General features: G+C 37.8%; 97 protein-coding genes and 2 tRNA genes (1 of these 99 running past the window's edge). 37 read left to right on the top strand and 62 right to left on the bottom strand.

What is annotated here, in order from left to right; translation table 11 throughout:
• Positions 1-45: 45 nt before the first annotated feature.
• The 5 genes from B3209_RS06930 to B3209_RS06950 form a co-directional block, all read right to left on the bottom strand.
• A complete protein-coding gene (locus B3209_RS06930) occupies positions 46-1155 on the bottom strand; it encodes an IS110 family transposase (RefSeq protein WP_296690279.1) in 1110 nt (369 codons plus the stop codon).
• Between the two features lie 272 nt (positions 1156-1427).
• Entirely contained in the window at positions 1428-2750 is a 1323-nt protein-coding gene (locus B3209_RS06935) for an MATE family Na+-driven efflux transporter (RefSeq protein ID WP_296690281.1), read from the bottom strand.
• Positions 2751-2868: 118 nt separating this feature from the next.
• On the bottom strand, positions 2869-3087 hold the full coding sequence (locus B3209_RS06940; protein WP_296690283.1) for a hypothetical protein: 219 nt from the start codon (positions 3085-3087) through the stop codon (positions 2869-2871).
• A gap of 79 nt (positions 3088-3166) precedes the next feature.
• Entirely contained in the window at positions 3167-4603 is a 1437-nt protein-coding gene (locus tag B3209_RS06945) for an AAA family ATPase (protein ID WP_296690284.1), read from the bottom strand.
• 172 nt (positions 4604-4775) lie between these two features.
• Positions 4776-4955 carry a hypothetical protein gene (locus tag B3209_RS06950; RefSeq protein ID WP_296690286.1) on the bottom strand — a complete coding sequence of 60 codons (180 nt, stop codon included), beginning with the start codon at positions 4953-4955 and terminating at the stop codon, positions 4776-4778.
• A gap of 134 nt (positions 4956-5089) precedes the next feature.
• Here B3209_RS06950 and B3209_RS06955 point away from each other — a divergent pair, with 134 nt between their 5' ends.
• The gene (locus B3209_RS06955) at positions 5090-5407 is read left to right on the top strand and encodes a helix-turn-helix domain-containing protein (RefSeq protein ID WP_296690288.1); all 318 of its coding nucleotides are present in this window, start codon (positions 5090-5092) and stop codon (positions 5405-5407) included.
• A 19-nt stretch (positions 5408-5426) separates the two neighbouring features.
• Here the strand turns inward: B3209_RS06955 and B3209_RS06960 are convergent, their stop codons facing one another.
• Positions 5427-6089 (bottom strand): outer membrane beta-barrel protein, encoded by a 663-nt coding sequence (locus B3209_RS06960; RefSeq protein ID WP_296690290.1) that lies wholly within the window; start codon positions 6087-6089, stop codon positions 5427-5429.
• Positions 6090-6276: 187 nt separating this feature from the next.
• On the opposite strand from B3209_RS06960, the gene B3209_RS06965 reads away from it, so the two are divergent.
• Entirely contained in the window at positions 6277-8661 is a 2385-nt protein-coding gene (locus tag B3209_RS06965) for a glycoside hydrolase family 2 protein (RefSeq protein WP_296690292.1), read from the top strand.
• An 83-nt stretch (positions 8662-8744) separates the two neighbouring features.
• On the opposite strand, the gene add is transcribed toward B3209_RS06965, so the two are convergent.
• Positions 8745-9791 (bottom strand): adenosine deaminase, encoded by a 1047-nt coding sequence (gene add / locus B3209_RS06970; RefSeq protein WP_296690294.1) that lies wholly within the window; start codon positions 9789-9791, stop codon positions 8745-8747.
• Positions 9792-9936: 145 nt separating this feature from the next.
• Here add and B3209_RS06975 point away from each other — a divergent pair, with 145 nt between their 5' ends.
• Entirely contained in the window at positions 9937-10269 is a 333-nt protein-coding gene (locus tag B3209_RS06975) for an RNA recognition motif domain-containing protein (RefSeq protein ID WP_295796797.1), read from the top strand.
• A gap of 6 nt (positions 10270-10275) precedes the next feature.
• Entirely contained in the window at positions 10276-11172 is an 897-nt protein-coding gene (locus B3209_RS06980; RefSeq protein WP_295796798.1) for a M28 family peptidase, read from the top strand.
• Here B3209_RS06980 and B3209_RS06985 read toward each other — a convergent pair.
• A complete protein-coding gene (locus B3209_RS06985) occupies positions 11169-12068 on the bottom strand; it encodes a DMT family transporter (RefSeq protein WP_296665213.1) in 900 nt (299 codons plus the stop codon). The two genes, B3209_RS06980 and B3209_RS06985, sit on opposite strands and share 4 nt — an antisense overlap.
• Before the next feature lie 90 nt (positions 12069-12158).
• Here B3209_RS06985 and B3209_RS06990 point away from each other — a divergent pair, with 90 nt between their 5' ends.
• Positions 12159-13082 carry an RluA family pseudouridine synthase gene (locus B3209_RS06990; protein WP_296090621.1) on the top strand — a complete coding sequence of 308 codons (924 nt, stop codon included), beginning with the start codon at positions 12159-12161 and terminating at the stop codon, positions 13080-13082.
• Positions 13083-13086: 4 nt separating this feature from the next.
• Here the strand turns inward: B3209_RS06990 and rsgA are convergent, their stop codons facing one another.
• Positions 13087-14043, bottom strand: coding sequence for a ribosome small subunit-dependent GTPase A (rsgA, locus tag B3209_RS06995; protein ID WP_295796804.1), 957 nt, complete (start codon positions 14041-14043; stop codon positions 13087-13089).
• A 140-nt stretch (positions 14044-14183) separates the two neighbouring features.
• Between rsgA and B3209_RS07000 the strand changes: the two genes are divergently transcribed.
• Positions 14184-14256 (top strand) — tRNA-Lys (locus B3209_RS07000).
• Between the two features lie 99 nt (positions 14257-14355).
• Here the strand turns inward: B3209_RS07000 and B3209_RS07005 are convergent.
• Together B3209_RS07005 and fusA are read right to left on the bottom strand one after the other, a co-directional pair.
• Complete coding sequence (locus tag B3209_RS07005) at positions 14356-16005, bottom strand: B12-binding domain-containing radical SAM protein (RefSeq protein WP_296665211.1); 1650 nt, start codon at positions 16003-16005, stop codon at positions 14356-14358.
• A 15-nt stretch (positions 16006-16020) separates the two neighbouring features.
• Complete coding sequence (gene fusA, locus B3209_RS07010) at positions 16021-18054, bottom strand: elongation factor G (protein WP_296665209.1); 2034 nt, start codon at positions 18052-18054, stop codon at positions 16021-16023.
• A 186-nt stretch (positions 18055-18240) separates the two neighbouring features.
• Between fusA and B3209_RS07015 the strand changes: the two genes are divergently transcribed.
• From B3209_RS07015 to rlmJ, 3 genes are read left to right on the top strand one after another with little or no spacing between them, the layout of a single operon-like run.
• Complete coding sequence (locus B3209_RS07015; RefSeq protein WP_295796811.1) at positions 18241-19266, top strand: response regulator; 1026 nt, start codon at positions 18241-18243, stop codon at positions 19264-19266.
• Positions 19267-19306: 40 nt separating this feature from the next.
• Positions 19307-21295, top strand: a complete 1989-nt coding sequence (locus tag B3209_RS07020) for an NAD(+) synthase (protein WP_296665206.1) — start codon at positions 19307-19309, stop codon at positions 21293-21295.
• A complete protein-coding gene (rlmJ, locus tag B3209_RS07025; protein WP_296665205.1) occupies positions 21289-22131 on the top strand; it encodes a 23S rRNA (adenine(2030)-N(6))-methyltransferase RlmJ in 843 nt (280 codons plus the stop codon). Before B3209_RS07020 ends, rlmJ begins: the two co-directional genes overlap by 7 nt.
• A gap of 3 nt (positions 22132-22134) precedes the next feature.
• Here rlmJ and B3209_RS07030 read toward each other — a convergent pair whose 3' ends face one another.
• The 10 genes from B3209_RS07030 to B3209_RS07075 form a co-directional block, all read right to left on the bottom strand.
• Entirely contained in the window at positions 22135-22956 is an 822-nt protein-coding gene (locus tag B3209_RS07030; protein WP_296665203.1) for a hypothetical protein, read from the bottom strand.
• On the bottom strand, positions 22949-23623 hold the full coding sequence (locus tag B3209_RS07035; RefSeq protein WP_296665201.1) for a tetratricopeptide repeat protein: 675 nt from the start codon (positions 23621-23623) through the stop codon (positions 22949-22951). Before B3209_RS07035 ends, B3209_RS07030 begins: the two co-directional genes overlap by 8 nt.
• A gap of 62 nt (positions 23624-23685) precedes the next feature.
• Complete coding sequence (locus B3209_RS07040) at positions 23686-25233, bottom strand: sigma-54-dependent Fis family transcriptional regulator (protein WP_296665199.1); 1548 nt, start codon at positions 25231-25233, stop codon at positions 23686-23688.
• Between the two features lie 11 nt (positions 25234-25244).
• Positions 25245-27590 carry a 30S ribosomal protein S1 gene (rpsA, locus tag B3209_RS07045; RefSeq protein WP_296665197.1) on the bottom strand — a complete coding sequence of 782 codons (2346 nt, stop codon included), beginning with the start codon at positions 27588-27590 and terminating at the stop codon, positions 25245-25247.
• Between the two features lie 12 nt (positions 27591-27602).
• Entirely contained in the window at positions 27603-28325 is a 723-nt protein-coding gene (locus B3209_RS07050; protein ID WP_296665217.1) for a pseudouridine synthase, read from the bottom strand.
• 28 nt (positions 28326-28353) lie between these two features.
• Positions 28354-29013: an SMC-Scp complex subunit ScpB gene (gene scpB, locus B3209_RS07055; protein ID WP_295800965.1), complete on the bottom strand. Its 660-nt coding sequence runs from the start codon at positions 29011-29013 to the stop codon at positions 28354-28356.
• The gene (locus tag B3209_RS07060; RefSeq protein WP_013701981.1) at positions 28989-29744 is read right to left on the bottom strand and encodes a segregation and condensation protein A; all 756 of its coding nucleotides are present in this window, start codon (positions 29742-29744) and stop codon (positions 28989-28991) included. The genes scpB and B3209_RS07060 overlap by 25 nt, the downstream gene beginning before the upstream one ends.
• A gap of 22 nt (positions 29745-29766) precedes the next feature.
• A complete protein-coding gene (gene folK, locus B3209_RS07065) occupies positions 29767-30273 on the bottom strand; it encodes a 2-amino-4-hydroxy-6-hydroxymethyldihydropteridine diphosphokinase (RefSeq protein WP_296665194.1) in 507 nt (168 codons plus the stop codon).
• 5 nt (positions 30274-30278) lie between these two features.
• Positions 30279-31556 (bottom strand): recombinase RecA, encoded by a 1278-nt coding sequence (gene recA, locus B3209_RS07070; RefSeq protein ID WP_296665192.1) that lies wholly within the window; start codon positions 31554-31556, stop codon positions 30279-30281.
• Between the two features lie 341 nt (positions 31557-31897).
• Complete coding sequence (locus B3209_RS07075) at positions 31898-32827, bottom strand: formylglycine-generating enzyme family protein (protein WP_296690296.1); 930 nt, start codon at positions 32825-32827, stop codon at positions 31898-31900.
• Between the two features lie 196 nt (positions 32828-33023).
• On the opposite strand from B3209_RS07075, the gene B3209_RS07080 reads away from it, so the two are divergent.
• From B3209_RS07080 to B3209_RS07095, 4 genes are all read left to right on the top strand, one after another.
• Positions 33024-33194 carry a DUF362 domain-containing protein gene (locus B3209_RS07080; protein WP_295800523.1) on the top strand — a complete coding sequence of 57 codons (171 nt, stop codon included), beginning with the start codon at positions 33024-33026 and terminating at the stop codon, positions 33192-33194.
• A gap of 63 nt (positions 33195-33257) precedes the next feature.
• On the top strand, positions 33258-34145 hold the full coding sequence (locus B3209_RS07085; protein ID WP_296664796.1) for a LysM peptidoglycan-binding domain-containing M23 family metallopeptidase: 888 nt from the start codon (positions 33258-33260) through the stop codon (positions 34143-34145).
• A gap of 47 nt (positions 34146-34192) precedes the next feature.
• Entirely contained in the window at positions 34193-35197 is a 1005-nt protein-coding gene (locus tag B3209_RS07090; protein ID WP_296690298.1) for a hypothetical protein, read from the top strand.
• Positions 35198-35619: 422 nt separating this feature from the next.
• Positions 35620-35922, top strand: a complete 303-nt coding sequence (locus tag B3209_RS07095) for a Trp family transcriptional regulator (RefSeq protein ID WP_296662944.1) — start codon at positions 35620-35622, stop codon at positions 35920-35922.
• Positions 35923-36059: 137 nt separating this feature from the next.
• On the opposite strand, the gene B3209_RS07100 is transcribed toward B3209_RS07095, so the two are convergent.
• Complete coding sequence (locus B3209_RS07100) at positions 36060-36773, bottom strand: IMP cyclohydrolase (protein WP_296690299.1); 714 nt, start codon at positions 36771-36773, stop codon at positions 36060-36062.
• A gap of 152 nt (positions 36774-36925) precedes the next feature.
• Here B3209_RS07100 and B3209_RS07105 point away from each other — a divergent pair, with 152 nt between their 5' ends.
• Complete coding sequence (locus B3209_RS07105) at positions 36926-38443, top strand: peptidylprolyl isomerase (protein WP_296690301.1); 1518 nt, start codon at positions 36926-36928, stop codon at positions 38441-38443.
• A gap of 1 nt (position 38444) precedes the next feature.
• Positions 38445-40073, top strand: coding sequence for a 6-hydroxymethylpterin diphosphokinase MptE-like protein (locus tag B3209_RS07110; RefSeq protein ID WP_296690303.1), 1629 nt, complete (start codon positions 38445-38447; stop codon positions 40071-40073).
• A 3-nt stretch (positions 40074-40076) separates the two neighbouring features.
• Here B3209_RS07110 and lepA read toward each other — a convergent pair whose 3' ends face one another.
• The 8 genes from lepA to ispE form a co-directional block, all read right to left on the bottom strand.
• Entirely contained in the window at positions 40077-41882 is a 1806-nt protein-coding gene (gene lepA / locus B3209_RS07115) for a translation elongation factor 4 (RefSeq protein WP_296690304.1), read from the bottom strand.
• Between the two features lie 33 nt (positions 41883-41915).
• Positions 41916-43580 carry a S1C family serine protease gene (locus B3209_RS07120; RefSeq protein WP_296690306.1) on the bottom strand — a complete coding sequence of 555 codons (1665 nt, stop codon included), beginning with the start codon at positions 43578-43580 and terminating at the stop codon, positions 41916-41918.
• On the bottom strand, positions 43564-45681 hold the full coding sequence (locus B3209_RS07125) for a hypothetical protein (protein ID WP_296690308.1): 2118 nt from the start codon (positions 45679-45681) through the stop codon (positions 43564-43566). The genes B3209_RS07120 and B3209_RS07125 overlap by 17 nt, the downstream gene beginning before the upstream one ends.
• Positions 45678-47042 carry a tRNA lysidine(34) synthetase TilS gene (tilS, locus tag B3209_RS07130; RefSeq protein ID WP_296662927.1) on the bottom strand — a complete coding sequence of 455 codons (1365 nt, stop codon included), beginning with the start codon at positions 47040-47042 and terminating at the stop codon, positions 45678-45680. Before tilS ends, B3209_RS07125 begins: the two co-directional genes overlap by 4 nt.
• A gap of 121 nt (positions 47043-47163) precedes the next feature.
• Positions 47164-47718: a 50S ribosomal protein L25 gene (locus B3209_RS07135; protein ID WP_296662924.1), complete on the bottom strand. Its 555-nt coding sequence runs from the start codon at positions 47716-47718 to the stop codon at positions 47164-47166.
• A gap of 38 nt (positions 47719-47756) precedes the next feature.
• Positions 47757-47829 (bottom strand) — tRNA-Gln (locus tag B3209_RS07140).
• Positions 47830-47850: 21 nt separating this feature from the next.
• Positions 47851-48129: a septation regulator SpoVG gene (gene spoVG / locus B3209_RS07145; protein WP_013701997.1), complete on the bottom strand. Its 279-nt coding sequence runs from the start codon at positions 48127-48129 to the stop codon at positions 47851-47853.
• Positions 48130-48225: 96 nt separating this feature from the next.
• On the bottom strand, positions 48226-49113 hold the full coding sequence (ispE, locus tag B3209_RS07150) for a 4-(cytidine 5'-diphospho)-2-C-methyl-D-erythritol kinase (protein WP_296662920.1): 888 nt from the start codon (positions 49111-49113) through the stop codon (positions 48226-48228).
• Between the two features lie 167 nt (positions 49114-49280).
• On the opposite strand from ispE, the gene B3209_RS07155 reads away from it, so the two are divergent.
• A complete protein-coding gene (locus tag B3209_RS07155) occupies positions 49281-49574 on the top strand; it encodes a hypothetical protein (protein ID WP_296662919.1) in 294 nt (97 codons plus the stop codon).
• Positions 49575-49659: 85 nt separating this feature from the next.
• Here the strand turns inward: B3209_RS07155 and B3209_RS07160 are convergent, their stop codons facing one another.
• The 11 genes from B3209_RS07160 to B3209_RS07210 form a co-directional block, all read right to left on the bottom strand.
• Positions 49660-50877 carry an HD domain-containing protein gene (locus tag B3209_RS07160; RefSeq protein ID WP_296662916.1) on the bottom strand — a complete coding sequence of 406 codons (1218 nt, stop codon included), beginning with the start codon at positions 50875-50877 and terminating at the stop codon, positions 49660-49662.
• Complete coding sequence (locus tag B3209_RS07165; RefSeq protein WP_295796130.1) at positions 50877-51677, bottom strand: hypothetical protein; 801 nt, start codon at positions 51675-51677, stop codon at positions 50877-50879. The genes B3209_RS07160 and B3209_RS07165 overlap by 1 nt, the downstream gene beginning before the upstream one ends.
• Positions 51677-53374 carry a DNA repair protein RecN gene (recN, locus tag B3209_RS07170; protein WP_296662912.1) on the bottom strand — a complete coding sequence of 566 codons (1698 nt, stop codon included), beginning with the start codon at positions 53372-53374 and terminating at the stop codon, positions 51677-51679. Before recN ends, B3209_RS07165 begins: the two co-directional genes overlap by 1 nt.
• Complete coding sequence (locus B3209_RS07175; RefSeq protein WP_295796124.1) at positions 53367-54221, bottom strand: NAD(+)/NADH kinase; 855 nt, start codon at positions 54219-54221, stop codon at positions 53367-53369. The genes recN and B3209_RS07175 overlap by 8 nt, the downstream gene beginning before the upstream one ends.
• A complete protein-coding gene (locus B3209_RS07180; protein ID WP_296662908.1) occupies positions 54218-55294 on the bottom strand; it encodes a DegT/DnrJ/EryC1/StrS family aminotransferase in 1077 nt (358 codons plus the stop codon). The genes B3209_RS07175 and B3209_RS07180 overlap by 4 nt, the downstream gene beginning before the upstream one ends.
• A 112-nt stretch (positions 55295-55406) precedes the next feature.
• Positions 55407-55898, bottom strand: a complete 492-nt coding sequence (locus B3209_RS07185) for a chemotaxis protein CheW (RefSeq protein WP_288506683.1) — start codon at positions 55896-55898, stop codon at positions 55407-55409.
• Between the two features lie 69 nt (positions 55899-55967).
• The gene (locus B3209_RS07190; protein WP_296662905.1) at positions 55968-56729 is read right to left on the bottom strand and encodes a ComF family protein; all 762 of its coding nucleotides are present in this window, start codon (positions 56727-56729) and stop codon (positions 55968-55970) included.
• 50 nt (positions 56730-56779) lie between these two features.
• Complete coding sequence (gene mutS / locus B3209_RS07195; RefSeq protein WP_296662902.1) at positions 56780-59371, bottom strand: DNA mismatch repair protein MutS; 2592 nt, start codon at positions 59369-59371, stop codon at positions 56780-56782.
• Between the two features lie 67 nt (positions 59372-59438).
• Entirely contained in the window at positions 59439-59972 is a 534-nt protein-coding gene (locus B3209_RS07200) for an OmpH family outer membrane protein (RefSeq protein WP_295796113.1), read from the bottom strand.
• A gap of 37 nt (positions 59973-60009) precedes the next feature.
• The gene (gene bamA / locus B3209_RS07205; protein WP_296662900.1) at positions 60010-62487 is read right to left on the bottom strand and encodes an outer membrane protein assembly factor BamA; all 2478 of its coding nucleotides are present in this window, start codon (positions 62485-62487) and stop codon (positions 60010-60012) included.
• 21 nt (positions 62488-62508) lie between these two features.
• On the bottom strand, positions 62509-66912 hold the full coding sequence (locus tag B3209_RS07210) for a translocation/assembly module TamB domain-containing protein (protein ID WP_296662897.1): 4404 nt from the start codon (positions 66910-66912) through the stop codon (positions 62509-62511).
• 76 nt (positions 66913-66988) lie between these two features.
• Here B3209_RS07210 and tmk point away from each other — a divergent pair, with 76 nt between their 5' ends.
• The 6 genes from tmk to B3209_RS07240 are packed head-to-tail and all read left to right on the top strand — an operon-like array spanning position 66989 to position 74214.
• A complete protein-coding gene (gene tmk / locus B3209_RS07215) occupies positions 66989-67633 on the top strand; it encodes a dTMP kinase (RefSeq protein WP_296662895.1) in 645 nt (214 codons plus the stop codon).
• A 32-nt stretch (positions 67634-67665) separates the two neighbouring features.
• Positions 67666-68295, top strand: coding sequence for a hypothetical protein (locus B3209_RS07220; RefSeq protein ID WP_374041745.1), 630 nt, complete (start codon positions 67666-67668; stop codon positions 68293-68295).
• 52 nt (positions 68296-68347) lie between these two features.
• Complete coding sequence (locus B3209_RS07225) at positions 68348-69796, top strand: NFACT family protein (protein WP_296662893.1); 1449 nt, start codon at positions 68348-68350, stop codon at positions 69794-69796.
• A 21-nt stretch (positions 69797-69817) separates the two neighbouring features.
• Positions 69818-70690 (top strand): methylenetetrahydrofolate reductase [NAD(P)H], encoded by an 873-nt coding sequence (gene metF, locus B3209_RS07230; protein WP_296662890.1) that lies wholly within the window; start codon positions 69818-69820, stop codon positions 70688-70690.
• A 15-nt stretch (positions 70691-70705) separates the two neighbouring features.
• Positions 70706-73279 carry a homocysteine S-methyltransferase family protein gene (locus B3209_RS07235; protein ID WP_296662886.1) on the top strand — a complete coding sequence of 858 codons (2574 nt, stop codon included), beginning with the start codon at positions 70706-70708 and terminating at the stop codon, positions 73277-73279.
• Entirely contained in the window at positions 73276-74214 is a 939-nt protein-coding gene (locus B3209_RS07240; RefSeq protein ID WP_296662883.1) for a hypothetical protein, read from the top strand. Before B3209_RS07235 ends, B3209_RS07240 begins: the two co-directional genes overlap by 4 nt.
• A 24-nt stretch (positions 74215-74238) precedes the next feature.
• On the opposite strand, the gene B3209_RS07245 is transcribed toward B3209_RS07240, so the two are convergent.
• The 4 genes from B3209_RS07245 to B3209_RS07260 all read right to left on the bottom strand — a co-directional run bounded on the left by B3209_RS07245 (position 74239) and on the right by B3209_RS07260 (position 77381).
• Complete coding sequence (locus B3209_RS07245) at positions 74239-75030, bottom strand: type I phosphomannose isomerase catalytic subunit (protein WP_296662881.1); 792 nt, start codon at positions 75028-75030, stop codon at positions 74239-74241.
• Positions 75031-75939, bottom strand: a complete 909-nt coding sequence (locus B3209_RS07250) for a hypothetical protein (protein ID WP_296662877.1) — start codon at positions 75937-75939, stop codon at positions 75031-75033.
• A gap of 137 nt (positions 75940-76076) precedes the next feature.
• Complete coding sequence (gene deoD / locus B3209_RS07255) at positions 76077-76778, bottom strand: purine-nucleoside phosphorylase (RefSeq protein ID WP_295798683.1); 702 nt, start codon at positions 76776-76778, stop codon at positions 76077-76079.
• Between the two features lie 66 nt (positions 76779-76844).
• Positions 76845-77381: an adenine phosphoribosyltransferase gene (locus B3209_RS07260; protein WP_295798680.1), complete on the bottom strand. Its 537-nt coding sequence runs from the start codon at positions 77379-77381 to the stop codon at positions 76845-76847.
• A gap of 287 nt (positions 77382-77668) precedes the next feature.
• On the opposite strand from B3209_RS07260, the gene B3209_RS07265 reads away from it, so the two are divergent.
• From B3209_RS07265 to B3209_RS07275, 3 genes are read left to right on the top strand one after another with little or no spacing between them, the layout of a single operon-like run.
• Positions 77669-78145, top strand: a complete 477-nt coding sequence (locus tag B3209_RS07265; RefSeq protein WP_296662874.1) for an SH3 domain-containing protein — start codon at positions 77669-77671, stop codon at positions 78143-78145.
• A complete protein-coding gene (locus tag B3209_RS07270) occupies positions 78145-79092 on the top strand; it encodes a M48 family metalloprotease (RefSeq protein WP_296662871.1) in 948 nt (315 codons plus the stop codon). The genes B3209_RS07265 and B3209_RS07270 overlap by 1 nt, the downstream gene beginning before the upstream one ends.
• Positions 79089-81230 (top strand): CHASE2 domain-containing protein, encoded by a 2142-nt coding sequence (locus B3209_RS07275; protein ID WP_296662867.1) that lies wholly within the window; start codon positions 79089-79091, stop codon positions 81228-81230. Before B3209_RS07270 ends, B3209_RS07275 begins: the two co-directional genes overlap by 4 nt.
• A 27-nt stretch (positions 81231-81257) precedes the next feature.
• On the opposite strand, the gene B3209_RS07280 is transcribed toward B3209_RS07275, so the two are convergent.
• The 7 genes from B3209_RS07280 to B3209_RS07310 form a co-directional block, all read right to left on the bottom strand.
• Complete coding sequence (locus tag B3209_RS07280; protein WP_296662864.1) at positions 81258-82151, bottom strand: prephenate dehydrogenase; 894 nt, start codon at positions 82149-82151, stop codon at positions 81258-81260.
• A 66-nt stretch (positions 82152-82217) separates the two neighbouring features.
• Positions 82218-83252 carry a 3-deoxy-7-phosphoheptulonate synthase gene (gene aroF, locus B3209_RS07285; RefSeq protein WP_296662861.1) on the bottom strand — a complete coding sequence of 345 codons (1035 nt, stop codon included), beginning with the start codon at positions 83250-83252 and terminating at the stop codon, positions 82218-82220.
• 272 nt (positions 83253-83524) lie between these two features.
• On the bottom strand, positions 83525-83752 hold the full coding sequence (locus B3209_RS07290; RefSeq protein ID WP_296662858.1) for a tautomerase family protein: 228 nt from the start codon (positions 83750-83752) through the stop codon (positions 83525-83527).
• A 1-nt stretch (position 83753) separates the two neighbouring features.
• A complete protein-coding gene (locus B3209_RS07295; RefSeq protein ID WP_296662854.1) occupies positions 83754-85040 on the bottom strand; it encodes an O-acetylhomoserine aminocarboxypropyltransferase/cysteine synthase family protein in 1287 nt (428 codons plus the stop codon).
• A gap of 35 nt (positions 85041-85075) precedes the next feature.
• Positions 85076-87019: a ribonuclease catalytic domain-containing protein gene (locus B3209_RS07300; protein ID WP_296662853.1), complete on the bottom strand. Its 1944-nt coding sequence runs from the start codon at positions 87017-87019 to the stop codon at positions 85076-85078.
• A gap of 153 nt (positions 87020-87172) precedes the next feature.
• Positions 87173-88378 (bottom strand): ABC transporter ATP-binding protein, encoded by a 1206-nt coding sequence (locus tag B3209_RS07305; protein WP_288566939.1) that lies wholly within the window; start codon positions 88376-88378, stop codon positions 87173-87175.
• A 90-nt stretch (positions 88379-88468) separates the two neighbouring features.
• The gene (locus B3209_RS07310) at positions 88469-88999 is read right to left on the bottom strand and encodes a hypothetical protein (protein ID WP_295796916.1); all 531 of its coding nucleotides are present in this window, start codon (positions 88997-88999) and stop codon (positions 88469-88471) included.
• A 199-nt stretch (positions 89000-89198) separates the two neighbouring features.
• On the opposite strand from B3209_RS07310, the gene B3209_RS07315 reads away from it, so the two are divergent.
• The 5 genes from B3209_RS07315 to B3209_RS07335 all read left to right on the top strand — a co-directional run bounded on the left by B3209_RS07315 (position 89199) and on the right by B3209_RS07335 (position 95150).
• Positions 89199-91292, top strand: a complete 2094-nt coding sequence (locus tag B3209_RS07315) for a methyl-accepting chemotaxis protein (protein WP_296662849.1) — start codon at positions 89199-89201, stop codon at positions 91290-91292.
• 71 nt (positions 91293-91363) lie between these two features.
• A complete protein-coding gene (locus tag B3209_RS07320; protein WP_296662847.1) occupies positions 91364-92152 on the top strand; it encodes an META domain-containing protein in 789 nt (262 codons plus the stop codon).
• Between the two features lie 128 nt (positions 92153-92280).
• Positions 92281-93429, top strand: a complete 1149-nt coding sequence (locus B3209_RS07325; RefSeq protein ID WP_296662844.1) for a 3-dehydroquinate synthase — start codon at positions 92281-92283, stop codon at positions 93427-93429.
• The gene (locus tag B3209_RS07330) at positions 93426-94601 is read left to right on the top strand and encodes a cysteine desulfurase family protein (RefSeq protein ID WP_296690311.1); all 1176 of its coding nucleotides are present in this window, start codon (positions 93426-93428) and stop codon (positions 94599-94601) included. Before B3209_RS07325 ends, B3209_RS07330 begins: the two co-directional genes overlap by 4 nt.
• A 108-nt stretch (positions 94602-94709) precedes the next feature.
• Positions 94710-95150 (top strand): DUF3276 family protein, encoded by a 441-nt coding sequence (locus B3209_RS07335; protein WP_296662834.1) that lies wholly within the window; start codon positions 94710-94712, stop codon positions 95148-95150.
• On the opposite strand, the gene B3209_RS07340 is transcribed toward B3209_RS07335, so the two are convergent.
• The 7 genes from B3209_RS07340 to rpe all read right to left on the bottom strand — a co-directional run bounded on the left by B3209_RS07340 (position 95147) and on the right by rpe (position 102392).
• The gene (locus tag B3209_RS07340; RefSeq protein ID WP_295796905.1) at positions 95147-95746 is read right to left on the bottom strand and encodes a ribonuclease HII; all 600 of its coding nucleotides are present in this window, start codon (positions 95744-95746) and stop codon (positions 95147-95149) included. The two genes, B3209_RS07335 and B3209_RS07340, sit on opposite strands and share 4 nt — an antisense overlap.
• A gap of 5 nt (positions 95747-95751) precedes the next feature.
• Positions 95752-97827 (bottom strand): chitobiase/beta-hexosaminidase C-terminal domain-containing protein, encoded by a 2076-nt coding sequence (locus B3209_RS07345; RefSeq protein WP_296662831.1) that lies wholly within the window; start codon positions 97825-97827, stop codon positions 95752-95754.
• Between the two features lie 5 nt (positions 97828-97832).
• Positions 97833-98441, bottom strand: a complete 609-nt coding sequence (locus tag B3209_RS07350; RefSeq protein ID WP_295796901.1) for a phosphoribosyltransferase — start codon at positions 98439-98441, stop codon at positions 97833-97835.
• An 83-nt stretch (positions 98442-98524) separates the two neighbouring features.
• A complete protein-coding gene (locus tag B3209_RS07355; protein WP_295796899.1) occupies positions 98525-99649 on the bottom strand; it encodes a tetratricopeptide repeat protein in 1125 nt (374 codons plus the stop codon).
• On the bottom strand, positions 99650-100867 hold the full coding sequence (locus B3209_RS07360) for a hypothetical protein (RefSeq protein WP_296662827.1): 1218 nt from the start codon (positions 100865-100867) through the stop codon (positions 99650-99652).
• Positions 100867-101766: a tetratricopeptide repeat protein gene (locus B3209_RS07365; protein WP_296662824.1), complete on the bottom strand. Its 900-nt coding sequence runs from the start codon at positions 101764-101766 to the stop codon at positions 100867-100869. Before B3209_RS07365 ends, B3209_RS07360 begins: the two co-directional genes overlap by 1 nt.
• Positions 101757-102392 (bottom strand): ribulose-phosphate 3-epimerase, encoded by a 636-nt coding sequence (gene rpe / locus B3209_RS07370; protein WP_296662819.1) that lies wholly within the window; start codon positions 102390-102392, stop codon positions 101757-101759. Before rpe ends, B3209_RS07365 begins: the two co-directional genes overlap by 10 nt.
• A gap of 203 nt (positions 102393-102595) precedes the next feature.
• Between rpe and B3209_RS07375 the strand changes: the two genes are divergently transcribed.
• Genes B3209_RS07375 through deoC form a run of 4 tightly spaced genes read left to right on the top strand, consistent with a single transcriptional unit; the run spans position 102596 to position 107984 of the window.
• Complete coding sequence (locus B3209_RS07375) at positions 102596-103534, top strand: hypothetical protein (RefSeq protein ID WP_295796890.1); 939 nt, start codon at positions 102596-102598, stop codon at positions 103532-103534.
• 39 nt (positions 103535-103573) lie between these two features.
• On the top strand, positions 103574-106318 hold the full coding sequence (greA, locus tag B3209_RS07380; protein ID WP_296662815.1) for a transcription elongation factor GreA: 2745 nt from the start codon (positions 103574-103576) through the stop codon (positions 106316-106318).
• 23 nt (positions 106319-106341) lie between these two features.
• Positions 106342-107277 (top strand): MBL fold metallo-hydrolase, encoded by a 936-nt coding sequence (locus B3209_RS07385; RefSeq protein WP_296662812.1) that lies wholly within the window; start codon positions 106342-106344, stop codon positions 107275-107277.
• Entirely contained in the window at positions 107274-107984 is a 711-nt protein-coding gene (gene deoC, locus B3209_RS07390) for a deoxyribose-phosphate aldolase (protein ID WP_296662810.1), read from the top strand. Before B3209_RS07385 ends, deoC begins: the two co-directional genes overlap by 4 nt.
• 2 nt (positions 107985-107986) lie before the next feature.
• Here the strand turns inward: deoC and B3209_RS07395 are convergent, their stop codons facing one another.
• Positions 107987-108337, bottom strand: coding sequence for an ArsR/SmtB family transcription factor (locus B3209_RS07395; protein WP_296028272.1), 351 nt, complete (start codon positions 108335-108337; stop codon positions 107987-107989).
• A gap of 189 nt (positions 108338-108526) precedes the next feature.
• On the opposite strand from B3209_RS07395, the gene B3209_RS07400 reads away from it, so the two are divergent.
• Genes B3209_RS07400 through B3209_RS07410 form a run of 3 tightly spaced genes read left to right on the top strand, consistent with a single transcriptional unit; the run spans position 108527 to position 113780 of the window.
• On the top strand, positions 108527-111475 hold the full coding sequence (locus B3209_RS07400) for an efflux RND transporter permease subunit (protein ID WP_296662807.1): 2949 nt from the start codon (positions 108527-108529) through the stop codon (positions 111473-111475).
• A gap of 42 nt (positions 111476-111517) precedes the next feature.
• Entirely contained in the window at positions 111518-112297 is a 780-nt protein-coding gene (locus B3209_RS07405) for an outer membrane lipoprotein-sorting protein (RefSeq protein ID WP_296662803.1), read from the top strand.
• 25 nt (positions 112298-112322) lie between these two features.
• Positions 112323-113780 carry a hypothetical protein gene (locus tag B3209_RS07410; protein ID WP_296662800.1) on the top strand — a complete coding sequence of 486 codons (1458 nt, stop codon included), beginning with the start codon at positions 112323-112325 and terminating at the stop codon, positions 113778-113780.
• 46 nt (positions 113781-113826) lie between these two features.
• On the opposite strand, the gene mtaB is transcribed toward B3209_RS07410, so the two are convergent.
• Both mtaB and B3209_RS07420 read right to left on the bottom strand, forming a co-directional pair.
• Complete coding sequence (mtaB, locus tag B3209_RS07415; RefSeq protein ID WP_296662794.1) at positions 113827-115275, bottom strand: tRNA (N(6)-L-threonylcarbamoyladenosine(37)-C(2))-methylthiotransferase MtaB; 1449 nt, start codon at positions 115273-115275, stop codon at positions 113827-113829.
• Between the two features lie 10 nt (positions 115276-115285).
• A protein-coding gene (locus B3209_RS07420) for a tetratricopeptide repeat protein (protein ID WP_296662792.1) crosses the window boundary here: on the bottom strand, positions 115286-115343 show its end. Its footprint extends 572 nt past the window's final position; the window shows 58 of its 630 coding nt (coding positions 573-630); its start codon lies beyond the right edge, outside the window — the gene reads right to left on this strand; the stop codon is at positions 115286-115288.

The following is a 115343-nucleotide window of genomic DNA, read 5'->3' on the forward strand; positions in this document are numbered from 1 at the left end:
TCTCCCATAAAAAGTCAACGAACAAGTCGACTCTCTATAACTAAATTAATTCATGTCGGAAAGGACTTTGTCGGCAATAGTTATAGGTCTGTAAACGCCTTTCATCCTGTCTGAATCAAAGTCCTGTTTGTCGCTGAGCATTGCCCAAACAATTTCCGCCATCTTTCTGGCGGCAGCTACAATAGATTTGCCGCTGCCTTTATTCTTTTTCATGTATTCATATCGCTGCATCATTCTCCATTCAGAAGTGTCCTTGCAGCGACGAATTCCCATAACCAGCTGAACAAAACAGGTTCTCAATTCCTGAGGCCCCCGTTTCGTTATCTTTCCGTGATGAATGGTCTCATTCGAATCCTGAACCCAAGGTACAAGTCCACAGAAAGCCGCATACTTCTTTGCTGTCGCAAATCTTGATATGTCTTCTGTGTAAGCCCTGATTGTCCATGCTGTAATCTTTCCACAGCCTCGAATTGTCATAAGGCGGTTCACCATTCCATCGTCTTTTGTCAGTTCACTGATCTGTTTTTCAATTATCTTTACGCTTTCTTCAATACGCTCTATAATTTCAAACATCAGTTTTACTGATTGTGCCTCGAGCACGTAGTCGTCATTCGACTCAAGGGTGTCCAGAATTCTCTGGCGCCCTTTTTTACTTTGAAGGCTTCTGAGTTCATCAGAAAGTCCCAAACTCACCAATAACGCATGAATTTCGTTTTTCTGACCGACTGTTGAACGAACAAGTCGTTCTCTTGATTTTAATAAACGTCTGATATTCTCAGTTTCTTTTCCACACAAATAACTTTCAGGAAGCATGTCCTTTGAAAGAAATTCTGAAATTGTCGAAGCATCATGCTTGTCAGTTTTCTTGGTTGATTCGTTGATAACCTTGAATTTGAGTGTGTTAATTACAGTTACTTCTGCTCCAGCTTTCTCAACTTGATTTTTGAAGAATCTTGTATTTCCAGTAGATTCAACTCCGATTTTCACTGCAGCTCCTGTTGCCTTGTAGGTTTCAATTCTTGAAAGAAACTCAGCGTAGCCTGCTGTTGTTGTCGGATACTGTTTAATCTGATCCAAAGACTCAACTTTTTCTTCAGTACGCACATGAACAGTAAACTGTGTCTTGTGCAAATCAACGCCAATAAAAAATGTCATGATGACCTCCGTCTTGATTCTTTTGCGGAAAGTCTAATCGGTATAGTGTTCCAATCTCCCATTCAGTCTTAAATGACTATAGTATGATGCGGCAAAAGCTCTTCATTCTCCTTAACAAGGATCTATGTCCTTATGAAATATGACGAACTATCGCCTGGGTTCCGCTGAATCACTTCAGCGTATCACAATACCGCTTGTTCGTTTACTTTTTTATCATGCCTCCTTTTTTTTTCGAAGATGATACAGAAATGCTTAAGAAATTAAAGAATGAGTCATTCGACATCAAAAATATTTATGTTCTTCTTCTTAAGCAGAAAAGCAAATGCTCCTCCAGAAACAATGCTATCAAAGGCATTGCCGATTCCAAATAAAATTGCAATCCCAATTAATGTTGGAGTCCATGTTCCGCAAAGATATAAAATGAATGCTGTTCCATAATAAAGGGTGTTTGTTACAATTGATTCAAAAAGCATGTAATTTGTTTTTCCCAGACCGTAAAATTCGCAGTCAAACACATTTTGAAGTGCATATAGAACATAGAACCCCAGAAGCACTATAACCAGTTTAAATAATTTATCGACGTCAGAGAATTGAAGTACATTTATCATAAACCATTTCCATGTTGGAATTGTGATAATCCAAATTAAACATACAATTACTGTAACTACAATATAACCGAGCGTATTGTTTTTGACTGCATTTTCATCTGTTCCGACTTCCTGTTTGATAAGTTCACCGAGCTGATTTACCGGGAGCAAAAGCCCCCCCCAGATAAAACTGTTAGCAACCCAATAAGTTCCCTGCTCATTTACCATATTTATCATACGGCTAATCATCAACATATATGCGAGGTTTCGTACCAATGACTCCAGACCTGAAATACCACCAATTTTGAGAAAATCTTTAGCCCAGCCAAAGGATACTTTTTCATTATGGAAAATCAGATATCCTTCTTTTGAAAGAAGAATGACTGAAATAATAAAAAGAATTATATTTACGATTATGTTGCTGTAGCCGATCCCATTTACGCCCAGATTAGCAGAAATTTTCAAAGTTGAAACAAAAAAAGTATCAAACAATACGCTTAAGATTAGTTTTGCAGCAGTAAGAAGGTAAACATACTTTGATTTTCCAAGTGTGACCAAACATACCAAAAGGAAAGTAGAGAGTAAAGTAAAAATATTTGCAATGCTTTCAATTCTGATGTATACAGAAGATTCTTGAATTATATTTTTACTCGTAGCCATTACAGAGAGAAGCGGATTGGTAAAGGTGCAGATAAAAAGGGAGCAAACTGCATAAACACAAAACGAAATTATTAGACCAATTTTTATACGGTTTGTAAATTCTTTTTTATCGGAGGCCACTTTTCCCATGAAAAAATATAGCGGAAGAATGATGGCCTCGTTTAGGATTTCATATAAGAGGTTTACCCATGAAAGTTGTCCAGCAATAGAAAAGGCCCAGTCACCAGGTAGTTGTCCTAAGAAAAAGACACGAAGTGTAGTATAGATTGTTGGACATAGGCCCATCACCATAAGCGAGCAAAATAATTTCCAATTAAGCTTTTTCAATGATGTTGCGATTCTTGTCATTCTTTATAATCTCCTGATATGTTGAATTTGCTTTATAAGAGGTGCAAATTCTTTATAATAATAGAAGATTTTAATCTTTTTTAAGAGCCTGCTTTACAATAGGTCCAAAAGTTTTTTCCTATGTTTCTGCGAGTTTTTGATATAAATCTTCTATTGCTTTTACAATTTTTACATTTTCGATACCAATGGATAAAAGCTTATTATAATTGCATTCACCTATAATAGCTTTCCCGTGTTGGATTGCATCCAGGTATCTTGAAGCCTGTTCATATGTTTTTCGTTCTTGATTTTTAACTATGGTGGACCAAGTTTTGTGTAATTCTTCTAGATTAATCATATAAAACATCCTTTAAGAATATTAAATATTTCGGTAATAACTCTTATTTTTATACACTTATCGCCAAAGTATCGAGTAACTATTTTTCAAATAAATCATCCATCAAAATAACATTAGAGAATACACTACTATACTCATTTTTTTTTAACTCAAAGGTTGTTATTAATGTGCTGCGGATTACAACTTTTGGAGATACCATTTTTTGAAGAAGGGATTCTCTTGTGAGCAGAGTTTTATAATAAGGCTTGTCTACTTCATATTCTCCACTGTAAAACTTCAATTCACACATATTTGTTACATTATCATCTCGAATAATAAGCAAATCAATCTGAGTTCCTTCTTCGTCATCTGGTCTTTTAGACCATGCAGAAGTTTGTGTAACTACACCAGAAATGCCGAGAGCCTTTTTGCACTGTTCCACATGGTTGAAACATACGTTTTCAAAAGCAAAACCACGCCATGATGATAGGGATTGAGAAGTATTATTCTGCTGCCAGAATTTTTCATTTGTCGTTTTCAGGTTTTTCATAAAATGATGATAGAATATGCAAAATGGGTCTACTAGCTTGTAATGAACACTTCTTTTGCTTAAGCCAAATGGATAATATTTTACAATGAAATCACTTGCAAGAAGAGCTTTTAAGCTTTTGGTAAAGGTTTCTCCATCTGAAATATCTAATTTTTCTAAAATTTCAGCTCTTGTATAACCAGCATTCTTTGTTCCTAACAGGTTGACAATCGCTTTTATATAATCTGGATTTTCAAATGCAGATGCAAAAAGTCTGTCATATTCATCTCTTAACGGAGCATTCTTTGCAAAACAGATGTTATCAATATTCTGGGGAAGACTATATTCTCCGTTTACATATCCCAGATAAAAAGGGATACCGCCGAATACCATGTAACTTTGAACTATATCATATCTGGAGATTTTTACATTATTTGCCTTATAAAAATCTTCACATTCAGAAAGTGTAAATGGAGAGAGCTTCATTTCATGTGTTACCCTATTATAAAGCCCTCCATGGGCATTTATCAGTTTATCTAGTATCCATGAATTTGCACTACCACAGACAACCAGCATAAGATTCTTTCGATGACAGGCCCATGTATTCCAGAAGCCTTCAAATGCCTGAATGAAATTTGAACGAGGTGTATCAAGCCATGGTAATTCATCTATAAAGATTAGCTGTTTTGTCCCCGCATCAATTTTTTGCAGGAATTTTTCTAAAAGGAAAAATGCATCAAACCAATTCTTAGGTTTTTCACATTCTTCCATTCCATGAAGGAGAAGAGATTTATAGAAATGTTCCAATTGATTTTTTAGTTGACCTATATCATCCTTTTGATCTTCAGGTGCTAAACCTGCATGGCGAAATGTAATTCGTCCTGAGAAGGTTTCATCAACAAGATATGTTTTTCCAACACGACGACGTCCGTATATTGCAACAAATTCTGCACTGTTTTTATCATAGAGTTTATTTAGTTCAGTTGTTTCTTTTTTTCGTCCTATCATACAATCCACCCTAAATTAAAACCGAGGTGAAGTAATATTTTTACCAATTCACCTCGGTTTTAACTATATCATAGAGGGGTTATGGAGTCAATGACACGAATTCGTAATACTTACACCATGCTAAAAACTCTTAAAATTCCGTGCTTATAGTTCTGAATTAATAAAAGAAGTCTTATAATGCATCATTTTTTTCTTCTGATTCATCGGAAATTTCTACTGAAGTGTTCACAGAATCTATTTTATTTTCTATTTCTATGAATTCTTTATCATCTATTTTTTCCGAAGAGGTTTCTATAAATTCAAGTTCGTTCTCTTCAATCCAATCATGAAAATAAAATTCATCAGAATTCATAAATTTTCTCCTTGCGTTCTTGCCCTATTCAAGCAATCACGCCATTTTATTAGCTAATAGGCTATATTTTAGCACAGTTTCATTTAGCGTCAAGTGTATACAAAAAGAAAAAAGTAGCTTTTAGAATATAAATAATGGATTTACAAGACACATTTATTAGCAATCTGAAAAAATTCCGCAAAGAACAGAACATAACCCAGGAAAAACTTGCGGAGCTTTGCAAAACAGACACATCCTACATCGGGCAGATTGAAACAAAGAAACGTTTTCCTTCTCTTTCATTTGTTGAAAGAATCGCCTCTGCACTTAAAGTTGAGCCTTACAGACTTTATATGCCGCAAGACTCAAGCAATAATTCTGTTTCCACGGAAGAGCTAAAGCTGATTGAATCTGAAATCCTGCGCGCTTTAAAAACCGATATAAAAAAAATCGTAAAAAAACACGGTCTGTAAAGGCGCAGAATTTTCAATCCTAGAACTTCGCAGTTCCGCCGATTTTTATAAGTTGAGGATAGCCTACTTCAATATTCGCGCCGAATTTTTCAGTAAAGAAATATGAAGTTCCAAAATTTATTCCGGCATAGAAATTTGTCCCGTTTTTCTTGATTGATTCTTTTTCAGTTACATATTTATAGCTGGAAAGATAGCCATTATTATAAACTGGTTCGTAACTAGGATATTTGTAATCAACTTTCCAGTTCCAGAATTCAAGTCCAAGACGAAGCCCGGCATAAACATCAAGTTTTTCTACAGGAACTTGAATATGATAATTTGCAAGCGCACCCAAATTGATGTAATTCATTTCGCCTTTCCATTCAATATCCGGAGCATCAACCCAACCAGCAACTGAAGCGCTTTCTTTCATCTTGTCTTGAGAATATCCTATGAATCCGCCAAATCCAAGAGGAAGCCCGCCAAGTTTTTTTGTGTACTCAACAGACGCTTCAAGATACGGAACTTTCATAGAGCCGTCATAAGGCAAACTTTTCCAGTGCCTAGAAAATCCAATGTCGCCACGGACAATAAAATCTCCTTCCTCAATTCCCGCTCCATAGTTCTTCCAGTCAACATTCTGCGCCTGCATAAAGCACAAAGCTCCTAAAAGACAAAACCCAGCAACCAATAGCTTTTTCATAAAAGCCCTCCAATAAAAATGATATAACTTCATTCTGCCCCCCAACTTTTGTCAAGAGGTGGAAATCGATTTTTTACAAATTATAAGAACATTTATCTGCAAAAGGTCGCAAAACAAGCGACTTTTTTACAAATAAAGTAGCAGTTTCAACCTTGACGATAAAAATTCTTTTGAATAGACTGAAAGAATGAAAGATAGAATTTATTTTAACAACGGCTGGGAATTTTCTCCGTCATTCAATGAAAAGATGTTAGATTCAAAGTTCAGAGGAAAGTTCGAGCAAGTAAGAATTCCGCATTCAGTTTGCGAAACTCCTTTTAACGGCTTTGACGAAAGTTCATATCAAAAACTAAGCGTTTACAGAAAAACTTTTAAGACAGAAAAGGAATGGGCAGGGAAAAAAATTCTTCTTACAATAGAAGGCGCAGCTCATCAATGCGATGTTTTTCTAAACGGAAAATTTCTTGCAAGGCACAGCTGCGGATACACAGCGTTCACTGTTGACTTGACAGATTCACTTTTGCCGGCAGGAAGAAACAACTTGCTCGCCTTAAAACTTGACAGCCGCGAATCATTAAACATTCCGCCGTTTGGATTCGTAATTGACTACATGACTTACGGAGGAATCTACAGAGACGTTTATCTTGATATAAAAAATCCTATTTATATAGAAGATATTTTTATAAAAACCAAGGCGAGCCATTTTGAAACAGAAATAACTTTGAATTCTTCCGACACAGAAGGATATTCAATTATTCAGCGAGTCGAAAGCTCAAGTTCTGTAGTGGCGCAGATAAACACAGGAGTTCCGGGAAACAAAATTCTTACTGCGGCAGACGCACAGCCGGTTCATCCGTGGACTCTTGAGCAGCCAGTTCTTTACAATCTTGTTACGGAGCTTATAAATCCAAAGGGAAAAATTGCAGACAGAAAAACTGTAAGATTCGGATTCAGGGAAATAAGATTTGATGAAACTGGATTTTATCTTAACGGAAAAAAAATAAAACTTCGAGGACTAAACAGGCATCAGTCATACCCATATGTGGGATACGCAATGCCAAAGAATATTCAGAAAGAAGACGCCGACATTTTGAAATTTGAGCTTGGCGTAAACTATGTAAGAACCTCGCATTATCCGCAAAGCAAATATTTTATAGACAGATGTGATGAGCTTGGAATTCTTGTGTTCACGGAATTTCCAGGCTGGCAGCACATTGGAGACGATGCCTGGAAAGCGCAGGCACTAGAAAACGAAGATGAAATGATTTCGCAGTACAGAAATCATCCTTCAGTATTTATGTGGGGCGTAAGAATAAACGAAAGCAAAGATGATGATGAATTCTACAAGGCAACAAATTTCCTTGCGCACAAAATAGATTCAACTCGTCCAACTGGCGGCGTAAGATGCATTAAGAATAGCAACTTGCTGGAAGACGTATATACTTACAACGACTTTAGCCATTCAGGTAAAAACGCCGGAAGCCTTGATAAAATCAAAGTTACAAAAAGCCATGGCGGATATTTAGTAACAGAACATTCTGGCCACATGTTCCCAACAAAGTCATTCGACACAGAGCAAAGAAGAACCGAGCACGCAATAAGGCACGCCACTGTTCTTGACAGCGTTGCATTGCACGATGACTGCGCAGGCTCAAGCGGATGGTGCGCATTCGACTACAACACTCACAAGGAATTTGGCTCAGGGGACAGAATTTGCTATCACGGCGTAATGGATATGTTTAGAAATCCAAAGCTTGCGGCAGCAGTTTACAAAAGCCAGGAAGATTTCACAGGAGATTTTATTGAAGTAAATTCCAACATGAGCATAGGCGAATACAACGAAGGACTTTTAGGCGATCTTTGGATTTTTACAAACGCTGATTCAGTAAAGCTTTTTGTAAACAACACTTTTATAAAGGAATTCAAATCATCTGATTCACCGTTTAAAAATCTTGCGCACGGTCCGATTCTTGTTGACGACATAATTGGAAACAGACTCATTGATGAAGAAGGAATTTCTGCAAAGAACAGTGAAAAAATAAAAGAACTGATTTTTGCAATAAGAAAATTCGGGCAGAACAGTCTTCCTGCAAAATACAAACTGGAGGCCGCAAAATTTTTTGCAATGCGTATTGTTTCAAAAGAAAAACTAATCGCGCTCTTTGGAAAGTACATTGGCAACTGGGGCGGAGAATCTTCTTCATATAAATTTGAAGCGATTAAAAACGGAAAGACTGTAAAAACGCTCGTAAAGTCAATGTGCCAGAACGCAACTTTAAAAGCACAAGTCAATCGCACAATCTTAATAGAAGAAGAAACTTACGATGTTGCAGAAGTTCATTTGCGGGCAGAAGATGAAAACGGAAATCTTCAGCCTTTTATGCAGGAAGCTGTAATTGCAGAAGCAGAAGGCGCAATCGAAATAATAGGACCTAAGGCAGTTTCTCTTAAAGGCGGAATGTCAGGCATTTACGTAAAAACAACTGGCACTGCCGGAAAAGGAACTTTAAAGATAACTGACTGGCAAGGAAAAGAAACCAAGATTAGTTTTACAGTAAAAATTAAAAAATGACAAAAAAATTGCCGTGCATATCAGTCTTATGAAGTGCACGGCAACAATATTAAAATGCCACTAACAAAATTCAGATTATTCTATTAGTTTGCCCCCGGATGTTTTTTAAACCAATCGTCCCAGGCAGCATCAACATTTTTGCAATAATTGTCTTTTTCTTCTTGAGAAATAAAAGCAGCCTTGTAGGCATTTTTGATAATCTCTTTTATTTCGTCCAAGGAGAAATTTTGATCTTTGTAAATATTCCAATATTCATCAATAAGCGAAACTTTAAAGAACGTAGGGTCATCTGTATTCAGCGTAACAAAAACTCCCGCATCGTAAAGTTTTTTTACAGGATGATTTTTCATATCACCGTTGAACTCTTTTAAAATAAAAATGTTGCTCGTAGGACAAACTTCAAGCGGAATTTTATTTTCTGCAAGGTACTTCATAAAATCAGCATCCTGAGCAGCAGCAATTCCGTGTCCAAGACGTTCAGCCTTGCAAAGTTTCAAACTGTCTTTCATAGAAAAAACACCGCAGCTTTCTCCGGCATGAGTTACAACATGAAGTCCGTTTTCCTTTGCCTTTACAAAAACATCTTTGTATTCCGCAGCCGGACCTTTTTTTTCATCGCCACCAAGTCCGATTCCAACTATATAAGGATTTTTTTCAGCAAGCACAAGATCCAGATTTTTCATTGCATTTTCAACGCCAAACGAGCGGCTCACATCAACAATAAGTTTTACAGTACGCCCAGAATTTTTCTTTATGCGCTCAATGCTTTTTTGAACAATGCTAATCATGTCGTGAAAATTCCAGCCTTTCTTTAAATGCGAAGTCGGGCTGAAAAAAGTTTCGCAGTAAACAATATTGTTTTTGTTCAAGTAGTCTTCAAAATCCTTGAACATATATTCAAAGTCATTTATGTTTGTAAAATAAGACTGGATTTTTATAAAGGAAGAAAGAAAGCCCGTCAAATCATCATACTCAAAAAGAGAGTTGAATTCCTCATCTGACATATCCTGATTAAAATTACGCTTATAAACTTTCTTTACGGTTTCCCTGCTTAAAACAGCTTCCTCGTGAACATGAAGCTCGGCTTTTGGAATACTTTCCAGCAAATCATAAAATTCTTCTTTCTTCATATAGAAGATATTATAACACAGAATATTTAAAATCAACAGGCTAAATTTATCAAAGGCAATTTTACTTGACAGCGCATTTTTTCCATAGTATTTTAATATTGCACGATTCCTTGCCAAGGCTTTGTGAATCTGCAAGGAATTATTTATGTCAAAAAGACTTTACGTTGGAAACTTGAGCTATGCTACAACACAAGACACATTAAGCTCATTATTTTCTACTTATGGGAATGTTGTTTCTGCAACAATTATTATTGACCGCGACACAAACCAGTCAAAAGGTTTCGGCTTTGTTGAAATGGAAGATTCTGCGGAAACAGACAAGGCAATCGCTGAGCTTGCTGGCAAAGAAGTTGACGGACGCAAAATCCGCGTAAACTATGCAGAAGAAAAAAAGCCTCGTGAGCAGCGTTCAAGTTTTTCAAGGAACGGCGGAAGAAGATTTGGTTCAAATGACCGCCGCAGAAACGGAGACTACTAGAACATCATGGGATTCCTTCCGAATGAGTTTTCAGAATATCTAGCTCAAGACTGCAACCGAGCGGACTTTATACAGAAATGGCTTGAAAGCCGCGGTGTAACTTCCAACCGTGTTGTAATAGACGGAAAGAATCACATTTTAGTTCAGTTTGGCTCTTCAAGCTACAATTCTCAGTTTAAAATAAAAACTGTAATTGCCCACCATGACAGAGTTCCAGAAAGTCCTGGCGCAAACGACAACAGCGCGGCTGACTGGCAGCTTATGAACTGGGCAGTGTGGCTTAAAAATTATCCTTCATTCCATAATGTAAGAATTTTTTTTACAGACGGAGAAGAGCTCGGCTGGACTGTAACAAACCAAGGCGCATTTGGAATTGCAAAAACTTTTCAGCGTCTTGGAATTACAAACGATGATGTCTATGTTTTTGACGCTTGCGGACGCGGTGAAATTCCGATTCTTTCAAAAAGTGGTTTAAGTTCACTGGCTTCCGCAAAATTCAAATCTCAATTCAACGACCTTTACGCAAGAACACAAAATATTTTAAAGCGCGCCACAGACGGCAGATGGATGACACTTCCAGTTCCGTACAGCGACAACGCATCTTTTCTTGCCTGTGGAATTCCAGCAGTCGCAATTACACTTTTACCAGCAGAAGAAGCTTCACTTTATGCAAGAAAAATCAACAGCGACAAATCTCTTGAAGATGCGGTTATGAACAGGGAAACTTCAAAGCAAAAACGCATTGAAGAAAATATTCCGGACTTTTCATACAAAGAGCACCTGCCCTACACTTGGCGCCTTTTCCACACACAAAGCGACAACATAGACTCGCTGACTCCTGCAAGCTTTAAAGTAATGGAATCAATTTTAAAATCTCTTACGGAAAGCAAAACTCCATGCTAATTTTCAGCTTGCCTTTTAGCCGCAATTTTTGAATTGTAAATAAAAACAAAGACGGCAGTTCCAATTATAATAAAATATCCTGCAATGCTAAAAACGTCCGGAATCTGATCAAGAAAAACAAATCCAAGAATTCCTGCAAAAACAATATTTGAATAATCATAAATTGAAATTTTTGAAGCCGGAGCATTAAAGTAAGCATTTGTCATTCCGAACTGACCGCAAGCAGCTCCAAGTCCCGCGCAAAGCAAAATCAGAACTTGAAACAAAGTCATAGGCACGTGGCAAAAGAAAACAAACGGAATTGCAAGCAAACTTGAAAAAAGTGAAAAGAAAACAATTATAAAATCTCCGCAAACATTATACGAATGAAGTTTTCTTACAAAGCAAGACGCAAAGCCAGCTCCCATTCCGCCGACAAAAGCAAAAAGAGCCGGAAAAACTTTTACAAAATCAAATGTGGGCTTAATAACAAAAAGCGAGCCGGCAAAAACAACAATCAATGAAAATGCAGAAACAAAATTTGGCTTTTCACCAAGAATGAAAATGCTTGCAACCACAGCAAAAAATGGCGACATTTTATTCAGCATAGCGGCATCAGAAATATTCATAAAGCCCAAAGCATAAAAGTTTCCAAAAATTCCAAGAGAACCAACTGCCGATCTTAAAAGCAAAAATTTCCAAGCCTCACGAGGAATGTAAAGAACCGATTTGTCTTTTTTTGCCTTCATGCACAAAGTCGAAAAAGCAACAAAGAACGCAATGAGGTTTCTAAAAAGAGTTTTCTGAACAAAAGGAATGTTTCCTGCCAAACGGACGCAAAGTCCCATTACCGCAAATCCAAATGCAGAAAATAAAATCCAGCAAACTCCAAGCTTTAAGTTTTCTTGCTTTTCCATATTCACAAGATTATAAAACCTTGCATTTTTTTTGTAAATTAAAATTCAGCGGAAATTGAATTTATTCAAAATGAAGTTTATTATAAAGCGATGATTGAAAAAACTTGGACATCAAACGAAAAGAAAACTTTAAATGAATTTTTAAGGCAAAAAATTCCAGAGCTTCTTGAAGGCGAAATTTCCAACAGCAAAATCAGACGCTTAATTGTTTCCGGCGCAGTTTATGTAAATTCCAATCAATGCAGAATTCCTTCATTTAAAATAAATTCAGGAAGCACAGTTAAAGTTTTAATTGACAAGGAAAAATTCTTTTTTGAAAAACAGCCGGAAGATACAGATTTCGAACTTACAGAAAAAGATGTTCTTTTTGAAGATGAATATTTAATCGCAATAAACAAACCGCCTTTTCTTCCAACCGAACAGACAATTACAGGTCAAAGAAAAAACGCCCACGACTGCACAGTAAAATATTTGTGGCAAAAAAATCCTTCTCTTAGAAATCCGCCATACGTTGGAATAATGCACAGACTGGACAGAGAAACAAGCGGAATTCTTTTGTTCACAAAAAGCCGCAGTATAAACAAAGAAATTTCTGAAATGTTTAAAAACCGCGGAATAAAAAAAATCTACAGAGCAGTCTGCACTGGAAAACTTCCTGAAAAAAAAGAATTCACTGTTGAAAATTTTATTGCGCGGATTTCACCAAAAAGCTCAGCTTGCAAAATGGGAATTGTTCCAGAATCAAAGGGTGGACTTTTTGCAAAAACTGACTTTAAGATAATTTCAGAAAAAAGCAGCATTATCCAAATTGACTGCCAGCTGCACACGGGGCGGACACATCAAATAAGAGTTCAGCTTGCAAGTGTGAATCTTCCAATTGCAGGCGATGAGCTTTACGGCGGAATAAAATCAGACAGAATAAAACTTCATGCAAGAAAAATGGAATTTGTGCATCCAGTTTCAAAAGAAAAAATTACAATTGAATCAGAAATTCCAAAGGACTTTTTTAATTGAAAAACTAGTCGCCCCAAACGCCGGTTTTTAATTCCTCAAAAGTTTTTTTCCAGCTTTCGTAGCGCGCCTTTGAAATTTTTCCCTCTTCGACAGCTTTGCAAATTGCGCAGCCTTTTTCTTTTATATGTGAACAGCTCATTCCAAAACTGCATTTTCCAATAAACGGAAAAAATTCTTTGTAATAAAGCGCAAGATTTTCCGCGGAAATTCCGTGCAGCAAAAAAGTTTTTACGCCCGGAGTATCGATTATATTTGCAACCGCATCTTTTCTTCCGCCCATTAGAGCTTCGTTCAGCTGAAGATGAATCAGCGTGCCTTTTGTTGTTGTATGAGTTCCCTTGCCGTATTTTTTGGAAAGGCTGCCAGTTTTTAAAACAACATTGTTGTCAAGAACATTTATTATAGAACTTTTTCCAACGCCGCTTTTTCCAACAAAGGCGCAAGTTTTGTTTTCAATGAAATTCGCAAGCTCTTCAATTCCTTCGCCAGTCTTTGCGCTTGAACGGATTATTTTGTATCCAATTTCTTCCCAGTTCAAAAGCCGCTCTTTAAATTCATCCGACTGCGGAAGTTCATATTTATTGCAGACAATCACTGGAGTTATTTTCTGAAAATCCGCCTGAACAAGAGCACGGTCAATAAAGCGCGGTTTAAAAGGAGGCTCGTCTGGAGTTGTAACAATCAGAAGATAATCCAAATTTGAAGCAAGAACCTGAGGCTGTCTTTTTTTTACATTCCAACGCACAAATTCATTTTTGCGAGGAACAAGATTTTTTATAAGACCTTTTTCATCTTCAAGGGAATCATCATCCAAAATAACAATGTCGCCTGGCGCAAGCGGATTGTAATAGCCTTTTCCGTCTTTTAAAATTTTTCCTTTTAGAGAACATTCTCGGACATAGCCGTCATCGCATTCAACCTGAAAAACATTTTTACTTCCATCTAAAACAAGTCCATTCATATAACTAATAAAAGTAAAAAAGAAAACGCAAACTGTGTCAAGGGGAAAATTTTGTTCAAATTATTTTGCAAAAAACAATAAAATGCTCTTGACCAAATTTATTTTAGAGTATATGATACTAATCACGTTGAAAAACGGATGGGCTACTAGCTCAGTAGGTAGAGCAACGCCCTTTTAAGGCGTGGGTCTCGTGTTCGAATCACGAGTAGCTCAGTAAAAGGCACTTGATTTTCGAGTGTCTTTTTTATTTTTAAACAATTTTGAATTAATTAATTTGCAGCAAACATTGAAATATAAAAATCACCTTTCAAACTATTTTATAACTTTCCAGTCCGCACCATTTTTTCCGCCGAAAACTTTTGTTTTGTTTTTAAACTTCCCGCAATTTTCAGATAAAAACGCAACATCGTAGCCACTCATCAAATCGTCAGGATGATAATGAAGTTCAACACAAGACTCTTTTCCTTCCGCAGTAAAAAGGCTCAGCGCATTATTCAAAACGATTATATCAGAAGCAACTAGAATCATTTTTTCAAGATGCCGGTTTTTATATTGCGACAAAACAAATTCAAGCTGAAGTTTTTGAATTCCCAAAAATGAAAAATCCGCATTTTCTTTCAGCTCCAAAAAACGCGAAAAATTTTCAAGGAAAACAGAAGGCTTTACATGAAGCGGAAATAAAATCAAATTGAACCAAGGAACGGCTCTGCCTTTGTTGTAAAAAATATCGGCAGCAAAAGAAAATTTTCTTGCTCTTTCAATGTCTTGCTGTGAGAACATTTTTGTTTTTAAAACATTGTAAGGCGGTTCTTGCTGCCACACAAGACCAAGAGATGCAGCCTTGTCATGCAAATCTGTTCCCGGCAAAACACTAAGACAAAAAAGTTCAAGATTGTTCGGGTAAAGAGAAAGCGCAAAATCTACGCTCTGTTTGAATCCAGAAAAACTGTCGCCCGGAAGTCCAAAAATCAAATCAAAACCAAAGACAACTCCTTCCCTATTTAGAATGCCAATGTTCTTTACAAATAATTTTTTATCAAAGCTTCTGTTCACTAGCTTAAGAACTTCTTTGTGCATACTTTGAAGTCCAAACTGAAGGCTGCACGGAATAGAAGCAAAAGCATGGGCAAGTTCCCTGTCAATAAATTCCGCTCGGGCTTCAAAACTAAAAAATGTCGCAGGAGATTTTCTTTTTATAAGCTTAAGAATTTCCAGTGCGCGTTTTTTATTCGCATTGTAAGTCGGATCAAGAACAAAGACTTGCGGCACTTTTTTTTCAGCAAAAAATTCAAGTTCGCGTTCTATGCGCTCCATTGAAAAATACTGAACTTTTTTTTCGCCTTTGCTTTCATAGCAATACGAACATTTAAAAGGACAGCCACGTGCAAGTTCCCACAACGCGCCGCAATAATCAGAAGGATTCAAAGTTCCATCAAGCCATGGTGAAGACAAAGTTTGCAATGACGGAGGCAAACTTCGGCACAAGGAATTTTTATTTTCGTCTTTTTTATAGACTCCTTGAATATCAAAATTTTCATTTTTGTTTTTAGAGTTAAAAAGTTTATTCAAAAGCTGCGGAACAGACTCTTCGCCTTCACCGCAAATAGTCCAGTCAAAATTTTTAAATGAAAGAGGAGATGCTGTAACTTCAGGACCTCCAGCAATAAGAATTGCAGAAGGAATTTTTTCTTTTATCTTTTGCGCCAAAGTTTCAAGCTGCGTTCTGTTCCATACAAAAACACTAAAGCAAACCGCAAAAAGATTTTCTGCGCAAGAAAAAATTTCAGATTCAATCTTAGATGAATTTCCATTTTCAAGAGAAAAAGAAGACAAGTGAACTTCAAAAATATTTTTTGTAAGCGGACTATTTTTTACAGCAGAAGCAATGCAAGCGGCGCCAAGAGGAACAGCCTGAGGTGATGTTTCCGCCAAAGCAGTAACGCAGCAAACAATCTTGCTCAAGCGTCCTCCAAGAATTTACGCCTTTACCTGGAAGTGGCTGAACACCATTCCAAAACTTGCTCTTCCTTGTGTTACAGAGCGAAGGTTTGTCGAAAATCCGAACATTTTCGCCATTGGAGCTTTTGCGTGAATTACGTTTTCGCCTGATTTTTCATCCATGCTTACAATCATTCCGCCACGCTGTGTAATCTGGCTCATTGCATCTCCAACAAATTCAGAAGGACATTCAATATCAACTTCCATTACCGGCTCAAGCAGTTCTGGAGTTGCAGACTCACACGCCTTGTCAAATGCTTCGGCCGCGGCGGCTTCAAATGCAAAAGTAGAAGCTGTAAGCTCATCGTATTTTATGTCAGTTACAGAAACTGCAATGTCTGTACAAGGATAGCCCATTCGTATTCCAGAAGCAAAACAGCTTTGAATGCTCTGCTCAATCGCTTCATAAATTTCCTTTGGAATTGAGTTGTCATGCACTGCGCAAGTATAAGAGTTTCCGGCTCCAGTTTCTCTTGGTTCAATATGAATTGCAAGGCAAGCAGCATTTTCTTTTCCGGCAAGAACTTTGCTGAACTCTTCTTTATAATCAGCAGCAGTAGAAATTGACTCTCTGTAAGTAACCTGCGGAGAACCAACTCTGCATTGAACTTTAAAGTCGTCTCTGATTCGAGTAACAAGAACATCAAGGTGAAGCTCGCCCATTCCAGAAATAACAAGCTGCCCGGTTTCTTCGTCATCACGGAAAGTAAACGTAGGATCTTCGCGGCTAAGAATTTCAAGAGTTTCCTGAAGTTTTGCGCGATCCCCCATTGTTTCAGGCTCAATCGCAATCGAAATAACAGGCTCTGGGAATTTTACGCTTTCAAGAAGAACAGGCATTCCTTCGCTTCCCAAAGTATCTCCAGTCTGCGCAAATTTCAAGCCTACAAAAACGGCAATGTCTCCTGCACTTACGCTGTCCATTTGCTCCATTCTGTTTGCATTTACGCGAAGAATTCTATTTACACGCTCGCGCTTCTTTTTTCCAACATTGTAAACTTGAGTTCCGGTTGAAATTTTTCCAGAGTACATTCTAACAAAGCAAAGAATTCCTGCCTCGCGGTCATACTGAATTTTAAATACAAGACCTGCTGGAGTCTTTGAATCTGGATCACATTTTACAAGAATTTTTTCCTCTCCATTTTTCTTTACATGGATTCCTTCAGCTGGAGGAACTTCATCCGGAGAAGGAAGATAAGAAACAATCGCATCAATTAGAGGCTGAACTCCCTGATTGTGCCGGCTTGAACCGCAAAGAAACGGAACAAGAGTTCTATTAATTGTAGCCTTGCGCAATGCAGACATAAGCTGCTCAACAGAAATTTCCTTGCCTTCTATATAAAGATCTGTAAGCTCTTCATCGTTTGAAGCTACTGTATCAACAAGTTTTTCCCGCCATTCCTGTGCAAGTTCTTTGTATTCATCGCTGATTTCTGATTCTGTAAATTTTTCGCCTTCAGTTTCTGCGTCCCAGCGGATTTCTTTCATTTTTAGAAGATCTATAACACCTTCAAAGTCCTGCCCGCTTCCCATAGGAATTTCAAGAGCAACAGGCTCGCAGCCGAATTTTTTACGAACATCTTCAATTGCTCCAAAGAAGTCCGCTCCTACTCTGTCCATCTTGTTTACAAAGCAAATGCGCGGAACATGAAATTCATCTGCCTGCTTCCAGACAGTTTCAGTCTGCGGCTGAACCCATCCAACAGCGCAAATTACGGCAACAGCTCCGTCAAGAACACGCAAAGAACGTTCAACTTCCGCAGTAAAATCAACATGGCCTGGAGTGTCAATGATATTTATTTTGTAGCCTTTCCATTCGGTTGTTATTGCAGCTGAAGCGATTGTAATTCCACGCTCTTGTTCCTGCTTCATAAAATCCATTGTAGCCGCGCCATCATCAATTTCACCGATTTTATGAATTTTTCCAGAATAATAAAGAATTCTTTCTGTTGTAGTTGTTTTTCCAGCATCAATATGAGCCATGATGCCAATGTTTCTCATTTTTTCAAGCATATAGATTTCCAAAAATAAACGCGAAATTTTTTCAGTATTTTAAAAAAATACACACCAGATGTCAAGGCAAAGTATTTTTCCAAAAGTTTATTTCTTTACATTTCAAGATGATATGATATAATTATTTGATAACATTTAAAAATTCAGTTTCAGCGATTTTTTGATATTCAACAACTGGAGCAAGAGATGACAACGATTTTAATAGTTGATGATTCTGAAATTGACAGAGCGGTTTTAAAAAACATACTGGCAAGTTTCTACAATGTAATTGAAGCAGATTCAGGATATGCGGCGCTTGATATTCTAAACAATCCGGCTGTAAAAATAGACGGATTAATCATTGATATAAATATGCCCGGATTAAGCGGATTTGAAGTGCTCAGCCTGCTAGACAAGTCAAGACACTCAGGAATGGTGATTCTGCTTATTTCTTCAGAAGCCAAAAAAGACAACATTATAAGAGCCGCAAATTTTGGAGCGTCAGGATTTTTCAAGAAGCCTTATGACAGCGAGCAAATTCTTTCAAAGCTGAAGTCAATATTCGCAAAAAAAGTTCTTGCCGCTTCAATGCTAAAAGGAACAGTTTCAGACAAAGAGCTCAAGGCGACAATTCTTTATGCAGACAAGCTTCGCCGTGTTTATCTTACTTATCTCAAAGGTGAAAAAAAGAGCGACGACCTTTATATTCAAGTAAGTGAAATTGTGCACATCATGCTTGAAAATTATTTTGCAACAAAAGCTCCAAAAGATCTTACGCCGGAAGGAATTGAAATAATCAGCCGCGCAGCATATTTTTACGACATAGGCAGAATGATTGTAAGCCACGAAAAATTCAAGGTTTATTCCCAGTCAGAAATCGATGACATTCCAGAAACACACACAATAGCAGGAGCAGATTTTGTAGGCGTGAACAGCTCGCCAAGTGTCGCATATTTTGTAAAAGTCTGCTCTGACATCTGCATGCACCACCACGAACGCTACGACGGAAGAGGAATGCCTCACGGACTAAAAAGCAGCATCAACAATATCTACACCCAGATGTGCGCAATCGCAATAGAATTCTGCATAAACTTTTTTTCCGCGGAAGAAATAAGCGCAGCCGAATTCAACATGGCAATGAACACAATCTTAGAAGATAAAGACGCGTTCCGGCCAGATGTAATAGAGCTTCTAAAAAGCAGCCAGGACGACATCCTCGCCTGCTACACATAAAAAAATTGAATTTTCTGCTGATAATTCGTATAATCAATTTATGAACTACGGATTTTTCAGAGTTGCAAGCGTGTCCCCTTCACTTTCTGTGGCGGATTGCGACTTCAACTCTAAGCAGATAATTGAACTTGTAAAAAAAGCCCAAGACAAAAAAATAAAGCTTCTCGTTTTTCCAGAGCTTTCTATTTGCGCCTATACTTGCGCTGATTTATTCGCACAAAAAAAACTTCAGGAAGAATGTTATATTGCCCTAAAAAATATTTGCGCTGAAACAAAAAACTGCAATGTTCTTTTTTGCGTTGGACTTCCTGTTGAACTGGATTCAGAGCGGTTCAACTGCGCAGCTTTTATTTATAAAGGAAAAGTTCTTGCTTTTATTCCAAAGTCCTTTATTCCAAACTATTCTGAATTCTATGAAAGCCGCTGGTTTGCTTCATTTTCTGAAAACACAGTAAAACAAGTTTCAGTTTTCAAAGGCTTGGAAGACATTCCGTTTGGCACAAATATTTTTATTCAAGATGAAAATGATTCTTCCATAAAAATTTCCGCAGAACTTTGCGAAGATTTGTGGGTTCCGTTTTCACCTTCAACAAGACACGCCATAAACGGAGCTACAATAATTGCAAATTTAAGCGCAAGCAATGAAGTCGCAGGAAAAGCTGAATACAGAAGGATGCTTGTAGCAGGTCATTCCGCAAAAACAGTGGGCGCATACATTTACGCAAACGCAAGCCACGACGAAAGTTCAACCGACATGATTTTCAGCGGACACAGCATCATTGCAGCAAACGGAGCAATAAAAGCAGAATCCTCCCTTTTTGAAAACACACAGGACTTTCTTATAGCGGACATCGATTTAGAAAAGCTCACACAAGACAGAGTAAAATCCACAACTTTTTCAAGAAGCACAAGTTTTGCAAAGTCTGAATACAAGACAATTTTTGTAAGCGGACTTCAGCAGGAGTTTTTTGCCGACAACATAGACGAACATCTTTATGAGAAAATTGCTCTTCATCCATTTGTACCTTCTGATATTCAAAAAAGAAAAGAACGATGTTTTTCTATAATCGAAATGCAGTCGGAAGGACTTGCAAAACGGCTAAGGCATATTCATTCGCAGGGAGCAGTCATAGGACTTAGCGGCGGACTAGATTCAACTTTGGCACTTTTAGTATGCGCAAGAGCTTTTGACAAATGCAATATTTCAAGGCAAAAAATTTTTTCTATAACGATGCCTGCATTCGGAACAACAGACAGAACGTTCAACAATGCCTGCCTGCTCGCAAATGAAATGGGAACAACTTTAAAAGAAATAAATATCAAGGATGCCGTAATTCAACATTTTAAAGATATAGGACAAGACATAAACACGCACGATGTAACTTACGAAAATTGTCAGGCACGCGAGCGTACTCAAGTTCTTATGGATTTTGCAAACAAGTGCAATGGAATCGTAATCGGAACTGGAGATTTAAGCGAACTCGCGCTTGGATGGTGCACTTACAACGGCGATCAAATGAGCATGTACGGCGTAAATTCCAGCATTCCAAAAACTTTAGTCCGCCACCTTGTTTCTTGGTTTGCTGACGAAGCGCTTGAAAAGAAAAACAAAAGTCTTTCAGATGTTCTGAATGATATTCTTGCAACTCCTGTAAGCCCGGAACTTCTTCCTCCTTCAGAAGGAAAAATAAGTCAGAAAACAGAAGAAATTGTAGGTCCTTACGAGCTTCATGATTTTTTTCTTTACTATGTTTTGCGCTGGGGATTTTCTCCACGGAAAATTTATTTTCTTGCGCAAAAAGCATTTCTTGGAAAAGAAGATAAGGCGACAAAAACAATATACACAAAAGAAATCATCTTAAAATGGCTCAAGAATTTCTACAAAAGATTTTTTAGCCAGCAGTTCAAAAGAAGCTGTATGCCAGACGGAGCAAAAGTTGGAACAGTAAATCTTTCGCCAAGAGGAGACTGGAGAATGCCTAGCGATGCAAACGCGCAGCTTTGGATAAAGGAAATTGAAAAATGCTAAGCTATCAGCACGAGTATCACGCCGGAAACCTTGCAGACGTTTTAAAGCACACTAGCCTTTGCCTGATTTTGGATTCCCTTTGCAAAAAAGAAAAGCCTTTTACAATAATAGACAGCCATTCAGGAGCCGGAATATTCAATCTTGATGACGAGCGGAGCTTAAAAACAAACGAAGCAAAAGACGGAATAGAAAAAATATACAGATTCTACAAACGGACTTCGCAAGAATTTCCGCACGGCTTAAAGGAATACATCGAACGTGAATCTCCCTATCTTGAAGAAAAAAAATACGCAGGAAGCCCGGAACTTGAACACCTTTATTCAAGAGAAAAAGACAGCCTCCATTTTATAGAAAAGCATCCGCAAGCACTTGAATCCTTAAAAAACAACATGAAAAGCCGCAAAGCCGTAATTCACAATGAAGACAGCTACAAGGCTCTTTGCGCGCTCACACCGCCGCTAATAAAACGCGGACTTGTTCTGTGCGACCCAAGCTACGAAGACTCAGAGGATTACAAAAAAGTTTGCGACGCATTAAAAATTGTAAGAAGAAAATGGAACACGGCCATTATCGCGCTTTGGTATCCGCTTTTGCTCCGCCGAAAAAATGAAACTTCTCAGCTTCTAACAGAACTTGAAGACTTCTGCAAGTTAGGAACAACTCCTTGCGAAAGCTTTAAAATCGAGCTAATCACAAAAAATCCAGAGGAAACAAAAATAGAAACCGGCTCCCATCTTTACGGAAGCGGAATGTTTATAATGAATCCGCCATGGAAACTAAAGGAAGATTTGGAAAAAAACTGCGCATTTATAAATAAAATCCTTGAAATTTTATAAGAGTTAGTCGTTGTACCATTCTTCTTTTATTGAAATCGAGCCAAGGTGAAGCAATTTGCTGTAGGAAGGTGAATAACTTGAATCCCGCCCCACAGAAACCGCCCACATATCAACATACCAGACTCCGTCCTCAGAACTAGAACTTGACCAGTTTACATCTTCATCACTTGAAACAGGAAGCGGATTATCGTTGTCAGTTTTCTTAAAGTCAAATCCGTAGCCTGAGCCAGAACTAATATTGCGCAAAGGCTTTCCAATTAAAGTTACACCGCTTGAACCTAAAACATAACTTTCCATTGCAGAAGTTCCGTAGCAGACGGCAGCAGAGTATCCATCTTCTTCACCATAGCTATTCAAGCGGATATAAACATATCGGTCGTCATTATTTTCTGGAATCAAAGGGGTTTTATTATAGGAAGAAAACAAAAGCGTCTTGTAATTTCTTGAGTTTATAATATTTGTTGCCGCAGCTGAAACATCACTGCTTGAATTCAATGTGTCAATCGAACTTTGCGCGCTGACCATTGTAGAATAATTATTATAAATCTTGTAATAAACTTCAGTGCCAAGGAAAGAAAAATCAGACGAGCCGTAATCAGAATTATCGCCTTCTTCATTGGTTAAAAAAGAAAAATAAAGCTGAGCCCTATCATCGCTTGTGTATTTTGTTGTGTGCCCATCAGTCTTTGGCGGCTCAAGGTAATAAAAAGTGTCAAGTCCGCAACTGGCAAAAAGCACGGCAAATAAAAAAAAGGCGGTCTTTAATTTTTTTGCAAAACAAACACCGCCAATTTTTTCTTTATAAGAACACTGATTTTTAGTCAATTTTTCCTTTTGCCTTTAAATCAATAAGGCGGCTTTCAGAAAGATTTGCCCACTCGTATCCGCTATAAGAATCAACAGTTTTTTGATAAAGCTCCGCGGCATTAGAATAGTTTTCTGAAACTTCGCAAACTCTTGCAGCATTAAAAAGCGCATGAGAAGCAAGGTAAAAATCCTCAGTATCTGCAGCAACTTTATAATAAGCCACAGCATCGTCATTTTTAGAAAGTTCTTCTGCGCAAACACCGGCATTGTACATACATTCTGCATAAGTATAAGCTTTTTTAGAAGCATTAGCAGCTTTTAAGTAGCAGTCAAGTGCTTTTGTAAAATCCTTCTTTGCAAAGGCAATGTCAGCGTAAAGCATATTGGCGCGCACACCGGCAATATTTTTCTTTGAAAGATAAGGCGCAAGAGCTTCTTCTGCCTTTGCCTGACGAGAAGAAGCTTCATCTTCCTCTATTTCGCCAGATTTTGCAGCATAAGAATATTCAATTGAATCAATGGCAGCAAGATCTTTTTTCTTATTTGAATCAGAAATTGCAAATACAGTGCAAACAACTACAGCGGCAACAACTAAAACGGCTACTCCGCAAATAAATATTTTTCTATTTTTAATAATAAAATCTTCAATTTTTGCATTTGCAGTAGCTTTTTTTTCCTTAGACATTTTTTACTCCGAATATTTTTTTATTATATAGAATATCAGTCTTTTTGTCAAAACCTTGAAAGTCAAGTCCTGCGGATATTCAGTTCAGAAATAAGCTTTGAAACATAAGTGCGCTGAATATCAAGAATTTTTGCGGCGGCAGTCTGATTCCAGTTTGTTTCTCTTAGAATTCTTTCAACATACTGTCTTTTAAATTCCGAAAGCGCATTTTTTAAGCTGCGGTCTTTCATAAGCGAAAGTTCTTCTGCGCAGTTTTGAATTTCTTCTGTTTCTGGCAAATTTTCAGAATCCACGGGAAGCCGTAAATCATTTAGTTGAATAAAAGGCGGATTTCCGATTATGCAAGCCCTTTCAATTGTATTTTCAAGCTCGCGGATATTTCCAGGCCACATATAAGAATAAATTGCTTTTTTTGCAGCTTCTGAAAATCCAAGGAATTCTTTATGTATTTCAGCCTTGAATTTATTCAAAAAGAATTCGCACAAATCTTCAAGTTCATCCCTGCGCTCCCTCAAAGGCGGAACTGCAATCGGAAGAACATTCAGCCTAAAATACAAGTCGCTTCTAAAAGTTCCTTGTTTTATCATTGCTTCCAAGTCGCGGTTTGTTGCGGCAATAATTCTCACATCAACTGAAATTGTGTCGCAAGAACCAACTCGCTCAAACTTTTTTTCCTGAATCACACGCAAAAGCTTAGCCTGCAAATCAAAAGGCAACTCGCCAATCTCATCAAGAAAAATTGTTCCGCCGTCAGCCATTTCAAAGCGGCCTTTTCTTGAAGAAACAGCATCGGTAAAAGCGCCTTTTACGTGTCCAAAGAATTCAGATTCAAGAAGCGACGGACTTAAAGAAGCGCAGCTCACGCGGACAAAAGGCTTATTTTTTCTGTTGCTCAAAAGGTGAATCTGCTCTGCAAAAAGCTCTTTTCCAACTCCGCTTTCACCGGTAATCAAAACAGAAGAATTAATCGCAGAAGCACGCTTTATATTTTCAATTAACGAAAGAACAAGCGGATTCCGCGCAATAAAAGGATGATAGTCTTTGCCAGCGTCAACAACATATTGAAGAGCGTTAAGCTGAACTTTATTTTTTCTGTAGCGCAAGGCATTTTGGTATGCAACAGCCGCCTGCTCGCCCAAAAGCTCAAGAATTTCAAGGTCGTCGGCAGTAAAGTCGCCTTTATTTTCCTTATTAATCAACTCAATAACGCCAACACAATCACCTTTCACGCTCATAGGAAAAGCAATCATGTTTCTTGTAACATATTTTGTTGTGTTTTGAACTGTGGAATTAAAGCGAGGATCACTGTTTACATCGTTGATTATGACCGACTGACAATTTTCAGCAACCCAGCCAGCAATTGATTCTTTTTCAACAAGGATTTTCTTAACTTCGGAATTTTTAGGACCAAGACTGATATAAAATTCTAGTGAATTGATTTCTTTCCGCACAAGGAGGAGAGATGCGGCTTCACATTTAACCATAAGCATTGCTGATTCCAAAATTGAAACCAGCAATGTATCTGGATCCGCATAATTTAAATTTATGCGTGTATTAATTTCAATGAGTGACTTTAGCCTGTCTAAAGAAATTAAGCTGTTTCCACTCATTGATTTTGTTTTTACTCTGCGTGGCTCTTTACGCTGTCGCCAATTGTGTAAGCCCTGTCATCATTGCTAGAAGACATATACTGTGAAATTTCAGCGCGATCCTGAGCTCTCTTGTATTCTTTTACAGAGAAAGCAACACGCTCTTTGTCCACATCAATTGAAACAACATAAACATTAACTTTATCGCCAACATTGTATTTCTTTACAGCTTCTTCAAACGGAACATCACGGTCATCGCTAAGGTTTGCCTTGTTAACAAGACCTTCAATTCCATTAGGAGCTTTTACAAAAATTCCAAAGTCATTGATAGAAGTAACTTCGCCTTCAAGAGTTCCACCAACTCTATATTCCTCAGCAAAAGCCTTCCATGGATTGTCTGTAAGCTGCTTTACGCCAACGCGGATTCTGTGGTTTTCTGGATCGCAGTCCAAAACAACAACATCCAAAGGCTGGTCAACTTTGATTTCACTTCCAGGATGCTTGATTTTCTTTGTCCAAGAAAGATCCTCGCCAGCAAGGAAAGCGTCAATGCCTTCTTCAAGCTGAACAAATGCACCGCTGTTTGCAATCTTTACAACTTTTCCAGAAACTTTTGTTCCTACAGGATATTTGTCAGCAATTGAATCCCAAGGATTTTCTGTAACCTGCTTAAGACCAAGAGAAACACGTCCGCCCTGAATATCATAGCCAAGAATCATGCATTCAACTTCATCGCCTTCTTTTACCATGTCAGACGGCTTGTTGATTTTCTTTGTCCAGCTGAATTCAGAAATATGGGCTAGACCTTCAATTCCTTCTTCAAGCTCAATAAATGCGCCAAAGTCAGGAACTTTTGTAACTTTTCCCTTTACAATATCATTTACATGGTACTTTTCTTCAAAGTGAACCCACGGATCTTCTGTAAAATGCTTAAGAGAAAGGTTGATTCTCTTTCCCTCTGGATCAAGGCGGATAACTTTAAGCTCTATTTCCTGACCTTTTTTTACAAAATCCTTTGGACGAGTTACGTGTCCCCAGCTCATATCATTAATATGAAGAAGACCGTCAAATCCGCCAAGGTCAATAAATGCGCCGAAACTTGTGAATGACTTTACAACACCTTTTACAGTATCGCCAATCTTTACAGTTTCAAAGAATTTATCACGGTTTCCGTTAATCTGTTCTTCAAGATACTTGCGGCGGTTTACAACAACATTGCGCTTGCCGTTGCTATAAAGACGCTCAACATAGAACTTAGACTTTACGCCAATAAGCTTGTCTTCTTTTTCAACTTTCTGAGCATCTGCCTGGCTGATTGGAAGGAATGCAGAAATTCCACCGCCAAGATTAACCATATATCCGCCTTTTGTAACAGAAGAAATTACACCTTCTACAGGAGTTTTCTGTTCAGCAGCAACTTTGAGCTCTTCCCAAAGGCGTTTTTCATCGGCCTTCTGCTTTGAAACAATAGGACCGTTTTTTCCAAACTGGCTTACGAGATATACTGTAATTACATCTCCCTCTTTTGGAAGGTTTCCAGCAAATTCAGATACAGGAATTTTTCCTTCTGACTTGCAGTTTACGTCAACGAATACAATATCATCTGTAACTTGAACAACAGTAGCCTTTACATTAGCACCGTCTTCAACCGGCTCCATGTTATTAATAGATGCTTCTAATTGTGTGTAAATGTTGTCGGAGCCCTGGGCACCATTCTTTTCCACTTCCTTTTCCATAGCAAACCCTTTTGATTTTATTTTGCTTTCGATTATCGCACAAACATCATTTATGGTCAAGTCTGAAGTGTCGATATAGAATGCGTCTTTTGCTTTTTTTAGGGAGCCTTCCGCTTTATTTCTGTCCATTTCGTCGCGCTTGATTATGGCAGCCTTTATTTCTTCAAGTGAAAGTCCGCTCACGCCTTGATCAAAACGCCTCTTTGCCTGAACATCAATGCTAGCATCAAGATAAAACTTGAATTGCGCATCCGGGAACACAACAGTTGTCATGTCCCTTCCCTCGCAAATTATGCTAAGGCTTTTTACAATCTGTCTCATTCTTGAATTGACAAAATGCCGAAGTTCAACAAAAGAAGAAACTTTTGAAACGTTCGCGTCAACTTTGTCCTGATGAAGCAAATCGTCAACATCTTTTCCGTTTAAAATCAGCCTTGCATTCACATAGTCAAGCTTTTGCTTTTTTGCAAAGTCAACCACTGATTTTTCATCGTCAAGGTTTATTCCAGAATCAAGCAAAGCAAGCGTAAGCGCGCGGTAAAAGCTTCCGCTGTTCAAATATGTAAGGTTCAAGTCTTTTGCAACTTTTCCAGCAACCGTGCTTTTTCCTGTTCCTGCAGGACCGTCTATAGCAACAACCATAACAACCTCTTTTTAATTTTTGCAAAGCCTAAGGAGGGCTTTCACTTCATCCTGAGTCAAATCCCTGAACTGCCCAAACTGAAGCTCTCCAACTCCAACGCAGCCAATTCTTATGCGCATAAGGCTTTTTATTCCGACTTCATACTTTTCAAACACACGGCGGATTTCGCGGTTTTTACCTTCAACAAGAACAATTCTCATTCTATGCGAATTAAGCTCGCGGGCATCCTTGCAGCGGTAGAAAACTCCGTCGATTCTAATTCCGTCCATAAAGTCATCCGCAAGAAAACGCGGCATAGGAAGGCTTGTGTCTACAATGTACTCTTTTTCAAGTTCTGCGGAAGGATGTGAAAGTTTTGCAGCAAAGTCTCCATCATTTGTAAAAATAATAAGACCGCTTGAAAACATATCAAGCCTGCCAACATTGTAAAGACGCTCTGTATATGCTTCTTTAAGCAAGTCAGCCGCAACAGGACGGCCTTTCTCATCGCTTGCGGAACACACATACCCTGAAGGCTTATTTAAAAGGACATAACGTTTTTTTTCTTCAAGGTGGATTTCTTTTTCATCAACGCAAACTTTGTCTTGTGCGCTGACTTTAGTTCCAAGCTCTGTTACAACAGTTCCATTTACGCTAACACGTCCGGCGCAGATAATCGCTTCACTGGCACGGCGGCTTGCAACACCGCATTTAGCCATGTACTGTTGAAGACGCATAGCGTCTTCGAGGCGCATAGCGTCTTCTTTCTTCTCTTTTGAATTATTAACGGGCAAGTTCAAACCTCTCGCTTTCTTTTTCATCAAGCTGCGGCAAATCGGCAATGCTCTGCAAATGGAAGAATTCAAGGAATTCTTTTGTTGTGCCGTACATAACAGGTTTTCCGGGAATATCTTTTTTTCCGACTTCCTTTATAAATTTTCTGTCAAGCAAAACACGCATCATGTTGTCCACATTTACATGGCGGATGCTTTCGATTTCCGCACGCGTTATAGGCTGACTGTAAGCAATTATCGACAAAGTTTCAATAGCGGCGCGACTTAATCTGCCTTCATTCTTTTTTCCATACCGCTCTTTTACAAAGTCAAAGCATTCTCTTTTTGGCGTAAGAGTCCATCCGCCTATAATCATTGAAAGTTCAATTCCAGAATCAGCATTTGAATATTTTTCTTTTAAACGCTCAATGCATTCTTCAATTACATTAGGAGCCATTTTTGTTATCTTTGAAAGATTTTCAACAGTCTGAGGCTCGCTTTCCAAAAAAAGAACAGTTTCCAAAAGCGCAGTTTCTGTATCAAGATTTAAATCTGCCCGACGTTTTTCAAGGTCGTTTTCAGCTTCATCCAAAGTATCTTCTGAAGCCTCTATATTTTCATTTACTTCTTTTTTTTCCTCTGAAATCATGCCGCTTTCTGCTTCCTGCATATTTTTATATCTCCAAACATTTTATTTTGATATATTTCAACTAAATTCAATTTTACTGCTTCAAGAATCGCCATAAAAGCGCAAATCACGTCAAGCTCATTGCCTTTTCTGGTTATCAAGTCTGTAAACATACATTCGCTTTTCTTTTCCAGAAGCTCGTTTATCAAGGCGATTTTTTCATTCGGAGCAATATCCTCGCCCATGTTCAAAAGCCGCTCATCAGGATTTACATTTGTAAGATTCCTAAAAATCTTCTGCATATCCTGAAGCAAAGCCCAAGTGTCCATTTTCTTCCACTGAGAATCGTCTTCGTCAAACGGAAGCGTTCTTTCTATTTTCTTGCGCTCAAAGCTCCATTCGCTCTGCTCTTCCTGTTCTTCCATTAAAACAGAAAGTTTTTTAAAACGCTGATATTCAATAAGCTGCTCAACAAGCTCTTCGCGGGGATCTTCCATGCTTTCGTCATCGTCATAGCGCACTTCAACAGGCAAAAGGAGACGGCTCTTTATACACGCAAGTTTTGCAGCCCAAAGATAAAATTCGCTCAAATCCTGAAGGTCAAGTTCCACAGCATAATCAAGATAATCCTGAAACTGCTCTGTAATTTCCGCAATCGGAATATCGTAGATATTTATTTTATTTTCGCGTATAAGGCTCCATAAAAGATCAAGAGGTCCCTCAAAAGTTCCTGCCATAAATTTTCTATGACAAACTGTCCGTTCTTGTTCCATTTTGCGCTCCGAAGCAATATTTTTAAAACGGACAATATATTTCAACCCGCTGCTCTTTTAAAAGATCCAGTTTTTTTGCGTAGAATTCTATGTCCGCTTTATTAACATCGGCATTTTTTTTCAAAACTTCAAGAAAAGGAGCAAGAACAAATGCTCTTTCTAAAAGCCGCTCATGCGGAATCACAAGATTTTCTTTTTTTACAGTCTGATTTCCAAAAAGCTCTATGTCAATGTCCAAGGAACGCGGTCCGTTTCTAATTTCAAGGCTTCTGTCGCGTCCAAATTTCTGCTCAATTAAATGGATTTTTTCAAGAAGAGAATCAGGAGTTCCGCTGAAATTTCCAACGGCAACCATATTATAAAAATCATCTTGCTCGCAGACATACATGGCCGCAGTTCTATATATAGAAGAAACTTTTAGCTCATGTATAAAATCTGCAAGACAAGAGCAGGCACTTTTTAAAAGCTCCAAGGAAGAAAACGCCCCGAAACTTTTATTAGAGCCAAGTCCTAAAACAACACGTTCCATAAATCCTAGAAAAGCTCATCAGGAACAGGCTTATCTTCCGAAGCGGCTTTTGCAAGGCTCGCGGCCTTTGACTTTGCAGCTTTTGCAGGCTTTTCTTCTACGGCAGGAGCAACAGGAGCTTTTTCAGCTGGCTTTTCTTCCTTTGTAGGAGGTTCTGCAATAGAGCCAGTGCCAACACCTTTTGCCCTCATTTCCTTTTCATACTGAAGAATCTGCTCTTTTGTTACAACTTCGCCTTCTTTGGTGCGTAAAACTTGCCCGGGGAAAATCTTTTCACGCAGAGTATTTTCAAGTTCCATTTTAAATGCTGGATTGTTTTCTATATATGCAACCGCATTTTCCTTTCCCTGACCGACTTTTTCTTCTCCTCTTGTATACCAGGCGCCGCGCTTGTCTATAAGCCCATGCTTTACAGAAGAATCCAAAATGGATGCGGCAGAAGAAATTCCTTTTCCAAAGTAAATATCAAGTTCAACCTTGCGGAAAGGAGGCGCAACCTTGTTTTTTACAATTTTTACACGCACGCGGTTTCCTACGGCATCCTCTTCGCCCTTGCCGTCAATTGATTCAATTCTGCGGATTTCAAGACGGATAGATGAATAGAATTTCAGCGCATTTCCGCCAGTTGTAGTTTCAGGGTTTCCAAACATAACGCCGATTTTCATACGAATCTGGTTTATAAAGACCACAATGCACTTGCTTTTTCCAACAATTGCCGTGAGTTTTCTAAGCGCCTGGCTCATAAGACGAGCCTGAAGTCCCATAACGGAATCTCCCATCTCGCCTTCAATTTCTTTCTGAGGAGTAAGAGCTGCAACAGAGTCCACAACAATTATGTCAACAGCGCCGGAACGCACAAGGTTTTCACAAATTTCAAGAGCCTGTTCTCCTGTGTCTGGCTGGCTCACCCAAAGCTCATCAATGTTTACACCAAGATTTTTGGCATAAACAGGGTCTAAAGCGTGTTCCGCATCAATAAAAGCCGCAATTCCGCCAAGTTTTTGAGCTTCCGCAACAGCATGAAGCGCAAGAGTAGTTTTACCAGAGCTTTCAGGACCGTACATTTCTATTACACGTCCGCGTGGATAACCGCCAATTCCAAGAGCCTCGTCAAGCAAAATCGAGCCTGAAGGAACAACATCGATAGAAGCAGTGTCTGTTTTTGTTCCAAGCTTCATCAAAGAGCCTGTTCCAAACTGCTTTTCAATCTGAAGCCTTGCAGCTTCCAAGGCCTTTAGTTTTTCCGACATTTCAACCGGAAATTTTTCTTCTGTCTTAGCCATTTTTTTCTCCAATATAGCACTAGGAATAAAATCTTAAAAAGAAAGCAACTGAAACAAAAGCGCAAAAACTTCTTATTTAAGATTTTATAACTTTATATACATTTTTTTTAATTTTATGCACTGAATTTAAAAAAATCTTTAAAAAGATACCATAAATAAAAATAGTTTTAAAGTGGAAAAAGAAAGACAAAGGATTTTTGTCAGCACCCCTTGCAAAGAATTTTGGTCAGGGGGTCTTGCAAGTACACGTCAGGGGGTCTTGCAAGCATTTGTCAAGGGGCCTTGCAAGAATATGCCATCCTATATGACGTGCACACGTAAGAACATGATGTAGAATGTTGCTATTTTGCAGTGCGGACAACGCGGAAGCCATAGTCGTCGGAGCAGTTGTCTGGGTAGATGCCGACCCGAAAGGCAAGTTGCACGTAGGTGTCGAAGTATTGCCAAGCCCCACCGCGCTGAATGCGTTCAGAACCAGAAGCCGAACCTGAGTTTGGAGTGTCGCTTGATATGCTTCCGTCTCTTCTATCCCAGCACCATTCCCATACATTTCCGCTCATGTCGTAAAGTCCGTAGCCGTTTTTATTCTTGGTCTTTACATCTCTTGTTCCTTTTGTATTCCTTGCATACCATGCTACCTTGTCTGTATTGTCGCTTCCAGCATACTCGTAGCTTTCGCCGCCACGCGCAGCCCATTCCCATTCTGCCTCTGTAGGAAGACGGTAGCCGTCCGCTTCAAAGTCGCATGTCGCGGCATTCCATTTACTGTCACTTGAAGCCGGAACTGTTCCCCATTCGCTTGGGTCTGTTTTTCCGTCAATTGAATAGCAAGGGGTTAAGCTTTCTTTTATAGAAAGCGTATTGCAGTACACAAGCGCGTCATACCAGTTGATATTGTTCACAGGGTTGTTTTTTACATTGTCATCACCTGTAAGCTCATTTCCGTCCTTGTCATAAGCATCGGCTTCGCTTGGGTCGCTGCCCATGACAGTCTTGTATTCTGCCCTCGTTACCTCATGGTCGCTCATATAGAACGAGGCAACTTCAAGTTTACGTCCGCTTACGAATACTTTTGATTCTGGCGTCCAGTTTTCTGTTCCGTCAATCGAAGCGGCAGGAATTTTTACAAAGTTTTCAGAAACCTGCCCGCTGCTACTAGCGCCGCTTTCAGAACAATTATTTGAGTCATCATCATCACTGCTGCATCCTGCAAACGAAAATGCCAAAGCAAAAACCGCAAATATAGACAAAATCTTAGTAATCTTTTTCATAAACTTGCCCTTAAAAAGGAATTCTGCTAAAAAAATTCAGCAACGCTCATTTTACCCCCCCCTAAGTTTTGTCAAGTACTTTTGAAAATTTTTGAATAAAAAAACAAAACTTGCCTTTTTAGTAAATTTCAAGTATTATTTTTTAGAAGGCTTCTATTTTTTAGGAGTTTTCCACACACACAAACCGAGGTATTTTATGGCTTACAAAATTTCATCGGAATGCATCAACTGCGGAGCGTGCGAAGGCGAATGTCCTTCAGAAGCAATCAGCGAAGTAAACGACAAGCGTCAGATTAATGCTGACAATTGCGTAAGCTGCGGATCATGCGCTTCTGTATGTCCAGTTGGAGCAATTTCAGAAGAGTAACAGCCAAAAGCTGTTAAAACACAAGGCTGTTCAGGAACATTTTCTTGAGCAGCTCTTTTTTTTATGAAGAAAAAACTTTTTTTTATTCTAGGAACATTTTTTTCACTTTTTTACGTGCAGGCTCAAAGTTTTCCGCAAATTCCGTCCTTGGAATCGCGCGACTTTCTTTTTTCCCAGTATCAGCAGGAAGTCCAGCAGTGCCAGAAAGATTTTTTCAAGTCAAACACAAGTGTTCCAACTTTCTATTCATACAAAGCAAAAAAAGGCGACACAATTTTCACCGTGGCGGCAAGATGCAGCGTCTGGCAGGAAGCTTTGTCAACCGCAAATTCAATAGAAAACAGCGCAGAACTTCTTGAAGGCAAAACAATAGTTCTTCCTTCCGCAAACGGACTTTTTATCCCTGAATCCCCTGCCACTTCCATTGAATTTTTGCTTGCAAGCGAGCATAAAGAAAGAATCTTTCAAGAATCTTTTGCAAAATACAAAATAAACGGAAGATTTTTCTATTTTATTCCCGGCGAAAGATTCAGTCCGGCTGAACGTGCATATTTTTTAAATCCTGGAATGTCAATGCCGCTAGAAAAAAGCATTCTTACTTCCGGCTACGGAAAAAGACAAAGCCCCATAACCGGCAGATGGCAGTTTCACAAAGGAATTGACCTTGCAGCTCCGGAGGGAACAACTGTATTTGCCTGCAAGACTGGAACTGTAAAATCCGTGGAAAGAGGAAACAGAATCTACGGAAACCACATCATAATTTCCCACGCAGGCGGAATGGAAAGCACCTACGCACATCTTTCAGAAATCCTAGTTGAAGAAGGAGAGGCGGTTTCAACAGGGCAGAAAATCGGCAAAGTCGGAACAACAGGACTTTCAACAGGTCCGCACCTTCACTTTGAAATAAAGCAGAACGGCTCTTCATTAAATCCCGGAAAATACTTAAAATAAAAGAAATTACACTAGAAATATAGAAGATTTAAGATTATAATATCAACATGAAATCTTGCATTGGCAGGAAAAACAAAAAAGTTTTCTCTTTGATGCTTTTGGCTTTATGCGGAATTTTTATGTTAAAAGCCGAGCCTTTCCGTGTGCGCAAGACAAATTTAATAAGCATAGACTCACTGTTTGAAAAAAAATCAGTTGAAGCCGGTGTAAACGATGCAATTGTAATAAAGCTTCCAGAAGACAAAACTTTTATAGAAGGAATTGAAATTTCAATAAAAGTTCCAAAAATAGTCGCTGAATGGCGGGACTCCGTTGCCTGGTCGTTGTATTCAGGAATTTCACCAGTTCCAGATGCCAAGCTTATTGACTATAACGGAACAAGAGCGGAAGTCGGAACGTTCGGTGAAAGTCTAAGTTTTAATATAAAAGTTCCAACAAAGAAAAACCACTCAATAAAAAACGATGCATATTCGTACATGGCGCAGATGATTCCTGCAAATGCCGACGGATTTTTGTTTTTTAGGCTTCAGCTTGCAATGAAAGGTTCAAGCGATTCCATTTCAAAGTCAAAATTCAGCGTGTGCGCATATCCGATTCTTTCAAATGAAGGGAAAATTTCTCTTGCCATAAATTCAGCGGAAGACGAGGAAGCAAAGGAATTCACAGTTTTTGTTGACGGCAAGCAGTCGGAGCTTGGAAAAAAAGACATTCTTGTTCCAACAGGAAGCCACAACATAAACATTGTAAGCGACTCTTACCGCAATGAAGTGCGCACAGTAAGCGTTGAGCAGGCAAAAACTTCAAATATTGAAATTTCACTTAGGGAAATAAAGCCAATAATCAGGCTTATTGCTCCAGAAGGCACAAAGATAACATTCGACAATAACGAATACACAGCTCCAGTAGAACAGTTCTACACAACGAGCGGCGACCACACCGTAAAATTCATTGTGGGTGATTACGAAATAACAAAGGCAGTTTCCGCATTGGACGGCCGAAGCTACAACATTTCGCTAAACATTGACGCGATTATTGAAGAAACAGATGAATAAATCCTCTGACAATATTTTTAAATGCATAAAAACAAAAGGAATACTTCCTAAGAGGCTAAGTAAGTATCCATAAGAGCCTTAGGAAGTATCGCTCAGGGGCTTAGGAAGTATTCCTCAGGGGCTTAGAAAGTATCCCTCAGGGGCTTAGGAAGTATCCCTCAGGGTCTTAGGAAGTATCCCTCAGGGTCTTAGGAAGTATCCCTTCAGAAATTAGATTCAACAAATAATCAAACAGTAAAAAAACAATTCAAGAAAAATGGAATGCGCTCCGATATATAAATTACCAGGTGTTCAATTTATCCCCTCCCACCCATTGGAGCCTGGATGCCAAAAGGCATGGCCGGTGTAAAAGCCGGTCTTTTTATTTTAAAGACAGTTTGCTTTTTTAATGCAATTGGATTATCATTCTTTTAGAGGTAAAAATGCCAGAAACAAAAAACAGCCAGAGCGATCAGATTAAAGAAATATGCATGCTTCTTTCAAAAATTCAGGACGAAAATCTTATATTTGATTTTTTCGGCTGTCTTTTTACAAAGTCTGAATTAAAGGATTTTTCCAAGAGATGGAGTCTTGTAAAGGAACTTGACGAAGGAACAACCCAGCGCGAAATTGCAAAAAAATACAATTTGTCTTTATGCAATATAACAAGAGGTTCGAGGGAAATGAAAAAGGAAAATTCAGCGTTCCAAAAAGTTCTTGCCCTCTTGAAATCGCTGAATAGTTAATCGAATGCCGAATTTTTTATTTTACTGTCATTATCGGGCTTGACCCGATAATCTAAATTTTAGAACAGATTCCCGTGTCAAGCACGGGAATGACAGTTAAGAATCCGTTTTTATTAAAATGGCTTCTTAATTTTTCTCTAGTTTTTGTTTATAATTTTTGTCTGGACCTTTCCTGTTGCAATTTCAATAAAGCGCACAAAAAGTGAAACCTTGTTGTCTTCGTTCAAGTTTTCCCAGATTGAATTTGCCGTTTCTTCTATAGAAGTTCCGTCCAATTCCAAAATCTCAGGCTCGCCTTCAAAGCTAGGAAGCGGATTTCCGTTCTGCATATAGGTGTGAATGTAGCGGCCGATTCCTGCGCGCGGATTTTCAAAGTCAAAAGTGTATCTGTTTACAGAAGATTCGTTTCCGCAGTCGCTCTTTAAAATCGACATTGAAAAATTAAAGTTTCCGTTTTCAACTTCAAGCAAAGCTGAAATGCGCGGTGTAAAATTCGGAGAATCTGGCTCAAACCTTCTTGACTGCAAGGATTTTTCAAAGCTAAGTCCGTTTTTAAGCCCATCATAAACTGTGTCTGTCTGGTCGCCGTTTGTTACAATTGTCTTGGAGCCAAGAACTTTTACAGGCGCGTAGATTATAAGGCTTGGGTCTGTAAGTTTTGAAGGATCAAATGCCTGAGTGCGGATTCCGTCTCCGTCCTCCACAAAAATTCTATTGCGGCTGTTTTCGCTTCTTCCCATAATCCAGTAGGCAGAAACCGCGTATTTTCCGTCAGCAGATTTTCCTACAATAATTCCGCGTCCTGGATATTCATTTTTAGAAAGAGCTTCTTTCAATGTTTTTTGAATCATAATTCCTCCGAATAAAATAAGTATAGCATGAAAGTGAAAGTTTGTGTATTGAAAGGCAAAATGTGTAGAAAAGTTTCTACATTGACACTTGCATTTTACAATGATAAAATAGTTTTTACTTCTATTTATATATAAAAAGGATGAATCTTCTTATGGATCAAGAAAACAAAATCACTGAACAGAAAACAAAAAAAGACAGTTCAAAAATCGGAGCTGTAATCATACTTGTAATTTCGGCGCTGGTATTTCTTCCCTTTGGAGCGAGCGCAGTTTTTCAGTCAATCTTTAACAAGCAGAAGGCAAGCACTTTCGGTTCTTACAACGGAAAAAACATAACTTATGAGCCAGGCTCAAACTTCTATACTGCAGTTTCAAATCTTGCGCAGTCATATCAGGCTAGCGGCTACAAAGTTGACGAAAATTCTTATTACCGCATTATGAGCGAAGCCTTTTATCAGACTGTAATCAACATGGCGTTCACTGATTCAGTAAAAAAATCAGGCTACATAGTTCCAAAAGAAGCTGTAAACAGATTTGTAATTGAAAAATTCACAGATCCTTCAACAGGAAAATTCTCACAGAAAGCTTACAATCAGACAAGCGCAGTTGATCTTGAAAAACTAAGAAAAGACATTGAAAGCAAACTTGTTTACAAACGCTATTTCTATGATTTATTCGGGACTGGCAATGAAGTTTCTTTCAACGGAACTTCATTGTACGGACTTAAAAGAAGCGGCGCGGAAAAGAAATTTCTTGCTTCAATGGGAGCAGAAAAACATTCATTTGACGCAGTTGCATTCAGCACTTCAAATTTTCCAAAAGAAGAAGCTGTAAAATTCGGAAAAGAAAACGCTGAGAAATTCATTAAATACGACCTTTCTGTAATCACAGTTGACGATGAGCAGGAAGCAAAGGCGCTTTTAAAGCAGATAAATGGAAACGAAATTACATTTGCAGATGCCGCAAGTGAAAAATCCCAGAAATATTATTCTGACGCAGATGGAAAAAATGCAGGAGCTTACCGCTACCAGATTGAAAATATGCTTGACAACGTGGATTCGCTTGCAGAGCTTGAAAAACTTCAGAAAGATGAAATCAGCGCAGTTATAAAAACAAAACGCGGATATTCAATATTCAAATGTGATGGTTCTGTAGCGGCAGCGGACTTTGAAGACAGCGCAGTTCAGGATGCAGTTCTTGACTATATAAATTCAAATGAAAAAAGCTACATTGAAAATTATTTCCTTGAGATTGCGGAAAACTTTGTTTCAGAAGCCGCTATTTCAAATTTTGACAGCGCGTGCAAAAAGTTCAATGTGGAAAAATCAGAAGTTCAGCCTTTCCCTGTAAACTACGGAAGCTCAAGCATTTATTCTTCTGTTTCTGAAACTGGACCTCTTGCAAGAATCGCTTCAAATGAAGATGCATACAAGACAGCATTTTCTTTAAAGCAGGACGAAATCAGCTCGCCGTTTATTCTTGGCTCAAATGTCGTTGTTCTTAAGTGCACAGGAATTCAAACTGATGAAGTGGAAGATGCAAGCGAAACTGAAATCCGCAATGCAGATTTGAATACAGCAAATTCCGCTCTTTTTGCAAGTCCAAAAGTTGTAGACAATTTCTTTGCAACTTACATTACTCTTATGAGTGAAAACAAAAACAGGAAATAAATTGAACGAATCAGTTCAGGAGAAGCCCCGTCTGGTAAGTGCCGGCCAGGGCTTTTCTGTTTTAAAGACAGTAGAATACAAAGGCCGCTTTTTATATTCAAAGTACAATCCTGCAAAGGCAATTGAAACTTACATAGACAAAATACAGGTTTTGAGTGGAACTCTTGTAATACTTTGCTCTCCTCTTCTTTGGTACGGAATTGAAAAAATAAAATCACTGCTGCCAGAAAATTGTGAAATAATCGCGCTTGAAAATGATGAGAATCTTTTTGGGCTTGCAATGCAAAACAACAGCGCAGGCATTCCGTTGTTTAAGTTAAGCGAAGGCGAAAAAATAGATTCATTTGTAAGAAGTATTTGCAAAGGCGGAAGCATAAAGCGCGCATTGAAAATTGACTTTAGCGCAGGAGTAAATTTTTCAAAAGAAAAATTTGATTTTACCGTCAATGCAATAAGTGAAATAATCGCCACATTTTGGAAAAACAGAATCACACTTGTAAAATTCGGCAGGCTTTTTTCCAAAAACTTTTTAAGAAACATTGCGCGTCTTGAACATTCAAAAACGTTGGAAGATGAGGCAAATACAGTTTCAAAGCCGTTGCTTGTTTTAGGTGCAGGTGAAGGACTAGACAGTTTGCCGTATTCAACTTTCAGTCCAAATGATTTTTTTATAATTGCAGTTGATGCTGCTCTAGCTCCTCTAGTATCAAGAAACATAATGCCGGATGCAGTTGTTACAATGGAAAGCCAGATTGCAATTGAAAAAGCGTTTTTAGGTGCAAAAAATAAAAACATTCTTTTGTTCGCAGATCTTTGCGCAAGACCTGAAGCCACAAAAATTCTTAGCGGAAATATAATCTGGTTTGCAACAAAATATGCAGATGGAAATTTTTTTGATAATCTAAAGAATGAAAAAATCATCAAAAATTTTATTGAGCCAATGGGTTCTGTTGGACTTGCGGCAACATACATTGCGCTAAAACTTAGAAGAACTTCTTCTGTTCCAGTTTTTGTTGCAGGACTAGACTTTAGCTATAGTATAGGAATAACTCATGCAAAAGGCACTATGGCTTTAAAGCAGCGTTTTATAAATTCAGGCAGGCTTATGCCAATAGAAAACTACGATGCGGCTTTTTCAATGGCGGCGCAAACTGTCATTTCAAAAAGCGGGAAAAAGATATGCAGCACAAAAATCCTTTTGCAGTATGCCCAGCAGTTCTGCATGATGTTTAAAAATGAAAGAAATATTTTTGACTGCTCAAGCACAGGAATAAATCTTGGGATACCTCAAAGCAGCCTTTTTACAACAAAAGAAAATATGCAAAAAGAAAAATGCAAATCAAATAAAAATGTTTCTAACTTCTGTGAAGAGGAAAAGAAAAAACTTGAAGAGCTTAGAAGCCTGCTTTCAGATGGAGAAAAGTCGCCTTTTAGAAAAAATTTACATAAAGAAATTTCTCTTAGCGAGCAGATAAAAAAAATTGCGGAAGAACGGGAATACCTTTTTCTGCATTTTCCTGATGGATACGTATTCAAAATGGAGCAGTCGTTTTTAAAAAGAATCAGAGCGGAAACAGATTTTTTTATAAAGCAGCTTGAAATCGCCATAAGAGAAAACAAGCCGCTTTAGTTTTTAAGAATCTTCTTTTTCCTTTAAGACAGCAAGAAACGCGCTCTGCGGAAGTTCCACGTTTCCGGCCATAAGCATTCTCTTTTTTCCGGCTTTTTGCTTTTCAAGAAGCTTGCGTTTTCTTGTTACATCTCCTCCATAGCATTTTGCAAGAACGTCTTTTCTAACAGGATTCACAGTTTCTCTTGCAATTATCTGGCTTCCGATTGCACCTTGGATTGCAACTTTAAACTGCTGGCGGGAGATTTCTCCTTTTAGGCGTTCACAGACAACTTTTGCGCGCTCAACGGCACTCGGTCTGTAGCAAAGCTGAGCCAATGCGTCAACAGGCTTTGAATTTATAAGAATATCTATTTTTATTAAGTCAGTCGGTCGGTAATCAATAACCTCATAGTCAAAACTTGCATATCCGCGGCTGTAAGATTTCAGTTTGTCATAAAAATCAAAAAGAACTTCGGAAAGCGGCATTTCATAAGTAAGCTCAACACGCTTTTCGTCAAGGTACTGCATATTTTTTTGTGTTCCACGCTTTAGACGGCAAAGTTCCATGATTGAGCCAAGATATTCAGCAGGAGTTATTATTGAAGCTTTTATATACGGCTCTTGCGACGACTCGATTTTTCCTTCAGGATAGTCAGCAGGATTGTCTACAAAAATTTCTTCATGCCCGGGAATCTTTACCTTGTACTTTACACTTGGAGCTGTAAAAATTACAATCTGGTCAAAGTCCCGTTCAAGGCGCTCCTGAATTATTTCCAAGTGAAGCAATCCCAAAAATCCGCACCTAAAGCCGTTTCCAAGTGCAAGGGAATTGTCTTTTTCATAAATAAGAGAGGCATCGTTAAGTTTAAGTTTTTCCATTGCCTCTTTGAGTTCTTCATAGTCATTTGAATCAATCGGGTAAATTGAAGAGAAAACAACAGGCTTTACTTCTTTGAATCCTGGCAAAGGAGCTGCTGCTGGCTTTGAAGCAAGAGTTACAGTGTCTCCAACGCTTACATCGCTTACAGTTTTTATTCCGGCAATAATATAGCCAACGTCTCCAGCTTCAAGAACTCCAGTTTCTTCATATTTAATTTTAAAAACACCAACCTGCTCTACTTTATAGTCAGTGTTGTTGCTCATAAAGCGGATTATGTCGCCAGTTTTTACGCGGCCTTCCATTACTCTCAAATGAACGATAACACCGCGGTATTCATCATAATGGCAGTCAAAAATCAAAGCCTGAAGTGGCGCATTAACATCACCTTTTGGCGGCGGAAACTTTGTAACAATGGCCTCAAGCAAATCGTCAATTCCTTCTCCTGTTTTTGCGCTGACAAGCTGAGCTTCAGAAGATTCAAGTCCTAAATCATGGTCGATTTGTTTTTTTACAGATTCAACATCTGCGCTTGCAAGATCAATTTTATTTATGACAGGAACAATCGTCAGGTCATGTTCCATCGCCATATAAAGATTGCTCACTGTCTGGCTTTCAACGCCTTGAGTAGCATCAATAAGAAGCAACGCTCCTTCGCAAGAAGCAATCGCGCGGCTTACTTCATAGCTAAAGTCAACGTGTCCTGGAGTGTCAACAAAATTCAACTCGTAGTCATGCCCGTCTTTTGCCTTATACGGAATTGTAACGGCCTGGCTTTTTATTGTAATTCCACGCTCACGTTCAATATCCATGTTGTCGAGGATTTGATTTTTCATCTGGCGGTCGTCAACTATTTTTGCTTTTTGAATAAGCCTGTCCGCCAAAGTCGATTTTCCATGATCAATGTGAGCTGTAATACAAAAGTTGCGTTTATACTTTAATTCTGTCATCTTTATTCCTTATTTAATTTTTTCGGTTTAGTTTTAAAAATAATATGGGCTGTCCAACCCTGCTGAAAATCCGAGGCTCACATCAAGATAGCCATTCTTTCTTTTCTTTGCGTAAAGCTTTATGTATGCGGCTTCTTTTTCCGGACTGAAATCAATTCCAAGAAGTTCAATAGGATCATTTTCGCTGAATCCAGTTTCATCTGCAACAGAGCCTTTTATAATTTTTACTATAGAATACTTTTTTTTGTTTGAAGGCGAAACTCTTACCATCTTCATTCCAAACATTGGATAAAAAGAATTCTCAAGCGAATCACGTTTAAAAAATTCATAACCCGGAGATAACGGACGTTTTTCAAGGTAAACAATTTTCTCAGATTCAGTTCCATCCGAAGATAAAATTCCAAGCTTTGTTATGATTCCAGAAGGCTGCTTCATAAAAGCAATTTGCAAATCCGCAAGTGAATTGATTTTTTCACCGTTAACGGAAATCACAATGTCATCTTCTTTTATTCCCGCACGGTCTGCGCTTCCACCGGGTAAAACATAAAAAACAGTAACGCCTTCATTTTTTGCGCCTGAACCAGGAAGACGTTTCGTCTTTCCGTAAGAAGCAACCCACGGATGCTCGCGCTCGCCTCCATTAAACAAAAACGGAAGCTCATTTTTTAAATACTCAACTGGAATTGCAAAGTTAAGTCCCTGAAAATTCTGAACTCCGGCAAAAACAACAGCCTGAACTCTGCCTTTTTCATCAATTAAAGGCCCGCCGGAATTTCCGCTGTTAATAGCCGCATCAACTTGAAAAACTGTTCCAGCCGTAAAAAGCTGTCTGTCTGTTGAAGAAATTATTCCGCTTGTCAAAGTTTTTTCCAAACCCAACGGAGAGCCAATCGCATAAACTTTATCGCCTACAGAAAGGTCGCTGCTAGAGCCAAGAGCAAAAACATAAGGAGCTTCAATTTCAGTTTTTAAAAGCGCCAAATCCAAAGTCTTGTCATATCCAACAACTTTGGCAGGAACTCTTGTGTCCGGGTCTTCCGCAAGTTTTATATAAAGCCTGGCAAATCCTTCATATTTTTTGTCAACCATGTCAGCAATAACATGATGATTTGTTACAATGTATCCGTCTTTTGAAATAAAAAAACCGCTTCCCAAAACAGCATCAGCATAGCCTATTCCACGTTGAATTTTTATTCCCTTGTCAACAAAGACAGTTACAGTGCCTTTTATCATGTCGGAAACACTTGCATTTGAAACTGAAGGAACAGAACCGCCCGGAACATTTTTGTAAGCTAAATTTTCAAGCTCGTCTTTTGACTTTGGAATTGAATTAAGCTCAGAATATCCTACCGCTTGCAAAGACAAATAATATCCAAGCGCATCAAAATATTTTTCTTCATCTATAGAGCGAATGCAAGATTCCACGCAAATTTTAGTTGTCTGCTCAAAAATCTGCTTGCATTTTTCATTTGAAGAAATTTTATCATACAAAATTTTTGCGCGCCACAAAGACTTTATTTCATTTTCTTTTGATAGCTTTTCAATAAGTTCAATTTCAATGTCAACTGCGCGTTCTTCACTGTAATCAACAGGTACAAAAATTTCACTGCCGCCTTTTATTGTTCCACAGGAAAAAACAAACAGCGCACAACCAATAGCAAAAAATAAACTGAAAAGTTTTTTAATTTTTATTTTCATTTTCTATTAAAATTCCAAAGTCAAATTTTTCAATGCGGATACAAAGCACTGACTGAGTTTCGTTTTCAACAGTAATCATAGAAAAGCCTTGAACATTTTTTTTATCAAGCTCTGATTTTGCATTTTTTGCCAGCGCGGAATATTTTTCAGGACTGAAAGAATTATTTTTCACGAGCCAGTAAAAATTTGAATCAGCATCTTTGCAAACAAAAAATTCTTCTTTTCCATTCGTTACTTTTTGCGGAATATTATTTTCAAATCTTACAACAACAAGATTTTTTTCTGGAACCGTGTAGAACATTGACTCTTCATAAATTCCGTCTGGATAAACAATATGGCGGACGTTCCATTTTCCATCACCGTCTGTATCCCAAGAAGAAATTTTTCCGCTGTTTTCTAAATATTCTTCAGTAAAATCAGGAACTGTATCTTTGTCCCTGTCAATCTGAATCATCCTAAGATAAAATTCCGCATTTTCAGATGGAAGCCCAAAAAGATTTTTTACAACTTGCCGCTCATCTTCAAGCGAATGGAAATTCATTTTTTTATCTGAATCAACTGAATAAAATTCTGTGGCCTCAAAAATTCCGTCTTTATCAAAATCAACAGTTCTGAAAACCGGAATGTTATTTTCAAAATGCGCCTGAGCATAAAACGTTCCGTCAGATGAATAATACAACGCCTGCTGAATATTTCCATCTAAAAGAACAAACCGAATTTTTTCATTTGCAGAAGTTGTAATTTCAAAATCAGATGCGGAATCAAGAAGCTCTGCGACATTTAATTTTTGCCCATCATTTTTTACAGTTGGAATAAAAAAGTCAAAGGCAAACTTTTCTGAAATTTCAGAATCACGCTCAATCAAAACTGGAGACCAATTCAATGTATCTGGAACAAAATTAAATTTTTCAACTGGAATTTTTTCTTGCACAAACTCTGCATAATTTAAATACGGAAATTTTGCCCAAGAAAAATTCATTTTCATTTCTCTGCAATATCCCAAAACCGGCATTCCAAAGTCGCACTGAACAGTCCATTCAAGCTCGCCATTCTGATTTTCATCAAATGAAATTTCTTGAGGACGTCCGCGTGAAAATTTTACAATTAAATTTTCAATTCCATCATTGTCAGTGTCAAAAGAAAACGCACCAGAAAAAGCTTCAAGGCATTTTTTTATATTATCGCAAGAATCATTTTCAGAAAGCTGCAAAATAAAATTCTTAAAAATCTCATAGTTAATTTTTTCGTCTGCGAATTCAAAAATGTAATCAACGGCTTCTTGCTCGCTGATAAGATTTTCACTCAAAGCTTCCTGAGCATAAAGCGGATGTTTAAAACCTTTTGCACTGAAAGATTTTAAAATTCTATTTTTATTTTCGCCAGAAGAAAACAAAGCGGAAAAAATTTCAAGTTCTGAATTTTCAGGCTCAAGTTGCAAATAAAAATCCAGTTGGGAAACAAAAAATGAAGCAAGCCTTTTTACAGTTGAATCTGAATCGTTCGGATTTTCATTTTTAAAAAATACAAGCGGAAACCTTGTATCAGAAGGATAAATTCTTCTTGCGCCGTCAATTTTATTTCGAGCCTTAGAAACAGAAGAAGAATCTTTCAATCTGTAAAGGCATTTTATTCTAATCAATTCAGAATCAGAAGAATACAAAAACGGCTGACTGTCCAAAACTTTTAACGCATCGGACATTTTGCCAGTATCGCAAAGAATATCTGCGTACAAAAGACGCGCATTGTCGCGGTTGTAATTTGACCAGCTGTCATTTTTTATCGCTTTTTCAATCAAAGGAAGAACAGCTGCCTTTGTTTTTCCCAACGCATTTTCAGAGACAGCATACAAATACCACAAGTCCGAAATTGAATCATCGTATGCAATTCCAAAGCAAGCCTGGCTTTTTGCAGCTTCCCAGTTTTTTTCAAAGATATAATTTGAAGCAGTTTCCAGACAACGCAAAGCAGTCTTTTTATTCGCAAGCTTAGAATTTTCATTTTCAGCAAAAGATAAATCCAAAAAATTCAAAAAGACAAAAATAAATAAAATTCTTTTTAAAAGATGCAGCGATTTCAATTTTTTATCCTGTTGCATTTTCATTTTACAATCCAATCTTTAAAGCCAAAAAGACTTCCCCACACGCAGCAAATTTCCTGAGCGGAATTATTTTTTTCCGGACAGATATTCTGAATCAGCGGAATTGAATCTCTGAGATTTCCAGTTTTCCAGTCATCCAAAATTTTTGAAACCTGCCTAAAAGAACCGTCTGCATTTTTCACAAAGTCGTCCGGCTGCCTGCTTCTGAACACAAACGGAAACTTCAAATTTTTCAAGCAAATCTCAGACGAATCAGTTCTTAAAAAAATTCCATCATCATGCGAAAAAACTTCAAAAGAAATTTCTCCAGCCTGATAACTTCCTTTTTTTTCTATTATAACAAAAAAACCGCTTTCTGTCGCTACTTTTCGTTTCTTTTGAATTAAAAACCTTCCGTTGCAAAATGAAAATTCAAGTCCGCCGCATTCTGAACAGCCGGCATTTTCAAAACACCCAGAAGCCAAACTAGATGCAAACGAATAAGGAATTCTTTCGGAAGCCTTTACAAAATCGATTCCTTTAAAAATTATTCTGATTTTTATTGCAAGCGGAAGTGAAGAAAATTTTTCAGCATCAAATGAAACTTTCTCATTTTCAAATTTGCAGTTAATTTTCAAAAGTTCTTGTTCAGCAAAAAAAGAAAGAGCTTCGTTTTCCGCGCGGCTCTTTTCAGCCAAAGAAAAAACCGCATTCTGCCAGCCTGAAAATTCATTGTCCAAAAAAGGAACGAGCTTATTTCGAATTCTGTTTCTGAAAATTTGATTGTCAAAATTCGTGCGGTCAGTTCTAAAAGCTATTTTTTGCAACTGAAGGTATTTCTCAATTTCACTTCTGGAAATATTTAAAAGCGGACGAATAAACTTTTCTCGCGTCAAAGGAATTCCACAAAAATTAGCCGAACCTTGCAAAAATCGCATGGCAAGAGTTTCAATCTGATCGTTTTTATTGTGGGCAAGGCACAAAAAAGAAATTCCTTCATTTTCTATAAAATCTGAAAATTTTTCATACCGAATTTTTCTAGCGGCATCTTCAATTGAAGTTTTAAGTTTTTTTGCAAGAGAAAGAATTTCACCTGGAGCCACATCATAGCGAACACATTTCACATCAAGGGAACGGCATACGGACTCAACATAATCGGCGTCAGCAGAGCTTTCCTCGCTGGCTCTGATGTTGTGATTTACGGTAACAGCTTTAACTTGAATGTTTAGAATTTTTTTCAGAGCAACAAGAAGCGAAATCGAATCAGCGCCTCCAGAAACTGCAACTCCGCCACAATTGCAAGAATCAAGATTTATATTTAGCCTAGAAAGACATAAGTTTAAATTTTCCAAAACTCTAGCTTGAAAATCCAAAATAAATTCCATAATTCATCTGCCTTAAAAAAGTTCCATTTTGAAAAAGCACAATAAAAAAATCCCCCTGCAAAACACAGAGGGATTCCATTCAGCAACTAAAAAATCTCATAATATGATTTTTAAAAACTGATTATTTTTTTGGAGGTGCAATAGAAACAACGAGAGATGCAGGATCAGAAAGAACTTCGATTTTATCACCAAGATTAAAATCAGCAATTGTAAATTTCTGTCCAATTTCAAGCTTAGAAACATCAGCTGAAATAAATTCAGGCAAATCCTGTGGGAGAGCCTTTATCTTGATTTCAGGAACATGTTTAACCATGAATCCGCCTTTAAGAACTCCAGCTGCAGTTCCAGAATAACGAATCTTATAAACATAAGTAAATTTCTTCTGACCGCTTACAATATGGAAATCAGCATGAAGAGATTTATCTGTTTTAATATCATATTCTGTATCTTTTATAAACGCCTTGTTTTCAACACCGTCAATTTTTAAAACAACAAGTGTAGTCTTTGTAATTGATCTCCATGCTTTTGAAAATTCATTGGCATCAATTTCAAGCATAAAGGATTCACCTTTTTCATTGTATGCAACTGCTGGAATCTTTCCCTGTGCACGAAGTTTTTTTGCATATTTTTTTCCTGATTCCGTGCGTGTTGTTGCATTAATAACAAACTGTTCCATTTTTAGAACTCCTTACAAATTTTAAAATATGTATAAAACTGGGACGGCTGGACTCGAACCAGCGGAATGATGGCACCAAAAGCCATTGTCTTACCACTTGACAACGTCCCAAAATATATGTGGACTAAAAACTTATTCTTCAGAAGAACCAGTTTCTATATGTCCCGCATTATATTCTTCAAGAATTTTGGACTGAATCGCATTGCGAAAGTCCGGGCTGATTGGATGAGCAACATCCTTATACTCACCATTTGCAGTCTTACGGCTTGGCATTGCAATAAAAAGTCCAGAAGATCCTTCGATAATCTTTACATTATGAACAACAAAGCAGTCGTCAAATGTAACAGTAACATAAGCCTTTAGCTTTCCTTCGCCTTCAACTTTGCGGATCCGAACATCTGTAATCTGCATAACAATCTTCCCTCTTTATAATAAAAATCTATAAAATCCCAAGCAAAATGCCTTAGATTTTCCTTTATCAAGCCATGAAGCTTGCATTTTATTATATCAGTCGCCTAAACAAAGCGCAAGATTGAATTCTTTTTCAAGAAGAACTTTCGCCTTTAAAGCCGTTTCTTTTTTTTCAAAAATGCCGAACACAGTTGAACCTGAACCGCTCATGTCAGCAAAATCCGCGCCACAAGACTTGAGCCTATCCAAAGCTTCAGCAATTCCTGCATATTTTTTTAAAACAGGAACTGTAAAATCATTTTTAAAGTTCCAGTTTTTTACAGACAGATTGTAAATCTCTTCAAGTGAAATTTTACTCTGCTTGCATTCCAAAGAAAGAGTTTCATCTACAAGAGCATAAGCATCTTTTGTAGAAACACTGACATTTGGAAAAACCAAAAGCACAGAAAAATCACTTCTATGCTGTATCTGCCTGACTTTTTCTCCACGACCTTCAACTACAGCTGCAAAAGGTTCAAATTTGCCGAACCGTTTTCCACCCTGCGCAGAAAGTGCATAAGTAAAGAAAAAAACATCGCTTCCGACTTTTCCTGCAATTGCAGAAAGAGAATCAATGCCCAAACCAGCTTTAAATAGATTATTTACGGATTGAATAAAAGAAGAAGCATCACTTGAGCCGCCCCCCAATCCACCGCCGGCAGGAATCCTTTTCTTAATTGAAACATGAACCCCTGAATCTATGCCAGTCAGCACGCAGAAAGCTTTGTACGCCGCAGTTATTGTATTTTGCTTCGGAAGTTCCATTCCAAAAGACTCAACTATGCAAGTATTTTTTTTATCGATTTTAGAAACACAAATTTCATCAAACAAACCGACAGTTGTAAAAATACTATGCAACTCGTGATAACCGTCAGCACGCTTAGGAAAAATTTCAAGTCCAAGATTTATTTTCGCAGGTGCCAAAACAGTTATACTGTCAGACATACACGAATATTATAGTGTTTTATTTTATTTCTTGTCAATAAGAAGAATTGAATTATGCATGTTTCTTTGTAAAAAAATAAAATTCAATTGACAAAAACATAACAGTATTTTACTCTTTGTATGAGGCTTTGTCAGCGGCAAACTAAATTACAAAAAGGAATATAGCAATGCTCAATGACGACAATGTTGAATTTTCATCAATGACCGGATTTTCTTATGAAGACGATGATTTTTCAGAAGAAATGTCTGATGACAATTTTGACGACGATTTCGAAGATGATGAATACGAAGATGATTTTGAGGATGATTTTCTAGAAGAATCTGACAATTACGACGAGCCTTATGATGATCAAGAGCCGGAAGACGGATACGACAACAGAATCCACGGATTTGACGATGGATTTTACAATGATGAAGAAGAAATAGAAGAAGATTCAGATCCTGCTGACATGAAAGGTTAAATTTATAAAAGCATTGGTTGGATTTCAGTTGTCTTGCCAATGCTTTTTTTGTACAAACAGTTTTTTTTTAGCAATGAAATATTTTTCAGTCTATAAATTCTTGAAATAGCTTTTTTGCATCGATTCCATTAATAATTTTTCCGTCGTCATAAACTTTCAAAAGATTCGCCTTTCCATCTGTAAGCTGCTGGCTTGTTATTCCGTAGCGAATTGAAAGTCCAGCCTCAAGCAATGCAGAATAATGGTCAGCAACACGAACCAAGCGGCCGTCCACTGGATTATATTTGTCTTCATTGAATGCAGAATTCAATTCCTCAAAACTTACAGGAAGAACGCAACCATCAAAAACACACCTATTCATAAATTCATCGCTAGTAAAATAAAGTATTTCATCGCAATAAAATTTTTCCATAAGCGGAACAAGCTCTTTTGAAACAATTTTATCTTCAATATCTTTTACAATCGCAGGAAGTCCATCTGTCGCTCGTTTTACAGGTGAAATTATATCGCGCGTAACACTTTCAGGCAAATCATGAAAAAGCCCTGAAAAGAAATTATTGTAAAGCCGTTTTGGGCACATTTTTACACCAGAATCACGGCACAAAAGCAAAGTCAAAATCGCAACAAAAAAACAATGTCCCAGCACAGAAGTCCGCGGAACTCTCGGAGTTTGATTCCATCTTGTCTGAAAACGAAGCTGCTCAATCCGCATTAAAAATTCAAATGGCTTCTGCTTCGTAATCAAAAGCTGAAGTCCTCGCAAATCAAGATATTTTTGCAAGTCGGCATTAAGTTCTTTACGAATTGAATCAAGACGCTCAATTTCATTTACCGGTGAAATCATTTCAAGTTCACGCAAAGTTGAATATTTATGCGCTGCCCTGAAAATTTTCACAGTAAGAGGAAGCTCTTTTTTTTCAGCGGAAAAACTGCTCAAATCCTTCAAATAGAATTCAAACTTTTTTAAAAGCTTCTTATCATCGATTAAATCTTTGTAACGTTCCAAGACCCATTCGTTAAGCCGAGCATATTCTTCTGGATATTCATTTTTTATAAGAGTCTGAACCGGGCTTTTTATATCGCAAAGCTGAATTTTTCTGAGCAAATCAAAAAGGCTCGCATAAATCAGCCATTCCCAGTCAATTTTTGCGCCGAGATTTTCTTCATATTTTGCAATTATGTACGCAACGACAGTTTTTTCAGCGTGCTTGTCCATTTCGATTATCTCAAAAGGACGAACCAAATCGTTCCAGCGTTCAATGGAAAATGCTTCGAAAATTTTCAGCGTAAATTCTTTTTTCATTATTTTGAGCTTCCAGCCTTTACATCGGCTTCCATTTTTGTTTTCCAAACAAGAGCTTTTTTTCTTATATTTTCAGATTCTGTGTTATCGCCAAGAGCCATTGCAATTCTTCTGTTTGCAATAAGAAGGTTTATCGCCATCCGCATATCGTCAAGCCGCCGGGAAGCAAGTTCGTAACGGTCTCGGTATTCCATTGCGCATTTGTCCAAAAGGCTGCGCAAAAGCCTTACGTAAATCACAGTTGTTTCGTAAACTGGAGAATTGTGGTCAAAATAATCTTTGCAAGCCTGCTTCATGTCTATAAAATTTTTTGCAACAACAGCATGACGGCCACGCATTTCAACAAATGATTCTTTCCATTTTGAATTTTCACCGAAAGCTTCAACAAGAAGATCAATCGCAAGTCCAATTTTTTTTACAATGTCAAGTTTTCTTCCAACCGGAACAAAAGCAACAGATGCCAAATGAGTTTCCAAATCAGAAAACGGACAGTCAACAATATTTGTAACAAGTTCTTCAAGATAAATTATAGATTTATAAATTGATTTTCTGGCATCGTTAAGAGTGTCATTGTTTTTTGTTTCAAGCATTTCAAGAGATATGCTGTTTATGCTCATTTGCAAAGTCGCCGTATAAATCATTTCTTCGCAAAGAAAAATCTTCTTTTCTTCAATTCCATCTTTCGCGCTTCTAAGAGCAAATGACTCGTCCTTTTCTTTTTTTAGGCAATCGTTGATTTTTTCTTTTATAGGGCGGACTCTTTCATTAAATTCTTTTCGCAACTCATCTGATATAGCCATTACCTTCCTCCGAATTTTTGCAGCATGGCAGCTGCGTGTTCAAGCGACTGGGAAGAATCTGAATCTCCAGACAGCATTCTAGCAATTTCTTTTACGCGCTCTTCGCCGGAAACTTCAAAAATATTCGAGGCAGTTGTATTTCCTTCCACGCCTTTTTGAATCTTAATTTGATTATCGGCATAAACGGCAATGCTCGCAAGATGTGTTATGCAAAGAATTTGCTTTTTTTCTGCAAGAAGCTTCATGTGGCTTCCAACTGAAACCGCAACTTCTCCGCCAATTCCAGTATCAATTTCATCAAAAACAAGAGTTCCCGCCAAATCTCCGTCTGAAAGAATTGTCTTCAATGCAAGCATTACACGGCTAAGTTCTCCGCCAGATGCGATTTTTGCAAGCGGATTCAAAGGAGAACCAGGATTCGCGCTGATTAAGAATTCGATATTGTCCATTCCGTAAGGACCGCATTTTTGCTCAACCGCATTTCCTTCTTTTTCAGTAAGCCCAACGCAAAATTTTGTGTCTTTCATTCCAAGACTGCAAAGAATTTTTTCAACATCAAGCGACATTTTTTCCGCAGAAACTTTCCGCTTTTCACTAAGCGATTTTGCAAGAATATAAACTTTTTTTTCAAGTTCTGAAATTTCTTTTTCCAAAGCTGATTTATCCAAAGCTGAACCGCCAAGCTCTTCAAGCTGCCTAGAAGCATTTTCAGCATAAGAAAGAAGATCGGCGACAGATGAATTTCGGCCTGTGTATTTTTGTTTCAGTCTAAAAATAAGTTCAAGCCGCTCCTGAACTTGCTCAAGTCGCTCCGGGTCAAAAACAAGCGAACTTGAATATCTCCTAAACTCGCCTGCAATGTCGTCAATTTCGTAAAACGCAGACTGAAGCCTGTTTTCAAGAGGCTCAAGGGATTTATCAGAATCCAAGGCTTTTGATGCAGTTCCGCAAACTTTTTTGAGCAGGAAAACAATTCCGTTTTCACCTTTACCTTCAAAAGCGGAATTTATTTCTTCAATATCAGCGTAAAGTTTTTCAAATGATGACAATCTGTTTTCTTCCGCCTCAAGTTCTTCATCTTCTCCAGCTTTTAAATTTGCGTCGGAAATTTCAGAAACCGCAAAATTCAGCATATCGATTTTTGCATTTCGCTCAGATTCATTGCTGTTAAGGTTTTCAAGAATTTTTCTTTTTTCAACAAGCTGATTATAAATTGAAGTGAATGACGAAACTTCGCCGACAATTCCAGCGTAAATATCAAGATAACGGCGATGCTCGGCAACTTTCATAAGCGACTGTTGCTCATGCTGCCCGTGAATATCAACAAGAAATGCAGAAAACTCAGCAAGAATCGCTCTTGTTACAGGAGTTCCGTCAATCCAAGCTGAAGATTTTCCATTGTCGCGGATAACTCGCCGGATTATTATGCGGTTTTCTTCAGATTCAATTCCATGCTCTTCAAGCCAAAGAAAAGTCTCTTTGTTTTCAAGGAAAAATACACCGGAAACTTGAGCTTCATGGCAGCCAGTGCGAATTTGTTCTGAGCCAGATTTTCCACCGAGCAAAAAGGCAAGGCTCCCAATCAAAATTGATTTTCCAGCTCCAGTTTCACCGCTTAAAACAGTAAAGCCTTTTTCAAATTCGATGTGCGCGCTTTCAATAAGAGCGAAATTTTTTATATCGAGTTCTTCAAGCACGTGGACCTCCTGACCAGTTTAGTTTGCTCTGCAATGCAGAAAAAAATTTTTCCTGTGTAGAACAAATAAGCTTTGCCCGAAATTCTGGTATCTTTAAAATTAAAGCATCGCCTTCTTTCAATTCAAAATCAATCTGACCATCGCAAGTCAAAGAAGCATCTGAACGGCTGCTCATCAAAGTTATTACAATTTCGCCTTTTTCTCCAAAAACCAAAGGTCTCGCAGACAAACTGAAAGAACTTACCGGCGTCAAAACTAAAGCAGAAAGCTCCGGCTCCACAATCGGCCCGCCAGCAGCAGCAGAATAAGCAGTAGAGCCTGTCGGAGTTGAAACAATTATTCCGTTTGTTTTAAAAGGTCCTAAAAGAGCGTGATTGTAAGCCACATTTAAATTTACAAGATGAGAAGATGGACAACTTGAAATAACACAGTCATTCATTCCGCAGCACCTGAAAACAGTTTTTCCTTTTCTCAAAACTTCACACTGAACTAGAGAGCGGCTGCTTATGTAGCATTTTTTCTTTAAGAAAAGCTCCATTTCTTTTTTCCAATTGTCTTTTGGAACTGCCGCGATAAAACCAAATTCACCCAAGTTTATTGGAAAAACTGGAATTCCTAAAGGCGCGCATCCACGGCAGGCAAACAAAACAGTTCCGTCGCCTCCCAAAGTTACAACAAAATCATAGCCTGAAAAATCAATGTTAAGAATTTTTGAGCGGACCTCTTTTCCGTCATATAAAAAAAGTGAATTTTCAATATTTTCTTTTTTCAAAAACGCTGAAATTTCATTTCCCAAAAACTCGGCGTTTTCTTTAAAAGAATTAGCTATGATAAGACATTTTTTCATGGTAAAGAAGACAACACCTTTACAATCTGAGCCGCATCTTTTTGACCCAGCCGAGGATACAATGGGAATAATGCGCAGCGCAACAAAAGTGAATTCGCGCAAATACATTCAGAAGCCAGTTCTTCCTGCCTGAGAGCAATTACAGAATTTTCAAAAGCCTGGCGGATTTCAATGTTTTTTTTCTGCGCATAGGACTTTACATCTTTAAATCCTGAATTCAAAACCAAAGGAAATGAATAAATTGTAGAACCGTCTTCCGCCGCGCGCACAAAGGTTTTATGCCGGCCAGACATTACAGCTCTTGAAAACAAAGCAAACAACTCGCGCCTTGTTTTTTCATTCCGCGAAAATTCTTTTAACTCAACAAGTGCTAAAGCCGCATTCATGTCAGGCAAAATATCTGTAAAAGGAGCTTCGTCCGCAATATGCTTTAAAACTGTCCATTCTCGGCGATTTGGAGCTATAAGCAATGCGCCGCCGCCAGAAGTTATAATATCCTTGTCTTCCATTCCAAGAATAGCGTAAAGACCGTACATTCCGGCTTTTTTCTCTACAGCGGCTTTCTGCTCTTCTCCTTCTTTTTTTTCAGGCTGTTCTTCAGCAGGATAAGTTGCAAAAACCGATTGCGAAATATCTTCAACGATAGGAATTCCAAGCTCCAAAAATGATTTAATTTCAGGAAGGATTCCCATTGTTTCATTTAAAATCAAAAGACGTCCACCATTTTTTATACATTTTTCAACAGACTCAATTGTTACAAGCCCATTTCCTTCACAAACATCAGCAGCAAGAACTTTATATCCTAATTTTTCCGCAGTAAGCAACTGATAAGACGGAGCAAGCGCGCTTACAATAACACCGCTTTCTTTTGGCAGATTCAAGGCTTTAAAAATGTACTCCAATGCAATAGCTGGACTTCTCAAGGCAATTGCGCCATCAAATCCAATCAGTTCTTTTGCAGTCTGAACAAGCCTCGTGTTCATTTCACCAGGTCCGATTTTTTCATCAACCATGCAGGTAAGAACAGCTTCCATTTCTTTGCGGCGAATTGTAGAACTATAAGTATGAATCATTTTAAATTCCTAAAAACATAATATTCACAGAAACAATAATTCTATTTCCGCATAAAAACACATCAAACGGACAAAAGAGAAGATGTTCTGAGAAAACAAGCATGAAAAGAAATCAGACAGCTTCCGGCTCAAGAATTTTCTGAAGTTCCTTTGCGCTGAACAACCTGCGTGTATCAAGGATAATAAGATAATTATTTTCCTGACGAACTACGCCGTGAATATATTCAGTACCAATTCCGCTGAGCATCTGTGGCGGCGGTTTAATTTCATCACCTTGGACAGGAACGACACGCGCAATTCTATCTATAATAATTCCGATTTTATTTCCTTCAATATCAAGAATAATAAATCCGCCTTCATCTTCACCGATTTCATCATCTGAAGCCTTCGCCATTTTCTTGATATAAAATCTTTTATGCAGATTTATAATGGGAATGACTTCTCCGCGCAAATTTATAATACCTTCAACATAAAAAGGAGCATTCGGAATAGGACGCACATTCTGAATCTTAACGATTTCCTTGACATCCATAATGTCCACACCATAAAGCTCATCTCCAAGCTGAAAAGTTACAAGCTGCAACAATGTATCTTCATCTGCCATAGATTTCTCCCATGAATCCATAAAGATTTTTAAACTAACACTTCTATTATTTTAATTCATAAAACAATTCTAGTCTACTACAAATAAAGACAAAACGTCTACTTTTGAAATTCCGGCATTTTTCAAAATTTCACAGCAACTTTCAACAGTAACGCCAGTTGTTAAAACATCGTCGATTAAAAGAACTTGTTCCGGCAAAGAATTTTCAGAATAGAGGCGCTTTAAAAGCTTTGACTCTGTGTAAATTTTTCCTTTAGAAGACAAACGCTTTTTTCTGTCTAGTTTTTTCTGCTGAATTTTTTCTGTGCGCACCAAAAGCTTTAAAACTTTATATCCAAATTTTACTTTGAGAATTTCGGAAAGCTCTTCAATTTGATCCCAGCCTCTTGATTTTATTTTTCCAGGACGAGGCGGAACAGGAACAATAAAAACATCTTCTGAAATTCTTTTTTTAATTACTGAATTGCAAATTTCAGCAAAGAAAAGCGAAAGGCTTCTTTGGTTTTGCATTTTCCATTCGAATAAAAGAGTTTTTGCCCAAAGTCTGTATGGAAAAACAGGAACAACTTTATCTGAATTTTTCAGAATGCGCTCCTCACGGCAAGACATGCAGATTTCATCTTCGCTTATTAAAGATTTTCCGCAGATACGGCATTTTTCACAATGAGAATTTTCTGCTTCATTATAAAGTTTTTTTGAACACGAAAGACAGATTTTTCCATTGAAAGTGGAATTTCCGCAGACACAACATTTTCCGTTTCCGAACATGAAGTTCAAAGCAAGCATTGCAAAACGTTTAAAATCATAAATTGTAAATTTTCTAAAAGTCATCAATATATGATTACTCGGAAAATAAAAAAAATGCAGTTTTTGTAAAAAATTTATTTTTCAGCCAGACATTTTTTCCATCGCAAAATATTTTGCAATGCCGCCATAGGAGTCATGTTATCAATGTCGCAAGAAAGAATTTCGTCAAGCACAAGTTCTTCTTCAGAAAACAATGAACCTGAAAAAATTTCAACTTTTGTTTTTGAAATTTCTTCTGTTTCAGTTTCGGGAATTATAACGGACGCATCGCCTTGAATTTTCTCTAATATTTTCCCTGCGCGTTCAATGACGGACTCTGGAATTCCTGCAAGCCGGGCAACATGAATTCCGTAGCTGTTCTCACTTGAACCTTCAACAACTTTTCTAAGGAAAACAATATCATTGCCGTTTTCCGCAACAGCCATGCAAAGCCGTTTCAAAGACTTATGCTCAAGCCTTGTAAGCTCATGATAATGCGTCGCAAAAAAAGTCTTGCACTTCAACGTATTTAAAAGATACTCGCTTACAGCCCAGGCAATCGAAAGTCCATCCTCCGTGCTAGTTCCCCGACCGACTTCGTCCATTATAACAAGAGAATTTTGTGTTGCGGAACGAAGTATTCTTGCAGTTTCAGTCATTTCAACAAGAAAAGTAGATTCTCCACGCGCAAGATTATCGCTAGCTCCAACACGGCAAAAAATCCTGTCAACAATTCCAATTTTCGCTTCATCAGCCGGAACAAAACTTCCAGTCTGGGCAAGAAGCGCAATAAGAGCATTCTGACGCAAAAATGTACTTTTTCCAGCCATATTCGGACCTGTAATCAAAGCGAACGATGCGGAATTTTCAGGCTCAGAGCCGCAAAGAGAAACATCGTTCGGAACAAATTCGCCGGCAGGAAGATGACGCTCAACAACAGGATGCCTTCCGTTTTTTACAAAAAATTCCAAGCTGTTTGACAAGACGTGCGGTCGGTTCCAATTGTAAAGAATTGCTGATTCTGAAAAAGAACAGATTACATCAACGTAAGCAATTTTTTTTGCAGCCTGCTGAAGATACGGAATATATTTTTTCAGTTCATTTCTTACTTCAATAAAAAGATTGTGTTCTAGCTCAAGAATCTTTGCTCCGGATTCATTTAAAGAATTTTCAAGTTCCTGAAGTTTTTCAGTTGTATAACGCTCAGCATTTAAAAGTGTTCTACGCATAATAAAATGTGGCGGAATTTTGTCAAGCTTGCCTTTCGTAACTTCTATAAAATATCCAAGGTTGCCGGTACTTTTTATTTTTAAATTTTGAATTCCAGTTTTTTCTTTTTCTGATTCAATGTATTCCTCAAGAATTCCGTTAAAATCATTTCGCACTTTTTTCCAGTAATCAAGCTCTTCCGACCAGCCGTCTTTTATAATCCGACCTTCCGTAAAAACTGTAGCCGGATCTTCGGCGATTGAATTTTCTATAAGATCAATAATTTTTTGCGCGGAGTCTTTTTCAGGCATAGAAAAATCGTAGCGTTCCAAAATTGTCTGGGACTTAAGCCAAAATTTAAGGCTGACTTTTAATGCCTGCAAATCTTTTGCATGAGCTCTGTCCATCGCAATTCTTCCAGCCAGCCTTTCAACGTCAAGAATTCCATCAAGATTTTCACGCACGCAATGCAGCAAATTTCTGTCTTTTACAAAAAGTTCAACATGGTTCTGCCTTGAATTTATTTCATTTTCGTTTGTAAGCGGAAAAGAAAGCCAAGAGCGCAAAAGGCGGCTTCCCATTGCAGTTTTTGTATTGCTAACAGATTCAAGCAAAGTATAACTAGAAGTTCCGTCACGCAAATTAAAAGTAATTTCAAGATTCCTGCGCGAAGAATCATCAATTATTACAAACTGCGAATCCTGATAAACTGAAATTCCTGAAATATGTGAAACTGGAGCGTTTGTAGTTTTTTCTATATAATCAAGAAGAAATCCTGCTGGAGGAACTTCTGGGCTTTCTTTTGTAAGTGAAAATGAATTTAAATTCGCAACTTTAAATTGCTTTACAAGATGCTCATAATTTTTTTCAGCATTGAAGTGCCAGTCTGGATACCAGGAAACGGACGCAACAGAAATCGTTTCAAGGACAGTTTGAATTTCCTTGTTACTTTTTAAACTTTCAGGAAGAATTATTTCCTTTGGACTGCACCTTCCAAGTTCTTTTGAAACATTCTCCGCAAATTTAGACTCTGGAAATTTTGTAGCCCGAAACTCTCCTGTCGTTACGTCAATGTAAGCAAGTCCTGTAAATCCGCCAGAAATAAAAATGGAAGCAAGAAAATTATTTGAGCCGCCGTCAAGATACTCGCTTTCAACAGTAGTTCCAGGCGTTACAATTTCAACAACCTTGCGCTCGGTAAGTCCGCGCTTTGCAACTTCGCCAACCTGCTCTGCAACCGCAACCTTTTTTCCCATCCGAAGCAGCCGTGCAATATAGCCTTTTGCAGAATGATATGGAATGCCGCACATAGGATTGTCGCCCTTATGCGTCAATGTAAGATTTAAAAGCCGTGAAACCTCAACAGCGTCTTCATTGAACATTTCATAAAAATCCCCTAGCCTAAAAAACAAAACATCATTCGGATGCTGTTTTTTTATTCCAAGATACTGTGTAATAACCGGGGTTTCTTCTGCCATTTTTTGCTCCAAATTTCAGACCATTGCCTGAATGAAAATTCAAAGGCAGGTTTTTATTTTTATAAAATCACATAAGCCCAAGTTGCGAAATAACTTGATCTGTAATATCAACAGAAGAACTGTACCACAAAATTGAATTTGATTCCTGAAGATTCAAAATCATGCTGTAGCCGCCAGTTTCTGCAACACGCGCAAGTGTATCATAAAGTTTTTTATAAAAACTGTTGTTTTCCTGAAGCGATTTTTTTAAGGACTCAAGCTCAGTGTTTTTTGCATTTGTATATTCATTTATAAAATCTGATTTCTTTGTAATCTGCGCTTCAATTTTCATAGCTTCCGTGTCATTGCCTTTGCGCTCAAATTCTATTTTCTGATCATTCAAACGCTGAAGCTCTGCAACAAGGCGGTCAATTTCTCTTTTAAATTCTTCTTTTTTATTTTCATAATTTCTTACAGGAGCGGAATTTCTAAAATACGCCTGATAAACTTTTGAAGTATCAACAACAGCGAATTTTGTAATCTGCTGCGCAAACGAAAATGCCGCCGAAAAGATTCCGAGCAAAACAAAAACAGCAATTCTTTTTGTAAAAAAAACTTTCATAAAAACTCCAATTAATTTTAAATTTCCACCATAAATACTAGCGATTTGTCATGCTGAATGAAAGAACAAAATGCCAGTTCTTACTCCAGTTGTAATCTCCATCTGCGTCCTGGTCAGTAAACACAGGAGAACCGTCCTTGATTTTAAATGTGTTGGCAAACAGCAAGCGCAAAGGAAACTGCTGAATAGAAAATCTAAAACTCGGACCAAAACTAAAATACCAGTCTTCTTCTTTTAAATTAAAGAACTGATAAGGCTCGTCTGTAATTGCAACTGCATCACCCCAAAGGTCAAGAGAGAAAATTCCTGGAATTACAGGCATTCTAAGCTCAAGAGAGTTGCACCACAAAGCTTTTCCACGGCCCTTGTCTGAATTATAAATTGTCCAGCCGCGTCCATTGAACATTCCGTCTATATAAAGCTGGTTGTTCTTTTTTATTGTTGAATCCAAAGCCGAGAACTGGAACGAAAGTCCAGAATATCCCATAAGGACAAGCTTTAATGCCCAAGAATCTGTTATTGGTTTATTTACAAGAGTGAAATATTTTTCAGCCTTTGTGTCTGTGCGCAAATAGAATTCCGTTTCTCCCCAGTCAGGTGCAAAAGGCAAAAATCCTTCGTGCATAAGTCCATACCAAGAAAGACGCTGGCTTGCAAACCATCCGCTTGAAGGATCCCATGAAATATTTCTTCCGTCCATAGAAAATGAAGTCCAGATAGAATTACGCGGTTCCCAGTTATCAGAATACTGGCTTATTGAAGTATCATAAGGAATCCAAAGTGAATCATCGTAAAGATTATTAATAAGACTGCTCGTAACACCGCCAGAAAGTGTAAGAATCGCAAAGTTCGGAGTCCAACGGTGTCCTAAAGAAAGTCCAAGGCTAAACTGATTCTGCTCATACTGCATATAATAGTAATCATTGTCAATGTCGCCGCTTGGAAGCATCTTGTCTCTTAGCGCGTAATTATTTGAATGAGAATAACTAAGTGAAACGTTTGTGCTTATAGGTTTATTGAAAAGCCAGTTCTGACCGTAGCTTACAGAAACAGACTGTTCATTTGTAGAAAGCGTTGTTCCAACAGAAGCAAGTTTTCCTTCACCAAAAATATTAGAATCCTGAATTCTTGCAGTAAGCGCAATCGGAATTTCTCCAGGATCTGAAACTCCACTGAACGTAAATCCAAAGTCAAGTGAGGTTGTGCTCTGCTCTTCCACGGTGAAAACAATGTCAACAAGATTTTCTTCTGAGCCTTGAAGAACTTCCGGGGAAACAGCAGAAAAATATTGAAGGTTGTAAAGGTTTCGCATTCCGTTTGAAATTTTTGCATTTGAAAAAATATCGCCTTCTTCAATCGGAATTTCACGGCGGATAACAAAATCCTTTGTTTTTTCATTTCCTTTTATAAGAATATTTTCAATGTGGCTACGCGGATTTTCCTGAATTCTTATTGTATATGAAATAACTTTGGATTCCGCATCTTTGTTTATATCAGTTGCAAATCTGTTTGAAGTGTAGCCGTTTTCATAATACAAGTTCTGGATATTCATTCTTGTTTCTTGAAATTTTGTCTCGTTGTAAACCGCTCCGGTCTTCAGGGTAACGAGATTTTCAAGTTCTTCAGTTGTAAAAACATGGTTTCCGTCAAAAGTAATTCCGCCGAAGTTGTACTGAATTCCTTCCTGAATCTCAAAAGTTATTTCTATTTCCTCGCGGTTCTTTTTTTCATTGTACGAAGTTTTTTGATCAATATTTACAACCTTTGCATCTGCATATCCGCGGTTCTGATAATAAGCAACAATCGCCCTAGAATCCGCAGACAAAGATGATTCCTGAAATGAACCTTTCTTAAAAAGTCCGGCTTCTTTTAATGAAATCTTTCCTTTTAGAGTTTTTGAGGAAACAACTTGATTTCCTGCAAAGCCAATGCTTTTTACAACAGTCTGGCGGCCTTCTCTGATTTTAAAAGTAACATAAGCCCCGTCGTCGCGCATTTCAAAAGAAGATTCCACAGAAATTTTAGTATAGCCTTTTTCAATGTAATAATTTCTAATAGCCCTTTCATCTTCAAGAACTTTGCTTTCTACAAAAATGTCCTTTGCCTTTAAAGAAATTTTTGACTTTAAATCAGCATCATGAATATATCTGTTTCCATCAAAATTTAATTTTATAACGACAGGACGCTCAACAACACTCAATATAAGATTTACGGTTTTGCCGTTGTCGGTATTTTTTGCAGCTTTGATTTCAACATCGTCAAAATATTCAAGGGAAAAAACTCTGTCATAAAGCTCGCTGATTAAATCATCAGAAAACGGCTTGCTTATAAAACTGCTTGTAACGCCGTCCAAGTCGCTTTGCTTTACATTTTTTAAATTATCAAAAACTATATTTTTTATAGGCTTTCCGTAAAACCAATCTTCCGAATCTGTCTGAGAAAAAACAGGAGCAGCAGAAAAAATAGCCACAACACAAAAAACAGCAAACACAAAAAAAGTGTTCTTAACGCGCATAAAATAAAATCCTCTATATAGTTAGAATGATACACGCCATGACAGTGTAATAGAAGTTGCCTGTGTCCACGATTGCTGGAGTTCGCCCAAGTCAGGAGCAAAATTCCATCTTATGTTGGCAAAAGGCGCTTCAAATTCCAAACCGATTTCCGGCTGAAAAACAAGACCGCTGCCAGAAGTTCCGCCAGAATCAACTTTAGTCTTGTCATAAGTCCAATGCAGCAAAGCATCAGCATAAATGTCATCGCCGAAGTATTTACCAATATAAACAGTCGAATTGTCAAATAAGTTACCAATTATAGAATTATTATCTGAAGCTCTGTTCATATTAAGTCCCTGCATAATTGAATTCTGCAGGATAGTGGTTCTGACAGAAAATATATCAAAATTACTCAAATCACGCAATGCACTTTCAATTTTTCTAAGAAGCGTAACCTGAACTCCATAGTCGCCTGCTGCAACGAGAAAGTTTCCGACAGAAGACGCATCGCCTGAAGCAATCTGTCCCAAAATTTCCATAATTTCATTTTCAGATTTTGCAGGACTCGAAGAAAGAACCGCATTGAACCTTGAAATATTTTGCGAGACTGCGGAAAGTGTAATTGTAACAGGGTCGCCGTTTGTGTCGTGCTCACGAGTTTCCGCGCGCACAGTTATAACAGGATCAAATTTATTCTGAGTTTCATCCAAAATAAGCTGACCTTGCTTAAGATAAAAGTTTCGGCTTAAATATGAAACTTCCCCTCCGCGCAAAACAATATCACCCTTTATTCCCCAAAGTCCAGTCGCAGTATCGGCATTTACAGAAATCGGAGTTGATGGAGCAACAAGGCTTCTAACCAATGGATTTATCGCAATCTGAACTTTTTTTCCAATCATCAAATCCAAGTTTATTGAAAAGTCAATGTCATTTGACGCAGCGGGCTTTTTCTTTTGAGTAAAGTCAGAGGCATTCATGGAAACTGAGAGCTCAGCATTCCGCAAACCAACAGAACCATTCAAACTTACAGAGCGATCTTCCATAACAAGAGAAGCATCTACAGAAGTGTAGCCTTTTATTCTAAAGTATGAAACCTTTGAGTCAATCGGAATATCCTCGTCCTCCAAAGTTGCAAGATTCAACTCAAGAGTTCCAAGCGACCATCTGTCCAAGGAAACAACCGCATTTGTCGCAAGAATTCCGTCTTTGATTTTAAAGTTTGTTTCTGGAATTGAAATTTCTTCCTGCGAAAAATCCACATTCATTTCGTCAGTTGTAAAATGCTCTGGAACAAACTGAGGTAGATTAAAGTCAACATCTGAAACAACAAACCGTCCGTCCATATCAGGATCTGTTATGACACCAGACAAATTTAAATTTCCTTCAACAATTGCTGAATAAATAGAAAAAAGTTTCGTATTAAAAATGCGGGCGCATCTTGAAACGTCCCAAAATATATTTTCAAAGTCAAGATCAACAATTTGCTTTTTTACACTTCCATTCAAATCAAAATGAAAAGGCTTGTCTTTGCCAACAGAAAAATTGATTTTTCCATCATCAAGAATTTCTCCAAATGCACCGAGATTTTCATCAGTAACAACATCGAATCTTCCTGGAGAGCGGATTACAGAAAACTTAAATGGAACAAAATCTGTAATAAGCTCGCTTTCAACAGAAGCAAAAGTTGTTTCAACTGAATAGGCTTCCGGGAAAAAGCCTTCTGGATTTTCAGAAAGATTTGAAAGCGCAAGTTCTATTCCCGATTCAATTTTCTTTTCTCCAAGATGAGCTTTAGCTTTTAATGAAGCAGTTCCAGAAAAAGTTTCAAAGTCAACATTTGAAGAAACTGAATCTATCTGAAAATTCTTCCATGAAACATCCGCGCCTGAAATTGTAAAAATATTTTCTATTAAAGAAGCCTCTGCCGATACCGTTAAATTCGAACCGCCAAGCAGAACAGAAGAGTCTATTAATTTTGCAGACAAATAAGGATTTTCAAAAGTACCGCTTGCAGACAATTCCGCATTTAAAACATTGCTTTCGTTTTGCCTCAAAAGGAAACGGCTAAAAGGAAACGAATCAACTTTTGCACCTGCTGAAAAATAAAAGTCACGTTTTAAATTATCCATTGAAAAACTTTCTTTCATAGGATTTGTAAGCTCAGCCTGAAAAGAAATTTTTTCAGAACTTTTTGGATCCTTCAGGTGAACCGACAAAGTTGAGCTGTCAAAAGTTTTTTCATTTATATTCCAGAAAGCATATCCTTCGCCTTCCAACTGCGCAAAAGAATCTTTGTAAATAACGCTAGAAGCAAGGAAACTTTTTTCATTCACCTCGCCTTTTATAGCAATTTCTGGCTTCAAACGGAATCTTCCAGAAAGTTCAGAAGCAGAAAAATTTTCAATAAAAAAGTTCCAGTCATCTTTTGACAAAACAGAAAAATTTGAATCCAAAGAAAATGCAACTGTAAAATCATTTACAGAAACCGGCAAATCTTTAAAACGCAAAGAACCGTCTATAAAATTCTTAAAGTCAACAGCGACATCAAGTCCGTAGTCCCCAGAAATGTTCAGCCAGTCTCCAAAAACAAAAAGTCCGTTAAACGCATAAGGAATCGAATTAAAACTAAAATCTGAAGAAAATGTCATCTGATGCTTTGGAAACTCCACATCAAGTCCGCCAGATACGCTCAATGAATTTTTTCCATAAATCAAATCAGCTTTACTTACTTGAACAGAAGTTCCAGTTTTTCCGCCTGTTCCATCAACAGATAAAAGCAAAACTTCTTTGTCTTTTTTTGTGTTAGCAAAAATTGCAAGCGGTGAATTGTAATTGTAATCTTTAAAATCTGTTGCAAAATAAGCTTCAATATTTGAAATATACGGCTCGGAAATTTTAACAACGTTGTCTAAAACATTCTTTCCATTTTTTTCTGTAAAAAAAGCCCCAGTCTTAACACCTGTTTCAACAAAGAAATTTTTCAATTCAGCAGAAGCTTGCAAGTACATATTTTTTCCAAGCTGAAGACTTCCGCTCGCATTTATTCTGCCAGGCTCACCATACTCAAGATGAGAATAATCGCTAGCTTCAATTGCAAGCTCAATAGACATTCCAAGCGATGAATATCCTTGAAAAGCCGTGAAGCAGCTATAATCTCCAAAATACAATTGCGGAATAAAAAAATCAAAACCTTTATTTTTTCGCGGCTCAAAAAAAATCTCAGCAGAAATTTTATTCCCATTAAAAAATGCGTAATGCTCAAGATTTAAATATCCAGAAGGTTGGAGTTTTGGAATATAAAAAGAACCTTCAAATGTTCCTTGCACGATTCCGCCAGTTGCAGAAATTTTTTTTATGTTTATATCAGTATTGTTTCCTGAAGCTTCAACATTCAAAGTCTGCGTTCCTTTTGAAAAGCGTTTTGGCAAGGAAAAAAAAGTTTTTGACTTCCAATTATATTTTAAAGAATTTAAATCAAATAAAAATTCTGAATCGGTTGAAAAAATAGTTCCTTTAAAAAAATTTACAACGGAGTGAAGTTTATGAGTTCTAACAACTTTAAGCGGATCAAAAGAATTTGACTTCAGCTTTGCTAAGATTTTTTTTGAGCTAACATCAAAGGAAAACATTGCGGAAAAAGGAAAAACTTCGCGCACAGAAAATATTTCAATCTTAGGACTTTTATAAGCCGCAAGAAATTCAACTTTCCTAAGAGAAACTTCGGCCTTAGAATAATTGTCAAGTTTTACAGTGCAGGAACTTCCAGAAATAGAATTTAAAATTCTTCCGTTCAATCCAAAAGTCGCGCCAAAACTTTTTTCTCCAGAATAGAATAAAAAATTTCCTTCGGATTTTAACCAAGCATCAACAGCAGTTTCGTTCTTTCCAAAATAAAAATTCTTTACTGCCAGAGAAAAAATTTTATTTTCCGCAGTAAAACTTAATTTAAAATTTTTTACCTGAACATCAAAAGGAAGAACAAAAGCAATTTTTTTAACCAAGGATTCAATTTTCTCAAAAGAAATTTCATCTGAATTATTTTTCTCTTCAGAAACAATTTTTGCAGAAGATTTTTTGCTTTTAATATTAACAGAAGCGTCTTTTAGCAAAAGTTTTTCAAACGCATTTTCAAAATCACCTTTTAAAATTTTGGACAAGCTGAAATGAATATAAATTTTATTTACAAAAATAATTTGCTGTCCGCTTTTTGAATCCAAAACCTCTATACCTTTTATGCAGATTTTTGATAAAATGGACGGAGACAAAGATTTGTATGAAATTTTCATGCCAGTATTTTTTTCAAGTTCCAGCACAACTTTTTTCTCATAACTTCTGATTGCTCCGTCAACTTTGCTATAAACAGGTTTCATCGCAGCAACAAAAGACGCAGCTATCAAGAGAAAAATAAGAATGCCAATGCTTGTCTTTAACACTTTAGATTTCATAAAAAATCTCTTTTCTATTTTAACAGAAAAAATTATTTGAGGAAATGCCCGAATTTAGGCAACGGAGCTGTTTAATATGGTCTTAGAAAATTTTATTGTATTCGAGGGAATTGACGGAGCAGGAACAACTACTCAGCTTGAAATTTTAAAATCAAAATCTCCAGAATTTTTATTTACAGCAGAGCCAACATCATCAGAAACTGGAAAATTTCTTCGCAAAATGCTAAAAGGCGAAATTCAGGTTACAAACGAAACTGCCGCATATATTTTTGCAGCAGACAGAAACGAGCACATAAATGGAAACCTTATAATAGAAGAAAACAAACTAATCACAGGAATAAAATCAGCCTGTGAAAAAGGAAAAATCGTTGTGAGCGACCGTTATCTATTTTCAAGCCTTGCATATCAAAGTATAGATTGCTCTCCAAAAATTCCACGGACACTTAATAAATTTTTTCCATTGCCGCGGCTTCTATTCTTTTTTGACATCGAGCCTGAACTTTCACTAAAAAGAATTTCATCAAGAGGGCAAAAAGAAATTTATGAAAAAATAGATTTCTTAAAAAAGACAAAAGAAGAGTATGAAAAAGTTCTTGCGGAATACAACGGAACAAAAATCGGAAAAGGAATGAAAATAGTCCGCATAGACGCAACACTTGACAAGGAAAAAATCAGCCAGAAAATTGAAAAAGAAATAAATTCAATTTGCAAAATATTCTAAAAACAACAGGCATTTTTTCCGATATTCAAAAGGTGAAAAAGTCTTTTTTTAAAGCAACCAAGATTTTATTTTTGTTTCTCATCGCGCTTCTTTTTTCAGCAGAGAAAACCAGCGCTTATATGGTTAAATACAAAGAAGATTTTTACAAGCTTTACCACGTTCATTATCAGCAGCAACCAGATGACTGCATAGAAAATATTTACTGGCTAGAAAAAGCAGTTAAAGCAGATTTTTGTAATCCGCTTTATGCATACACAAAAATTGAAAATGAACTTCAATGGGAAAAATATCGTTATCTTTTTCAAATGCACTTAAATTTAAAATTAATAGAACAGCACTTGCGGCTTGGACGAATTTACGATAAAAACGTCGCATATTTTTACGATGCTCCTTGGAAAGATGAATATTTGCGCAATCTTGAAAAAGCAAAAACTTGCTATGAAACAGGATACATTTACTGGCAGGAAGCATCTCTTTGGGCTGAAAAAGCAAACGTTGGAAAATTCAAATTTTTATTCTTGACAGGATTGCAAAATTGGGAAGATGAAAGGGAACGAATAAATTCAGGATCTTTGGATTATAAAAAAACTTTGGATCGAGAGCTAAAAAGACTTAACAAAGTTATAGATAATTTAAAATCAATGGAAAAGAAAAGCTACTAGCTTTTTTAAATACCAATTCACTATCCATTTTAAATCTGATATACTCTTGCAAATGTCTTTAAACTGCAATGAAATAAATTTAATACTGAGTGAACTCAACATTGAAGGTTCTTTTATACAAGAAATAATCCAACCGGGATACGACACAGTTTCATTTAAAATTGTCGGAAAAACAGAGCCTTGCAATATTGTAATTTGCACATCGCCACAATCATGCAGAATAAACAAAACAAATTCAAAGCCTCCAAAAAATGAAAAGCCTTTAAGATTCAATGAGTTTTTAAAATCACGTGTTCAAGGAATGAGAGTCAATTCATGCAAACAGCTAGGACTTGACAGAATTGTAAAATTCGATGTTTCAACCTGGAAAGACAGGCTTTTTATTTATGCCAGGCTTTGGTCAAACGCGGCAAACATTATCGTAACAGATGAAAATGGAAAAATCCTTGACTGCTTGTACCGCCGACCAGCAAAAGGCGAAGTCACTGGCGGAGTTTTTGTTCCGCAAGAAAAAATTCCAACTGAAGAAGAAAAAGAACTTTCACTTCAAAAATTTTCTATAAGAACATTTAATGATAACGATTTTTTCAAAGGCAAAGAAAATCTTTCGTTCAATGAAAAAATCAATCTATATTACACAGAATGCGCTGGAAAACTTTCAAGAGAAAATCTCCTTATTCAAGCTGAAAAATGGTACAATGTAAAAAGAAGCAAAATGGAAAATGCGCTTCAGCATCTTATAGAAAAAAAAACAGAATTTGAAAATGCAGAAAAACTAAAACACATAGGAGACTTAATTCTTTCGTTCGCAAGTCAAATAAAAGGCTCTTACTTGGATTGCACGGACTACAACACAGGCGAACAAATTCACATCAGGCTGAACGAAAAACTAAGTCCACAGGAAAATGCCGCGTCTTACTATGAGCAATATAAAAAAGCCGTATCTGGAACAGAGTCTCTTGAGAATGACATTGAACTTTCAAAAAAAACAATTGCTTCGCTAGACGAAGAATACAACCGGATAATTTCAGAAAAAAACACTTTAAAAATCGAGCAGCTTCTTAGACATGACACAAAGCCAAAACAGCAGATTCAAAAAAAACATCCAGGACTTCACTATGAAATTGACGGTTGGACAATAATCGTTGGAAGAAATTCTTCTGAGAATGACGATCTTTTAAGACACACTGTAAAAGGCCAAGATATGTGGCTGCATACAAGAGATTATGCCGGCGGATATGTTTTTATAAAAGCACAGAAAAATAAAACCATTCCACTTGAAATTCTTCTTTACGCAGGAAACCTTGCAGTCTACCATTCAAAAGCAAGAAAAAACAAACAGGCAGACTTATACTATACCCAAGTAAAATTTTTACGTCGTGCAAAAAACGGGCAAAAAGGGCTTGTACTTCCAACTCAGGAAAAAAACTTGTTTATAAAAATCGATGATGAAAAATTAAAACGTCTTGATGAAATTGAAAAGGCAAGCGCAATTCTATAGAATAGAAAACCGAGGAAACAAATGACAATATCTAAAATTCTTGAACAAAAAAAGACGCTTCTATCATTTGAAGTTTTTCCACCAAAACAACAAGCTAATTTTGAAAACACAGTCAATGCGGCAAAAGAACTTTGCAACCTAAATCCTGATTTTATAAGCGTAACTTATGGAGCTGGAGGAACAACAAGAGAAAACACAGTTGAAATAGCCTCTAAGATTTTATCATTTGGAACACCAGTTCTTGCGCACCTTACTTGCGTTGGAAATACAATTGACGAAGCTAAAAACATAATTTCTCAAATGAAGAAAAACAAAATTGAAAATGTTCTTGCGTTGCGCGGAGATATTCCGCAAGGAATTTCAAATCCACTAAGCAAGGAACTTGAGCATGCAAATGTTCTTGCAAAGATTTTAAAGGACGAAGGCTTTTGTGTTGGAGGAGCCTGCTACCCAGAAGGACACCCAGAAAGCCATAACAGGCAAGAAGATATAGACAACTTAAAATACAAAATAGATGCTGGCGTTGACTTTCTTACAACACAAATGTTTTTTGACAACAATATGCTCTACAGCTATCTTTACCAAATCCAGTCAAAAGGAATTCATGTCCCGGTTTTTGCAGGAATTATGCCGATTACAAACAGCAATCAAGTTTCAAAAATGGTAAAACTTTCATCCGCATATATTCCAGCAAAACTCCTTTCAATTTGCGACCGCTTTTCTGAAAATCCAGAGGCAATGCGCCAGGCCGGAATTGCCTATGCAACAGACCAGATTATAGACCTTATTTCAAACGGAGTAAGGGGCATTCATATTTACACAATGAACAAGCCTTCTGTTGCTCAAGAAATTTACAAAAACGTTGATAAAATTATTTCCGCAACAAACAGCTAACAAAAGGAGTTTGTCTTGAGCGAATTTAAAAATTTCCTATTTAATAAAATGCAAAAACGTGAACCCATTTTCTTTGACGGCGGAATGGGAACAATGATTCAAAAAATTCCAGGTCTTTCCTACTCTATTCCGGAAGACTTGAATTTTTATAATCCAGAAGCAATAAAAGAAATTCACAAAAAATATATAATGGCCGGAAGCAACATTTGCACAACAAACACATTCGGAGCAAATCCTATCAAGCTTGAGAATGCATCTCATTCAGCACAAGAATTTATTGAAAAAGGAATTGCTCTCGTAAAAGAAGCAATCGCTGAATGCAAAAAGCAAAATGAAAACACAATCTGCTTTACCGCATGGGATTCAGGACAGATTGGAAAACTACTTGAGCCAAACGGACCTCTTACATTTGATGAAGCATACAATTCATATAAGGCTGCTGCAATTGCCGCAGAAAAATCAGGCGCAGACCTTGCAATAATCGAAACGATGAGCGACCTTTATGAAGTAAAAGCCGCAGTCCTTGCAATCAAAGAAAACACAAAGCTTCCAGTTATAACAACAATGACGTTCCAGTCTAACTTCAGAACCTTAACAGGAGCAGACGTTCTTACGTGCGTAACTTATCTTGAATCTTTGCACGTTGATGTTCTTGGTTTTAATTGCGGAGGAAGCCTTGAAGAAGACATTGAGATTGCAAATCAATTCTGCAAATATTCGCACATTCCAGTTCTTTCTCAGCCAAACGCAGGACTTCCAGAAGTCATAAATGGAAAAGATGTGTTCAAAGTAACTCCAGAAGAATTTTCAAACGCGCAAGAAAAAATTCTTGACTCTGGAGTTTCAATTTTTGGAGGCTGCTGCGGAACAACCCCAGACCATATAAAAACAATGGCAGAAAAACTTTCAGAAAAAAAACTGAAGGCAAGCAAAGAAAAATTCCAGTCATTTATCTGTTCTTACAACAAAACCGTTCAAGCTGGTGGAACAGTAGGTCCTGTAATTATCGGTGAGCGCATAAATCCAACTGGAAAAAAGAAATGCAAGGAAGCGCTTCAAAATAACGATATGCAGTTTATAATTGATGAAGCAGACAGCCAGATAAATTCAGGTGCGCACATTCTTGATGTAAACGTTGGACTTCCTGGCATAAACGAAAAAGAAATGATGCTTCAAGCTGTAAAGTCAGTTCAAAAAGTTTTCAATACGCCGCTGCAAATTGATTCAAGCGAAAGTGATGTTCTGGAATACGCATTGCGATATTACAACGGAAAAGCTCTTGTAAACAGCGTCAACGGCAAGCAAGAAGTCATGGACAAAGTTTTTCCTCTAATAAAACATTACGGCGGAGCTGTTGTCGCACTTTGCATAGACGAGGACGGAATTTCCCCGACTGCGGAAGGAAGAGTAAAAGTCGCTGAAAAAATAATTCATGAAGCCGCTAAATACGAAATCCCCATAAGAGATATTTTTATTGACACACTCACACTGACTGTAAGCTCAGAACAGAAGGCATCACTTGAAACTGTAAAAGCAATCAGAATCTTAAAAGCGAAATTCGGAAAAGAAGGAATCCAGTTTGTGCTTGGAGTTTCTAATATTTCATTTGGACTTCCAAGAAGAGATATTATTAATTCAAGATTTTTTATGCTTGCACTTGAAGCAGGACTTAGCGCAGCAATTATAAATCCTGCAAGCACTCCTATGATGGACACATATAGAGCTTACAGAGCACTTGGCTGCTTTGATGAAAACTGCCTTGACTACATTCAGACTTACACAGGAACTATTGATTCTACAACTGAAAAATTCCGGCAGAAAATTATCTTGGATGCAGTTAATGACGGAACAATTTCCATTCAGATAAACGGAACGCCAATCGCATCTCCCCAAAAAGAAGGAGAAAAAAAAAACACTTTAACTGAAACTAGCAATACAGAAAAAAACACGGAAGAAAAAGAGCTTATTCAGATAATTGAAAAAGGTTTCAAGGATAAGGCGGCAGATGCAACTGCAAGGCTTCTTGAAAAAAATGCCCCTGTAAAAATAATCGATAACTGCATAGTTCCAGCTCTTGACAACGTAGGAAAAGACTTTGAAATTGGAAAAAAATTTCTTCCGCAGCTTTTGCTTAGTGCAGAAACTGTGGGCAATTCATTTCTTAAAATAAAAGAAACGCTTGCAGCTTCAGGAAAAGAACAAGAAGAAAAAGGAACTATAGCAATTGCAACTGTCTTTGGAGATATTCATGATATTGGAAAAAACATTGTCAAGGCAATGCTTGAAAATTATGGATACAAAGTAATCGACCTAGGAAAAAATGTTCCGGCAGAAACAGTTGTAAAAACAGTTATAGAAAACAAAATCCGGCTTGTAGGTTTAAGTGCGCTAATGACTACAACGGTCGCTAATATGGAAGAAACAATAAACCAGCTTCATAAAGCGTTAAAAGAAAATAATTTGGAATGCAAAATTGTAGTAGGCGGCGCAGTTTTAACACCAGACTATGCAAAAAAAATCGGAGCTGACTTCTATGCAAAGGACGCAATGGAAACTGTATCAGCTGCAAAGGAAGTTTTTGGAAAATGAAAAAGAAAAATCTAAAATACAAATTCAAAATTAAAAACGCTAAAAAGCCAGAGCAAAAGAAAATCAAAAAGACACTAGGAAGAACTTTAAAAAGTTTTAACGTTCTGTATGCTTATGCGATGTTCACTTTTCACTGGACAGGTCTTAAGTATTTTGCAGTTTTTATTTTAAACGTAATACAAAAATTCTTTATAGTTCAGTATCTTGAAAAATTCCATATAATACACATTCCAGTAAAAAGAGTAGACCATAAACTGGATTCAAAAATTCCATTCAAACCAGAATTCGCACAATGCTACCTTGACTTTGTAAATTACTGGATTCGTCCTATGTGCATGACAATGAAACGCTACGGAAGTTTTGAAGGAATCAAGCTCAGCGCAGAATATGTCCAGTACATGATTATGATTTACAAGGAAGCGTATAAAATTTATTCACACTGCCTCACAACGACAGTGCGCCCAAAGCCAACAACAAAAGCATCCAAAGGCATTCAGTTTTGGGATCCGCATTATCTTTGCGTGCCAAGCCTGCATATTGCAATAGTCGTTCTTACAATCGGATTTTATAAAATGCTTTTTGAGCGTGAAGAATTTACAGAACCAGAAAAAGAACAGTGGAACAGTGAGCTTTACACTCACGGAATAGAAATTGCTGAATCAGTCTTATACATGAAGCAGCATAGCGTAAACTGTATTTCAGCAGCAATATATATGGTAACAAAAACTGCGCCAGAACTTTTAACAGAAGAAATGTCTATTGATTTTATTGATTCGATGTTCAAAAATTCTATTTATATTGAAAAATCCGATTCAAAAGAAATCACAAGTTACATAAAGGAAATGTACAAAAATTTAATAGAGAAAAGCCAGCATTCCAATGAATGGACAGTTCCGCTTAAAGAGTGGCTGAAAAATTATCAAAGTCAAACATAAAATCAAAATGTAAAAATTAATAAGCTACTTTGCAGAAATTTTCATAAGATTTAAATGACCTTTTATTTCAACGGATTCTCCAGGCTCAAATGCAAAAATATCTTCCGCATTTGCAGGAAGTCCGTTTACAGTTCCGCTTCCTTCAATTACAAAGCCAAGAACTATATCATGGGGATTTTTTTTGCCGCAAGCATTTTCTATTTTTGAAGAATAAAAATCTTCAACATTGATTTCTTCAAGAGAAAAATACGGACAAGAAAAGGAACCTGGAAAAGGCGCAATTTTTCTTACGCTGCTGTCTTTTATGCAGGCAATTCCTTTTTCTACATGACACTCTCTTCCGCGTCCCCAGTCGTACAATCGGTAAGTAATATCGCTTGACTGCTGAACTTCCAAAAGACGCAAACCACCGCAGATTGCATGGACAGTACCAGCCGGAATATAAATAAAATCTCCAGCCTTAACTTTTTCATAGCGCAGACAATCCTGCAAAGAATTCGCTTCAATAGCCTTTCTAAGCTCACTCGCGTTATAGACTCCATTCAGTCCGTAGACAAGTTCTGTATCTTCTTTTGCTGAAAGAACATACCAGCATTCAGTTTTTCCACGGCAATGTTCATAAAGAGCAGCTTTTTCATCATCAGGGTGAACCTGAACGCTCAAAGTCTTGTCGGCTTGAATAACTTTTACCAAAAGAGGATAATCGCCGCCGCACATTTCAAAGAAATCCTTTTGGAATCCATTTTTATGAGTAGAAGCAATCCAGTTTTCGTAGCCCCAAATTTTTTCAGACTTTATAGCGTTCAGTTTTTTCATTTAATTCTCCCAAAGTTTTGCAGGATAATATCCGTCTTTAATTTTCTTTGCAATTTCCTGCTTTACAATCTCACGGTCTTCTGGATAAGTCATTCCAAACCACTTTTCAGAGGAAGTAAAGAATTTTATACTGCCTTCACCGTTCTTTACGATGTCGCTAGCAGCAACAGGCAGTAAAGCTTCCGCCTTAAGCTCGTCAATTGAAGAAGCTTTAAAATCATCCCAATACTTATGGAACCGCTCAAACGCCTTTAAACTGAACCCAAAGAAATTCATGCTTACCCATTCTTTTCCTGTGAATGGAATTTCCTTGCCGTCAAGCTCACTTATAATTCCATCGCCTTTGTAGCTGATTTTCGTATTTTCAACAATTGACTCAAGATAGCCGTCCTTTACAGAACAAACTCCACGGCTAACAGAACCGCTTTTGCTCATAGTGTTTCCAAGAACATAGCCAACCATTGCGTGCTCAGGAGAATCAGGGCTTATACCCCCAAGATATTTTCCCAAAGTTGCAAACGCCTCTCTGCCATAATAATCATCGCTATTTATTACAGCAAACGGAGCATTTATTTTTTCTTCAGCGCAAAGAACAGCATGAATTGTTCCCCAAGGCTTTGTGCGCGCAGAAGATTTTTCCGCCTCGCCAGCAGTCAAAAGAGAATCATGTGTCTGAAAAACATACTCAGCATCAAAGTTGCGGGCAACTCTGTCAAAAAGACGTTCCCTAAAATCTTTTTCAATATCAGGACGGATTACAAATACAACTTTTCCAAAGCCGCTCTTTTTAGCGTCAAAAGTCGCAAAGTCCAAAAGACACTCGCCATGCTGACCTACAGAATCAATCTGCTTAACTCCACCGTAACGACTTCCCATTCCAGCTGCAAGAACCAACAATACAGGTTTCATTTCTCATTCTCCCGTTAAATTAATTTTTTAGTTTTTATATTTTTATGTCATTATCGGGCTTGACCCGATAATCTATTGAAATTTTATAACAAATTCCCATGTCTCAGCATGGGAATGACATTTTGTTTTATTTAAAACTATGCAGTAACAGTTTCAAGCGCAATCTTCATCATGTTTGTAAAAGTAACCTGACGTTCTTCTGCGGAAGTTTCTCCACCCAAAAGAATGTGGTCACTAACAGTAAGAACTGCCAAAGCTTTTCTCTTGAATTTTGCAGCAAGAGTATAAAGCTCCGCGGCTTCCATTTCTACGCCCATAACTCCATATTCTGCCCAAAGCTTCCAGTTTTCCTTTGGATCGTAAAACATATCGCTTGAAACGCAAAGCCCAACATTCGGTTTTATGCCGATTTTTTCAGCAGCAGAATAAGCCTTTGTAAGAAGCTCAAAGTCTGCAACAGGAGCAAAATGAAGCCCGTTGAATCGCATTGTATTCAGCCCGGAATCTGAACACGCGCCTTCCGCAAGAATAACATCTCTAAGCGCAATGTTCTTCTGCACAGCCCCGCAAGTTCCAACACGCACAGCTTTCTGCACATTATAAAACTGAAAAAGTTCATTCACATAAATAGAAAGCGAAGGCTGCCCCATTCCAGTTCCCTGAACAGAAACTCTTTTTCCATTATAAAGCCCTGTAAATCCATACATTCCGCGGACTTCATTATAGCACTTGGCATCCTGCAAGAAATTTTCAGCAATAAACTTAGCTCTAAGAGGGTCTCCAGGAAGCAAAACTGCCTCCGCGATGTCTCCTTCTTTTGCATTAATATGTGTACTCATGCTTAGAATTATAACATAAATTTTTATAAAACGATACAAAAATTATACAATCGGAAAAGCGAAATCTTATTCAGATTGATAATTTACAAGAGTTGTAACATTAAGGCCTTCAAGTTTTTTCTGATAATTCAAGAAAGGTAATCCTATAACACCAAAAACATCTGTCGCTTTAGCTCCGCCCTGCTCTATCAAATTTGCCGCCGCCTTTAAAGTTCCGCCAGTTGCAATAAGGTCATCAACCAAAAGAATATTCTGGCCTTTTGAAATATCGGCAGTATGTACTTCAATTTCAGCGGAACCATATTCAAGCTCATATTTGCAAGTATATGTTTTTCCGGGAAGTTTTCCTTTTTTGCGAATCAAAATAAGAGGAATCCCCATTGCCTGGGCAAAAGGTGCTGCAAACACAAATCCGCGCGACTCAATTCCAGCAACAGCATCTATTCTTTTACCTTCGTAGAGTTCTACCATACGTTCAATTGTATAGCGAAATGCTTCCGGATGGCGAAGAACTCCAGTTATATCGTAAAACAAAACGCCTTTTTTTGGAAAATCAGGCACACGACCAATTACTTTATCAAGAACATCAAAATCTTTATTCATCAAATTTACTCCAGAGTTTTCTATTATAAACTGAATATAGCCAAAATGCAAACATTGGTTTGCTTATAGATTCTATATGAATATCACATACAGACTATCTATGAATATACGTACTGACAGTCGATGAGTATGGGTACTGTAAATGTATGTTTTTTCTATATTATTAGAATTCTAAAATCCTTTAGTCAAAAGTTTCTGAAAAAACAGATTCCACAACAATATTGGAGTATATAGATTTTATCATTTTTACTATTTAACACAAACAGTTACAATGATATACTTTGGGCATGAGTAAAATCAAAATTATTCTTTTATCAGTTATGGCACTGAATTTTTGTTCAGCATTTGCCGCAGAGCCAAAGCCGCAGTATGTGCAGGTGGATTCAGCAATTGTCAGAGTCAAGGCATCCCAGTTTGCATCTAGCACAGGAACTTTAAAGCTTGGCGATAAAGTAAAAGTTACTTCAAAAGGAAAATCTTGGTCCTGTATTTCATCCGAAGATGGAAAAATTAAAGGCTGGCTTCCAAATTCATCTTTAACAACAAAAAAGCTGATTGTAAATGTCAGCGGAAAAACTTCCGCAAATGCAAAAGAACTTGGACTTGCAGGAAAAGGAATGGACAAAGCTTTTGAAAAAGTTTACAGCCAAGCAAATGAAATTTCCTATGCTCAAGTTGATAAAATTGAAACAAATGCATGTTCAGAAAAAGATGCCATTGCTTTTATAAAAGAAGGCCAGCTCAATGCCGGAGGTGAAGAATAATGAAAGAGCTAGCAAAAAAAATTATTTGCGCTTGTATATTTTCAGCAATTTCTTTAGCCGCATTTTCCGCTGATATTTTTGGCGCATTAAATAAAGTCAATTCCGCTGTTCAAAAAAGCCAAGATGTAAAAAAAACACTTGAGCAAGCCAGCAGTACAGTTGAGTCAATCGATAGAGCCGCAGAGCCTATTACAACGCAGGACTCATATTTTATCGGAAGAACTGTTGCGTCAAACGTCCTTACAGAATACAAGCTTTACACGGCATTTCCAAAGGCAACTGCCTATGTTAATAAAATTTGCAAAGCAATCACAATGAATTCTGACACACCAAAAATTTATAAGGATTATTGCGTTGCGATTCTTGATTCAGATGAAATCAATGCGTTGTCTACAAGCGGCGGACATATTTTTATTACAACAGGAATTTTAAAATGCTGCAATTCAGAAGACGAAGTCGCAGCAATCATTGCACATGAAATTGCACATATTCAGCTTAAGCATGCAACCACTGCAATCAAGACCGTAAGAACAACAGAAGCAATTTCAAATTCTGCAACAATGGCAAAAAACTACACAAAGCAGTTTTCAAATCTTAATCAAGAGGAAAAACAGTCCGCAGATTTTCTTACCAGTTCCAGCATTTCCATGATGAATGTCATTACAGAAACTGGATATACAAAAGGCCAAGAATTCAAAGCTGACGAAAAAGCAGTTTCGCTTATGGCAGATACAGGCTATGATCCAAATGCTTTGACTGATGTTCTTAAAATGCTCAAGTCCAAAAGCAGCGGAGAAGATTCAGGCTGGGGAAAAACCCATCCAAAGCCAGAGACCAGAATCAACAGCGTGCAAAAAGTTCTTAAAAATTTTACTTTTACAGGAATCGGAAGAGATGCCCGCCAGTCAAGATTTGAAAACGCTTTAGCAGGAATAAAACAACCATGAAACAAAAACATAAGCTTTGGACAAGAGCCATACTTATTGCTCTTTCAAGCATTCTGATAACTTTAATTTTTCACTTTTCAGGAGCATTCAACGCTTTTGAAAACAAATCTTACGATCTTCGCATGATAAATGCAGCAAAATACAAGCAGCCTTGCGAAGAGATTTGTTTAATTATTGTTGATCAGGAAAGCATTGACTGGGCAAAAGAAAAATACAACTGGTCATGGCCTTGGCCTAGAGAAGCTTATGGAAGAATGATTGATTTTATTTCAGCCGGAAATCCTAAGGCAATTGCATTTGATATTCTTTATACAGAGCCTTCTGTATATGGAGAAGAAGATGACATTGCCTTAGGCATGGCAGAAGCAAAAAGCAAAAAAGTTATCCAGACATTTTTTTATTCCGCAGATGACTACGGAAAAACTTTAATGCCTGTAAAGCCAATCAATGACAATGCTGCTCTTTTAGGAAACATTACAAGCACAAAAGACAGCGATGACATTATTCGCCGTACCCGCCTTTTTGACACATTTTATGAAACTGAATATCCTACGCTTGGACTTGCTCCGCTTTTTTTAACTGAAGAATCTCCTGACTTTTCTTCTATTCCTGTATTAGACAACAACACTGCCCTTTTACGATTTACAAAATCCATAGATGATTATTTTCCATACAGCGCAAAAAATATTCTTGAAAGCCATGAACTTTGGATGCAAGGAAAGGAAGGTATCTTGTCTCCAGACGATTTTAATGACCTTTATATTTTCTGTGCATACTACGCTCCAGGACTTTTTGACATTTGCTCAACACCGGTTTCACAAGTTTACCCTGGAGTTGGAATTCATATTACAGCTTTGGACAATTATCTTACAAACAGCTTTATAAAAAAAGTTCCATTTTGCATTTCTCTTTTGTGGCTGATTGCGCTTGCATTTTTTGCATCTTTGTTTGCTGTCATAAGTGAAAAAATTTCTCCGCGGTTCTCTGCTGCTTTTATTTCAGCAGGAATTCTTGCAGGAATTGCAGTTTCAATTTTTGTGCCTGTAATTTTGTTCAACAACGGAATCTGGCTTTTAATGATTGCGCCTTTGTTCGCCTTTCTTATTTCAGAAATGGCAAGTGTTGTTGTAAGCTTGTCTGTAGAAGGAAAGCAAAAACGCTTTATCCGTTCTGCGTTCAGCCAGTGCCTTTCAAAAGATGTTGTCAATCAAATTATAAATGACTCTTCTTCATTTACATTGGGAGGAAAAGAATTTGAAATGTCGGCGATTTTTACAGACATTCAAAAGTTTTCATCCTTTAGCGAGCTGCTTACAGCAAAAGAGCTTGGCTGTCTTCTAAACTTTTATCTTACAAAAATGTCTGACATCATAATTGATGAAAAAGGAACTGTTGATAAGTACGAGGGAGATGCGATTGTTGCTCTTGTCGGTGCGCCAGTTGCAATGCCAGACCATGCAGTTCACGCGTGTGCCGCCGCAATAAAAATGAAAAAAGCAGAACAAGTAATGAATCAAGATATTATCCGATATTCGCAAAATCCTAAGCCTTCATGGATGGAAGAAGCCTTGTATTCAGCGTTTAAAACACTTGTGGCAAACAACAAGTCAATTTTCACAAGAATCGGAATTAACTCCGGAGAAATGATTGCTGGCTACTTTGGCTCAGAAAAGAAAAAGAACTACACAATGATGGGCAACAATGTAAACCTTGCGTCCCGTCTTGAAGGTGTAAACAAGCAGTACCATACAAATGGGATTCTTATCAGCCAAAGCACAAAAGAATTGCTTGGAGACAGATTCGTTGTGCGCTCTCTTGATCGTGTTCGGGTTGTAAATATCAACACACCGATTGGACTTTATGAACTAATTGAAGAAAAATCGCTTGCATCTCCAGAGCTTCTTGACTATATGCAAAAGTGGGAAAATGCAATGGTTGAATTTAACAACAGAAATTACACAAAAGCAAAGGAACTATTTTCTTTGCTTGCGGAAAAAAACAGTGCTGACAACGTTGCAAAATATTACATTCATATGCTTGACGACTATTTTCTTAAAGGAACTTTTCCTAAAGAAAGTGACGATGAAGGAGTTGAATTTAATCCAGACGATGGAGTTTTCAAACTGCTTCAGAAGTAAATGAATTGCATCGGGCTTCTTTGAGCTTTACACTTTTAATTCTATGCGGCTCATGGAAATGCGTTTTTCACGTACATTTTCGAGATAAGATTTCAAGGAAGCAGCATCGCTTTTTTCTATAAAGCCTTTTAATTCATTCAAAGATTTTTCAAAGTTTTCAATGTGAAGCAGAAGTTCTTTTTTATTCGCAAGAAAAAGTTCCGTCCACAAAGGCGCGTTAATCATAGCGATTCTAGTTAAATCCTCAAAGCTTCCGCCGCCAAAAGCCGTTATTTTTGAATCTTCAGCACTATCAACAAGCGCGCTCGCAATTACATGGCAAAGTTGGGAAGTAAACGCAATTTTATGGTCGTGAACAAAAGCATCTGTTTCTACAATGCGAGTAAACCCCATAAGCGAAATAAGCTGCTTAAAAAGTTCCAGACTTTCAATCTTGTTCTGTTTGAGAGGCATTAAAATGTAATTATGGTTTTTAAAAATTGAACCGCAGGAGTTTGCATATCCTTCCTTTTCGCTACCCGCCATCGGGTGTCCCGGAATAAAGTCAAACTCGCCAGAAAGAATTTCATTCAACTGGGAAAATATTTCAGACTTGACTCCGCTTATGTCCGTTACAATTGAGCCGGGCTTAAAACTGTTTTTGTGCTGAATTAAAAATTCCAAAGTCGCATGAGGATAAAGGCACACAAAAACAAAGTCGCACTGGCAAAGCATAGAGTCAACTTTGCTGATAAGAAAAGTTTCATCCGCAATGTGCTGCTCCCTCGCCAAGGAAAGGGAGGATTCATTTATGTCCGCAGCAAGAATTTTTCCGCTGGCAGAAGAAACTGAAAGCACATTTTCCCTGATTGCCTTTCCAAGAGAGCCGCCCATAAGACCGAATCCAACAATTCCATAAGTCAAGTCTGATAAATTTTTCAATTTGAAATCCTTTTATTGCAAAAGTGCCGAAACTTCATTTTTTCTTATGAAACACCGGCATTTTTTTTACATAGATTTTCCTTCAACAGCTGCATATTTTCCAAGCTTAGCCATAAGCTCTTCAAACTGGCTAGGTGGAAGCTGCTGACTTGCATCGCTCCAGGCTTTTTCAGGGCAGCAGTGAACTTCAATTTCAAGTCCGTCAGCACCGGCGGCAACAGCAGACTGGGCAAGAGTTCCAACCATCCACCTGATTCCGCAGGCATGGCTTGGATCAATTACAACCGGCAAGTGGGAAACTTTATGAAGATAAGGAACTGAGCTCACGTCAAGGCAGTTGCGTGTGTAGCCATCATAAGTTCTGATTCCGCGTTCGCAAAGAATGACATTTTCGTTTCCGTTGGCCATTATATATTCCGCGCTCATCAAAAGCTCGTTGATTGTTCCAGAAAGACCGCGCTTGAGCAAAACAGGTTTGTTGAATTTTCCAAGTTCTTTCAAAAGATCAAAGTTCTGAAAGTTTCTTGCTCCAACTTGAATCAAGTCAACATTTTCAAAATTTTTTAGCTCGCTGATTGCCATAAGTTCTGTGCAGATTGGAAGTCCTGTTTCTTTCTTCGCTTTTTCAAGAAGCTTTATGCCCTCTTTTCCAAGTCCCTGAAAACTATAAGGTGAGGTTCTTGGCTTGTATGCTCCGCCACGTAAAATTCTCGCTCCAGCTTTTTTTACAGCAAACGCAGCATCCATAATCTGACCTTCTGTTTCTACAGCGCAAGGACCTGCAATTACAGGAACAGTTTTTCCATCTCCAATTTTGCATTCAATAACGCCGCTCTGTCTGGCTCCGATGCAGACAACTGTGTTTTCCGGATGAAACGAACGGCTTGCCATTTTATATGGTGCGCTGACACGCTCAGCAGTTTCAACTATATCATTTGCAAGAAAATCCTCTGGAACAAGCTTTGAAGTATCGCCCAAAAGACCAATAATTGTTTTGTCCACACCTGTTGAAATATGAACGCCAAGACCTTTCTGCTTAACTTCTTCAACAAATTCATTAATTGCCGGCTCTGTTGCGCCTTTCTTTAAAATCACTATCATACAAAAACCTCCAAAATTTAAACCATCAGGCAAAAAAAAGAGCCTTCCACTGCGGAAGGCTCCATTATTTTACCAGTTATACGGCAAACACAATGCTCGCTATTATTTAGCGAAACTTCCGCAAGGCACGAGAAAACCAATAAAAGCTAAAGTAAAGGTAAGCCAACGATGAGATATTGATGATTACTGCCCAACGGGTTATGTTTTTCATAGTAGAAAATATATCATGCAAAACTGATACTGTCAACAAAAACATTTTATTTTATATCCGGCTACATTGTATAGCCAGGCTTTACAAAAACTGTTTTATTGTCCGGGTCTACAATCTTGTCAAAAACACGGCTTTTCCATTCATCCTGCGGAATATCTTCTACAGAAACAGAAAAATGCTCGATTCCCCTGCCAAGTTCTTCGCTCGCAAGTTTTGCAAGTTTTTCTGCAAGATTTTTCTTGATTTCGTCGTTTCTTCCGGGAAACATTTGAACTGTAATATGCGGCATTTTAAACCTCCAGTGCCTGAGTTAAATCAGCAATTATATCATTTACATTTTCAACACCAACAGAAAGCCTTACCATATCTGGCAAAACTCCTGCAGCCTTTAGTTCCTCGTCTGACATCTGTCTGTGTGTTGAACTTGCAGGATGAAGAACACAAGTCCTGCTGTCCGCAACGTGTGTTGCAATCATTGCAAGCTTAAGATTCGACATGAATTTTTCAGCAGACTTTCTTCCGCCTTTTACTCCAAAAGAAACAACTCCGCAAGTTCCGTTCGGCATATACTTTTTTGCAAGTTCGTAATACTTGTTTCCTTTTAATCCAGGATAATTCACCCAGGAAACATTTTTATTTGACTGAAGGAATTCTGCAACTTTCAAGGCATTTTCGCAGTGACGGGCTACACGAAGCGGCAAAGATTCAAGTCCAAGATTCAAAAAGTACGCATTTATCGGGGACTGAACAGAGCCAAAGTCTCTCATAAGCTGAACGGTTGCCTTTGTAATAAATGCGCCTTCTTTTCCAAATTTTTTTGCATAAACCACGCCATGATAGCTTTCATCTGGAGTACAAAGCCCCGGAAACTTCTGAGCATTTGCAAGCCAGTCAAATTTTCCAGAATCAACAATTGCGCCGCCAATAGTCGCATCGTGTCCGTCCATATATTTTGTCGTGGAATGAGTTACAATGTCTGCGCCCCATTCAAACGGACGGCAATTCACTGGAGTTGCAAAAGTATTGTCTACAATAAGCGGAACTCCGTGGTTGTGCGCAGCTTTTGCAAAGCGCTCAATATCAAAAACAATCAAAGCAGGATTCGCAATCGTCTCGCCAAAAACTACTTTTGTGTTCGCTCTAAAAGCCGCATTAAGTTCCTCTTCTGAGCATTCAGGATCTACAAAAGTAAAATCAATTCCCATCTTGCGCATTGTAACATTGAACAAGTTGAAAGTTCCACCGTAAATCGTAGAAGAAACAACAACATGATCGCCTGCGCTTGCAATATTGAAAACCGCAAAAAAATTTGCAGCCTGTCCAGAAGAAGTAAGCATGGCAGCCGTTCCGCCTTCAAGAGCAGCAATCTTTGCAGCCACATAGTCATTTGTAGGATTTTGAAGCCTACTGTAAAAATAGCCGGAAGCCTCAAGGTCAAAAAGCCTTCCCATTGCCTCGCTTGTGTCATACTTAAAAGTTGTGCTTTGAACAATTGGAATCATTCTAGGCTCGCCATTTTTTGGCTCATATCCTGAATGGATGCATTTCGTTTCAATTCCGTTCTGAAAATTTTTCATTTAACATATACCTCAATATTTTTGTGCGTAAAAATTTAATTTATAATTTCAAATTCAACTTGCTGCTCTGTAAGATCAATTTTCTTTACCTTTATTTTCACTACATCATTAAGCTCTGTTTTTTCAGGGCACGGCATAAAGGTTTCAATTGCAAGAGAAGGAATTGAAAACAAAGGAAGCTTCATGCTCTTGTCAACGCATACAGCTTCTCCTGTCCATCCGGGATTCTGCAAAAGATAAACAAGAGTCCAGTGCATATTGCTTTTGCGTTCAGCTTTGTGCGCCGCCTGCGCTCCGGCATCACCTTCTGAAATGCGCATAAGCATAGTGTCTTTATCCAAAAGCTCCCTCTTATCCAAAAAAGCCCTCAATTGAATATGCGCAATCAAATCTCCGTAGCGGCGCAAAGGACTTGTAACTTGGCTGTACATATTAAGCCCTAAAGCGCAGTGCATTCCAGGAGTTACGCCGACAGATCTTTTTCTCATGCACCTTCTAAGTCTGAACTGACCTGCAAGACCTTCTGGAATATCATCTGGAATTACAGGAGCTTCCTGGCTTATAAACGGAAACGGAATTTGATTCTTAAATGCGAATTTTGCAGCTCCTTCTCCGGCCAAAAGCATCATTTCACGAATCATTTCTGAACTTTTGGGATGAACAAGAGGCTCTATTGAAACTTTTTTTGATTCAGGTTCAACTGAAATATGAACTTCCGGCATTGAAATCTGAACAGCTCCGGACTTTTTGCGGCGTTCTACATTTTTCCATGCTATAGAAAAAAGAGGTTTTAGCTCTTCACTTTCCATAAGTTCATCAGCCTGCTCATAAGAAAGCCGTTTTACTTTTATAAGTGTCTTAAAAACAGAACAATCTTCAATTGCACCATTTTCATCAAGAAGAATTCTAAAAGACAAGGCACGGCTTTTTTCCTTTAGTCCAAGCGCATAATCTTCAAGACAGCTTTCGCACAGCATTCTTGCAGCACCCTCTGGAATATAAAGAGTTGCCCCTCTTGCGCGTGCATTTTTATCAATTGGCGAATCTGGCTGAACTGTAGACGCCGGGTCTGCAATATGAATCCAAAGATATTGTCCATCAAAAGCAACAGCATCGTCAGGATCTGTTGACCAAGCATTGTCGATTGCATAAGAAACACTGTCAAGCTCAAGCCTCTCTTCTTCGGGCGGAGAATCAAGGGAATCTGATGCTGACTTTGTGGAAAGTCCCCAGCGCAAAGGATACGGATTGCGTGTAATGTCCCAAAGTCCAGTATCAAGCAAAAGTTTATGAGCTCGCTCCGGAGTTTCTTTTAAACCGGCATCGTGCATCGTGCGGCTTTTATCTGTTTTTCCAAGCGCAAGAGCTTCTACATCGCCCATAAAAACAGAATCTTCTGGCAAAAGCTTGCCAGTTTTTAATCGCTGAATAAATTCTGACCGCAGTTCGGCTTCTCTTTCTTTTTCACCGGCTTTTTTTACAAGGGAATCAATTTCTTTTTGAGGGCGGACAGCAAACGCAATTTTTCCGTCCAGCTGCTCCTTTAAAACCTGGCTAAAATAAACTGTATTCTTTAAAGCGCAGTAAAGCCCCCAAGCTTCATCAGCTTTTACTTCGCCTCTAAAAAGCGAAACCAGTTCATTGAAAGGGTAAATTTCCCCGGAAGATTCGCCTGCCAAAAGCTCATAGCAGTCTTTTATCTGAAGGAAAACTTCATTTGTCTGCTCAAGATTGTAAATATCAGAGGCTGAAGGACATTTTTCCGCAGTAAATTTCAATGCAGATTCAAGGGATGAAACAGGCCCCTCATTCAACAAAAGAATATCTTTTGTGCGGACATTCTGAGTGTCATAGACAGCAGGCTTTGTGGCAGTGGCAGGAACAGACTGGAATTTTATAGAAAACTTATTATTTTCAGCAGCAGAAAGAACAACAGCAGCAGTATTTTTATATATAACAAGTGAATTAGCTTTTATCATGCTGAAAGTTTACAATAAAAAAAAAGCAATTACAATAAATATTATACAGCCAAACACTTCAAATGATATAAAAAAAACACCGCCAGAATTGCTCTAGCGGTGTCCAAGGCTACAAATTTTCAAGCCTGCCTAAGCAAACTTGAAAAGCATAGATTATTTTCTGATTTCAGAACCAATTGCTACTTTATAGCCAACTTCGCCTGTAATAGCATTCTTGAGCCATGGAGCAGAAATTTTGTCTGCTTCACAGATGTTGATTTCCTTGCTCTGATCTTCTGGATTCTTAGCAAAGAACTTGCATCTTTCCATTGCTGGCTTAAAGTTTACAGTTTCACCAATTTTGAAGTCTCCCTTAGAAGAAGCCTGTACACGGGCAACAATGCTCTGTGTCTTTGTAGAAAGGAAGAGGTGTGTTTCTGCACCAAGAGGCTCCTTGTTAGAAACTTTCATCTGCATATTGTTTTCTGCAGCTGGAGCTTCTGAATAAACAAGGTCTTCTGGACGTACACCGAAGTAAACTTCTTTTCCTACATAGTCTTTAAGAGAAGCCTGCTGCTCTGCTGTCGGAACAACTGTGAATGTGCCTTCATCAGCAACAATCTTATCGCCTTCTTTCTTAATTGTAACAGAAAGGAAGTTCATTGGAGGAGTTCCAATAAATCCTGCAACGAATTTATTGATTGGGTGGTTATACAAATAAAGTGGTTCGCCAATCTGCTGTACGTGGCCATCTTTCATAACAACGATTTTTGTACCCATTGTCATAGCTTCAATCTGGTCGTGAGTAACATAAATCATTGTTGCATTAAGTCTCTGGTGCAAGCCTGCAATTTCTCCACGCATTGTAACACGGAGTTTTGCATCAAGGTTAGAAAGAGGCTCATCAAACAAGAATACTTTAGGGTTGCGAACAATTGCACGTCCTACAGCAACACGCTGTCTCTGTCCACCAGAAAGAGCCTTTGGCTTGCGGTCCAAGTACTGTGTAAGACCAAGAATATTAGCAGCTTCATCAACACGGCGTTTAATTTCACCTTTGTCCATTTTGCGGATCTTAAGTCCGAATGCCATGTTGTCATATACTGTCATGTGCGGATAAAGAGCATAGTTCTGGAAAACCATCGCAATGTTTCTATCTTTTGGCGGAACATCGTTCATAAGCTCGCCGTCAATAAGAAGCTCGCCTTCTGAAATTTCTTCCAAACCTGCAACCATGCGGAGAGTTGTTGACTTTCCACATCCAGATGGACCTACGAATACACAGAAGTCGCGGTCTTCAATAACAATGTTGGCATTTTCTACAGCCTGAACATTTCCGTCGTAAATCTTACCGATTCCTTTTAATTCTACCTTTGCCAATTTCGGCCTCCTAAGGGTTTATGTTATGCAACAATTATAAATTCAAAAACTACAGAAGTCAAACAAATTCTTTAAAGAAAATCAGTTTTTTCAGCCGACAGAGCCGTTTTTGTAAACTTTGGCTTCAATGAATTTTCCGTCCGCACCAATTTTCTTTCCGTCGATTTCAACAAATCCGTCTTTTGTATAAATTTTGAACGAAAAGAATTTATCCGGCTTAACATAGCAGTATTTTTCAGTAGGAGCTTCAAAACCTTCCGGCTCAAGAATTGTTCCAGGCTCAAACTGAGGCACAAAAAGCACTTCGCAAGTTTCCTGGTCCGTAACATTTGGATCAGACGCCGCAAGCAGCATTCCGTTGCTTCTAACTCCGCGGAAATTTGCAGGCTTCAAATTGTAAACAATAACGATTGTTTTTCCCAACAGTTCTTCCGGCTTATAAAAAGGCACAATTGAACTTACAATCTGTCTAGGCTCTTCATCCCCATCGTTCAATGTAAGTATATATAGAAGGCTTCCACCAGGATGCTGCTCAACTTTTTCTATGCGCGCTGCCTTTAAAATAACCCGGTTTCTAAACTGTTCCGCTTCTGAAAGCATTTTTTCTTCGTTTTCTTCCATAAATAGCACCTCGTTTTATGTTTTTATATACAAAATATAGAGCAAATTCAAAAGAATATCAAAGCCCCGGCAATGTAGAAACATACAGAATCGGCATTCAACATAAAAAGTTCATTTAGCAGAATTTTTGATAAAAAAATATTTTTAAGTTGAAATAAAAAAAATCTAATGTATAATTTATAATAAATTGGAGGCCGCCATGTCTTTAATGAAAAAAACTCTTCTGTTTTCGTCTGTATTTTTCCTTTTAATCTGTTTTATTTCACTTTTTACTTATGGCATTGCAAAGAACAAAATCGGGCGAAAGAATATTTCGCAGGGAATTCGAACGGAACTTAGCATTGACCAGCTCATGCTTGAGTCTTCGGTGAACAAGGACATCACCCTTGCCCTTCAAATGGCGCATTCGCCTGTAATTTCAAATTATTTTCGGAATGCGACCGACAAGAGCTTGCAAAAGCCTGCCTTTGACGAGATGTCAGCCTACGGAAAAGCTTTTTCTTCCGGCATAAATTTTTGGATAAACGACACCGATCATTTTTTCTACTTTGGAGACAAATATTCCTACACACTTGATCCCAAAAAGCCAGAAAGCTACTGGTACAACATGACTCTTTACGAGACCGAATCATATAACTTCAACATAAACTACAATCCGGACGTGGATGAGACTTGCCTCTGGGTGAACGCACCTGTTTTTTCTGCGGACAAAAAGCCGGTTGGTGTAGTCGGAACAGGAATTATTTTGGATTCGTTTCTTGAGTCTGTTTACAAGACTGTAAGCGGAGGCGGAAACGGACAGCTTTTCTTCTTCAACAGCCTTGGTGAAATTACTGGGGCAGAAGACAAGTCGCTTGTAAGCCAGAAGGCACTGGTAAAGAATCAGTTCGGCGGACTTTACGAAAAAATAGAAGGCTCACTTGAAAACTACAAAGACGGACAAGTTTATACGTTCAGTTTGGGCGATTCAGAGTATGGGCTTTGCTACGTAAAAGTTCTTGACTGGTATCTTGTTCGCCGCATAGACATTTCTTCCGGAATGGCAACCGAAAGCTCTCTTGTCGTGATGCTTGCTATGTTCATAACTGGAATGCTCGTTGTTTCATGCCTGTACACTCTCTTCATCTCGCTGATTTTAAAGCCTCTTTTAAAACTTAGGGAATCCATGAACAAAATTGCAGACGGAGACTTCACAGAGAAATTCAACTACAAGAAAAAAGATGAAATCGGAAGCCTTGCGGGAAGTCTCTCGCATATCACGGCGACTGTAAATTCTCTCATAAACGGAATTACGGAAAAAGCAGACTACGTTCACGATACAAACAATCTTCAGCAGAAAAATTTCGATTCAGGAAAGGAAAAGTCAGCGGCAATTGTTACTGAACTTGAGGAAGTAAAGAATTCAGTTTCGGAGCAGCAGGAAATGATTCGCACCGCATCCGACACAATCGAAAAGACCGCAGAAAGGCTCAAAGGATTCGGAAGCATAATCAGCACACAGATTTCGGACATCGAAGAGTCAGGCGAACAGGTCAAGCAGCTTCTGGATTCAGTTGAATCGGTTGACAAAATAAGAAAGTTCACGGTTGAAAATATGGGACTTCTTTCTTCCGCATCGGAAAAAGGAAACCTGCACATCAAGCAAGTTTCGGAAACGATTCAGCAGATTTCAAACGACACGGAAAAACTTCTTGAAACGAATAAGATTATTTCATCAATTTCAGACCAGACAAACCTTCTTGCCATGAATGCGGCGATTGAGGCGGCTCATGCCGGAAAGGCTGGCGACGGTTTTGCGGTTGTTGCGCAGGAAATCAGAAAACTTTCAGAAAAAACACACGCACAGTCGGAGAATGTTGCAAAAGTTATCAGCGGAATCATCGACTCAGTTCAGCATGTCGTGGAAGTTTCAGAAGTTACAAGCCAGATTTTCTCGGACATCGTGAAGCAGGTTTCCGCAGTTGACTCAGACTTTAAGGAAATGTCTGGCATAATTGAAAATGAGAATGCACTGAACATTTCAGTTGCGGAAAAACTTAAGGCTCTGTCGTCCGGTTCAGCTTCTGTTTCCAGCGGATTTTCGGACATGGAAAAGGACACTTTGAATATCGCTTCTGCAATGGAAAAAGTTACAACGCGGACAATGGAACTTGTAATGAGCGTAGATGCGATTTCTGAAAGCGCGCTTGCCATAAACACGCAGCTCAAGGAAGTTTCAAATCTTGCGAACAAATCCGTGGAGCAAATTCAAACCCTTGCAGACTCGCTTGAAATATATAAAATAGAAAAATAAGTATAAGATAAACTAGCTGAAATACTGTTATTTTTATCTACATTGACTTTTTTTTATGGAGCAAAATAAAAATGAAAAAAATCAAACTTTTTACGGCAGTTATGTCATTTACAGTGCTGGCTTTTTGGGGCTGTAAATCAAAGGACGCAAAGCAAATTGAAGGCGATTGGAATCTTGTTCAGTACAAAATTGGAGAAAAGCAAATAGACTTTTCATGCGCCACAATTTCTATTTCAAAAGATGAAAACTTGAACATCAAAGTATCTGGATTTTCCGGCGTAAATTCTTTCTCTGGCCTTTACAAAGCAAATGGGAAAAAGCTTCGTGCAGAGCCGGGATTTATTTCTACAAAAATGATGGGAAGCAAAGAGGACATGGAATTTGAAAGGCTCTTTTTAAATTCCGCAGTGGGGGCTGACAGTTGGAAAACAAAAACTCAAGACGGAAAAATTCTTTTGTGCATTTTTAATTCAACAGAAAATTCAGAGTTTGTTTTTGCAAAGGCTTCTATAAAAGACGCAAACTGGACATTAACTGCAATTCTAAAGAACAACGGAGTCCAAAGCATAGACGCAGACAAAACAGAACTTCCCACACTTACATTTAATGAAGAAAACAAAGCTTCTGGTTTTTCCGGCGTAAACTATTACTCAATGGACTACAATCTTGACGAGACTGAAAAAAAACTTTCGTTCACGCTCGGAGCCTCAACGTTGATGGCTTCCGGAAGCAAAGAAGCACAGGAACTTGAGCAGCAATTTTATATCAACCTAGATCAGACCGCATCTTATTCTCTCGTTGGAAACACACTTACGCTCCGTTCAAAAGACGGAAAAATTCTTTTGGAATTCGTAAAATAATTTTTAACTAGCCAATTATCATTCCTGTGAAATTCAACTGAATGTCGCGGGAATGACTTTCTGCAAAAATCATTTTCAAAGTTCCAATAGGGTTTGCTTCCATTTACAAAATGCAGTAAACTGTAGCAATGAATATTTCACCGATAGATAGTTTTGAACTTTTTTTTCCTGAAAATTCAGGCTTTGATAAAACTGACATTCTTTTTTACAGCGGAAAAAATGACCTATGCAGCCTTTATCTTTCTGCGGAAAACAAACGCAACAGGCTCTTCGTTACCGACACAAACATCGCTCCTTTATGCGCAGATTTTATTTCACATTTTACAAGTGAAAACACAGACAAAATAAAAGTTCCTTCTGTTTTCAAAAAAGGAAACGACACGCTTTGCATCCTTGGGGCAGGTGAAAAATACAAGACAATAGAAAATGTCCTCGAAATTGTAAGAGCAGCTTTAAGCTCAAACTTCAACAGGAACTGCCTTTTTGTTGCAATCGGAGGCGGAGTTTTAAGCGACATGACAGGGTTTGCGGCTTCGATGTTCAAGCGCGGAGTTGATGTTGAGTTTGTTCCAACAACTTTGCTTTCTGACGTTGACGCTTCGATCGGTGGAAAAACTGGATGCGACTTTAATAGCTACAAAAACATGATTGGAGCTTTTTATCCTGCAAAAAAAATTCATATATGGAGTTCATTTATACAAAGTCTTCCGCAGAATGAATTTATTTCAGGGCTTGGCGAAGTTGTAAAAACAGCTTTTCTTTTTTCTTCAGAATTAACAGAAATTTTAAAGACACAAAAAGAAAAAGTTATGAGTCGCAACGAAGAAGTTCTGCAAAAAATAATTGCAATTTGCGCAAAAGCAAAAGCAAAAACCGTGCATGAAGATTTTAAAGAAAAAGGAATCCGCGCATATTTAAATTACGGACATACTTTTGGGCACGCGCTTGAAACTGTAGCAGGACTTGGAAGAATAAGCCACGGAGAAGCTGTTGCCTGGGGAATTGGAAGAGCCTTGGATCTTGCTTTTAGCAAAAAACTTTGTACTGCTGAATTTACAAAAGAATGCAAGTCAATTCTTTTTGACTACGGATTCTGCACAGAGCACATTCCACAAATTATAAAAAACATTCCAGATGCAACACTTGCTTTAGTTTCTGCAATGCACAAAGACAAAAAAAATTCTGGAAGCTGCGTAAAAGTAATTCTTCAAAAAACTGAACAATCCACATTGGCAACAGAAGTTCAAGACGATGAAATTCTTGAGGTTTTAAAATGATTTCAGCAAACCACTATTTTGACTGGGCCGCAACAGCTCCAAATGATGAAGAAATTTTAACTAAGGCACTAAAATACTCTATGGAGCATTGGGGAAATCCTTCAAGCATTCACAAAGCTGGAACTGATGCAAAGTCCGCTTTGGAAAACGCAAGAAAAAGAGCAGCTCAAGCCTTAGGAGTAAATGCAGAAAATATTTTTTTCACTTCCGGCGGAACAGAAGGAGATCATCTTGCGCTTCTTTCTGTCTTAAGCCGACCTCAAAAAGGAAGCGTTGTATTAAGTTCTATTGAGCATCCGGCTTTACGGGAAATGGCAAAGCCAATGCAAAATTGCGGATGGAAAGTTATAAATGTAAATCCAGGTAAAAATGGGATTGTTTGCGCCCAAAGCATTTCAGATGCGCTTCAAGAAGACACTGCATTTGTTTCCGTAATGGCGGTAAATAACGAAACCGGCGCAATTCAGCCTATTTATGAAATCGCAAAAATTATTGAAGAAAAAACAAAAGGAAAACGAAAACCATTTTTTCATGTTGACTGCGTTCAGGCTGCAGGAAAAATTCCACTGAACTTAAAGGCAAGCGGAATTGATTCAGCTTCATTCAGCGCGCACAAAATTGGCGGACCAAGAGGAATCGGCATTCTTTATCTTGCAAAAGAATTGAATTCGTTTTTAAAAGGCGGCGGGCAGGAAAAAAATGTAAGAAGCGGAACTGAAAATCTTTTTGGCGCAGAAGCATTTTCACTTTGCCTTGAAAAATATTTTATTTCAGAAAGAAACGCTTCCGCAGAAAAAAGATTTGAACAGCAAAAAATTCTTACAAAAAATTTCATAAAGAAACTAAAAGAAATAAAAGGTTGCGTTATAATTCCGCACTGCCGTGAAGATGAAAAATTTGAGGAAAACTTTTCTCCTTGGGTTGTTCAAGCCGCATTTCCAGGAATTCCAGGACAAGTTATGGAGCGCGCATTAAGCGAAAATGGATTTTTCATTTCAACAGGAAGCGCGTGTTCATCTTCGCATAAAGGCCGTCCAGTTCTTGACACAATGCAGCTAAGCCCAAAAGAAAAAGAAAGCGCTGTTAGATTCAGTTTTGGATTTTCAACTGAAGAAGAAAGCATGAACGAGCTAATTGAAGAACTGAAAAATATTTGCAGCCAGTTTTTGTAATCGTTCCGCTTGCAATAAATTCTAAAATGATGTAAAGTTTGAAAAGTCATATCCTGCATCTTTTTTGATGCAAAAAAAAATCAAACTAAATTTTTAGGGAAGGACATTATGGGAATTCGTGGAGAACTTTTTACAAATCAGGTAAACCTGGACAAGCGTTCGTATTATTTCAACGTAAAAGAAAATCGCAATGGAGATGTTTTTCTTCAGATTGTTGAAAGCAAAATAAAGGACGGACAAGACGAAAGACGCGATATTGTTGTTTTTGCAGATGACATGAAAAGTTTTTTGGGCGGAATGGACGAATCTTTGAGAGCTGTTGAAAAAATCCAAAGAGAACGCGCAAAAATCCGTGCAGAAAAAAAAGCTGCGAAAGAAGCAAAATATGCAGCAGGCGGAATGCCAGAAGAAAAGCCAGCAAAAAAAGTCTACCGCAGAAAAGGAGAAAGCCGCTTAGTTTCAGAAAGAAAAGCAGAGCGCAAAGAAATCTCAGGCAGACTTCATGTTGTTTCAAAAAGGCAGCCTGATGCTGAAAAAACAGAATACTAATATTTAAACGAAAGCCGCTGAATGGGAGACGGTCCTAAACGGCGGCAAATTTCTTTGTGTGCAGGAGTTGGATAGCCTTTGTGTTTTGCATACCCATACTCCGGATAGAGTTTATCATAATCAAGCATAATTTTATCACGCTGAACTTTTGCCAGAATGCTTGCCGCCATAACGCAAGGAAATTTTGAGTCAGCTTTTACAACTGCTTTTATATCAAGATTTTTATCAGAAAAAGGCAGCATATTTCCATCAACAATTATTTGCATGGAATTTTTACATTGCTCAAAGTCAAATTTATTTTTTTCGCACCAAGCAGGAAGTTTCATCTTCATCATATCAAAAGCAATTTTCATTGCCTTAAAATCAGCCTGAAGAATATTTATCTCGTCAATTATTTTTTCACTGACAATTCCAATTCCCCAGCAAGATTTTTCTCTTATAACATCAAATGCAGCTTCACGTTTTTTTTCAGAAAGTTTTTTGCTGTCGTTTAAAATTTCCACAGGAAAATCAAAAGGCAAGACAACGCATCCAGCAGTAACAGGGCCAGCCAAAGGACCTCTTCCCGCCTCATCAATTCCAACAAGAAACTGCATAAAGTTTAAAATCCTTTTTGAATATTTTTTTCTGACACAACAGAATTTACATTGCTCCAAATTGGAGAACTTTTTTTAGTTGAATCGGAAAGTCTTGCGTTAAACTCGTTTTGAACAATTGAAGCACTTGCATTAAGAATTTGAATTCCACGTCCTAAAGTTCCAATCAAAGAAAATGATGAGTCAGAGAAAGAACAAATTCCGCCTGAAATTTTCACATTAAAACAAGATTCTGCAACAGATGTGAATCTTGATTTTTCGCAGACAATATTTGAGTTTTCAGAAGAAATTCCACAAGCATAAGAATCTGATTGAATTGTAAATCCAGAATTTTCAATATGAACTTTTGAATTTTCCAAATCAAGCAAAGTGCCATTTTTCAAAAACACTGAAGAAAACTCGCAGTTAGAAATTCCAACAGAAGAATTTTCTGCGTAAACAAGTGGTGAATTTTCAACTTGAGATTTTTTTTCAATAATCAAATTTTCAAATTCAACATTCGCATTTAAAACCTTGATAGCAGAATTTTCCTTAAAACTCAAACTGGAATCATGTCCTATAAAAGTGCAATCTTTTGAAATTAAAAATTCGTTATTTGGAATATCGATGTTTCCATAAATATGGAATCTGATTTTTTTATTTGAAAACTTCAAAACTGAAATAAGCTGCTCAAAAGATTTAAACGGATTATCATAAGAGCCGTCTTGAATTTCATTTTGCGAATTTGCAAAAAGATAATAGTTTGTTTCATCAATAATTATTTTTTGTTCTGAAATTTCACTTTTATTTCCAGATGCATCAACAGAATATGCGCATACTTTATAAAACACTGCGTTTTTATCTGATGACTTTAGAAAAATTTCATTGCCATTATATAAAGAAAAATTGTTAGGTTTTATCTTTTCAAATTCAGCTTGCGCGCTTTCTACAAATCCGTCTGGTATTTCAAAAGGCTTGCTTAAGGCATAAAAAATTTCAGCATCTGGTTCACTTGAAATTCTGAAAAACGATTTTGTTCTTGTAAGTTTTCCTATCGAAGATGAAAAAATTTCAGGAGGTTCAGGAGGAAGCCGGTCTATAGAAAATTCAGAGTCTATTGTTCCCTGATAATTTCCATTGTAAAAAATTTTAAAGCAAGCAGAACTTTTTACATCTTCATTTTCGAACGCATCAGCATAAGCAAAAGGAGAATTTTTTTCAAATGAAAAATTTTCGTTTCCATCTATAAAAAATTCAACAACACCATTCTTGTCTTTTTTAGAAAGAACCAAAGGTTTTGCCGGAAGCTCATATTCAAAAACTTTATTTCCAGGATAAAATTCAACTGGCTGCCAAGAAATTTTATGAGCATAGTTTCTATCAATAAAACTTGGTTCTGATGGAGACTTCCAGTTTTCGTCATCAATTCTGTAAATAAAATTTTTATCTTTAAAAGAAAAATTATTCCATTCTGAAATTTCAAATGGAACATTGTCAGCCTTTGCATCAGCAGTTTTTTCAGCAGGAAGAACTTGAATTACAAAATGGAAAAAATTATTTCCTGTAAAATCAACAGCAAAACAAGAGACAAAACGCTCTACAGAATTTTTACTTGAAAGAAAAAGCTTTGACTTCAAATATGGAGATTTGGAATTTTCAAGAGAATACAAAAATTCAGAGGGAATAAAAAAATCGGTTCCAGAAATATAAGGAACAGTAGGATTCTGATTTATTGAATTTATAAATTCTTTTGACTGAATACTATATTCAACTTCTGAATTTTCTTCGACATTGTATTCAATTGTAAAATCTTTTCTTTCACCGTTTTGATCAATTGATACAATTTTTACAGTTACACTTCCACTCTGATCAATGAGAACAGGAGAATCATAAGAAAATCCAGAAACATAAGGATCGCTGCCTGTAAAAGAATAATAAACATCAGTGCCTTTTTCTAAATTTAAAACAAGAGCCTGTTTGTTTTTCCAAACTCCAGAAATCGGACTCAAGATATTTTTTTCTTCAAAAGCAAAGAGCTTGCTAAAAGTAAAAAGCAAAAGAATACTTATAATTTTTTTTACAGACAATCGCATTTCATTCATGGAATTTATTCATCCTTAAAAATCGGTTCTAAAACTTCACGCAAATCAGGATAAGGCTTATAAAAATTTTCCTCAAGTTCTTCATGTGTAAGACCAACAAGCTCGTGGCTATTGTAGTTAATCCAAGTGTTTTCTTCGGGATTTGAAATTTCAAATTTTCTGCACCAATAGTCTGGCTGAATCGGAAGCTGCTCCTTCCATTTGTACACTTTATAGTCATGCACAACAATTTTTATATTTTCACGAGGAACTCCCCTTTCCAAAAGAATTCCAACCAAATAATTCAGTGTTCTGCCTGAATCAAAAATATCATCAACGAGCATAATTTTATCTCCGGCACGAAGATAATCCGGGGAATAAGTCCATCCGTCAATTCTAACTGCAGAATGCTGGGAAACATCAGTGTAGCTTCTTGCAACAACAGCCGCATACAAAACAGGCTTGTGATTTTTTAGAGCAACTTTGTAATACTCGCTGATTACATTTGCCATGTACGCGCCGCCACGCAAAGAAGTATAAATAACATCAGGAACGAATTTATCCTGCTGATAAATCTTATGAGCAAGTTTCAATGCGTCAATTCTAACACTGTCATAGGGTAAAAATTCTTTCATATAAATTCCTTATCAAAAATTATCCGCAGCAACGGATGTATAAAAGTCTGCAACGCAAACTAATTTTTTCAGCTGAATTTTATTTAAGATTCTCCTAGCGTCTTGCCTTTTAACTGCTGATAAATTCCGCAGCCCAAAAGATACAGTTCTCCATTTTCAATTTTTATTTTAGCAAGAAACCGAACTGGCTTTTCCATATTGACTGGCGGCGTTGGAGCTTTTTCAAAAACAACTTTTACAGTTCCAATTGAAGAACGTTTTTCTTCAGCCGGAATATAATTCACCAAAAGCATACAGCCCCAGGAACCGTCGCTTTTTTGATATTCATTCACAGCAGTTCCGTCCCAAATCACATAGCAGTTCTGATAAAGCAAAGGATTTTCTTTTACTTCAAGATAAGAATAATTGTCCTTTAGGGAACTGAATGAAGGCTCTTTTAAAAGTTTCGACATTTCCAAAGATTTTTGCTTTATTGAAGAAGCCGCATTGCTGTTTAAAATTTTATTCAGTTCAACCTGCGCGGCATTGTCCCGGCCTTCACCGAAATATTTTTTTGCAGAATTAAAAACAGAAGCAACCTGATTCTTTTCAAGTTTAACAGTAAAATCTTTTTCAGAAATATTTATCTGAAGAGGATTTTTTATTTCTTCCGTAGAAAGCGAAAACTTTGAATCAAATTCAGTGAGCGGCTTATTAAGCTTTTTCCAAGGTTCATAAACAACAAGCGCTGAACAAACAATTCCTGCCAACAGCCCCGTAAGAATGCAATTTCTTATAATGTCCGGATTCATTCCAAGCGGCGGATAGAATTTTTTTATGTCGCCGGAATCGACCCATTTGCAAATTGTTGTATAATCTCCATAAAGCCTGATAAATTCCATTGCCGAACGCGCAATTGAATTTCTTGGATCAATATCAAGCACTTCAAGATAATATTCAAGCGCCCGGTCAGTTTCTCCATGCCTAAGAAAAATAACCGCCTGTCCCAAAAGAAGCTGTGTGTTTTTTATTTTTATTTCACGCGCGCTTCTAAAATTCTGGGAAGCTTTTCCTGGAACATCAGCATATAAATAAGCAATTCCCAAAGCAAGGTAATATTCAAAATCACCTTCATAAACATCCTCGTAAGACTCAAGAATATTTATTGCAAGATCAAATTTGCGGCGCTTTATGAGATGTTTGGCTGTGTCCAGATTGGAGCGTCCCATTTATCTTTCAACTCCAAGTTTTGCAAGAATTGAATCTAGCTCTAAATTAAGCCTGTCAAGTTCTTCCTTGTCAACATCATTTGAAAGAGAAGCTATGTGGTCAAGCAAATTCTGAATATATTCAGGATCAAGCTGCTCTTCTGTAACTTCAACAAAAGGAGTTCCATTTTTTGTATAATCGTGAATTTCTTTTTCTGAAAGTCCGGCTTCCTGAGGAGTAAGAGGAGTTGGAAGTGGAGCAACATCCGTTGTAGGAACAGCAACTTTTGAATAAATTCCAAGCATTGTTTTTCCGTTCGCTAAATCAGAAAGAAACTTTTTTCCAGCAGGAAGCTCTCCGTCTGTGGCAACCGAAATAAAAAATCCAACAGCAGAAGTTTTTAGAGGATCAAGATATGCAGTATCCCAGTTTATGCAAACCGCAGAATTATTGTATGACAAAACAGAAGTAAAACTTTTTCCATGCTGAACAGAAGGAATCCAGCCGGAAGAGTTTACAAGATTTTCTTTATTCGCAAGCACAACATTGCAAGGTCTGCTTATTCCAGCTCCTTCAAGAAGAAACTGAACTGCCGCTTTTGCATTGCTAGAACGAATCCACAAATCATCAGACATATTCGTAAACAGAGTTTCAGAATTGACTTTGCTTCTAGCCGCTGTAGAAAAATGCGCCGAAGTATTTTCACCAAGAACAGTATCAAACACGCCTTTCAGTGCAAACGACTGAACATTTTTTCCAAGGTTGATTGTATAAACGGTAACACGCAGCATATCGGTTCTTGTGGAATTAGGAATCGACGGAAGAAAACTAAAGTCAACAACAACCTGCGCAACATCCGGAATCAGATAAGCCATCTGCGCGCCCAAAGGAGTTCTGCGGGACTCTGTTTTTATTCCAGTTCCACGGGCAAGTTTATATTCTTTTCTTCCAGCTTTAAGAGCAAAAAAGGATGAAGAGCCTGAATCGTAGCTTGAAAGAAGCGCAATTTCACGGCCTTTTTCAGGAAGCGCGTAAAGAGAAAAAGCTCCAGTTGTACTGTCAAGAGCAAGACGAATTTCATCCTTGTCAATTACAATATTTTTTTCTACTGAATATGAAGGTATTTCTTTTTTATCCAAAGAATCTTTTTGCATTACAAAAGAAAGATCTTCATTCTGAGCATTCAAGGCAAAAACAGAAGCTGCAAAAAAAGCAAAAGCAAACAATTTCTTTTTCATTACTTTCCCCCGTATTTTTCATCAAGAAGTTTTTGAATCAAAGCAGCTTTTTCTTTAAGCGAATACATTTCTTCATCTTCAATTCCGCCAGAAGAAACCGGAATTTCTTCATTTGAATTTTCTGCGCGTACATTTGAAGCGGAAGGCAATCCAGCCGAAGCATTTTCTTCAAGTTCCCTGATTCTGCTGTTTGCAATTCTAAGCTGCTTTTTTAACTCGGCAATATCTTCTGACTGCATAGTTCTAAGCTCGCGCTCATAGTTTTCCTTGCTGCTAAGATATTCTTCGCCAGTCATCTTCAAAAGGTACAGAAGCTTCTGTTCACGGTCGCGCTGTGTTATAAGGTAAAGCTTGAATTCCGCATCACCGCATTTTGCGCTGCCTGGATATTCAGAAACAATTCTTTCATACAAAGAGCGAGCTGTTTCGTAATCGTAGTCTTCATAAAAACATTCGGCAATCCAGTACAATGCGGAAGAATACATTTTGCTTTCTGGATATTCATTGCAGAAACTTCCAAGAGCCATTACCGCGCTGTCGTTCTGTCCGGTACTATGCAATGCTCTTCCACGCTGATATTCAACCGCAGGAAGCAAAGAGCTTTCTGGAAAAGCGGAAATAAAATAATCGCAGGCATTCACAGCAGAAGAAAAGTCTTCAGAATAAACAAGGCTCATAATAACCATAAACCAAGTTGAATCCGTTGAATATTCCTCCGAATCCGCAGCCTGCCTCAAAAATACAGAAGCGTCAGTCCAAGCTTTGTCTTTATAGCAAATAAGTCCTTGCACAAAAGAATCCGCCGCGCTTTCACCTGATGGAGTTTTTTGGCTAAATGCAAACGGAAGCGCAAAAATCAAAACAAGAAAAGCCAGTACAAAGCGTTTTTTTATTTCCATTCTAAATTCCCCCTGAAAAATGACGAGCCGGAAACAACAATATCTGTTCCCGCTTCAAGGACATCCTCCAAGGTTTCTTGATTTATGCCGCCATCTACAGAAATAAGATATTTAAAGTTTTTCTCTCTCTGTATATCGGCAAGTTTTCTGATTTTTTCAATAGTATATGGAATAAGTTTTTGTCCGCCCCACCCCGGATTCACAGACATAACAAGAACAAGGTCAACAAAAGGCAAAAGTTCTTCAACCGCGCTCAAAGGAGTTGCAGGGCACAATGCGATTCCGGCTTTTTTTCCGGCGTTACGAATAAGTTGAACACATCGGTCTGCATGGCAAGTTGCTTCTATATGGAATGTAACAATGTCCGCGCCAGATTCTATATAGGAAACAATTGAATTTTCAGGACGGTCAATCATAAGATGAACATCGAACGGAAGCTTTGTGCATTTTCGGATTGAACTGATTACAGGCTGACCATAAGAAACCTGCGGCACAAAATGCCCGTCCATAACATCAACATGGACAAAGGAACTGCCCTTTTCTTCTATAAATTTAAATGCAGAAGTCAAATCTGAAAAATCCGCGGAAAGAAGCGATGGCGAAAGAAATCGGCTGTGTTTTTTCATAGAACCATGATAAATAAATTCCAATTATTTATCAATTGAAATTTTCAATAACAAAAATTCAGGCAAAATAAAAAAAATCTAAAACTTTTAGGCTATTAGGCAGTGAACTATTGACAAACACATTGAAAAACCATTATAAATATTACCCCCTTTTGCAGAAAATCACATTGACTAAATCTTTCAAATATATATAATTGAATTCTATGGGTATTCAGTCGGAAAACGCGCTCTGCAATGCATTCAAACTCATTGAAATTTGCAATATTTCAGAAGCTTCGGAACTGCTCAAGGACGCGCTAACCATTGATCTGGACGACGAAAGCATTGTTTTTGCAATAAAATGCTGCGGATTCTGGATTGACACGCTGAATTCAATTCCCAGCCTTTCCAGTTTTGAACAGGGAGAAACCCTTCTAAACCAATGGAAGCAGTTTGTCTTTATAACTGGAAAAAAAAGTGAAAAGTACGAAAGAACAATTTATTCTTTTAAAAAGGGAATTTTTTCGCTCGCATTGGAATGCTACAGCAAGGCAGCGGACGAAAAAGACATCAGGCTTAAGTCTGAAATTTTAAGGAAAACCGGACTTTGCTATAAAAAGCTAGGTTCTTATGAAGTCGCCCTTAACTTTTTAAAGGAAGCAAACGGAACTCTTTCAGGACAAGCAGCTATCGTCGCGGAAGTTGCCGACTGCTATGCGCTTTGCGGGGAAACAAAAAATGCAAAAATGCTTTTTAGGGAAGCTTTCTACATAGATGCAAAAAGAATAGACTTTTTTTTCCTAGACTCGCCAATGATAAAGGCTCTTATAAATAAAGTCGAAGAAATTGGCTATACAGGCGAAGCGTTACAGGAATGGGTTGCAGTTTACGGAGTTATACTTGAAGTTTTTACCGTAAAAAGGCTTTTAAGAGCGCAGGAAGTAATTCATCTGCGTCAAGAAATTTTTGCCAGAGAAAGCGAAATGAAAGATCCCGGAAGCAACAAGGAAGTTATAAAACCAAGGCTCTTGAACCTTTATTTTTGGCTTATAGATTACTATATTTCGTCAAAAGAAAAGTCAAGCAGTATTTCGGAAGTCATGCTCAAGATGAAAATTCTTGATCCTGAAATTCACAATTTATACAGATTCGGAAACCTCTGAAAAAGCAGAGAAGTTTATAAAAAACTAGGAGCAAACATTATGTCTGAAGAACTTGAAAATTCTGTCCGCGAAATGCTGAAGGCAGAAACATGGACACGAGCGGGAATTACAAACTTCACCAAAAACAACATCGAAGAACTTGAAAAAGTCCTTGACGAATGTAGAAACCAGAACTGTGAATACGCCATCAAGGATATCTGCGATGAACAGCTTGCGCACACAAAAGACAGCATTGTAGCCCTTTATCTTTCAGGAATGATTGCAATGCGCACAGGTTCCGTAGACACAAGCTCCCTTTACGCGCTCTTTGATATTTTTGAAAAGAACCACAAGGAATCGCTCGTTGAATACCTTTGCAATTCAATTCTTGAAGATGATCCGCAGAACAAACTTGCTCTAAGAAAGCTCGCGGATTATTACAAGGCTTCAAATGATGACAGGCTCTGGGAACTTTATGAGAAAATTGTAAAGCTTGACTTTGAAGAAGCAGAAATGGCGCGTGTTCTTGCTGAACGCTACGACTCTCAAGGAAACAGAGAAGCTGCAATAAATTACTATAAAAAAGCATTGCTCCGCTTTGTAGCCGCAAAAAATATCGGCTCAGCAAAAGCTATATGGTCAATTCTTGTTTCTTACATTCCAGAAGAACTTGATTTCTTTATGCTGGTTCAGCGAAAAATTGCAAAGACAATCAGCGAAGACAAGTCAGCAATTCTTATGCAGGAACTTTACGCATATTATAAGGACACTGCAAAGTGGGACACAGCAATCGCCATTCTAAAGCTTATTCTTGAAATCGACAGCAAAGATTCCTGGGCGCGCAAGGAAATCACGGAATGTTTCCGCGGAAAATATGCAGACCACTCGCATCTTGAAGACTACATAAAGTCTTCAAATTTGAACCAGTCATTCCGCAATGTCTTTGAAGCAATCAACGACTTTGAAAAGCACATTGCATTCGATGCAAAAAACTACGTTTACCATAGAACTTGGGGCGTTGGAATTATTTCAAAAGTTGAAGGCGACACTCTTACAATCAACTTCGGAAAGAAAACAGGCGTTCACACAATGTCTTTAAAAATGGCAGTTAGCGCACTCCAACCTCTTGCAAAAGACCACATCAAAGTCTACAAGAAAACTGTAAAGCATGAAGAGCTTGTAAAAAAAGTAAAGAGCGACATTCCATGGACTTTAAAGACAATAATCAAAAGCTACAACAATAACTGCGACGAAAAGCACATAAAAGCAGAACTTGTTCCTTCAATATTAAAAGACGCTGCTAAAGACAAAGACGGAAAAACAAAAGGTTCAAGCGAATGGACAAGCTGGCACGCAAAGGCTCAGAAAATTCTTGCAGAGCCTCCGTTCTGTGTAAATCCAAACGATGCGAATTTCTATACAGTCCGCGACAGAGAACTTAGCAAGTCAGAGCGTCTTGCAAATGAATTCAAGGCAAACAAGGAATTCTTCCCAAGAATCGACATAATGGCTCGCTATCTTGAAGCAATTGAAGATCCTTCTGACGACCAGTTTTCTGAAATGTTCAGCTACTTTGCAAATTACCTCAAGGCATTCACTTCTGTAAACGAGCAGATTGTGGCTTCTTATCTTGTTGTTCAGGAAATTGTAAAAAGAATTTCCGCGCTTGAAAATCCTGCAAAGTTCACATTCGCCGAGCTTTATTCAGAAATTGAAAATCCACGCGAAATGTACACAAAACTCAAGGACACAAAAAATACTCACTTAAAGAAAATGTTCCTTGCGAATATCAAGATGCTTCCAGACTGGGATTCTCAGTACACTTTCCTGTTCCCGACTGTGCTTGATAAAAATCTTATTGCAGAAATTATTTCAGCTGGAAAAAAGGAAAAAGCAGTCCGCCTTGTTCAGGATATTTTCAACGACTACAGAAGCAACAGAAATGCTGTAAACTACTTTATTTCTAAATGCAAAACTGAAGAATGGTTTGTTGAAGCAAAAATTTCAGAAGAAAAGCAGCTCGTAACCTTGGTCAACATAATTTCAGTCTGCAACCGTGAAAAGAACAATCACGTGAATACAGTTGAAAACACAAAGACAATAAAGGAATCTACTGCCCTTCTCTTTGGAAACAAGCTGAATGAAGACAAGAACCCAATGCTTGAGTATATGCTTGCAAATTCAACTGATGTAATTACAAGAATGTACACAATGGTCAGCGACCTTTCTGACCTTGAGCTTCAATACAAAGCTTCTTTAAGAAACGGAATCTTGAAAAAATATCCAGACTTCAAATTCCAGGAAGCAGAAATCAAGCAGGAAGCTCCAAAAGGACTTCTGGTTACTGCAAAAATGCTCGAAGTCAAACGCACGCTTGCAGAAGACATTGAAAAAGTCCAGCTTCCAAAAGTTGCTGCTGAAATCGGAGAGGCAAAGGAAAAAGGCGACCTTAAGGAAAACGCTGAATACATTGCGGCAAAAGAAGCTCAGCACCGTCTTAACGTTCAGCTTTCAAAACTCAAGGAAGAACTTTCGCGCGCAGTTGTATTTGATCCAACAACAGCGACAACATCGCTTGTTTCATTCGGAACAAAAGTTACATTGCAGAACAACATCGAAAACAATGAAGTTGTTTACACAATTCTTGGTCCGTGGGAATCAAATGTTGATGAAGGAATAATTTCTTATCTTTCACCGCTCGGAAACAATCTTCTTGACATGAAAAACGGAGAGCAAAGAGCATTCACAATCAACGACCACAAATATGATTACACTGTAAAATCTATTGAGGCTGCTGAAGTTTAATAAAAATTGGAGCTGGCAAAACAATGGCTATAAATGAAAAATCATTTGTAAAACTTTCAGCTAACGTTGGAATGTTCTGCCACTCCACAAACATTGGAGTTGTTTTCAGCAATGACGAAATTTTTCTTATTGACTCAGGGCAGTCAGAGGAAGACGGAAAACTCATTGCTGAAACACTTTCATCTCTCTTTCCTGAAAAAAAAATCAAAGCTGTAATCCAAACACATTCGCACGCTGACCACTGCGGCGGCTCTTTATATCTGAAAAAAAATTTAAAAACACAAATATGGGCTTCAGCCGAATCCGCAAGAATAATGGAAGTTCCAGCGATAATCGGAGCAATTTACTGCGGCGGAGTTTCATTAAAAGAATTTGACATTCCGCAGTTCACGCCGCCACAACCAATTTTCACCGACAGAATTTTATCTGAAGAAAAAATCGAGCTTGATGCGGTTTCCATTTCGTTTTATTTTCTTCCGGGACATTTTTTTGATCAGATTGGAATTTTAGTTCAGGACAAGTCAGACGGAATAAAAAGTTTTTTTCTTGGCGATAGTTTCTTCGGAATTGAACTTCTAAAAAAAACATGGATTCCGTTTTTATGCAATCAAAAAGACTTCAGAAAATCAGTAAGAAAAATCGCATCAATAAAATCTGATTTTTATATTCCCGGTCATGGCTCAAAATGCACATTTGCAACAATAAATGCGTTTGCAGAAATAAACATAATGGTTACCTACGAATTTGAGTCTCTCATTCTAAAAAAAATAAAAGAAGGATTTAAAACAACGGAAGAACTTTTAAAAGCAATCGCCGACTATTCATCAATAAAAATGAAAGTTGTTCCGTTTTACTTAATCGGCACAACGTTGCGCTCATATCTTTCCTGCCTTGAACACGAAGGTCAAATCGCCTGCGAAATCATAGACAACAAACTTATTTGGAGGAATTTAAAATGACAAAACAAGAACTTGCAAAATTTATAGACCAGACTCTTCTTTCTCCGGAAGCCACAGAAGAACAAGTTGAAAAATTTTGCCAGCAAGCAAAAGAATACGGATTTGCAAGCGTCTGCATAAATCCTGTTTTTGTTTCAACTGCGGCAAAAGTTCTTTCAGGGTCGCAAACAAAAGTCTGCACTGTAATAGATTTTCCGCTTGGCGCCGGCGGAACAGAATCAAAAATGTCGCAGGCTGACATTGCAATTACGAACGGAGCGGAAGAGCTTGATTTTGTAATCGACTTGAATCTTGTAAAAAGCAAAAAGTGGAATGAGCTTGCGCAGCAACTTTCGTTTTTAACAAAGAGCGTTCAGGAAGCTTCGATGTTCGCAGAAAAAGACGGACTTCCGCGCAAAGAAAAAATTTTAACCAAACTGATTTTAGAAACAACTCTTTTAGATGATGATGAAATAATTCAGTCTTGCATTTGCGCAAAAAACGCAGGATTTGATTTTGTCAAAACTTCCACAGGATTTTCAATGAAAAAGCCAAACGGAGCAACAATTCATGCCGTTGAGCTAATGAGAAAAACTGTAGGAAACGAAATGGGAGTAAAGGCAAGCGGCGGAATTCATTCCACTCAAGAAGTGTTGGATTTTATTTCGGCTGGAGCAAACAGAATTGGAGCAAGCTCAGGAATTCAAATTGTAGATGGGATAAACTAAAATCATTCAGCCTGCTCTTTTCTAACCTTTTCTATTATTCTAAGGCTTTCATTTACAAGCTTGTCAATTTCTGCAAAATTTTCTGAAATGGAAATTTTGTAGAAAACCCAAGTTCCGCGTTTTATTGTTTTTACAAATCCAGAATCCTTTAAAATTTTCAAATGATGCGAAATTGCAGGACGCGAAAGATTGGACTTTGAAGTTAAATCCATAACGCTTATTCCTTCCTCTCCGGCATCAGCTATGTCAAGAATAAGTTTTTGGCGGACTTCATCTCCAAGAGCTATAAAAAGAGGTCCGCATTTATTGAGCATTTCATGTATTTTTTTTAATTCGGACTTGCTTATTCCCATTTGCAGAACCTCGCATTTTTTTGAGTATTATTAATAATATAGTTTAAATTACTAAAATGTCAATAAGTTTAAGTAATTAAACTTTTTGTCATTTTTTTTACAAAACCTATTGAATTTTATAAAAAAAACATTATATTTATATATCAATAGGTTTAATCTTTTGAACGTTATTTAGGAAAGGACTATTTTATGAAAAAGAAATTCTTAAAAACTTTTTTTAAGCATCCTTGGGCAATAATTGTAGCCACTCTGTTGCTCACAGGATTCTTCGGATTCTTCTTAAAGAATTTGGCTCTCGAAAATTCACTTCGTTCATTCTTCCCTCAAAAAGACGCATCTTATGACTTGCTTACAAAAACTGAAGATGAATTCGGAAGCATGCTTTCTATTGGAATCACATTAGAAACAAAAAGTGGAACAACTATACTCACTCCAGAGTACATTGATGTTGTAAGAAAAATCACTGACAGAACTCTTGAACTGCCAGAAGTCGAAGATATAGATTCTGTCACCCACATCGATTATGTCTGCGATGAAAACGGTTCAATCTCAGCGACACAGCTCATTCCTGACACATACACAGGTTCTGACGAAGATATTTTTCAGCTGAAATCAAGGCTTGCTGAATGGCACGATATGTACAACCGCGTAATTGTAAATGACGACAGCACTGGATTTCAAATGCAGATTTCACTTCGTCCAAAAAGCGACGAAACTCTTTCACTTGAAGAAAACCAAGCAAAACTTGCAGAACTTATAGAGCAGGCAAAAACTGCGGACGACAAAACAGAAATCAATGCAGAAATTGCCCAGACAAAATCCAACATAAAAGAAATAAAAGCTCAAGTCAGAAAACTTGGTACTGACATTATGAGACAGCAAAAAGTTCTTGCAAAAGTAAAGAAAATTGTAAATGAAGAAACAGAAGGACATCATCTCGATGTAAAATTTGTAGGTGAACCTGTTCTTTCTGAAGAATCAAAGCAGTTTATGATTTCAGATCTTTTAGTTTTGATTCCGCTTGTAATTGTTGTTGTTCTTCTTTCACTTTACATGAGCTTTAAAACTGTAACTGGAATGCTTCTTCCTTTATGCACGGTTTTGCTTTCAACAATAATTTCCGTTGGAATGATGGGATTTTTTGGAATAACTTTCACTTTGATTTCAAGCGTAATTCCAGTTTCATTAATTGCAGTCGGCTCTGCATACGGAATACATGTTCTTTCGCATTACTACATCGCAATCAATAGCGTTGAAGGTGAAATGACAAGAGAAAAATATGAAGAATGCGTTTTCTCTGGTTTAAATGAAGTTATTGTCGCAGTTTTGCTTGCAGGTGTTACAACAATTGTCGGCTTCATTTCGCTTATAACAAGCCCACTCGGACCTTTGCACAGTTTCGCAGTATTCACAGCGGTTGGAGTTTCACTTTCGCTTCTTCTTTCTATAACGTTTATTCCTGCAGTCCTTCTTTTAAAGGACTACAGAAAAGCTGTAAAAAAAGAACGCAACATTGACAAGCTCACTGCAAAAGTAAAAGCAAAAATGGAAAAAGCAAAACGCCGTTTGGAACTTGCAAAAATTCAGCGCGGCGGAAAAACAGAAGCAGAAGCTAGCGGCGACACGCTTTATTCAATCTACAAATTTTTCTGCGGCTCTGTTCCACGGCTTGTGCTTACTTCAATTGCTATAATTGTTCTTTCATTCACTGGACTCAAAGTTCTAAAAATTGATACAGCGTTAATCAACTACTTCCCAAAGAACTGCGAGTTCAGAAAAGACGTTGACCATATTGACCAGCAATATGCCGGTTCAAACTGCCTCTTCTTTGTAATTCAAGGACAGGAAAAAGGAGACATTTCAAATCCGGAACTCTTGAAAGCAGTTGACAACATGGAGCATTATCTTGCTGCAAACCATGAGAACATCGGAAAAATCGTTTCCTTTACAACATTTATAAAACGCATAAACCAAGTTTGGCACGTTCCTGGAACACAGCCAGTTTCTTCTAGTGAATCATCAGATTCTTCTTCAAGCGGATTTTCTGACGGATGGGATGACTGGGGCTCTGATTTCGGAACTGACGACTCATCTTCAGCCTCTGATGATTGGTCAAATTGGGTTACAGATGATTCAGAAACACAAGCTTCTCCTGCACAGGATTTTGTAGATCCAAATATCGCTTACAGCGAGCAGCTTGAAACTTCAATGACAACAAAGCAAGTTCTTGAGCTTTTGTACAATGCTTATGTTGAAGCAGGAGGTCAGTATGCTTCCGTAGAAGATATCGTTAACCAGCTTATGAAACAGGTTAACTACAACGGAACTGCATATTATGAAATTCCTTACGACACTTCAAAGTATCCTGTTGCAACTCGTGAAGAACTGAAAAATGTTGTTGAAAATTATCTCACACTTTTAAGCGGCTCTCTTGACAGATTTATTGATGACGACATGAATCCAAAGGAAATGCGCATAACTTGCCAGCTTAGAAGCCATTCATCAGAAGAAAGTGGAATAATAATTGCAGATGCCAAAAATTATGCTGCAGAACATTTCCCTGAAGGCTACACTCTCGAAGCAACCGGTTCAGCGCAGATGGAACACAGAATGACAAGCATGATTGTTTCAAGCCAGATAACAAGTCTTGCTCTTTCTTTGTTCTCTGTATTCCTGATTATTGCGATTTCATTCAGATCTTGCTGGGCAGGACTTTTAGGAGCAATTCCGCTTGCATTCAGTATTCTTCTTAACTACATGACAATGGGATTCTGTGAAATCAATCTTGACTTCATTACAAGCATTATCGCTTCGGTTGCAGTCGGCGTCGGTATTGACTACACAATTCACTTTATGACAACCTATAAAGAAGAAAGAGCGAAAACAGAAAACGTTGTTGAAGTTCTAAAGGAAACTTTCAGAAAGAGCGGACGCGGAATTCTTACAAATGCACTTGCAGTAGGTCTTGGATTCCTTGTTCTTACACTTTCAAAGTTTATAGTTTTGCGCTACATTGGAATTCTTGTTGCAATCGTAATGTTTACATCAAGCTTCCTTGCAATGACAATTATTCCAGGAATTTTGAATCTAACAGATCCAAAATTTATGCGGCCAAAAGAAAAAACAGAAAATAAATAAAAAAAATCCCGGATTTTTCCGGGAAAAACATGGAGGATAAAAATGAAACTTACATTTAAAACACTTACATTGGCAGCTGCACTCGCAGCAGGAACTTTCGCAGCATTCGCAGATGCGCGCGGAGATGAAATCATGCAGAGAACACATGATGTCGCAAAGCCTGACTACAGCCGCTCTAAAGTTGTAATGCTTTTAACAGACAAAAACGGAAGCACAGAGCAGCGCAATGTTCTTCAGTACGGACGCAACAAAAATGACATAACAAGCGCAGTCATGGATTTCCGTTCACCGGCAAACATAAAGGACACAAGATTTCTTCAGATTGAAAACAAAGGCGCGCCAGATGACAAATGGATTTATCTTCCGGCACTGAAAAACACAAGACGTGTAAATTCAAGCGAAGGATCAAAATCCTTCATGGGAACTGATGCAACTTATGATGACCTTTCTACACGCGAAATGGAAGAAGACACTCACGAATTCGTAAAGGAAGAAACCAAGAACGGTTTCAATTGCGAAGTTGTAAAAAACACACCGATTGATCCAAAGTCAAGCCAGTACAGCTATAGAATGGTTTGGGTAGACAAAGCTACAGATTATCCTGTTTACACGGAGCTTTTTGACAAAAACGGAAAACTTATAAAAACTCTTACAGTTTTCAAAATTGAAAATGTTGACGGCTTCAATATTCCAATGGAAAACAAAATGGAAAATGTTCAGACAAAACATTCAACTTCCATAAAAATTCTTAACGTTGATGTAAAGACTGTTCTTCCAGACAGAATCTTTACACAGGACTTCTTGAACACAGGAAGATTCTAAAAACAAAAACAAGGAGTTTCATTATATGAAAAACAAAATTTTTGCGCTTGCAATGATTTTTTGCTCATTTGCATTTGCACAGGATTTTGATGACTGGGGAAGTTTCTCTGACGACACTGACGGTTTTGGCGGAAGCTCAAGTCCTTCAATTACATTCAGCGGCGAAGGAGAACTTCAGGGCAGAATGTATCTTGACAAGCCAGAATACGAAGGACAGAAAGATTCAGACTACGACTCGGTTTCAGACTTTCCTGTTACCGCAACTCCATCTGCAAAGCTCGGAATCAATTTTTCAGGCTCAAATGTTGATGCAGACATTCAGCTGAAATTTGACGAAAGCGCAATTAAAGATTATCCACAGGACGTAATAGATGAGCTTACAATCCGCGGTTACTTTGGAAAACTAAAACTTGAAGCAGGAAAAATGAAAGTTATCTGGGGAAAAGGAGACAAGCTTCATGTTCTGGATAATTTTAATGCAGACGATTACACTGATTTCATTGTTCCAGAATACATTGACCGCAGGCTCAGCACGCCTATGTTCCGCGCAATATATTCCTTTGAAAAAAACGATTTACGCTTGGAAGGAATCTGGACTCCGTACATGGAAAAAGACAGATTCGCAACAGACGGAATTTGGACGCCAGATGCATACACAGAATTGAAAAATTCAGTAACAGAAATAGCTTCAAAGTGGGCAGAAAGCGGAACAGTAGGTCTTATGAAAGCTGCGCAATTCAATCAAGACGACTTGTACCAGGATACGCAAAAATTAAAATACACACAAGCTGGACTTAGAATTACAGGCACATTCGGCTCGTTTGACTGGGGCGCAAGTTACTATTACGGGCATTACAAGCAGCCTTCAGCAGATTTAAGCGCGACAATTCTAAGCGGAAAAACAGAAATGCCTTCACTTGAATATGACTGGAAGCAGACATTCGGACTTGAAGCGGCGACTGTGCTTGGAAGATTCAACTTGCGCGGCGAACTTGCATACAATTTGACTGACGATGTTGCAGGCGATAATCCTTGGGTTCATAACAACAGCATTGCATGGCTTGCAGGCTTTGATGTGGACATTCCGGTTAACAACATTAACATCAACATTCAAGAAACTGGAACTTACATTTTCAAAGGCGACAAAATTGATGATGCGGAAGGATTTTCTAGCTACGGCGTAATGAAATCACTATTAAAGTCATATGATGTTGACTACGACAAAACTGGATACACAAACAACAAGCTTGTCGTAAACATTACAGATTCTTGGATGAATGATAAAATTGCGCCGGAAGTTACTGCGCTTTGGGGAATTGAACGCGGCGACTTTGTTGTTCAGCCTAAAATCGCATATAAGCCGAACGGAAATTTAACACTGACTTTAAGCGGAATGTATATTCATTGCAAAGATGAAGACAGCGAATTCTATGAATGGAAAGACAACAGCTTTATAAATGTTGGTGTCAACTGTAAATTCTAAAGGTTAAAAACAACGGACGCTTTGGTAAAATCCATTGCGTCCATTTTTATTTTAAAAGTTCTGCCAAGCACTCTTCTTCTCTTCCGCATTTTATGCTGTCTTCAAGCGCGGAAATTATTTTCAGCATGACAATGCTTCCGGCTTCCAGTTTTTTTTCAGATTCAAATTCAGCATGAAGAAAATTTTCTGTAACAGCATGAAAAATATTTTTTACATCTGATTTCTGCAAAACTTTTTTTTCAACAGTCGCTTCAACAGTTTTTTCTTTAAAAGAATTTATATAAGAAATTTTTCCAGAAACAGCAATTTCTGTAAGCCACTTTACGCGCTCATTTTTTATTCGCTCAGGAATTTTTGGAGTCATAGAAAATGCCAGTGTTCCAGGTCTTGCTGAAAAAGGAAAAGCGTGAATCCAAGCAAAATTCATTTTTTTGCACAATGACTTAGTCTGCTCAAAATCATCTTCCGTTTCTCCGGGAAATCCTGCGATTATATCACAAGAAATAAACGGATTTATTTTGCATTCTCTAAGAAGCTGAACCGCATTTTCAACTTGTTCTCGCTTATAAGGTCGACGCATAGAATTCAAAATCGAATCACTTCCAGACTGAATGCTCAAATGAAAAAACGGCTGAACCCTTTTGTCAGACAAAACTGAACAAAGTTCTTTTGTTATATGCTGCGGATAAAAAGAAGAAATTCTAAATTTAACTTTTTTTGTATTAGAAAGCAAAAATGAAAGCAGCTCTTTAAAATCAAAAACCGCACCGTCTTTTGCCATTCCTGCATACTGGCTCAAGTTAACGCCTGTAAGCACTATTTCCGAAGAACCTAAATTTTCAATTTCCTTTGCACGCTCAAGAATTTTTTCAGGCTCAAGAGAAACAGAAGTTCCACGGGCAAAATGAATTCTGCAGAATGAACACGAGTTGTTACAGCCATCCTGAATTTTCAAAGTCGCCCGGCTATGCTTTTCAAAAACAGGCGTATACAAAGCAAACGGATTCACCGCCGTTGGAATTTTTTTTGAAGAGTCAATTTTTTCAAATGAAAAAGTTTTTTTGTTAACAAAGGATTTTAGATTCTCAAAATTGAATTTTCCGCTTTTAAAATCAAGCGTGCCGCCATTCATCGCAACGGAAATTTCCTTTAAAATAAATTTCTTTGTGCCGGGAACAATTATAATTCTATTTTCTGAAATCGAAGTTATTTCACAATCAGCAAGTTCAGCATAACAGCCGGTAACAATTAATGGCGCATCAAAAAATTTTTCAAGAAGCAACCTGATTATTCGCCGGGCTTTCTGCTCAGCTTTGCCCGTAACCGTGCAGGTATTTATCACGCTTAAAATTACATCTTGAGAAGGATTTGTTCCAGATGAAACAGAATTGAACTCACAAGCAAAACCAGCATCAGAAAAAGAACGCGCGGCTCCTTCCGTTTCATCCTGATTAAGCCTGCAGCCTAGAGTTTCAAAATGAATAATATTTTTCATCAGCTAAAAACTAAAGACGATCCTGACATCTTTTTTTTCCGCGGACAGCATCGTAATTTTGAGAATTT

This window comes from Treponema sp. UBA6852 (assembly GCA_002449305.1).
GTDB lineage: Bacteria > Spirochaetota > Spirochaetia > Treponematales > Treponemataceae > Treponema_D.

Bases quoted from the DNA above. Each gene is read 5' to 3' on its own strand.
- rsgA (WP_295796804.1), bottom strand. From the start codon at position 14,043: ATGAATGGACTTGTTTTAGATGGAAGTAAAAATGTTTTTCAGGTTGAA.
- B3209_RS07385 (WP_296662812.1), top strand. From the start codon at position 106,342: ATGGCTATAAATGAAAAATCATTTGTAAAACTTTCAGCTAACGTTGGA.
- B3209_RS07275 (WP_296662867.1), top strand. From the start codon at position 79,089: ATGAAACAAAAACATAAGCTTTGGACAAGAGCCATACTTATTGCTCTT.
- deoC (WP_296662810.1), top strand. From the start codon at position 107,274: ATGACAAAACAAGAACTTGCAAAATTTATAGACCAGACTCTTCTTTCT.
- tmk (WP_296662895.1), top strand. From the start codon at position 66,989: ATGGTCTTAGAAAATTTTATTGTATTCGAGGGAATTGACGGAGCAGGA.
- B3209_RS07090 (WP_296690298.1), top strand. From the start codon at position 34,193: ATGAAATCTTGCATTGGCAGGAAAAACAAAAAAGTTTTCTCTTTGATG.
- B3209_RS07315 (WP_296662849.1), top strand. From the start codon at position 89,199: ATGTCTTTAATGAAAAAAACTCTTCTGTTTTCGTCTGTATTTTTCCTT.
- B3209_RS07260 (WP_295798680.1), bottom strand. From the start codon at position 77,381: ATGAATAAAGATTTTGATGTTCTTGATAAAGTAATTGGTCGTGTGCCT.
- B3209_RS07330 (WP_296690311.1), top strand. From the start codon at position 93,426: ATGATTTCAGCAAACCACTATTTTGACTGGGCCGCAACAGCTCCAAAT.
- B3209_RS07210 (WP_296662897.1), bottom strand. From the start codon at position 66,912: ATGAAATCTAAAGTGTTAAAGACAAGCATTGGCATTCTTATTTTTCTC.
- B3209_RS07360 (WP_296662827.1), bottom strand. From the start codon at position 100,867: ATGAAAAAGAAATTGTTTGCTTTTGCTTTTTTTGCAGCTTCTGTTTTT.
- spoVG (WP_013701997.1), bottom strand. From the start codon at position 48,129: ATGCAGATTACAGATGTTCGGATCCGCAAAGTTGAAGGCGAAGGAAAG.
- B3209_RS07125 (WP_296690308.1), bottom strand. From the start codon at position 45,681: ATGAAAATGCAACAGGATAAAAAATTGAAATCGCTGCATCTTTTAAAA.
- B3209_RS06985 (WP_296665213.1), bottom strand. From the start codon at position 12,068: ATGGAAAAGCAAGAAAACTTAAAGCTTGGAGTTTGCTGGATTTTATTT.
- B3209_RS07180 (WP_296662908.1), bottom strand. From the start codon at position 55,294: ATGATTCATACTTATAGTTCTACAATTCGCCGCAAAGAAATGGAAGCT.
- greA (WP_296662815.1), top strand. From the start codon at position 103,574: ATGTCTGAAGAACTTGAAAATTCTGTCCGCGAAATGCTGAAGGCAGAA.
- B3209_RS06960 (WP_296690290.1), bottom strand. From the start codon at position 6,089: ATGAAAAAGCTATTGGTTGCTGGGTTTTGTCTTTTAGGAGCTTTGTGC.
- B3209_RS07245 (WP_296662881.1), bottom strand. From the start codon at position 75,030: ATGAAAAAACTGAACGCTATAAAGTCTGAAAAAATTTGGGGCTACGAA.
- B3209_RS07290 (WP_296662858.1), bottom strand. From the start codon at position 83,752: ATGCCGCATATTACAGTTCAAATGTTTCCCGGAAGAAACGACGAAATC.
- B3209_RS07200 (WP_295796113.1), bottom strand. From the start codon at position 59,972: ATGAAAGTTTTTTTTACAAAAAGAATTGCTGTTTTTGTTTTGCTCGGA.
- B3209_RS07375 (WP_295796890.1), top strand. From the start codon at position 102,596: ATGGGTATTCAGTCGGAAAACGCGCTCTGCAATGCATTCAAACTCATT.
- B3209_RS07295 (WP_296662854.1), bottom strand. From the start codon at position 85,040: ATGAAAAATTTTCAGAACGGAATTGAAACGAAATGCATCCATTCAGGA.
- B3209_RS07040 (WP_296665199.1), bottom strand. From the start codon at position 25,233: ATGAGTGGAAACAGCTTAATTTCTTTAGACAGGCTAAAGTCACTCATT.
- B3209_RS07355 (WP_295796899.1), bottom strand. From the start codon at position 99,649: ATGGGACGCTCCAATCTGGACACAGCCAAACATCTCATAAAGCGCCGC.
- B3209_RS07165 (WP_295796130.1), bottom strand. From the start codon at position 51,677: ATGGCTATATCAGATGAGTTGCGAAAAGAATTTAATGAAAGAGTCCGC.
- B3209_RS06935 (WP_296690281.1), bottom strand. From the start codon at position 2,750: ATGACAAGAATCGCAACATCATTGAAAAAGCTTAATTGGAAATTATTT.
- B3209_RS07105 (WP_296690301.1), top strand. From the start codon at position 36,926: ATGGATCAAGAAAACAAAATCACTGAACAGAAAACAAAAAAAGACAGT.
- metF (WP_296662890.1), top strand. From the start codon at position 69,818: ATGACAATATCTAAAATTCTTGAACAAAAAAAGACGCTTCTATCATTT.
- tilS (WP_296662927.1), bottom strand. From the start codon at position 47,042: ATGGAATTTATTTTGGATTTTCAAGCTAGAGTTTTGGAAAATTTAAAC.
- B3209_RS07060 (WP_013701981.1), bottom strand. From the start codon at position 29,744: ATGGAACAAGAACGGACAGTTTGTCATAGAAAATTTATGGCAGGAACT.
- B3209_RS07240 (WP_296662883.1), top strand. From the start codon at position 73,276: ATGAAAAAGAAAAATCTAAAATACAAATTCAAAATTAAAAACGCTAAA.
- B3209_RS06965 (WP_296690292.1), top strand. From the start codon at position 6,277: ATGAAAGATAGAATTTATTTTAACAACGGCTGGGAATTTTCTCCGTCA.
- B3209_RS07080 (WP_295800523.1), top strand. From the start codon at position 33,024: ATGGCTTACAAAATTTCATCGGAATGCATCAACTGCGGAGCGTGCGAA.
- B3209_RS07190 (WP_296662905.1), bottom strand. From the start codon at position 56,729: ATGACTTTTAGAAAATTTACAATTTATGATTTTAAACGTTTTGCAATG.
- B3209_RS06980 (WP_295796798.1), top strand. From the start codon at position 10,276: ATGGGATTCCTTCCGAATGAGTTTTCAGAATATCTAGCTCAAGACTGC.
- B3209_RS07405 (WP_296662803.1), top strand. From the start codon at position 111,518: ATGAAACTTACATTTAAAACACTTACATTGGCAGCTGCACTCGCAGCA.
- B3209_RS07265 (WP_296662874.1), top strand. From the start codon at position 77,669: ATGAGTAAAATCAAAATTATTCTTTTATCAGTTATGGCACTGAATTTT.
- B3209_RS07050 (WP_296665217.1), bottom strand. From the start codon at position 28,325: ATGCGCCTCGAAGACGCTATGCGTCTTCAACAGTACATGGCTAAATGC.
- B3209_RS07410 (WP_296662800.1), top strand. From the start codon at position 112,323: ATGAAAAACAAAATTTTTGCGCTTGCAATGATTTTTTGCTCATTTGCA.
- B3209_RS07020 (WP_296665206.1), top strand. From the start codon at position 19,307: ATGAACTACGGATTTTTCAGAGTTGCAAGCGTGTCCCCTTCACTTTCT.
- B3209_RS06975 (WP_295796797.1), top strand. From the start codon at position 9,937: ATGTCAAAAAGACTTTACGTTGGAAACTTGAGCTATGCTACAACACAA.
- B3209_RS07325 (WP_296662844.1), top strand. From the start codon at position 92,281: ATGAATATTTCACCGATAGATAGTTTTGAACTTTTTTTTCCTGAAAAT.
- aroF (WP_296662861.1), bottom strand. From the start codon at position 83,252: ATGATAGTGATTTTAAAGAAAGGCGCAACAGAGCCGGCAATTAATGAA.
- B3209_RS07015 (WP_295796811.1), top strand. From the start codon at position 18,241: ATGACAACGATTTTAATAGTTGATGATTCTGAAATTGACAGAGCGGTT.
- B3209_RS07075 (WP_296690296.1), bottom strand. From the start codon at position 32,827: ATGAAAAAGATTACTAAGATTTTGTCTATATTTGCGGTTTTTGCTTTG.
- rpe (WP_296662819.1), bottom strand. From the start codon at position 102,392: ATGAAAAAACACAGCCGATTTCTTTCGCCATCGCTTCTTTCCGCGGAT.
- B3209_RS06955 (WP_296690288.1), top strand. From the start codon at position 5,090: ATGGATTTACAAGACACATTTATTAGCAATCTGAAAAAATTCCGCAAA.
- folK (WP_296665194.1), bottom strand. From the start codon at position 30,273: ATGGAACGTGTTGTTTTAGGACTTGGCTCTAATAAAAGTTTCGGGGCG.
- B3209_RS07175 (WP_295796124.1), bottom strand. From the start codon at position 54,221: ATGAAAAAATGTCTTATCATAGCTAATTCTTTTAAAGAAAACGCCGAG.
- mutS (WP_296662902.1), bottom strand. From the start codon at position 59,371: ATGGCAGAAGAAACCCCGGTTATTACACAGTATCTTGGAATAAAAAAA.
- add (WP_296690294.1), bottom strand. From the start codon at position 9,791: ATGAAGAAAGAAGAATTTTATGATTTGCTGGAAAGTATTCCAAAAGCC.
- bamA (WP_296662900.1), bottom strand. From the start codon at position 62,487: ATGCGCGTTAAGAACACTTTTTTTGTGTTTGCTGTTTTTTGTGTTGTG.
- B3209_RS07100 (WP_296690299.1), bottom strand. From the start codon at position 36,773: ATGATTCAAAAAACATTGAAAGAAGCTCTTTCTAAAAATGAATATCCA.
- B3209_RS07185 (WP_288506683.1), bottom strand. From the start codon at position 55,898: ATGGCAGATGAAGATACATTGTTGCAGCTTGTAACTTTTCAGCTTGGA.
- B3209_RS06940 (WP_296690283.1), bottom strand. From the start codon at position 3,087: ATGATTAATCTAGAAGAATTACACAAAACTTGGTCCACCATAGTTAAA.
- scpB (WP_295800965.1), bottom strand. From the start codon at position 29,013: ATGCAGGAAGCAGAAAGCGGCATGATTTCAGAGGAAAAAAAAGAAGTA.
- B3209_RS06990 (WP_296090621.1), top strand. From the start codon at position 12,159: ATGATTGAAAAAACTTGGACATCAAACGAAAAGAAAACTTTAAATGAA.
- recA (WP_296665192.1), bottom strand. From the start codon at position 31,556: ATGGCTAAGACAGAAGAAAAATTTCCGGTTGAAATGTCGGAAAAACTA.
- B3209_RS07135 (WP_296662924.1), bottom strand. From the start codon at position 47,718: ATGGAACAGTTTGTTATTAATGCAACAACACGCACGGAATCAGGAAAA.
- B3209_RS07095 (WP_296662944.1), top strand. From the start codon at position 35,620: ATGCCAGAAACAAAAAACAGCCAGAGCGATCAGATTAAAGAAATATGC.
- B3209_RS07085 (WP_296664796.1), top strand. From the start codon at position 33,258: ATGAAGAAAAAACTTTTTTTTATTCTAGGAACATTTTTTTCACTTTTT.
- lepA (WP_296690304.1), bottom strand. From the start codon at position 41,882: ATGACAGAATTAAAGTATAAACGCAACTTTTGTATTACAGCTCACATT.
- B3209_RS07300 (WP_296662853.1), bottom strand. From the start codon at position 87,019: ATGATAAAAGCTAATTCACTTGTTATATATAAAAATACTGCTGCTGTT.
- B3209_RS07225 (WP_296662893.1), top strand. From the start codon at position 68,348: ATGTCTTTAAACTGCAATGAAATAAATTTAATACTGAGTGAACTCAAC.
- B3209_RS07250 (WP_296662877.1), bottom strand. From the start codon at position 75,939: ATGAAACCTGTATTGTTGGTTCTTGCAGCTGGAATGGGAAGTCGTTAC.
- B3209_RS07035 (WP_296665201.1), bottom strand. From the start codon at position 23,623: ATGTCTAAGGAAAAAAAAGCTACTGCAAATGCAAAAATTGAAGATTTT.
- B3209_RS07160 (WP_296662916.1), bottom strand. From the start codon at position 50,877: ATGAAAAAAGAATTTACGCTGAAAATTTTCGAAGCATTTTCCATTGAA.
- mtaB (WP_296662794.1), bottom strand. From the start codon at position 115,275: ATGAAAAATATTATTCATTTTGAAACTCTAGGCTGCAGGCTTAATCAG.
- B3209_RS07345 (WP_296662831.1), bottom strand. From the start codon at position 97,827: ATGAATGAAATGCGATTGTCTGTAAAAAAAATTATAAGTATTCTTTTG.
- B3209_RS07340 (WP_295796905.1), bottom strand. From the start codon at position 95,746: ATGCAGTTTCTTGTTGGAATTGATGAGGCGGGAAGAGGTCCTTTGGCT.
- fusA (WP_296665209.1), bottom strand. From the start codon at position 18,054: ATGCTTGAAAAAATGAGAAACATTGGCATCATGGCTCATATTGATGCT.
- deoD (WP_295798683.1), bottom strand. From the start codon at position 76,778: ATGAGTACACATATTAATGCAAAAGAAGGAGACATCGCGGAGGCAGTT.
- B3209_RS07310 (WP_295796916.1), bottom strand. From the start codon at position 88,999: ATGGAAGAAAACGAAGAAAAAATGCTTTCAGAAGCGGAACAGTTTAGA.
- rpsA (WP_296665197.1), bottom strand. From the start codon at position 27,590: ATGGTTGTTGCTATAGACGGTCCTGCAGGAACAGGAAAAAGCACGGTT.
- B3209_RS07365 (WP_296662824.1), bottom strand. From the start codon at position 101,766: ATGGAAATAAAAAAACGCTTTGTACTGGCTTTTCTTGTTTTGATTTTT.
- B3209_RS07120 (WP_296690306.1), bottom strand. From the start codon at position 43,580: ATGAAAATAAAAATTAAAAAACTTTTCAGTTTATTTTTTGCTATTGGT.
- B3209_RS07395 (WP_296028272.1), bottom strand. From the start codon at position 108,337: ATGGGAATAAGCAAGTCCGAATTAAAAAAAATACATGAAATGCTCAAT.
- rlmJ (WP_296665205.1), top strand. From the start codon at position 21,289: ATGCTAAGCTATCAGCACGAGTATCACGCCGGAAACCTTGCAGACGTT.
- B3209_RS07350 (WP_295796901.1), bottom strand. From the start codon at position 98,441: ATGAAAGAATTTTTACCCTATGACAGTGTTAGAATTGACGCATTGAAA.
- B3209_RS07335 (WP_296662834.1), top strand. From the start codon at position 94,710: ATGGGAATTCGTGGAGAACTTTTTACAAATCAGGTAAACCTGGACAAG.
- B3209_RS06930 (WP_296690279.1), bottom strand. From the start codon at position 1,155: ATGACATTTTTTATTGGCGTTGATTTGCACAAGACACAGTTTACTGTT.
- B3209_RS07155 (WP_296662919.1), top strand. From the start codon at position 49,281: ATGCTCAATGACGACAATGTTGAATTTTCATCAATGACCGGATTTTCT.
- B3209_RS07400 (WP_296662807.1), top strand. From the start codon at position 108,527: ATGAAAAAGAAATTCTTAAAAACTTTTTTTAAGCATCCTTGGGCAATA.
- B3209_RS06945 (WP_296690284.1), bottom strand. From the start codon at position 4,603: ATGATAGGACGAAAAAAAGAAACAACTGAACTAAATAAACTCTATGAT.
- B3209_RS07270 (WP_296662871.1), top strand. From the start codon at position 78,145: ATGAAAGAGCTAGCAAAAAAAATTATTTGCGCTTGTATATTTTCAGCA.
- B3209_RS07320 (WP_296662847.1), top strand. From the start codon at position 91,364: ATGAAAAAAATCAAACTTTTTACGGCAGTTATGTCATTTACAGTGCTG.
- B3209_RS06950 (WP_296690286.1), bottom strand. From the start codon at position 4,955: ATGAATTCTGATGAATTTTATTTTCATGATTGGATTGAAGAGAACGAA.
- ispE (WP_296662920.1), bottom strand. From the start codon at position 49,113: ATGTCTGACAGTATAACTGTTTTGGCACCTGCGAAAATAAATCTTGGA.